Genomic DNA, 80,895 nt, shown 5'->3' with positions numbered 1-80,895 from the left:
CCGGTGTAATCAATAACTTTAACTTATCCGGAACTGCAGGTAAGGTTGCATTAGTTAATAATGGTACCATAATAGCAGCTAAACCAACACTGCCAACTGCCAGCATTATTGATTTAGTAGCCTTTGGTACAACAGCAGCGTACTGGGAAGGTAGCGGCCCGGCAGTTGCACCATCAACCACTACTTCGATAGAAAGAAAAGCCTCATCAACATCAACGACTGTTACCATGACAGTTGGCGGAGCTGATGAATTAAAAGGGAATGGTTTTGATGACGATGATAACGCGAACGATTTTTTCGTTCCGGCGGTTATTAATCCACAAAACGCTGCATCTGCTTTCGAGCCTGGTTTTACACCAACTTATACAGCAACACCAACAACTTTAACCTTTAGCCAAAATATCAATACAACTTCGGCTGGTGTAGCTGTTACTTTAAATGGTTCGGGCACATTGCCAGCAACTTCGGTTGGAACTTCGGGTCCTTACCTGATCTCAAAAACCTCCACAGGTGGTTATACCAATACCTTATCATTTACTGCTACCGAAATGGCCGCAACTACTAAACCTGTTGTGTACGTTCAGTTTACACCTACAGCTCTTGGTGCAGCAAACAGCAGTTTATATATTAGTGGCGTAGGTGCAGCTCAGCAAATTATTCCGTTGAATGGTACTGGTACCGCGCAACCGGTTCCAACATTAACAACTACGCCATCAACATTAACATTTAGCGCGTTTGTTGGAGTTGTTGCTCCTGTTCAATCGTATACTTTATCAGGAACGAACATTACCCAGTCTACTAACTTAACTGCAACAGGCCCATACCTGATATCAAAAGACAACATTACTTTTGCATCAACAGTTAGTTTTGCAACCACGGAGCTTAACGCGGCTCAAACACCTACCGTTTATGTACAATTTAAACCTACAGTTGTAGGCGCATCTAACGGTACTGTAGTACAAACAACTACTGGTGGTGGCACGGTATCGGCTACGGTTACTTTAAATGGTACTGGTATTACTCCGCCAAACGTGGCACCAACGCTTGATGCTATAGCGGATCAGAACATTTGTGCAGTTACTACACCTGCAATAATTGGCCTTACCGGTATAACTGTGGGCCCAAGCAGTGAAACTGCCAGCCAGGCTATAACATCCTTATCTGTTACCAGCAATAACACAGCGTTATTTGCATCACTTGGTGTAACGCCAGTAATAGGGGGCGCAAGCACACTTAATTATGCTATTGCCAACGGACAAACCGGTACCGCTATTGTTACTGTTACTGTTAAAGATAACGGTGGTGTATTAAATGGTGGTGTTGATACTTATACACGCACATTTAATGTTACCGTTAATGCACTGGCACAGATTACCATTACCAGCGATGCTTATAACAATATAATTGAAAAAGGTGGTGTGGCAACATTAATAGCTAACGGTGGCACAACTTACGCATGGACCAGCAACGCAAGTATTACAAGCAGCCTAACTACGCCTAACCTAACTATACGCCCAACTGCAACTACTACTTATACGGTTGCTGCTACCAATGCTTCGGGTTGTGTAACTACGCAAACTATTACTATTACTGTACGTAACGCTGCCAAGTTGGAAACAGGTAACGTGCTTACTCCAAACGGTGATGGTAAAAATGATTACTGGGTTATCAGAAATATTGACCTGTACTCAGGCAACACCGTTAAGGTGTTTGATAAAACCGGTAAAATGATTTTCACAAAAACCGGTTACAATAACGATTGGAATGGGTATTATAACGGCCAGCCTTTACCACAAGGTACTTACTATTATGTAGTTGATTTGGGTGTAGGTTTACCTTACAGAGGTACATTAAGCGTAGTTAGAGACTAATAAAATTATAGAAAGCACATGAGATCACTTACATATTCAAATTATAAATTTAGCGTAGTTGCAGCCTTTGTTTTAGGGCTTGTTACCAGTAGTGTAACAAGTGTAAGGGCGCAATTAAATCCGCTTGCATCGCAGTACTTCCAAAACCAGTATTTGTTTAACCCGGCTATGGCAGGGTTAAACAAAGGTTTAAATATTAACCTTGCTTACAGTAAACAAGCTTTTGGTGTTGACGGAGCAGCAAATGTTCAATCAGCCTCGGCAGATTACCAGATGGATAAGGTTGGTTTGGGTGTTAACCTTTACAACCAGTATTCGGGCGTATTCAGAACTACCAGGGCTATGGTAACTTATGCTTACCATTTGCCATTGGGCGGCGATAATCAAAAACTGAACTTCGGTTTATCAGCAGGGATCTCAAATAATCACTTAAACATTGGTGATGTTTATGGCGATCAAAGCGACCAAACACTGGCTAACTATAACAACAAAGGAACATCAGTTGACGGCGATTTTGGTGTAGCTTATACCAGCAATAAATTAACTGTACAAGGTGCATTGCCTAACCTAAGATCGTTATTTAAAGACAATGGCAGTACTGTTGACCGTGAAGTGTTTTTTACAGCGGTTAGTTACCAGTTTTTTGACCCGGCTAACGTTAGCCTTGAACCTAAAGTTGCTTACAGACAAGTTAAAGGTTATACCAACATACTTGATGCTGGTGCAAATGTAGCTTTTAGCAATAATCAGTTTTGCTTGCAAGGTATTTACCACAGTTCAAAAAGTGCAACCTTTGGTGCCGGCTTTAACATGGCTGCTTATTCGGTGTTAGCATTTTATACCGCTAATACGTCTGCTTTAAACGGATATAATAACGGTGATTTTGAAATCAGCCTTAAAATTAACTTATCTAAGAAATAAGCATAACCTATAGAAATTGAAAAGCCTCCCGATTTATCGGAAGGCTTTTTTTATGGGGTAAGGTTTTTTGTTTAAGTGATCATCTGTCAACTTCGCCCAGCATAAAATCGATGGAACCTACTATGGCTACCAGATCGGCTATGAGGACGCCTTTGGATATTTCTGACAATACAGATAGGTTACAGAAGCTTGGTGCCCGTGATTTAACGCGGAAAGGTATTTCGCTGCGGGCATCGTTGGCAATAAAGTAGAAGCCTAACTCTCCACGCGGGTTTTCGGCACGGATGTAGAAGTCTTGCGGTTTTGGTGTTAGCTTACGCGGAAGTTTGGCGCGAGGATCAAACTCTGGCGTGCGCTTTAGTTCCTTTTGTAAACGGTGAACGCATTGCTCCATTATTTTGAGCGATTCTTCGATCTCGTCAACCCGTACTTTGTAGCGGTCCCAGCAATCACCAACGGAGCCCATTAGTCCGGTACCAACCGGGATATCAAATTCCAGTTCGGGATAGGCAGAGTAACCGTCTATCCGGCGCAGATCATACTTTAAACCCGAACCACGCAGCATTGGGCCAGAGCAGCCATAGTTTATGGCAACATCTAAAGGTAATACGCCCACGTTAGCGGTGCGGTTAATAAATATCTGGTTATCGGTTAGTAGTTGATTGAGCTCAACCATTTTGGGTTTAAAATATTTGATAAACTCAAGGCAGCGCTCTTCAAAGCCAACCGGCAAATCGTAAAACAAACCGCCTACCCAAATATAATTGTACAACATGCGCGAGCCCGATGCCCATTCCAGCATCCCCATAATATGTTCCCTATCGCGGAAGCACCATAAGAACGGAGTAAACGCACCTATATCAATGCCATAAGTACCAATGGCTATAAGGTGTGATGCGATGCGGTTCATTTCGCACACCAATACACGGATGTATTCTATACGTTTTGGAATGTCGTGCTCAATACCCATCATGCGCTCAACGCCCATTACCCAGGCGTGGCTGTTATTCATAGATGCCAGGTAATCCATCCTATCGGTAAAAGGAATGGTTTGCTGGTAGGTTAACGATTCGGCATGTTTTTCGAAACAGCGGTGCAGGTAGCCCATGTGGGGGATAACTTCGCGCACTATTTCACCATCGGTAATTAACTCCAGGCGCAATACGCCATGTGTTGACGGATGTTGTGGCCCCATGTTGAGGACCATTTCATCAGCGTTAACGCTGGCTATTTTTTCTTTATAGTTATTTAAGCCTTGAGTATAGTCCATTGATATGGGATATTCTGTTTTGCTTTTATTTTTGTCATTGCGAGGTACGAAGCAATCTCGAACTATGCATCTCCGTGCGATTGCTTCGTACCTCGCAATGACATATTAGTTACTTTATTTTTATGCCTTTATATTCTTCGGCTTCCACATAATCTTTTCTTAATGGAAAACCATCCCAATCATCCGGTAATAATATTCTGCGCATGTCCGGGTGATTCTCAAACCAGATCCCGACCATATCGTATGCTTCACGCTCGTGCCATTCGGCAGTTTTGTAAACGGATGATATGCTCGGGAAAGATGGAAGATCAGTTAGATCGCGATCATTAGCCGTGCTTACTTTTAGGGTGAGCTGGCTATGGTAGGGAATTGACGACAGATGGTAAACCACACCAAAGCGGCTATCGATAGTGCCATAATCAACTCCCGAAAGGTTGGAGAGGAAATCAAAATAGGTTGCAGGGTTGTCCCTAAGTTCCAGGCAAACCTGGGTTATTTGAGCAGGAGCAATGAGTAGGGCGGGTTGTAATCCGTTGGTTTCTTCGCCAACTATTACAGTTTCGCCAAACTTCGCGACAAGCAAATTTTTAATATCCTCAAAAATCATGGTGCTAAACGTACGATCTTCCAAGTATTTTTATCGGCTCTTTTGTAAACTATCCTATCGTGTAAACGACTGGTACGGCCTTGCCAAAACTCAATCAGATTAGGTTTTAATATATAGCCACCCCAGTGTGCTGGCTTAGGCACAGCGCTTTCGGCGTAAACTTCTTCTAACTCGGTCCATTTTTTTTCTAAAATATCGCGGCTTGCAATTTCCTGGCTTTGCGGCGAAATTACGGCTCCAACCTGGCTGCCTTTAGGGCGGGTGTAAAAGTAACGTTCGCTGGTTTCGCGGCTTAGTTTTTCAACGGTACCTTCTATACGTACCTGGCGTTGCAGTTCGGGCCAAAAAAATAGAAGGGCAGCACGTGGGTTTTTAGCCAGATCTTTACCTTTGCGGCTCAGGTAGTTGGTGTAAAATATAAAGCCATCCTGATGAAAATCTTTTAATAACATTATACGTGCCGAGGGCAGGCCATTTGTTGTAGCGGTAGCTAAGGTCATGGCGTTTGGCTCGTTAACTTTACCGTCAAGAGCAGCTTTAAACCAGTTCTCGAACTGGTTGATGGGGTTAGCAACTACATCTTTTTCGGACAGGGTAGCCGAAGTGTAGTCTTCCCTTAAATTTTGTATGATATCGCGATTCATTACCTGCAAACTTACAAATTTGATAGCGGCTTATTTTATTTTTACATAAAAAGTAAAACCGTATATTGTAATTTTACTTATATACATTAAACTATTTGATTTGAACCACGTTTTACTATAAATAAAGAAACATATGCTTAGCTCAATTTCGCCGGCGGCAGGGAGATTATTGATCTCGGAACCGTTTATGCTCGACCCTAATTTTAAGCGATCTGTAATACTGATCACTGAATATTCTACCGCGGGAGCGATGGGCTTTGTACTGAACCATACCAGCGATTTACTGCTTGGGGACATAATTCCGGAGATTTCCTATTCGGAGTTACCATTATACAAAGGTGGGCCGGTGGGGAGCAATACCCTGCATTTTATTCACCGTTGTCCGGATAAGATTGCGGATGGTATTGAGATTTGGGATGGTATTTATTGGGGCGGAGATTTTGAACAGGTGAAAGAGTTGGTTAATAATTATCAGTTAACCGACGATGAGATCCGCTTTTTTGTAGGATACTCAGGATGGAGTGAAGACCAATTGGACCGCGAACTGGACGAAGATACCTGGATTGTAGCCAACAAGTTTAATCCCGATATTTTATTTAACCATAACGAAGAAACGCTTTGGAAGGAAGTGGTGATAAGTTTGGGGAATAAATATGCGCATATCGCTAACTTTCCAGAGAACCCGGCGCTGAATTAAGTGGTTCATTAGTTTATTTGCCATTGGTTCATTGGTCTTGTTGTTGGTGGGGCCTTTTATTTGTTATTATTTTGATAAGAAGAATAGATTTGTTTTCTTTATGAAGGCACCAATGAACTAATGAACAAGTGAACCAATGAAATCTATTTGCGTATTCTGCGGAGCCAATTTTAATGGCGACCCTAATTTGAAACAAGCTGTTGAACTATTGGCCGATGTAATGGTTAGCAGGGATATTGCGCTTGTATTTGGCGGAGGTAAGGTAGGCGTGATGGGTTTAATGGCCGATGCTGTTTTGGAGCGTGGTGGTAAAGCCATTGGCGTTATCCCCAGTTTTTTGATGGATAAAGAGGTTGGACATACGGGTTTAACCCAAATGCATGTGGTTGAAAACATGCATCAGCGGAAGCAGCTAATGAATGATTTGTGCGATGGCATTATTACCCTGCCTGGTGGTTTTGGTACTTTGGAAGAATTTTTTGAAGTATTAACCTGGTTGCAATTGGGACTGCATAAAAAGCCGATAGGGATATTGAATGTGAATGGCTTTTACGATTTTTTGCTGAAACAGATGGATGTGATGGTTGAGCAGCGGTTTTTGAAGCCAACTAACAGAGAACTTGTACTCACATCGGGCGATGCTACTGAGTTGGTTAGCCTGATGCAGAACTTTAGCGCTGAGCCTGATGAGGTTTGGTTTAAAGACAGGAACTTATCCTGATCACTATTAGTAGGGCATGTAGTGTATGCGTGAGCCTACAAATAACCAAAGCATTAAAGCGAATATCATTAATATAGATAGAAATACGCCCAAGCGGGTTAAAAAGTTGACGAAGTTGGTATTCATAGCGATAGGTTTGAAATTGTGAAAATCAATTACTTTTTAGGATTTAAACCTAACAGCGGGCAACCAATACGAATGATGAGGTAATTTAGGCGGGATAGTTTTTTCATGGCGTTTTAAGTTTTTGTTGATACTAAACTATTGGGTAGACATGAAAATTTGATGAAAGGTTAAGGGCTTAACATTATTTAACAAAATGGAATTTCGTTAAAACCAAAAAGGGATAGCACAATTGCTATCCCTTTTTGGTTTATAAAAGTATGTGTTTGGTTTAATTGTAAACCTTTACCATGAATACGTAATTCTGTAATTTATTCAATTGCTGTGTACGGCCCAGGTTGGCAAACTTGCTTTTAGAGCTTAGTACAATTTTGTCTGATCTTAACGAATCGGGAGCAATGGCCTGAATGGCTTTATATAAATATTTTGATTTGATAGCGAAGGCGCCATCGGTATGGGCTTGTTTACTGCTTATAATGGCTATTACATTGCCTTTAGCATCTAACAACGGACCACCACTGTTACCAAAGTCAACATCCATGCTGAGTTGATATTTTACGGTATCACCTTTAAAGCCATTACCGGAACTTATATAGCCTTTTGAATAAAAACCATCATCTTTTGAGTAACCGTAAGTATATACATCTTCGCCTAAATCTGACTTACTTCTTTTGAACCCATAAGGTAATGCACCAAATGATTTGAAAGATGGGTCGGTTATTTTTAGGATAGCGATATCATTTGCCGGATCGGTAGATACAATTTTGGCGTGATAGGCAGTACCATCAGCGTTTTGGATGTATACAGAATCGGCTCCGTTTATTACGTGGAAATTAGTTGCCAGGTAACCGTCGGAAGATATAGCGAAACCTGTTCCGGTGCCATGATAGTTTGATGGCGCCATTTGTTTTGGCCGTATATTTAAGGTATTAATAGACTGCGATATCACATCGTTTTTATGCTTAACCTGGGCAATTTCGTGCTTAAGGTAAATTACATCATTCTCTTGTTTCTGGCTTTTCAAATATCCCGTAAGGAATAAAGTACCTAAAACCGCGAAAATGGTAATTGATGCCGCTACAGATATTTTTGAGTGGTGGTTTCTCCATAAACGAACTATTAATGATGGGTGATGTACAAACTCATCTTTCAGGGCCTGAACATCAATTTCGTTATGGATATCGTTCAATAAGTTTTCGAACGCCAGGCGTTCGCCATATTGTTTTAGGCGGCCGGTAAATTCCTGGTGTTCTTTAACTGTATTATCAACCTCGGCGTTTTCGCGGCGAAGCATTTCAAAGCGGATACGCTCATCGGCATTCATTTCGCCGTTAAGGTACCGTTCAACTACTGCCATTAATTCAATATCACTCATCTTTTTACTCCTTTTATTTTTGCTGAAAGAATAGTTTCTTTAAGCGTTGCAGGCATTTGTATTTTTGTGTTTTGGCATTATCCGCATTGGTATAGCCAAATTTTTCGCAGATCTCCTGCATCGATCTGTCGTTTATATAAAAGTCTTCAATAATGGTTTTGCAGGGTTCGCCTAACAAACCTAATGCACCAGTCATTTTGTTGAACTGTATATCTTTCTCTTCGTGGTTGGCTATATCTTCTTCTACGGGTAAATACTCCTGCAGGTCGTGAATGTCGCCACCGTAACGGCTCAGTTGGGTTAACCTTTTGAGCCATAACCTTCGACAAACAGAGTAGATAAATGTTTTAAGCTTGCTGCTTAGTTCAAAATTGCCTGCCCTAACCTTATTATAAAGAACGATAATAGCTTCCTGGTAAATGTCCTTGGCATCGTCTTCGTTACCATTATTGGTGATAACCAGTTGGAGTACCATGGGGAAGTATGCTAAATAAATCCGTTTAAGCATGGCCTCCGAGTTATTCAGGATGCCTAAAATAGCTTCGTTATCTGCCGGTGCCGGATTGTTCACATTATTATTCACTACTTAATACGTTTATTTTCAAATGGTAACCCAACAATTATATAAATAAGTTTGATGGGGTGTTGGTGCATTGTCACAAAATCAAAAATAGTGCAAATATGCTTACCAAAGCACTTATTTATACCAATGGCCGTGTTTAATTATTTAACATGCTGAATAGTTGTCAGCTATTTTTTAAACATTAAGAGCAGATGCTTATGATAGTCGAAATATAGTGCATAATGTATAGGGTTACCTTATTCATAATAAGGTATTAAGGGTAAATTAAACCAAAAAACCCATCATGAAAAATTCATTTAAATTAGCCGCTTTAGGTTTGGTAATAGCATCAAGCATTGTAGCTTGTGATCCAAAAGGAAAATCAACAGAACAAGGTAAGGATACAGTATCAAACAAGAGTTTAAAGCAACCTTTTGACACGGTATCAAACAAGAGCTTAAAGCAACCTATTGACACGGTATCAAACAAAAGTTTAAAGCAACCTATTGATACGGTATCTAACAAAGTTGAAAAGAAGAAGACTACCACTACAACAAAGAAAGTTACTAAGCAGTAATAAAATATAATATCCTGATACGATTTATATTTTCTTTAAAATAATTGGGTTACCTTTTCAAGTTATCTGTATTAAGTTAAAATTAAAAACATTAAATCATGAAAAACTCATTCAAATTAGGTGCCTTAGCTTTAGTATTATCATTATCAGTTGTTGCTTGTGGTGGTAACAAAACTTCTACAGGTTCTGATACAACCAAAACTGATTCATCTACAATTGTAACTGATACAGTTAAGAAAGATACATCTGTTACTGCTCCAGTACAAAAGGATACTACAGTTACAACTGAAACTAAAAAGACAGAGACTAAAAAAATGTAATTTGATGAAGCGTAACCCTGAAATTAATTTTAATTTTTAGGGTTACCTTCTTTATAAGCTAGTATTAAGCTTAAAATAATAAAAACTTCAAACATGAAAAATTCATTCAAATTAGGCGCTTTAGCATTAGTATTGTCATTATCAGTTGTTGCTTGTGGTGGTAACAAATCAACCAGCACTGTAGATTCAACTAAAACTACAACTGTAGATTCAACTGCTAAAGTTGATACAGCTGCTAAGAAAGATAGCACTGCTACAACAACTACAACAACTACTACTGTTGATAGCACCACTAAAAAGTAATTTTTATTAAGTAATTAATAACAAAAGGGTAGCTTAATTATTTTTTTCAAAATAATTGGGTTACCTTTTTTCGTTTTAGGTATTAAGCCTAAACTATTAATCACTTTTAAAAAACTAACATGAAAAACTCTATCAAATTAAGCGCATTAGCGTTAGTAGTAGCAGTAGCATTCGCTTCTTGCGGTGGTCCGAAAAAAACTTCTGCTGCTGATTCAGCTGCAAAAGCAGATTCAGCTAAAATGGCTGCTGACACAACAGCTAAAAAAGACACTTCAATTTCTAAAGCTGACACTGTAGTTAAAAAAGACTCAGTAGCTAAAAAAATGTAATTCTATTTTTTTTAGAAAAGGAAAAGCCTCGCAATTTATTGTGGGGCTTTTTTTGTGGGGGCTTAGCTCCCCGGAAGGGTAGCCTCTACGAGGCACAAAGCTAATTACTTTTGTTTTCTACAAATATGTAGCCCCGCCGGGGCAGGATTCCCTAAAATTTTGGATAACAAATGAGTTTTTTTGATGGCGTTTAATTTGCCAGCATTGAAATGCTGTACTGACTATGCCGTTGATTTTTCGTATTTTTGTATTAGAACTAAGCGCAATGCTTTGAAACCTAAATAGTAACAATAGTTTATCGGATCCAAATGCACACGTAAGCGTGGACGCTGAAACTGTTTGTATTCAGGTGTGACGCCCGAATGGGCGATAGGATGTTGATCAATATTGCACAAATAGTTTACAACCTTTATACCCATATTTTGTTATTTAAATTATTGAGGTAATTACAGTTACTATTGATGGATTTGTTGCGGATTTGATAATTGAGTATCAAAAAAACAAGGAAAAATACCCATAATTTGTAATTAAGCATACCCATAAATACCCATAATTTGTTAGTCTTGTTATTAAAGTTATTGCCTTAAAACTCCCATCTCAATACCCAAATCTAAATGTTGGACAAGCGCGATTATGATGCTATAGTGGTTGGCTCTGGGCCTAATGGGCTTGCGGCTGCTATTGCTATGCAACAATCGGGCTTATCGGTTTTGCTGGTGGAGGGCAAGGGTTCGATTGGTGGCGGTTTGCGATCGGCAGAGTTAACGTTGCCGGGCTTTGTGCATGATGTTTGTTCGGCGATACACCCACTGGCAGTTGGTTCGCCATTTTTTAAGACTTTGCCTTTGGCTCAATTTGGATTGGAATTTATACAGCCAGATTTGCCCGTGGCGCATCCGTTAGATAATGGTACCGCGGTAGTATTGAAAAGATCACTAACCGGAACGGCCGAATTACTGGGTGCCGACAGGCAGAATTACCTGGATTTGATGGAGCCGGTTGTTAAAAATTGGCCGTTAATTGCCGCAGATGTTTTAGGGCCCTTGCATTATCCGAAACACCCTATAGCTATGGCTCAGTTTGGTTTGCAGGGGTTAAAGCCTGCTGCTACTTTGGCTAAACACTTTAAAACCGCGGAGGCCCAGGCTTTGTTTGGCGGGATGGCAGCACATGCTATTCAGCCGTTGTCGAATATTGCTACGGCTGCTATTGGTTTGGTATTAATGTCGGCAGGGCACTTGTATGGCTGGCCTATCCCGAAAGGTGGTTCGAGCTCAATTGCAGATGCTTTGGCAGGATATTTTGCTTCGATAGGTGGTAAGATAGAGACTGGTTTTTATGTGAAACGTTTAGATCAGCTACCATCGGCACATGCGGTACTGTTTGATGTTACCCCTAAGCAGTTACTGCAAATTGCAGGTTATAAATTGAGCCCGCTTTATAAATGGCAACTGGAGCGTTACCGCTATGGTATGGGTGTTTTTAAAGTAGATTGGGCCATTGATGGTAATGTGCCATTTACTGCACCCGAATGTTCGCAAGCCGGAACGGTACATATAGGCGGCAGTTTTGAGGAGATAGCACTATCTGAAAAAGAGGTATGGAAAGGACAGCATAGCGAAAAGCCTTATGTGCTGCTGGCCCAGCAAGGCTTGTTTGATAGTAGCCGGGCACCCGAAGGGAAGCAGGCTGTGTGGGGATATTGCCACGTTCCGAATGGTTCAACCAAAGATATGACGGCAATTATTGAGCAGCAGGTTGAGCGTTTCGCGCCCGGCTTTAAAGATAGGATATTGGCGCGCCATACGATGAATACTGAGCAGATAGAAGAATATAACCCTAATTATGTTGGTGGTGATATTAATGGAGGCGTGATTGATATTGGCCAGTTGTTTACCCGGCCGGTATTGCGAAGCTCGCCTTACCGTACTTCGGCAAAGGGTTTGTATATCTGCTCATCGTCGACCCCACCAGGTGGTGGTGTGCATGGCATGTGCGGGTATTACTCGGCAAAGCGGGCTTTGAAGGATGTGTTTGGGATAAAGATTAGCCCCCTCTAAATCTCCCCCGAAAGGGGAGACTTTAAGAAATCTCAAGTAAAATCATTTGCATACCTGCACATTTACTCATTTGCATATATAATATCTATATTTGATTAGTCTATGCAATTTGTATATCCTGCATTTTTATTCGGGCTTTTATCATTAGCCATACCAATTATCATACACCTGTTCCATTTCAGGCAGTACAAAAAGGTGTATTTTAGTAATGTGCAGTTTTTGAAGAATATTCAGCAACAGCAATCATCCCGAAAGAATCTTAAAAAGCTCCTGATACTCATTCCCCGTTTGCTGGCGCTGTTTTTTTTGGTGCTGGCTTTCGCGAGGCCATTTATCCCCGCAAGGAAGAACATCAGCATTGGTAAAATGCACTTGGTGAGTGTGTTTGTTGATAATTCGTACTCGATGCTAACGCTTAACCGCGAGGGGAGTTTGCTGGATGAGGCACGCAGGCGTGCTAAAGAGATAGCTTCTGGTTATAGTATAAACGATAGGTTTCAGTTGCTGACACAGGATTTTGAAGGCAGGCACCAGCGTTTGTTGAGCCGGGATGAGTTTGATGATGAAGTGGATAAGATCAGGGTTAGTCCGCAGAGCAGACAATTGCAGCAGATAGTTAACCGCCAGCAAAGCCTGCTGAATACGCAGGTTAATGGGGATAAGGCTTTATATGTGATATCTGATTTTCAGAAGAACATGTTCTCGCAAAAAGCCATTAAAACCGATACTTTGGCTGCTTTAAGCTTGGTGAGATTAAAATCAAACCTGCTGGCTAATATCGCGGTTGATTCGGTTTGGTTGCTGAGCGCGGTGCATCGCCCCGGCGAGAGTGAAAAACTGGTAGTGCAACTGCATAACTATGCCGATCAGCAAGCCGAGAAAGTTCCGCTTAAGCTATTGGTTAATGGTGAGCAAAAGGCATTAGGTAGCTTTACTTTAAAAGCGAGAGGTATACAAACAGATACGTTGAGCTTTTCGGGACTTAAAGCAGGCTGGCAACAAGCCGAAATTGACTTGCAGGATAATCCCGTAAGCTTTGATAATCAGTTTTATTTCACCTTTAAAGTACAGCAGCAAATGCCCCTTTTACTGGTTGATGGTGGTACGCCTAATAAATATATACAGGCTGTATTTAATACCGACCCATTTTTTAAAGTGCAAGCTGTACATGATGGAAATGTTGATTATGCGGGCTTAGCCGCTTACCCATTAGTGGTGTTGAGCGATGTGAAGGCTATTTCGACAGGATTGGCGCAGCAGTTAAAAACCTATGTGAGCAAAGGTGGTTCGTTATTGGTTTTCCCGGCGGATGGCGCTGATGTGTCAAGTTATAAATTGCTATTACAACCTATTGCGGCTGATTATCCCGATAAGGTGATAGTTCAGGGTGGTAAGGTATCGCGTATAAATCTGCAAAATCCGGTATTTAAAAATACGTTTGAGCAATTACCTCAAAATCCTAATCTGCCGGTGGTTTCTAAATATTATGACCTGGTAGGCTCGTCGCATAGCGGTCGTGAAAGCCTGATGGATCTGCCGGGTGGTAAAACGTTCTTTGGTGTTTATCCTTTTGGAAGGGGGCGAACTTATGTTTCGGCGGTACCTTTGGATGATGCTTACAGTAATTTAGCACACCATGCTTTGTTGGTGCCAACTTTGTTCAGGATAGCTTTATTGAGCGGACACGATCCGGCTTTGTTTTATACTATTGGTGAAGATGAAGCAGTAGAAACTTTACCTGTACAATCAACAGATAAGCAGGTTTTGAAACTACATAAAGATCAGCAGGTCATTATTCCGGATGTGCGGCAGCAGGAGGGGAGTACAGTGCTTTACCTGAGCGACCAGGTGCGTGAGCCAGGAAACTATAGGTTACAAAAGCAGGATAGTTTGATGGCTGTGCTGGCATTTAATAACAGCAGGAGTGAGTCGGACTTAAGTTACCCGGACGATGCTGAATTAAAGGCGCAAACCAGCGGTAAAGAGAGCAATATTATACAAGCCGGAGTGGCATCATTAAAAGATACTGTTGCCAAAACAAATATTGGCTTAGAATTATGGAAACTTTGTATAATTTTGGCGCTGATAAGTCTGGCGGCCGAAATATTGCTGATCAGGTTTTATCAACCTGAAAAACAAGTGGTTCCGATAAATTAGAAACCCATATAAAAGCACCTCTCCAATGAATTTGCTCATCAGATCTGCAACCATTACCGACCCGAACTCTGCCTTTAACCAGCAAATTGCCGATATTTTAATTGAAGATGGTGTTATTGTTCAAATAGCAACGGATATTAAAAGTGATGTAGAGGCATTTGACGCGAAAGGCAAACAGGTTGCTCCAGGCTTTTTTGACCTGAACTGTAACATTGGCGAATTGGGCCTTGAAACTAAGGAAGACCTGCAAAGTGGTAGCAAAGCGGCCATGGCAGGTGGTTTTACAGGTTTGGCTTTAATGCCGAACACACAGCCGCCGGTGCATTCAAAATCGGAAGTAGAATTCATCCTTAATAAAGCTAAAGGTAATTTGGTTGATATATTTCCGTTGGGCACTATCTCACACAAATGCGAGGGTAAGGACATGGCCGAGATGTATGATATGCATCAAAGCGGAGCGAAAGCTTTTACGGATGGCAAGTACCCGATACAAGATGCCGGGTTGATGGAACGCGCCATGTTATATGTGCAGGGCTTTGGTGGCCTGGTTTTTTCATATCCTGAAGATAAAGCCATCGCCGGTAAGGCTAAAGTTCACGAAGGTGTGATCAGCACCTTGTTGGGCATGAAAGGTATCCCAGCATTAGCCGAAGAGTTGATGATAGCACGCGACCTTTACCTGGCTGAGTATACAGGCTCAAAGGTTCATTTCAGTACGGTATCTACCGAGCGTTCGGTTGATCTGATCCGCCAGGCTAAGATTAAAGGCTTGCAGGTTACCTGCGATGTTGCGGCACACCATTTGGTACTTACACATAAAGACTTGTTAGGTTTTGACTCACAATATAAGGTTAAGCCGCCTTTGCGTACCGATGCTGATGTTACGGCATTGATAAATGGCTTGAAAGATGGTACTATTGATGCCATTGTATCGCAACACACCCCTCACGAAATTGAGTTTAAAGATGTGGAATTTGAGGTAGCCGAATTTGGTATGATAGGTTTGCAAACTGCTTTATCGCTGGCCTTGCAAGCTGGTTTAACACCTCAACTGATTATTCAGAAACTATCGGTTGCACCTCGCCAGATATTGAATATCAATGTGCCAAGCATTACTGAAAAGCAGAAAGCTAATTTGGTGGTATTTGACGCCACAGCCGAGTGGACCTATACTAAACAGAATAACCAATCCAAATCATATAATTCCCCTTTTATTGACAAGCAATTAACCGGGAAAGTTTTGTTAACTTGTAACAATAACCAGGTATTTAAATCCTAAAATTATGATGGACCCCAAAATTCAGGCGGCTTTAACAAGCGCGGTAGCGGTTTTTGCCGAAAAGAACGAGCTTAATACCAAAGCTATTCAGGATGATCTGATCAAAGCATTTTCGAGCGAGGAAGACTTTTTATCAAAAGTTGACCTGTTGGATGCTGTGTTTGACGATTATCCACAAATGGAAGCTTTGCGCGAGGTTTTCTTTGATCTGTTGCTGATGAATTTTTTTAGCGCGGATGTAATTAAATTGGAAGAAGATTACTTGGATTCGGAGGAATGGGAGCAAATAGAGGAGGATACGCTTGACCGAGGAACCGAGCTTTTAAATGTGCTATTATATCTTAACGAATGTAAAGACGAAGATATTGAACCCGAATTAGAAGACTTTTTAAAGGAGTTTTTATTAGTTGATGAAGATGAGTTTCAGGATGAATACCGTATTTATGAGCCGATAATTGCGAACCAGATATTGATGGAAACATCGGTAGAAGAAATAGCCAAAACGGCTACTACGGTTAACGATAAATCGGAACTGAAAGAGTTGTTCTACCCGATAATGTGCTTCTTTTATGATGTACAACCATCGGACGAGCTGAAGAAATCGATTGAGAAAAAATCGGTAGCCAAAGATTTTGATATGGCGGTGTTTAGTATATTAGAGAAATTTAATTAAAATTAATGATGGAAACGTTAGAGCAAAAAATTAGAAAAAATGCCGTTACTAACGGTCTGATATTTGGCGTTATATTTTTAGTGCTGGGTATATTCTTATTTTATTTTGTGACCTCTATGACTAACAATTTTTGGATGATAACCATTGTTGGTCCAATTGGAATAACTTTTTTGATCCCATTAGCGATATCTATTTGGTTATGTTTTGATCTGCGTAAAAAGATAGGTGGTTTTTGGAATTTCAGACAAGCTACAACAGGGATATTTATTATGTTTTTTGTTAGCTACTTGCTTTCAACAATTGGTAGCCTTGGTTTTGGAACTTTTATAGAGCCAGACCAAATGAGTAAAATGAAAACTGTGTATGCAAGTGCTACAAGTGATTATATGAAGAAACAAGGTGTTGATCAGGAAAAGATTGATAAGCAAACTGCCGATATGGAGTCGAAATTTGAAGATAATCGTACGCCTGGCAAATTAGCCAAAGGGCTTGGCATAGCTATCATTATTGATTTTGTAATCGCATTGATATACGCAGCTTTCTTTAAAAAGGAAAAACCATTAGCGGTGGAGGGTTTAGATCCCGATGAGGGTTTAGACCCAACGGTTTAGCAATAGTTTTTAAATAAGAAAGCGGCCATAAGCCGCTTTCTTATTTAAAAACTTAATAGTATACTTATTCAACTCTCTTAATATCAGCACCTAAAGCGATCAGCCTTTGGTCGATATATTGATAACCGCGTTCAATTTGCTCAATGTTATAAATGGTTGATGTGCCGTGTGCGGATAGCGCTGCAATCAGCAACGAAACCCCGGCACGAATATCCGGAGATGTCATTTTGATGCCTCTTAATGACATTTGTTTATCCAAACCAATCACCGTAGCACGATGCGGATCGCAAAGAATGATCTGAGCACCCATTTCAATCAGCTTATCAACAAAGAATAAACGGCTCTCAAACATCTTCTGGTGTATCAGTACCGAACCTTTTGATTGTGTGGCTACTACCAATACAATGCTTAATAGGTCGGGCGTAAAGCCGGGCCATGGCGCATCAGCTATGGTCATAATCGAGCCATCAATGAAGGTTTCTATCTCGTAATGCTCTTGCGCGGGGATAAAGATATCATCGCCACGGCGTTCCAGTTTAATACCTAAACGTTTAAAAATATCAGGTATCATACCCAGTTCATCATATTGAACATCTTTGATCGTGATCTCAGAGCCTGTCATCGCCGCAAGGCCAATGAATGAACCAATCTCGATCATATCTGGTAACATGCGGTGTGTTGTGCCGCCTAATTTAGTTACGCCTTCAATAGTTAGCAGGTTACTACCTATACCGCTAATTTTTGCACCCATGCGGTTAAGCATCTTGCATAGCTGTTGCAGGTATGGTTCGCAAGCGGCATTGTATAACGTTGTAGTTCCTTTAGCTAATACAGCGGCCATTACTACATTGGCTGTGCCGGTAACGGATGCTTCGTCTAATAGAATATAGGTCCCCTTCAAATTAGAGGCATCTACATTAAAAAACCCGTTTTCGGGGTTATAATCAAAGCGTGCGCCTAATTTTTCGAAACCTAAAAAGTGGGTATCTAATCGGCGGCGTCCTATTTTATCGCCACCTGGTTTAGGGATAGCCGCTTTACCAAAACGCGCAAGCAAGGGGCCTACTATCATGATAGATCCGCGCAAGCTACCACCTTTAGCTTTAAATACCGGCGACTGGAAAAAATCCAGATCGATATTCTTTGCCTCAAAAGTATAAGTATCGGGAGCATCCTGTGTAATAGAAACGCCCATATCGCCTAATAATTCGATCAGCTTATTTACATCCACAATGTTCGGGATATTGCTGATAGTCACTTTATCTTCGGTAAGCAATACAGCCGATATTACCTGTAAGGCCTCGTTTTTTGCACCTTGCGGAATGATCTCGCCTTTTAATGGTTTACCACCCTTTATTTCAAATGCACCCATGTTTTGTTTAGATATGAGATGTTAGATAATAGATTTGAGATTGATTTTGGTTTATACAATGATAGCCAAATTTTGTATATCAGATATGAATCTTTTATCTCACATCTGATATCTCAATACTCATATCTAATTAATATTTGCGTCCACCGCCGCCGCTGCCACCGCTATTATTACTGCGGCCACGGTTTTGGTTGTTGTTATTGTTCCTGTTGTTTTGGGTGTTGTTAGTACGCCCACCACCGCTGCTTCCGCCACCACGGTTTTGGGTATTGTTAGTACGCCCACCAGTACCACCTTTGCTTTGTGTATGGGTGTTTGCACGGTACTCAACTTTAGCCAGGTTAACGTTCTCATCAAGCTTTAACTCACCACCAGATAGTTCGTATAAGTGGTTTAAAATGGTTTCATCAGCAACCGAATCTTTATTCCATTGCACATAAGCCATTTTCATAAAGTTAGCGATAGCCTGCACCATATGGTTACGACGATCCGGCTCTTGTATGCTTTTAGCCTTGCTTATCATCAGCTCAATGGTTTTGCCATAATGCTTGTATTTGATACGCTGGTGCGGATACTTTAAAGGTTCTGGTTTCTCATGTATCTTTTCAGGATCGGGTGGTGGATAGGGTGAATCCACATCGATCTGGAAGTTAGAGATGATATGCAGGTGATCCCACAGTTTGTGTTTAAAATCAGCTACATCACGCAGGTGCGGGTTTAAAAAACCCATCAGGTCTATCACCACAGCGGCGTACTTGTTGCGTTCTTCCTTTGTAGGGAGGGCAACTATATATTTGACCATGTTTTGAACATTACGGCCATACTCACTCAAAAGCAATTTGCTCCTTGTTGAGTTATAATCAAAAGTTGGTTGTACCATATAAAATTTAATGTTTGTTGAGGATCGCTTAGTATTTATTTCCCGGAATGGGAAGGCTGAGATACTCCGGCGCGAGCCTGGTTTTGAATTAAAGCGATTGCTTGCTGTAAAGATAAGTAACAATTGTTGAATGTGCAAGTGGGGTAATTTTTTAGACTGTAAATTCTTGATTCTTGAATCTTACCTCTTGATTCTTTTCTGCTACCTTTGTATTACCAACTATAACCCCATGCTCGATAAAAACGATATTGCCAAACGCATAGCCCGCGAAGTAAAGGATGGCTTTTATGTAAACCTGGGCATCGGTATCCCAACATTGGTTGCCAATTACATTCCGAAAGATCTGGATGTAGTGCTGCAATCCGAAAACGGCTTGTTAGGTATGGGGCCATTTCCTTTTGCAGGAGAAGAAGATGCAGATACCATTAACGCGGGTAAGCAAACTATTACAATGCTGCCGGGCTCGGCCATATTTGATTCGGCTATGAGTTTTGGTATGATACGGGCCAAAAAAGTTAACCTTACTATTTTAGGTGCTATGGAAGTTTCGGAAAACGGAGATATAGCCAACTGGAAAATCCCCGGCAAAATGGTTAAGGGTATGGGTGGCGCGATGGATCTGGTAGCTTCTGCCGAAAATATCATCGTAGCTATGCAGCACGTAAATAAAGCAGGCGAATCTAAACTCTTACCCCAATGTACATTGCCCTTAACTGGTGTAGGTTGTGTTAAAAAAATAGTAACTGAATTGGCCGTATTGGATGTTTTGCCCGAAGGCGGTTTCAAACTATTAGAGCGCGCGCCCGGTGTAAGTATCGAAGAAATAATAGCGGCTACAGCGGGTAAACTAATTATTGATGGTGATGTGCCCGAGATGGTAATTTAAAAGTTTGCCATTGCGAGGTACGAAGCAATCGCACGGAAAAAAGCGACCATGTCAATTGGTCTTGTATTGTTCGCGATTGCTTCGTACGTCGCAATGACATGATAGAGAGTAGTAATTACATTTCCAATTTTTCCCTCAATTCTTCGCTAATGGTATCCGTTATCGCAATAATGTCATCGGCAACCTGGGTATTGTTAATGATGATCTTATGGCATTCATTTTTATAAGGCAATAAAAACTCTTTATAAGCCGGTACAACATGATTTTCCCATTTGTACATCACATCATCGTGTGAGTAGCCGCGTTCCAGCAGGTCGCGTTTTAAGCGGCGTTGCAGGGCTATGTCTTCTTCTACATCAATGAATATCTTCATATCCAATACATCCGCTATTTCCTTAAAATGCAGAATAAACAAACCTTCTACAATAACAATAGGGGCAGGTTTAATCTCAAGCATTTTAGGTGTGGCATTTGGGTTGCCAAAGGTGTATTCCTTTTTAGTGAAACTTTCACCGTGCATCAGTTTATCAATATCGGCCATAAAATGGGCTTTATCAATAGTGTGCGGCAAATCGAAATTGTAAAGTTTATTCTCTAACGGAGTCATGTTATCCGCTACCGGGATGTAGTAATCATCCTGCGATACTAAACACACTTCGTCGGCTTTAAAGTGTTCTAAAAAGCATTTCAAAAAAAAGGTTTTGCCCGATCCGCTTCCGCCGGCAATACCAATAATAAAAGGTTTATTCATTCGGAGTTCCGTAGCTTATAATTACGTGAAAACGTTTATCCATGGCGCCTATTGATTCTGCAACACTTTTCGTCATCACCATCAGGGCATCTTTGGTATTTTCATTATCAGTAAATGTACCAACAACTTTTGCAAAAGTTGTACGGTTTGTCATCGGGTTTGTAATTTTAATTACGGTACCAATTGGAGCGGTTTTGTGCAGTACCCATTTCTTGGTAGGGTCAAGGTTATCGTTATCCATCCAAACAGCCAAACCTTTCTCGTTCTTTTCCTGTAAGCCATAGCGGTTAGCCGGAACATTCCGATGGCTCAACTCAATACTGTCTGATGTTGCAACCAATGTTGTATCACGTTTGGCAGTAGGAATAGGAGGCTGCTGTACAGGGATTTGCTGAGTAACTTGCTTTGGAGCAACCACAGTTGGAGTTACCACTTGTTTAACCGCAGATGTGGTTGGCGGCACCGATCTAACCAATATGATTTGACCGGGAGTAAGGTTAGTGGATTTTAAATTATTTAAACTGGTAATATCAGCAACGGTAGTATTAAAGCGTTTTGATATCGCGTACAGCGTTTCGCCGGCAGCAACTTTGTATTGGGTGGTAGATGCCTGTGTTTCTGAAGTAGGTATTGGCGTAGTTGCAGTTGGGTTTTGAACCGTAGCTTTGGGCTCCATAGCCGGAGAGCTTCTTATACTAAAATCATTGTGAGCGGCAATGCCGGTTTTTTTGGGAGCAGGCATTTCCGCGAAAGCTAACTCTGTAGGTACTTTAATAACCTGACCGATACTTAACGTTGGTGCATTGTTATTAAAAGCGATAAGCACTTTTGGTTCAACTTTATATTTTCGGGCTATGGAGTAAAAGCTCTCGTGAGGTTCAACTTTATGCAGGATAACTTTTTTGCCATTCTGATTTTCAACCCCTGTAGAATCTATCAGGCCATTGGCAAATAAAGAAATAGAAAGTGATGATAATAAGATGGTTATTAATAAAAATTTAAATTTCATCATTGTTTTTTAAACGCATTTATAAATTTAAAACCTTTAGTTCAATTCTGTTTTTGATGTAGATCAACCGGTTTTGTTGCATTATAAACGCCTCGGGTTGCAGTTTTTGTATCTCATCAAGTAATAAATCCTCGTAAACCAATTCTTCACCTTGCATTATCAGCAAAATTTGGCTAAGGTTAGTTTTAACTAAGGCGTGCAAAGATACAATTCTAAAACTATTGTGCTCAATGTAATGGATATTACCAACTACCTCGCCCTCAATATGTGCTTTAAAGTTATCATCCAGCGTGTCTATAAGATGTGGAACCTTCATGTTTTGATCCTGATCTATATCAACAGATACATCAAAACCGCGTAAAGCTGCACCAGTTTGAGCGTTTAATACAAATAATTTAGGCGGCTGTATCTGGGTATTGTAGGCTATAGGTCCGCTTGCGCTGATATGTTGAATGGCGTAGGTGAAATTCTTCCATAAAATATTTCCTGTGGCTCCGTCTATAGCAGTAATGCCTTTGTGTACCGGGCTTTGTGCCGATTCATATCCATGTAAAAACAAAACACCTTCAAAGCAGCCTTCCATTCCGGTTAGCCAGCTTTCATCCGGAATAAAATCAATAAAAGTAACTTTACCACTATTCAGATCAAATCCCGAAAAGGAAACTTGCCTGCTTTCTACATCACGTGTTTCAGTAAACAACAACTCCTTTTGCGGGTCGATCAGCATTCGCCATATCTGCCCCGCAAATTGCTGTTGTATGGATGGCTTTAATATTATCATGTATTGGCTAGTCGCATTAATTAAAGAAGCCTGCTTTGAACAAGCAGGCTTCTTTAATATACTTAAGTTGGATAATCTGTTTGGCTTATTAGAATCTCAAACCAAACGTCACAAAAACATTGTCGTATGTTTTGCTCACATCAGCCTGCGGACTTAAAGTAGTGGTTGTATAAGGGAATATACTTTGTGTTCCTTGCACATTGGTATAGGTTGCATCAATATAATAATTCATAAACCTATACCCCAAACCACCACTAATGGTTTTCAAATCGCTGCCATAGTTACGTTGCGGGTTACCCTGGATGCCATATCCTCCACGCAGGTAAAGTTGGTCTAATTTGACCTCGGCACCAGCATGCGCGTTAACTGTTGAGCGGTACAGGCTTTTAATGTCATGGTTATCATTACTTGCATCATAGCCATCAGCATTGGTTAACCTGGTGCTTGAGTAGTCAAGGTATTCAACATCGCCGGTAATAAAGCCAACGGTGCCTAAAAACACAGCTACACCACCGCTAACTTTTAATGGGGTATGAAAATTATAAGTTAGTGGATAATCTGCCGGGCCATTTGCATAAGTGGCAATCACACCCGTTTTGTAATTAGTATTTAATCCTTCAGAGTAATCATCGTCAATAGTATACCAGGTTGGTGTAGTTAAAGTAGCTCCAATACGTACCGCCGGGTCTGGTTTGTATATAAAACCTAAACGGGCATTAAAGCCCGAACCTGTAGTGGCCTGGTTTTGTGAGTATGATGATACGTAATTAGAGTTTGTGGGCACATTGCTTGAATTAAGCACCGAAGCAGTACCTGTTTCTGTGAAAGTATTAATAGAATTGTAACGCAAACTGGTTATACCTATGCCAAAACCGAGGTAAAATGTGTTACTGTAATTGGCTCCTCCCGAAATACTGAATTCGGTTTGTCCGCCTTCGCGCGTAATGCTGTTGGTTTGATTAACAGTTTTACTACCCGCTGCCGAATTGTAAGGGAATACGTTACTTTGATAAGTAGGCCCGCCATTGCTGTACTGGTCTATCAGGTTATGTACATAAGCCCAATCCTGCAAAGTATATGGGTTATTCACATCTACCCCTTGGCCATTAGCCAGGTTTGCGTAATAATTTGAAATAGAATTGGCCGTATTATTACCGTTATAATTAATGGTTTGATAAAAATCATTAGTGCGGTTATATGATGCACCAACATTAAAACTCAACCACCCTTGTTCTTTATTACCTCCCGATGGGGTATTTAATCTGGAATATAAAACCGCTGAGGCATTGTTGAAATTTAAATTACTTGTATTTGATTCTGAACCTTGCCCTAAGTAATAAGTACTTGCACCAAACTTGTTAAACTCGGGAGTAATGCTTAATTCCGATTTGGTAAAAAAACCTAAACCAGCAGGGTTACCACTAATGTTACTCATATCGCCGCCAACAGCGGTTTGAGCGTTACCAATAGCCTTTATTCTGGCCGTTGATCCGGTTTGGGAAGTAGAAAACCGGATAGCATCCTGCGAATATTGAGCGTAAGAGGTTTGTGTAATGGCTACTATAGCCACTACGGTTAGTATATGTTTGGTTTTCATGTAAGATAGATTGTCTGCGTACAATTAATTATGGTCTAACCGGCCTGCCACCACCTGATGATGATGAACCTGAGCTACTTGAACCCGAAGATGAAGAAGCTGGCTGCGATTGTGTTTGTGGCTGTGGTTGGTAAGTTGGTTGCGGGCGTTGTTGCTGTGGCTGTGCATCCTGACGAACCGGCCTTGCGCCACTATTGTTGTTACTACCATTATTGCCGTTTGTACTATTGGTAGCTACACTTGCCGAACCAGATCCCCTTGAACCACGCTGTGTGTAAACGCCGCTGTTGTTGCCATTGTTATAAGATATACCACTACCTCTGTTACCATAAGATACACCAGCAGTGTTAGAGTTAGCAGGCATTCCCGATCCACGGTAAGGCCTTGGGTTATTATATGTGCGTGCAACATTATAATAAGATACCGCTCCCCAGTAAGGTGAGTAACCATAACCTATAGTATTACCGTAATAGCCATAATTGCTATAGCCAAAGTACGGGTTGTACCCATAGTTATATCCATAATAGCTATAAGGACTGTAGCCAAAATAACCACCACCATAACCGCCAAATCCTAATCCAACGCCAAAGCTGTATCCGTTGTAATATGGGCTGTATTGTCCGTAGTATAGGTCTTCATAATACGATGATAAGAACGGCGAGTAATTATAAAAGCGATTTAAGCGTGCCGAATAGCTATCATAATAGTAATAATCGTCCTGGTTGTTGTAACGATTGTTATAATTATCATCGCTGCGATACGTATTTTGCTGGACTGCATAAACAGGCTGGTCGCCGGCTTTAGCCTTGGTGTAATATACATCATCATCAGGTACTTGTGACGATGCTAACTTATTTTGAGTAGAACAGGAACTCAACGCTATAGCGCCGATTAGAATCATTCCCTTAAGTATGTTCCGTTTCATTTTTATAATTGGTTAAAGTAAAAGTTTAAATAAAGTATAAATTTATAAATTTGGCGGCAATAATAACATAATTGAATAGTCAAATTTTATACCACAATATATATGAGCAAAGGGATCGTTAGTAAAGACGAAGATTACTCGCAATGGTTTAATGATTTAGTTGTTAAAGCCGATCTGGCCGAACATTCTGCCGTTAAAGGATGTATGGTAATTAAACCATATGGATATTCCATTTGGGAAAAGATGCAGGCCGTATTAGATCAAATGTTTAAAGATACAGGGCATAGTAACGCGTATTTTCCGCTCTTTATACCAAAATCATTCTTCTCAAAAGAGGCAAGCCACGTAGAAGGTTTTGCTAAGGAATGCGCGGTTGTAACACATTACCGCCTAAAGAACGATGGCAATGGCAATATTATTGTGGATGAAACTGCAAAATTAGAGGAAGAACTGATCGTTCGCCCAACATCCGAAACCATTATCTGGAATACCTATAAAGGATGGATCCAATCCTACCGTGATCTGCCACTTTTAATAAACCAATGGGCCAATGTAGTGCGCTGGGAAATGCGCACACGCCTGTTTTTACGCACCACGGAGTTTTTGTGGCAAGAGGGCCACACCGCCCACGCCACGCCAGAAGAAGCCATTGCCGAAACCGAGCAAATGCTCCACGTATATGCCGACTTTGCCGAAAACTGGTTAGCATTACCAGTAGTTCGTGGTAAAAAAACAGCCAACGAACGCTTCGCCGGAGCATTGGATACCTATTGCATCGAGGCTTTAATGCAGGATGGTAAAGCTCTGCAAGCCGGTACATCACACTTCTTAGGTCAAAACTTTGCCAAAGCTTTTGATGTAAAGTTCACCAGTAAAGAAGGCAAACAAGAGTTTGTATGGGCAACATCATGGGGGGTATCAACCCGCTTAATGGGCGCCTTGGTAATGGCCCATTCTGATGATTCAGGGTTGGTTTTGCCACCAAAACTGGCACCAATACAGGTTGTTATCGTGCCTATCTTCCGCAGCGATGAAGAGTTGGCACAGATCAGCGAATATGTAGCTACGCTATCCAAAGAGTTAAAATCAAAGAATATTCGCATTAAATACGACAACCGCGATACACAACGCCCAGGCTTTAAGTTTGCCGAATACGAACTAAAAGGTATCCCGTTAAGGGTAGCCATCGGTGGCCGTGACCTGGCTAACGGTACTGTAGAGTTAGCTCGCCGCGATACCAAAACCAAAGAAACCGTTCAGCAAGAAGGTTTAACTGATTTGATCGAAAACCTACTGGTTGAGATCCAGGATAACATCTTCCAAAAAGCATTCAAGTTCCGTGCAGAAAACACACGCGAAGTAGATACTTACGAAGATTTCAAACGTACCCTCGACGAAACTCCGGGCTTCATCTCAGCACATTGGGATGGTACGCCAGAAACCGAAGAACGCATCAAACAAGAAACCAAAGCAACAATCCGCTGTATCCCCTTAGACAATAAACAGGAAGCCGGAACGTGTATATTAACCGGCAAACCAAGTACCCAACGTGTGCTATTTGCGAGGGCGTATTAGCCCCCTAACCCCCTAAAGGGGGAACAGGAGTTTCCTTTCCCTAAAGGAAATCGGTCGTTTATAATTGCTCCCCCTTTAGGGGGCTGGGGGGCTCAACTACATGCTCATGAAATTCGGAACAAAAGCAATACACGCGGGGCAGGAGCCCGACCCAACAACCGGTGCCGTAATGACGCCCATATACCAAACATCAACCTATTGGCAAAAAACGCCGGGCGATAATAAGGGGTATGAGTATTCGCGTGGTACAAATCCAACCCGTAAGGCATTGGAAGATTGTTTGGCAGCGCTCGAAAACGCCAAACACGGCCTCGCTTTTTCCAGCGGATTAGGCGCTACCGATGCCGTAATGAAACTACTTTTACCCGGAGACGAAGTAATAACCGGCGACGATCTGTACGGCGGTTCATACCGCATGTTCACCAAAATATTTGCCAACTTTGGTATTAAGTTCCATTTTCTGGATATGTCCAAACCAGAAAATATTGTACCCTACATTAACGATAAAACCAAACTCATCTGGATAGAAACACCAACCAATCCAACGATGAAGATCATCGATATTGAGGCCGTAGCCAAAATAGCGAAAGCAAAGAATATCCTGCTTTGTGTAGATAACACCTTTGCCTCACCATTCCTGCAAAACCCTATCGATCTGGGTGCCGATATTGTGATGCACTCTGCAACCAAATACCTCGGCGGTCACTCCGATGTGGTAATGGGAGCGTTGATGCTGAACGACGATGAACTTTACAAAAAGCTCTGGTTCATTTACAACGCAACGGGCGCAACCCCTGGTCCGCAGGATAGCTTTTTAGTGCTGCGAGGTATTAAAACCCTGCACCTGCGTATGAAAGCCCATTGCGAAAACGGTCGCCAAATAGCTCAATACCTAAAAACACATCCCAAGATCGATAAACTCTATTGGCCCGGTTTCGAAGATCATCCTAACCACGATATCGCCAAAAAGCAAATGCGCGATTTTGGTGGCATGATATCCTTCACCGTAAAGGGTGCAACCTTAGAAGATACCTACAAGCTTGCAGGCTCATTCAAAGTATTTACCCTTGCCGAATCATTAGGCGGTGTAGAATCATTGATCAACCACCCCGTAAGCATGACTCATGGCTCCATCCCGAAAGAACTCCGTGAAAAAGCCGGCGTTGTTGATAGTCTTTTACGCCTAAGCGTAGGAGTGGAGGATATTGAAGATTTATTAGAGGACCTGAAACAAGCTTTAGGATAAAGCCCCCTACCCCCTAAAGGGGGAACAAACTATGGTTAAGAACAAATTTGATTATGAGTTTCCCCTTCAGGGGATGGAAGGGGCCCTGAAGCATTTTCTCGATGCCAAAGTAGCCCAATACAATCGCCCCGATTTCATCAAAAACGACCCTATCGTCATCCCGCACCTGTTCACCAAAAAGGAAGACATCGAGATCATGGGCTTCTGGGCGGCAACTTTAGCCTGGGGGCAACGCGTAACCATCATCAATAAATGTAAACAACTCATCAGTTTGATGGATGGCGCACCGCACGATTTCATCATGAACCACCAAGAGATCGACCTCAAAAAGTTGCTCCATTTCAAACACCGTACCTTTAACGATATCGACACCCTATATTTCATCAGCTTCTTCCGCTACCATTACGAAAGGCACGAATCGCTCGAAGCCGCATTCATGCCCCCTAATCCCCTAAAGGGCGAACAAATAATAGAATTAGCTAAGGCAAGAGCCGGTAGCAAATTAGCTCCACCTTTAGCGGGCTGGGGGGCTGAGCAGTCGCTCAACTATTTCCGCCGCTACTTCTTCTCCCTGCCCGATTTTCCGCACCGCACCAAAAAACACGTATCCTCGCCCGAGCAGAAATCAACTTGTAAACGCCTGAATATGTTTCTTCGCTGGATGGTGCGTAAAGATGATAACGGAGTAGACTTCGGCATTTGGAATCACATTAAACCCGCCGATCTTATTATGCCCTGCGATTTACATGTAGACCGTGTGGCCCGTAAACTCAAACTCATTACCCGTAAACAAACCGATTGGCAAACCGCCGTCGAACTCACCCAAAAACTCCGCGATTTCGATCCAATTGACCCCGTTAAGTACGATTTTGCCCTCTTCGGCCTGGGTATAGAAGAGAAGTTTTAATTAACAACACATGGGTAAATATGGGTATTATCAAAAGGCTTGATTCCTGATTATCACCTCTTGATTCTTCTTTGCACATGGGTAAATATGGGTGTTTTCAAAAGTCTTGATTCCTGACTCTTGCCTCTTGATTCTTCTTTCAATATCTAAATCTTGATTCCCGCACCGCGCAAATAAAAATCATAAAATTCCTCCGCGAAATTATTCAGGCTCCCAAAAGCTTCTTTAATAGCCCTATCGGTTGAATATCCTTTTTGCATCAGCACAAGTATCGGCGCCAGGTAATCCTTATCCTGATTGATCAAAAAATAGATGATACAGTACGATGTCGCATAAAGCATATCGGCCTTCTTTTTGATGTACCAATCTGAGTTTGGGGTCTTGAAAAAGTTATTCAGGTTAAAAGTACGTGCCCTTATACTATCCTTTACCATCTTTACAATCCCTGCCTGTGGCATATACAATATCCGGTTGTCGGTAGTTTCAACCAAATAACCTAACAAAGTTGCAATACCCTCGTTAAGCCACTTAGGCGGGTTTGTATAATTATAACGCAACAGGTTATGGCTCGATTCATGGAAAAGCGTGCGCATGTAATTATCCGTTTTGTAGATAAAAATCTTGTTTTTAGCCGGCATGTAATATCCGTCTGCAAAAGTAGCATTAGCCGTAGCACCATTTTGCAGGTCATTAAATTCACGCTTTTTGCCATATAAATTAATATCGATAGTAACTGTGTCGTTCCGGGTAGTTTTAAACACCTGGTTGTAAAAATTAGCCTCAAACCTTCCCATTTTATTAAGCAGGGCAGTATCGGCATTACTCAATTTACAATTGATGGTATTGATACGGAATATCTGTGCCTTAGCCGGTAAAATACCCGTTAGCAACAGTAAAAAACAAATAAAATGTTTAGTTAATTTAGTGATATTCATGTTTTAAGCACTGGTTAGGTTTACATATAAAGTAAAGCAAATACTTTGTGTTAATAAAATGGGAGAGAATTAATATTTGAACACTTTTGATGGGTATGGATATTGAAGTCTTGATTCTTGCTTCTTCTTTTGGGCGTTACAAGTCCTCACCGCCGATAGAAGCGGTTCCGGGCTTTCCACTGCAATCGCTAACGCGAAGAGAGGGGGAAATAGTAAGAAATTTAAATAACAATTTTCGGCTTTCTTTTTGGTTAAGCCTACTATACACAAATATACAAAAAACGTCCGTTTTATACAATACGCCATATTTTTAGCTATGTTAAAATAGCAACAATCAGATTTTTATTCACCGCTAACTGCCATACTTTTGTGTTATGGATTTGTTTAATACCGAAATGCTAACCAACATATTGCCCTTTGATGGCGAAGTAAATTACTACGGGCGCGTGCTCGATCTGCACACCGCCGATCATTATTTACACACCCTGCTCAATACCATCGAATGGAAGAACGACGAAGCCATCATCTTTGGCCGCCACATCATCACCAAACGCAAAGTAGCCTGGTATGGCAACGCCGGCTTCTCCTACAAATACTCCGGCACAACCAAACATGCTCTGGACTGGACACCCGAACTGCTCCAACTCAAACAATTAGTAGAAACCATAACCGGCGATCAATTCAACTCCTGCCTGCTCAACCTCTATCACAACGGAGACGAAGGCATGGCCTGGCACAGCGACGATGAAAAATCCCTCGGTAAAAACACCACCATAGCCTCACTAAGCTTTGGCGCCGAACGCAAATTCGCCCTCAAACACAGATCGTCAAAAGAGTCACGCTCGCTATTATTAGAAACCGGCAGCCTGCTCGTAATGAAAGGCACAACCCAAACCAATTGGCTGCACTCGCTCCCCAAAACAAAAAAGGTAACAACGCCACGTGTAAACCTAACCTTCAGAACTATGGTTTAATATGAAATATAGTCTCAAATCTCTAATCATTTTAACCCACTAATTTTCGATATCAGGCCCGCAACGTTTTTAGTACCCAGTTTTTTACTAATGTTTTTTGTGACCGATAAGAAAATGACACGCCACTAATTTTGATATATAGGAACATTCCCCCCAAATCCGCACCTTTGCATTAATGTCTCAAATCTCAAATCTAAAATCTCAAATCTCTCAAAAGGAAGATACCATTGTTGCCCTGGCCACGCCAAACGGCATAGGAGCCATTGGCGTTATCAGGCTTTCCGGTCCGGATGCCATCGCGATAGCCAACAGTGTTTTTAAAGGTAAAGATCTGGAGAAACAGGCATCCCATACTATTCACTTCGGTAATATAGTTGGTGAGGGCATTGTGTTAGACGAAGTATTGGCATCCGTATTCATAGCCCCACGCTCGTACACCCGCGAAAACGTGGTCGAAGTATCCTGCCATGGCTCGGCATACATTATGGAGTCTATCATCAAGCTTTTTATCAAACAAGGGGCACGCTCAGCCAAACCCGGTGAGTTCACACTACGCGCGTTTGTCAACGGTCAGCTTGATCTAAGTCAGGCCGAAGCCGTTGCCGATTTGATAGCCTCAAACTCAAAAGCATCGCAACAGGTAGCCATGCAGCAATTACGTGGCGGCTATAGCAATCAGCTACAACAACTGCGTGATCAACTGGTAACCTTTGCATCATTAATTGAGTTAGAACTCGATTTTTCGGAAGAAGATGTAGAGTTTGCCAACCGCATACAATTAAAGCAACTGGTAGTTGATATCAGTAACATGATAAGCAAACTCATCCAATCTTTTGAATTGGGTAATGCTATAAAACAAGGTGTAAACACAGTAATAGCCGGGCGGCCAAACGCCGGTAAATCCACTCTGCTCAATGCATTGTTAAATGAAGATCGTGCCATTGTAAGTCACATAGCAGGTACAACACGTGATACTATCGAAGAGATCCTCAACATCAACGGAATAAATTTCCGTTTAGTAGATACAGCCGGACTACGTGAAGCCACCGATACTATCGAAGCCATAGGCGTACAAAAAACCCTCGAAAAGATCAGCCAAAGCGCGTTACTACTGTATGTATTCGATGCAGAAACCATGACTGGCGAAGACGTAGCCCAAGACCTGAAAAACCTGATTCACCCAGGCATCCCCATCATAGCCATAGCCAACAAAATAGATCTGTTAGCAGATAGTAAGCTCGCCGCCAGTTTTAATCTGCCCGAAGATGTAAAGCTCATCACCGTATCCGCTCGCGAAAAGCAGCACATTGATGAACTGAAACAAACCATATACAACAGCTCCGTACAGGGCCAACTCACTGGCAACGAAACCCTGGTAACCAATATTCGCCACCTCGAAGCCCTCCAAAAAACAGAGCAAGCCCTAATCCGCGTCCTCAACGGAATAGAACACCCCGTAACCTCCGATTTTCTGGCCATGGATATCAAACAATCCCTCTACTACTTAGGCGAGATCACCGGAGCCGTTACTACTGATGATTTGCTCGATAATATATTTTCTAAGTTCTGTATTGGCAAATAGTGCCGACAAATACCCAAAACTAACGACAATTTACTACAATTAAATAGTTCATTGTTAGTAAGTTATAATTATTCGCTTGTCCAAATTCTTGGATAATTGGCATTGTATTTCTTATATTTGGTACTAAGTTGTTACTCAAAAATGATTTTTTTTGCGATCAAGATTTTGGGGGAAAATTAAGTCACTTATAAACCCTTATTTACGCTTATTAAGCCTTAGATGTGCTTAGAATGGCTTAAATTCGGGGCAATTACGACTGATGATGCCGGGTTAAGACATCGGTGGTTATCTTCCCAGAGTGGTGTAATAATCTGATATTTAGTATTTTAAAAGTGGAGATATTATCGCAGGGAATTGCTTTGCCAAAATTTCGCTGATTATATTTTTGATTGAGATTATTTATGAGTTCAAATTTCACAGTAAACCGATTATGTGAACAATGCGGAAACGTATTTGTAGCAAAAACCACCGTTACGAGGTTTTGCAGTAGCTTAAGGCACTCAGCAGATCGTAATGCCTGCTGGTTTTAATGCTCATGACTGGGAGATCATCGGCCTGTTACAGGATGAGCAAACTGGCGCGATAAACGGTGCGACCCGTGCTACCATTGACGGATCAGTATCCGGTTTAATTATAATGAATTTCTTAAGATCACTTTGGCCGGGTCACGCATCTTTATGATTTCCTTATTTATAATTGCTCTGCCTGCTTCTTCCCCCATCTTATTAAAGTCTGTAGTAATAACAGTAATTCCATTTTCCAGAACCTCTTTAACTGCTGTATCATTGTACGAAAGCAAACCAATGTCCTTGCCTAACTGCCAATTGTTTTTTCGACTTAGCTTTATAATCGAAACATCGTCCTGGTCGTATCTGCTGAAAGTAATATAAGCATCTCCCTTTTTAGCTTGTGCTTCATCTAAGGCGTTAATAACCTTATAAATTTTGGAGTATTTTTTGGCAAATGTTTCAAATCCCTCAATAACGGCTTTAGCATGGAAAGCTTCCAAAGGAGCTACTAATATAAGACGATCGTATTTATCTAATCTTGGTTGTAGTTCGGTCAGTTTATCTATAATATCTGATCTGTAATCTTGATATATACATGTATAGTCGCCCGTCAAATTCTTTTCTTCAAAGTCTAAAATAATTCTTTTATGAGGAGGGATATGGTTTAAGATCTCTGCCGGATCTTCTCTGAAAAAGGTGATGACCACAAAGTGGGTATAATTATTCAGGTTCTCATCGATCAATTTTTCAAATACTTTAAAATTATGATGGTGGAAATATACATCAACATCCGCTTGGTCTTTTATGACTTCTAAAAAGGAATGGTAGATCCTATCTCTCAGGACATTCATCTTATCAAGTATTAAACAAACCCGGTAGGGACGATACTGTGCTTTCTTTTTTACGTAATAGCCTTTGCGGTATTCGGCCTCAATAATACCTTTTTCAGAGAGGTAATTGAGACCCTTTAAGGCTGTTTCTTTACTCATTTTTAATTGACTTGTGAGCTCATTGAGTGAAGGAAGACGATCGTTGATCTGTAATTTATCGTTTTCTATCAGGCTGTTCACATGCTCAACTAACTGCAGATATTTCATGCGATGATTAATATTAGGCAGATCAGTCGAAGTTTCGTTGCTTTTTTTCACGGGAATTTAATCAGTAAGTGCTTGCAAAGTAAGAATTTTTCGCATAGTATTCCAGACCAAACCAGATTTTAACCCATATGATGTGAAGCGAAAAAAATAAATCGGCATACTGAATAAATAAATTTTGAAATCTAAAATAAACGCCATATCATTGTAAGTATAAACCAGACTAAACCAGACCAGATTTAATTAATAGACTTTCTTTGAGGAATAGCTATTAAATTAAAGGTTTAGTGATCTCTAAAACGATAAAGACTTTGATAAATACAATGGCTCATTTGAAAAAGATCTTAGTGAAGTTCTGTGCATGCATTTTCTGCGCTGCAATTTCAAGCGGTGCGTTTGCACAGGTTTACAAAGATCCAAAGAAACCCGTTGAAGATCGTGTTAGTGATATGCTTTCCAATATGACATTGGATGAAAAATTAAATTACATAGGCGGCTACAATGGATTTTATATACGGGGTATAAGCAGACTTGGCCTACCTGAAATTAAATTGACAGATGGACCTGTCGGAGTTCATAAAGATGGCAGGGCAATAGCTTATCCGGCAACTATCCTTACCGCGGCAACGTGGGATACAAGCCTGGTTAATCAACTTGGTTATCAATTGGGCCGTGATGCCAGAGCGCGCGGCGCTCATATTCTTTTAGCGCCGGGAGTTAATATTTACAGGGCCCCCATGGCCGGTCGTAGTTTTGAATATATGGGCGAGGATCCATACCTGGTTTCAAGGCTGGCCGTCAATTACATCAAAGGTGTACAACAAGCGGGTGTGGTCGCAACGGTAAAACATTTTGCTGCTAATAACCAGGAATGGGATAGAAACAATATCAGCTCTGATATTGATGAAAGAACGTTACAAGAGATCTACTTTCCGGCATTTAAAGCCGCAGTAATGGAAGCGCACGTGGGAGCGGTAATGAATAGTTACAACCTTATTAACGGGCAACATGCCACCCAAAGTAATTATTTAAACAATGTGGTACTTAAAAAGGACTGGCATTTCGATGGTGTTTTAATGTCGGACTGGGATGCAACTTACGATGGGCGCGCTGCAGCAAACGCTGGCCTGGATCTGGAGATGCCATACGCTAAATTTATGAGCTCGGCAAACTTGTTGTCCGCCTTAAATAAAGGTGAAGTAAAACAGAGTGTGATCGACGATAAGGTTGCCAGGATACTTCGTTTAGTATTTAAGAATGGTTTTTATGATCACCAACAAAAAGACAATACGATACCTAAAAATAATCCGGATGGACAAAAGGTTGCTCTGGAATTAGCGAAAGGTGGAATAGTATTGCTAAAGAATCAGGGGAAACTATTACCCTTATCAAAAACAGTAAAAACCATTGCAGTTATCGGACCCAATGCCAACACATACATAGCCGGAGGTGGAAGTTCATATACATTTCCATTTTCATTTATTACTGCTTTACAGGGAATTAAGAAGAATGCCAACGGTGTCAAAGTGGTTTACGTACCTGGGATACCTCCATTTAGCGATCTGGTTTCTAACTCAAAATTCTATATTGATAAGAATTTTCGTCGTACGGGATTAAAAGCAACCTATTTTAACAACAGCAAACTTGATGGAATACCGGTAAAAGTAGCAGAGGAACAAAATGTAAATATCCATAATGGTTGGGGTGTCGTGGCCGAAAATAAAGGGGTTCCTTATGATCATACATCTATCCGTTGGACGGGGTATGTAAAACCTAAATTAAGTGGGAGGTATCAATTTACAGTACGAGGATTTGATGGATTTAGACTTTGGATAAACGATAAAAAAATCATTGATGCCTGGCAAGATCAGGGTATTACATCTAAAAGTGCGTCTATGCTTTTAGATGGAAATAAACCGTATGCCATAAAATTGGAATACTATGCAAATACTCACCCCGTTGATATCAGTTTTGCGTGGGGTATTGAAAAAATAAATTATCAAGATGCTATAAAGGCAGCAAAAAAAGCTGACATCGCATTTGTATGTGCTGGTTTTAATGAATCAACAGAGAAAGAATCTGTTGACAGAACCTTTGGATTACCTGCAGGACAGGATGAACTTATTTCGGCTATAGCTAAAGCCAACCGTAACACGGTGGTTGTTTTAAATGCTGGCGGAGGTGTTAGTATGGCAAAATGGATAACCAATGTCAAAAGTATATTGTACCCATGGTATCCAGGTCAAGAGGGTGGAGAGGTGATCGCGGATATTATCTTTGGCAAAACAAATCCCAGTGGCCATTTACCTATCAGTATTGAAAAATCATGGAGCAATAATCCTGTCTACAAAAACTACTACGATACTACAGGTAGTAAGAGAATCAATTATAAAGAAGGAGTATTTTTAGGCTACCGTTTTTACGACAGTAATATCACTAAGCCACTTTTTCCATTTGGATACGGATTGTCGTACACTAATTTTTCCTATGATAACTTGAATGTAAAAGTTACCGATTCAACAACTGTTGATATTCACTTTACAATTAAAAATACAGGCAAATATGATGGGGCTGAAGTTTCACAGGTTTATGTGAGGCAAATTAATTGTCCGGTACTCAGGCCTTATAAAGAATTGAAGGCATTTGCTAAAACGTTTATTAAAAAAGGTGAAAGTAAGGATATCAATATTCGCCTCAACCGTTCTGCCTTTGAATATTACAGTGCGCAGGAAAAGAAATTCAAGCACGATCCGGGAATGTTTGAACTATTGATCGGGTCATCATCTGCTGATATATCTTTAAAAAACACGATTAACATAAAATAGACTCACTTTGTTCTTGATAACCAATAAATAAACCAACTATATGAGTATACCTATTACTTTACTAACCCAAACAAATTACTATCCGTGGTTATATCGTGTTCGGCTGCGATCAATGAGCACGCTTCTGATCTTTTTCTGTACAATATCAACCAGCTCTTTTGGCGGTATCTTTCAAGCTAAAGTAAAAGCATCTGTGGTAATCACAGGGAAAGTCACTGACGCGGTCAATGGTTCATCACTGCCAGGGGTAACCGTCAAACTTAAAAACAGCGATATTTCCGCATCTTCAGATCAGGATGGAGGCTATAAAATTACTGTTCCAAATCTCAGCGGAACCTTAATATTTAGTTTTATAGGTTATTCGCCTATCGAAGTGCCGATAGCAAATAAAAACAGTATTAATGTGCAGCTCAAGGAATCAGCTAAGAACTTAAACGAAATAGTTGTGATCGGTTATGGTCAAACCACTAAAAAAGAGTTAACCAGTGCTATCGCCTCGGTAGATATGAAAAGTTTTGAAAAGGCTCCTATAAAATCATTCGATGAAGCTTTGGCGGGACGAGCGGCAGGTGTACAAGTTGCTGGGAATGATGGGCAACCGGGGTCTAATTCTAATATTACGATCCGTGGTGCCGGATCAATAACACAAGATATATCTCCGCTGTATATCATAGATGGGTTCCCGGTTGAAAATGCTGATCCCAATTCAATAAATCCGGCAGATATCGAATCTATCGACGTTCTTAAAGATGCGTCGGCCACCGCTATTTATGGTGCCAGAGGAGCTAACGGCGTTATCGTAATTACAACGAAACGCGGCGGTAAAGGCGATCCGGTTATCAATTATAATGGATATTATGGCTTACAGAAAAACAGCAAAACCATACCATTAATGAGCGCGTATGAATTTGTGCGTTACCAACTTGATTATGATCCGGCCGCGGCGTCGATCTATCTGAACGGGCGTACGTTAGATGATTACAAAAACATCAATGGTATAGATCTGCAAAAGCAATTGTACCGTACTGCTCCCATGCAAAACCATACGATATCTATTCGGGGTGGTAATGATAAAACAAAGTATTCCATTTCAGGCGGAATCATAGATCAGGATGGTATAATTATAAACTCAGGTTTTAATCGTGCTCAAGGTAGGTTTACCCTTGATCAAAATGTGAATAAAAAACTTAAGGTCGGCGCGAATATTAACTACAGCAAAAGTAGCTATAACGGCCTGGTAGCATCAGACCCTTCAACCATTTCTTCTGCAAGTACTAATCTTTTATATGCCGTATGGGGGTGGCGACCGGTTTCGGGCGGATCATCAGATAACGACCTTGATCTTCAAGATCAACTCTTTGACCCTGGATTCGACGCCGTTACCACATCTGATTATAGGGTTAACCCTATAATAGACGCGCAAAATCAACTACGCCAAACCATAGTAAAAAGCTTACAGGCAAATGGTTATTTAGAATATCTGTTGGTTCCTCATTTTACGCTAAGAGTAACAGGAGGTATTACAACAAATGATAGTAAAGTGGAATCCTTTTATAATTCATTAACCGCCAGGGGAAATAAATTAAATACATCAACGGGTGTAAACGGATCAATTTATAATGCTAATAACTCCACGTGGCTTAACGAAAATACCATAACCTATAAAAACACTTTTAACAAAGATCACGATATTACCATATTAGGTGGATTTAGCCAGCAAGGTAACACATCCGAAAATTATGGTTTCGGTGCCATATTAGTCCCAAACGAATCTCTGGGAATAGATGGTTTAGATCAATCAACGGCCATAACGCCTGTTTCGTTGAGTTCCAGATGGGCGCTGATGTCTTTTTTGAGCAGAGCAACTTACAGCTACAGATCAAAATACCTGTTTACGGCATCCTTTCGTGCTGATGGTTCATCAAAGTTTGCCAGTGGAAAAAAATGGGGGTATTTCCCGTCGGCTTCAGTGGCATGGCGAATGAGCAACGAAAAGTTTATGCAAGGCTTAACCTTTATCTCCGATTCAAAACTTCGGTTTAGTTACGGTCAAACGGGAAATAACAGGGTGTCGGACTTTGCGTACCTATCGCAGATCAACTTGCCGGCCTCGGTACTCTATTCGTTTAATAACTCTATTCCCTTAAATGGCGCTGTTGTTACCGCTTACGGAAACCCAGATCTAAAATGGGAAACGGCTATCCAAACGAATTTGGGATATGACCTAAGCCTGTTCAACAGCAGGATAGACATCACCGTCGATCTGTATTCTAAAACAACACGCGACCTATTGTTAAATGCCCAGCTGCCTTACACAACGGGTTTATCACAGGCATTTAAAAATATTGGCAGTATCAGAAATCAAGGTCTTGAGTTTACACTAAATACTGTAAATGTTCACAACAAAACATTTACATGGGGTTCAAATTTCAATATCAGTTTTAATCGAAATCAGGTAATTGCTTTAACTGAAAATCAACAATCTCTGTTATCAACTGTTAATGTCGACTTGAAATTAAATACACTGCCGGCTTATATTGCTACAGTGGGCCAACCCGTAGGGCAAATGTATGGATTGATATGGGATGGGGTTTATCAATACAGCGACTTTGATGTTACACCACAAGGCAAATATGTGCTGAAAAATGGTATACCCAATAACGGAACATCAACGCAGCCGGGCTCTATCAAATACAGGGATATCAATGGCGACGGGGTGATAGACGCTAAGGACTTCACGGTGATCGGCAGAGGCTTGCCTATTAGTGTAGGCGGTTTTACGAATAACTTCACCTATAATGGCTTTGATCTGAATATTCTTTTCCAATGGTCATACGGAAACGATATCATTAATGCCAATCGATTATTGTTTGAAGGAAATGCAAAAGGCGCAAAATACTTAAATCAATTTGCAAGTTATGCAGATCGTTGGGAGCCTGATAATCCAAGCAATACCCTATTCAGAGCAGGTGGCCAAGGCCTAATTAATTATTCGAGCAGGGTAGTAGAAGATGGCTCATACTTACGATTAAAAACGCTGTCATTAGGTTACACTATCCCGACAAAAATATTAGCAAAAGTGAGTATCAAAAGCCTGAGAATTTACGCATCGGCTCAAAATTTATATACATGGACAAAATATACAGGTCCAGACCCTGAAGTATCCAACAGGAATTCAACATTAACACCGGGCTACGATTTTTCCGCGTATCCAAGAGCCAAAACTATCGTATTCGGATTGAACGTATCATTTTAATTAATAAAACGATGAAAATATTAAAATACACTCTTTTAACAACGCTGATTTTAACCGCAACAGCGTGCAACAAAATGCTTGATACCAACCCAACTGATTTTATCACGCCGGCCGCTTATTATAAAACTCCCTACCAGCTACAAAACGCCTTAATTGGCGTATACGCCACTATGGGGAATATTGGCGCGTTCGGTAATAATTATCTCTATAACTTTAATACAAATAGCGATGAGTCTTACGGCAGGGCAACTGAGGATACTCCATCTTTCTTGTTTGGAGCCGAAAACGTAAATGTTTCTAATTTTTGGCAGCAAATGTATGCCGGGATAGGTAATGCTAACTTATTACTTGCAAGTATTGACGGCGTAACCGCAACACAATCACAAAAGGATGTGATCAGGGGAGAAACATTGTTTTTAAGGTCTTACTTTTATTTTATGCTGGTGAGCAACTATGGCGATGTGCCGCTTGTTATCGATCCCACAGGCTCGATAACTGATGTTAATATAGCACGTGCCCCAATGAAACAGGTATATCTGCAAATTATTAACGATCTCACATCTGCCGAAACCTTATTGAAAACTCAAACTATTACTTCTTTAGGCTATAGTGGTAAGGCTAATCACACAGCGGTAATGGGCTTACTTGCCCGTGTAAATCTTTATATGGCTGGTTTTCCTCTATATGATGTATCCCGTTATCCGGAGGTTATATCATGGTGCCAAAAAATTATCGATACTAAAGAGCATGCTTTAAATCCTGATTATAAACAGGTATTTATCAACTACGCGCAGGATAAATATGATATTAAAGAAAATTTATTCGAAATTGAATTTGAAGGATTGGTATCAGGTAAAAACCTGGGGACTACCTATACCGGCCGCTATTGTGGTATCCGTTGTGTTGACGAAACCAAAGGCTTTAGCGCCGGGTATTTAAACGCGACAAAAAAATTATACGATGCATATGAGTTGAATACCTTAAACACAGCATCGCCAAACAAAACATCGTTCGACATAAGGAGAGATTGGAATTGCGCTAATTACACCTGGAGTGAAACGACAACTGCTACTTACACACCGGTTACCAACACATGGATCATGAATAGCGGTAAATGGAGGAGAGAATATGAAACAACAGCCACCAAGGATAAGAACTATACCAATGAAAATTACGCTGTAATTAGGTATTCTGACATTTTACTTATGATGGCCGAGGCCGAGAATGAATTAAACGGGCCTACCAAAGCTTATCCGTTCGTAAACCAGGTAAGACAGCGAGGGTACGGCATCTTATATGGTAACGTAGTTCGCAATATTGCGATCACTAATGCGGGTTCGGGATACACAACAGCTCCAACCGTAAATATCGTTGGCGGAGGAGGTTCCGGCGCTACTGCCACCGCTACCGTGGCGGCCGGAAAGATAACAAGTATCAGTATCATTAATCCGGGAACATTGACAGTTGCAGGGCCGTATTATACTTCGGCTCCAACTATAACATTTACCGCAACAGCAGGCACAGGTGCCGCTGCCACGGCAACCATATCTAAATCTACAGATGCCGATCTTTCTGCAACACAGACCGCTAGTAAGGAAAGTTTACGCCAGGCCATTAAAGACGAGCGTTTAAGAGAATTATGTTTCGAGGCCTTTAGGCGCAACGATTTGATCAGGTGGGGGAATTATGTTGGTGATATCAAAGACTTTTTAGCTTACGCTTCAGCAAACGGAGGAACGGCAACGGTTATCACCACACCGGCGACAAGGCTTTCTTCGCGCAATATTTATTTTCCGATACCTATTCATGAAATGTCTTTAAACAAAGCTTTGGTTCAAAATCCGGGCTATTAATTATTATCATAAAAAAAACATGAAAAATATATATGTGCTTTTATTGGTCTCGTTGATCATCGGAGGTTGTAAAAAATTGGAGGTGGCTTCGCCATTATTTGATGTTCAAACCGTGAAATTAACCTATAAGATAAATGATACTGTGAGGTTTAACATCTCTGGTAATGCGGGTAACATCTTATTTTATTCAGGAGAACAGGGTTTTACTTATGCGAACAGAACCAGGCTAACAGCAGACGGAACCCCGCAGTTCTCTTTTAACAGTACACGCGGTGGCGGTGCGCAAGACAATTCGTTGATGGTAATGGTCTCTACAGATCTTTCCGTCGTCGACTCCTCGCATGTCGTACATGCCACGTGGACCGATATTACAGGGCGCTCAGTATTATCAACAGGTACGGCACTTGGCTCGGGCAATATTGATCTGAGTGATTTTAAGAATAACGGACAACCGGTTTGGCTTGCCTTTAAATATCTTGGTACTAAAAGTGCTACCCTGGCTCAAAGAACATGGATCATCAAATCACTTTTAGTTAATAATATATTGCCAGATGGTACGGTGGCGCCTATCGCAACCATTGCGGACGCATCCTGGTCGTCAATTAATATAAAAAACCCGGCAGCTATTTGGGTTATACCCAATACGGCGACAATTACCCAAATAACCATAAATGGCGGGGTGGCGAACTCGGATGATAACGAAGACTGGCTAATAACAAGACCTTTAACGCTAAACAAGATAGCTCCGGATCTCAGCCGATCGATTCAAAATATCGGAAGTGACGCGTTAACAAATTACAGTTACGTATACACCAAGCCAGGTACCTATCATGTAACATTTGTTGGGTTTAATAACAGTGTTGATGATCAAAAAAGTATCATTAAAGAATTTGATATCGTTGTAACACCATAGTATGCTATATAGAGTAGTAATATTGATGTTTTTGGGGCAGCTGTTATTGCTGAATGGCAATGTGGGTGCGCAAAACATTAACATACAAAAGGAAATGGGTTTTGCTGAAAAGCAAATAACACTCTTGTTAAATGCTCATTCCGATCTAACCCAATTCCCGTTTTCTGTAAATGAGAACGGCACTCGTAAAGATATGCCTTCTTCATGGTGGTGCAGCGGCTTTTTTCCAGGAATACTATGGGAGCTATATGAATACACAGGGAACCTTAAATGGAAAACGGCGGCACAACATTGGACGGCCATGCTTGAAAAAGAACAGTATAATATCAGTACCCACGATCTTGGGTTTATGTTATACTGTTCTTATGGTAACGGTTACAAACTCACTAAAAACAAAAATTATAAAAACATACTAAAAAATGGCGCAAAGTCATTAGCTACACGATATAATGCAAATGTCGGACTTATCAGATCGTGGGATACTTTTGGTAAGTATCGGTTCCCGGTTATTATAGATAATATGATGAACCTCGAATTTTTGATGTGGGCATCAAAGCACGGTACGACCAATAATTATAAAGGAATTTGTATCTCTCACGCAGATAAAACTTTACAAAACCATTTCCGGTCAGATGGTAGCTGCTATCATGTGGTTTGTTATAGTGATAGCGGTATGGTTTTAGCAAAAAAAAATCATCAGGGCTTTCAGGATGAGTCAGCATGGGCCAGGGGGCAGGCATGGGCTTTGTACGGTTTTACGGTAATGTACCGCGAAACAGGGAAGGAAAAATACCTGGAGGTTGCAAATAAGGCAGCATCTTATATTTTAAATAACCCGAATCTCCCGAAAGATAAAATACCCTATTGGGATTATTTGGCTCCCAATATTCCTAATGAAGAACGCGACGCTTCGGCCGCTGCCGTTATAGCATCCGCCTTATTAGAATTGCAACGCTACGTGCCAACAAAACGAGTTTATTATGTACAGTCAGCAAAAAAGATAATTCGATCTCTATCCTCACCACAATATAAAGCGGGTTTAGGTGAAAATAATTATTTTATATTGAAGCATAGCGTCGGTGCCAAAACGTTAGGGAAAGAAGTTGATAAGCCATTGGTGTATGCTGATTATTATTATCTGGAGGCTTTGTTACGTTTAGCAGCGATCGAAAAAAAACAATAAATGAGCATTAAATTGAAATAACATGAGCTATAGATCTTTCTTTGTACTAGTACTTTGTGTCTATTGTACTTGTTTGAAGGCCAATGCACAGGTAACTGTACCAGATAACCCGGTCGCTACTTTAAAAAAGGGACATCCCCGCTTGTTGGTATCATCTTTAGCTGATTTTGAGCAGTTGAAAAAACGTATTCCCGGTAATGAGTTTTTGATAAAAGCAGAAAATACATTGCGGCTTAAAGCAGATAAAATGCTTACGGAACCGCTCAATAAATACACCATGATCCCGAGTAATTATTTGCTCAATACAAGCCGTAGCGTATTGGATCGTAGCTACACTTTAAGTATGATGTACAGGCTTACCGGCAAAAAAAAGTATGCGGACAGGTTATGGCTTGAGTTAGACAATGCTGCCAAATTCCCCGATTGGGATATTGAACATTTTTTGGGCACTGCAGAAATGGACCAGGCCTTCGCTATAGCCTACGATTGGCTTTATGACGTGTGGACCGATCCTCAAAAACAAATTATAAAAACAGCTATAAAAGATAAAGCACTTGAGGGCGGTCTATTGTATTATCAAGGCAAAGGCCCCGGTTTTGATTGGGCGAAAGCTGAACATAACTGGAACCAGGTTTGTAATGGCAGTATGATCATAGGCGCTTTAGCTATAGCCGATGAAGAACCACAATTGGCTGATACCTTGATCAAGAATGCAATAAAGCGACTTCCGGCGGCTATGAAGCATTATGGTCCCGATGGAGCGTGGTTTGAGGGTCCTACCTATCTTGCTTTCGCCATGCGTTATAACGTGGCCGCTATCGCTTGTTTGGAGTCGGCTTTAGGAACGGATTTTGGTTTAAGCACTATACAAGGCTTTTCAAAAACAGGTTCATTCGTTATGGCGATGAGCGGAGCTACGGCACAAACATTCAATTACTCGGATGCGCCATTGAGAATTGTTACCATGCCTGAGTTTTTGTGGTTGGCCAATAAATTTAATGACCCGGAAATAGCAGCCTATCAGCAAAAATATACCGATCATTCAACGGCGGTAGAGATGTTATGGTATTCTGACAAGAAATTACGGAAAGCCGCTGAATTGCCACTTGACCAATATTTTCGCTCTGCAGAGGTAGCTTCATTAAGAAGTAGCTGGAACGATGAAAAAGCCTGGTTTGTTGGATTCAAAGCCGGTGAAAACGGTGTTAATCATGGGCATTTGGATCTGGGTACTTTCGTTCTGGAAAAAAATGCGAAGCGTTGGGTAATTGATCTGGGGCCTGATACTTATAATTTACCGGGATACTTTAACGGGGGCAAAAACAAATCGGTTCAACGCTATAGCTATTATCGGTTGAGCACAGAAGGCCACAATACGTTGGTGGTAAAAGTCGGGCAAGATGCGAATCAAAATGCTGCCGCCTCAACGTTTATAAAAAAGTTCAAAAGTGATAATAACAATTCATTCGGTATTATGGATTTGACCGAAGCTTATGCACCGAATGGGAGATCTGTAAAACGTGGGATCGCTATGATCGATAAAAAACAGGTTTTGATACAAGACGAGATAACGACTGATAAACCACTCGATCTTTATTGGCAGATCCATACCCCTGCGATAATTACTTTGTCGGATGACAAAAGATCAGCTATACTAAAAATGGGAGTGGATGAATTAAAGGTCGAGATCTTAAAACCAGCAACTAAAGCAGCCTTCGAAATTATTGACGCCATACCTATACTAAACGAACCCCTATCAAAAGGCAATACACCAAATGAAGGTATAAAAAGACTCGTCATTCATTTTAAAGCAATTGGGAACGTTGCCATTACTGTACTATTTAAAGAAAAAAACGATAACACTGTACCGGTATTTCAATCATTATCTGCCTGGTAATATCTACGATATATAATTATGGATCAACAACGAAGGGACTTTTTAAAACAAACAGGTTTTCTGACAGCCGCATCTGTAATGATGCCTGTTATTAATGCAATAGCTATGGGAAAGGGTTCACAAAAGAAACCGAAAATATTATTGCGCTCATCATGGCAGGTAGTTAACATTGGCGACATTAGCCATAGCTTCGGTCTGATCGAATTGTTTAACATCTATTTGCCAGAAGCTGAAATTATATTATGGCCTGTTAGCGTTGACGTGGAAGTAGATGCATTAATGAGGAGATCGTTCCCTAAGTTAAATATTATACAAGGCCGGCTGGATGATTCTGGCAAACCGGCGACCACGGATCTGCAAAAAGCATTTGCCGAATGTGACCTAATGGTTCATGGTTCGGGCCCATATGTAGCTGCTTATAAAGATGTAAGGGCCTGGTGGAACAATACCAAAAAACCATTTGGAGTATATGGCGTTTCGCTTGACGAGGTAGATGAGCCCTTAAAAGAATTGATAGATCATGCTTCGTTCTTTTTCTGCAGAGATTCTGAATCGTTAAAATATTTACGTTCGCTCAATTTGAAATGCCCGATACAGCAATTAGGCCTGGATGCAACTTTTGCCCTCAAATTACAAAATGAACAAAAGGCCGAAGCTTACTTAACCGCTAATGGTTTAAAAAGAGGTAAATTTATTTGCGTGATACCCAGGTTACGATATACCCCATACTGGCAGATGCGTGGTGTTGAGCCAACCGTAGAAGAAAAGAGAAAGTATGCCATTTCGCTACAACACAAAGAAATAGATGCGGCCAAACTACGCGAGGTGATGATAAAATGGGTAAAAGATACAGGCCTAAAAGTTTTGGCATGTGCGGAAGTTACCCAACAAGTTGCCTTATCAAAAGAAGTTTTGGTTGACCCGTTGCCAGATGAGATAAAAAAAAATGTGGTATGGCGGGATTCGTTTTGGTTGCCTGACGAAGCACGTTCTATATATGCCAAAGCAAGGGTGCTGATCAGCTATGAAATGCATTCACCCATAATTGCGTTCACTGAGAAAGTACCGGCAATATATTTAAAACAACCTACAGACACGAGGAAAGGACAGATGTGGAGGGATATTGGCCTTAATGATTGGATATTTGAGATAGATGAGACACCGGCTTCTCAAATTGCTAATATGGTGAGCCATATACATTCCAACTACACCGATGCGCAAAAGCAGATCGGTATCGCGTCAACTTTAGTTAATAAGATACAAAGAGAAACGATGCACGAAGCGATACAAACAATAAAGTGATAGATATCATCATGAAAAGGAAATTACTTTGTTTTATGCTCTTACTTATCTCTTTTAAGCCGAAGGTGATAGGACAGGCAGAAACTCGTCCGACATGGGCGACGGAAACCCTTGAGCAAAAGGATAAACGAATGGAATGGTGGCGGGATGCACGTTTCGGCTTGTTTATTCATTGGGGGCTATATTCAGTACCCGCCCGGCATGAATGGGTAAAGAGCAGGGAAATGATATCGGATAAAGACTATAATAAGTATTTTGATGCCTTTAACCCTGACTTATACGATCCGGTACAATGGGCAAAACAGGCCAAGGCCGCCGGAATGAAATATATTGTAATCACTACAAAACACCACGAGGGTTTTTGTTTGTGGGATAGTAAGGTTACCGATTACAGGGCGACGAATACGCCTGCAAGAAGAGATCTTTTAAAACAGTTGGTTGATGCTTGTCGCGCGGAAGGATTACGCATTGGGTTTTATTACTCATTGATCGATTGGCACCATCCGGATTTTACCATTGACCAGTTACACCCCCTTCGCGAAGATAAGTCTGCTTTGGCTCTAAACAGCAATCGCGATATGAGTAAGTACCGCCAATATTTACGTGATCAGTTAACGGAACTGCTAACCCAGTACGGAAAAATTGACGAACTATTTCTAGATTATTCTTATCCGGGTACTAACGGAAAGGGTGCCAAAGATTGGGATGCATCCAATCTACTCAAGATGATTAGAAAGCTGCAGCCCCAGATCATCGTGAACGACAGGTTGGATCTAAGTCAAACAGATTGGGGCTGGGATTATAAAACTCCGGAGCAGTTTATGCCGGTCGAGTGGCCAACGCTTAACGGGCTGAAAGTACCTTGGGAGACATGCCAGACTTTTTCCGGTTCGTGGGGATATAATCGTGATGAATATTCCTGGAAAAGTGCGCATCAGTTGGTATCAATGTTGGTTGAAACGGTGAGCAAAGGTGGTAACCTGTTGTTAAATGTGGGTCCTACAGCACGTGGTGAGTTTGATAGCCGGGCTATTGAACGTTTGGCAGCTATTGGTAATTGGATGAAATATAACAACCGCGCAATTTACGGATGTACCCAGGCCCCTAAAGAATTTACTAAACCGGATAACTGCTTTTTGACCTATAACCCGCAATTGAATAGGTTATATATTCATATCATCGAGTGGCCATTTAAATCTTTGCATTTACCGAATTATAAGGGCAAAATCAAATTTGCCCAACTGTTACAAGATGGTTCAGAAATTAGCTTTGACGAAGAAATAAAACCGGGTAGCCACACTACCGAAACAGCTGCAAGTAATGATGTAATACTTCATTTGCCAGTACAAAGGCCCGTTTCTGAAATGCCGGTTATTGAGGTTTTTTTAAAATGAAATTAAAAAAGTTTGGCTTTGATCAATATTTAGCATATCAATAACACGAATTATATGAAAAAGAAGTTTCTGATAACCCTGCTCATATTACAGCTTAATCTGGCTGCTTATGCACAAACATTATCAAGCCCTTTGTTTAAAGATGGGGACATCGTTTGTTGGATAGGTGATAGCATTACTAACAATGGGCAGTTTTACAATTATGTCTACCTGTACTATGCAACACGTTTTCCTAATGATCGGTTGTGGTTTTACAACTGCGGCATCTCGGGCGACGTATCAGGCGGTGTACTAAAAAGGATGGATAGCGATGTACTTATTCATAAACCCAACTGGTCGGTTTTAATGATCGGTATGAACGATGTAAAACGTAATTTATATACCATTGCTGCCAAAGCTGATCCTGATCTACCTCAAAAGTGGGCGCAGGCTATGGCTAAGTATAAAGAGGATAGCGAAGCTATTGTTAAAATACTTGCTGCGAAGAGCAAAGTGATACTGCAAAAACCAAGCATTTTTGATCAGACCGCGGCGATAAAGGCAGAAAATGCGATCGGTGTAAACGAAGCGCTAAAATTTGGTGGCGATCATATGCAAGATCTCTCCATGATCTATAAAACTAAATTAGTTGATTACTGGAGTATCATGAAACAAGTTAATCGATCCGTACAAAAAGTAGATTCAACCGCAACCATTATCGGTCCGGATAGAATACATCCTGGCCCCGCAGGTCACTTTGTTATGGCTTACCAGTTTTTAAAGGAAACAGGCGCGCCTAAATTTGTTTCAAAAATAGTCGTTGATAAGGGTGTAAAAACAAGCAGGGGAAAAAGTATTAATTGTAAGATAGAATCACAAAAGGTCGATAATAGATCAGTAGAATTTACTTGTCTTGAATATAGCTTGCCCTTTCCTGTTTGGGACGATGCTGTTAAAGCGCTTTCGTGGGTCCCATTTACGGACGAGCTTAACAAGGAGATCTTACAGGTTGTTGACCTGTCCGCTGGTTATTATAAACTATCAATAGATAGCATACTTGTGGGTAAATATACTGCCGCGCAGTTAAAAGAGGGTATAAACCTCGCGACAGAAAAACAGACACCGCAATACCAGCAAGCAATAAGGGTAATGGATCTGTGCTTGCTGTACCGTAAAACAGAGGGATTATTACGAAGTCTGAAATTTGTTGAATACAATCACCTCGGAGAACTAAAAAACCTTAACGACACGACAGAAATAAGACAGTTACTTGCTGTTAACCTGGAAAAACTAAAAAACAGTGGTCACTATGATTATTACAAGTCGCAATTTAACGGTTACCTAACTAACAAGCCCAAGCAACCTGCTACAGAAAGCAAATTGTTATCTATCCAAACTCAAATATATACTACGAATAAACCAACAAAACACGTTTTTAAGCTTATTAAAGACGATTAACAACCTACGTTTCCGTTTTATTTATTAACCATTAACCTTTTTTATTATGAAACCTTTTTTACGAATTAACCTTCGTTGGGCCATTTTTTTGCCTGTGTTTTTCTTAAACGCAAGTGCATTATTAGCTCAACATGCTTATTATGTATCTGCAACCGGGAATGATGCCCTGGCAGGTACTTCCACCGCAACCGCGTGGAAAACCCTTGCAAAAGTGAATGGTACCGCATTATCAAATGGGGATAGTATTTTGCTGAAAAGAGGCGATAAATTTACAGGGATATTGAGGGTCAAATATTCCGGCGTAACTGTCGATGCTTATGGAAGTGGCAATAAACCAATAATCACAGGTGCTGAACAAATCACTACCACCTGGACAACTTACAGCGGCAATATCTGGCAAACCACTTTTTCTTCATTAACTAAACCTGCTGATATCAGGGGGTTGTATAAAAGTGAAAATCCTCTGCCTATCAGCCGTTATCCGAACAAGAGCGTAAACAATGGTTATTTGAACTTTGAATCTCACAGCGGGATAACTCAATTTACAGATAATCAACTTACGGGAACACCAAGTTGGACGGGATCAGATGTTGTAGTTAGGGCAGAAAGGTTCCGTCTTGTTAAAACCAAGGTTTCTACACATAGCGGCAGTACCATCACAATACCATCACTTACAACAATTGACCAGTTGAGGGACGGTTATGGTTACTTCTTTGTCAATAACGTTAATGCTATCGACCTTGATGGCGAATGGTCTTATTCAGCTACTACTGGTAAAGTGCTGCTATATTCAACTTCAAATCCAAGCACAGCGGTTACTTTTTTACGTACGGATACTACGTTATCTATTGAGAATGCCAATAATGTTACCGTTAAAAATGTCCAACTAAAATATGCCCGCCTTGTTTGCCTTTCTTTAAAAAATGGATCGTCTTTGTTAGTTGATAATGTAGATATTTCACGTTCGGGTTCTGATGGAGTCGCTTTCTCAGGAGTTACTTACAGTACATTCAGCAATAACACAATAACCGATGTGAATTGGAGTGGGATCATATCTAACGCGACTTGTAATAACATAGCTTTTACAGGGAATACAATAAGTCATATCGGGAATGAAGCAAATGGGAAGAGCAAAACGTTTATCGGTATAGATTGCAACTCACCTAATTGCCAAATACAGGATAATAAGATCACAAGAACAGGCTACTCCGGTATTATCTCAGCGGGAATAAATAATCTGGTAAAACACAACGTAATTGATAGTGCATGCTACTATTTGGAAGATAATGGTGGTATATATACTAATGGGAATATTGGTGTAACTACAGGTACCGTGATCGACGAAAATATCATAACCAATAGTTTTGGCGAAAGGCTGGGAGCCCCGGCTGCAACAAGTTTGGCAAATGGTATTTACATCGATAACTTTTCACAAGGGGTCACAGTAAAAAACAATACGGTTGCATTTGTGAACGGAGAGGGGCTTTTTATCGGTTCGGTACAAACCGGGATCGAGGTTTCAAACAATACCTCCTTTCAAAGCGGGCTTAATGAAATGCAGATCTATCACCCGCTTGCTGCCCCTGGTTTTGTAATTACAGGTAATATATTGGTCTCAAACTCATTAGCTGTTGATCATGATGTATTTAAAACTATTAGTACGGATGATTATTCATACGCACAACTAGGCTTGTTTAAATACAACAATATCATCAACCCCTTTAATGATAAAGCAATCACTTTTAATTACCGGGCGGATGATGGGCCTAAAACTCAACGTTACACGCCTTACGAATGGGAAGCCAGCGTTGTACAAGTTAACGGTACCGTGCCTGCTGTAAAAAAATACCCTTCGGGTACTATACCAGCTAATGTTATTAAGTTTTATTATAATAACACATCGTCTTCTCAACCTATTACGCTACCATTTGGCTTATATACAACAGTTTATAATCAGGCATATTGTGGTACATTCTCATTGCCTGCCTACAAATCAGTGGTGCTGTTTAGAGTAGATTCCGTTGCCTGCGTTACCCCCGGGTCTTGTGGCGCACCCGACAGTTTGCATATTAGCTCCATTAGAGACACTTCGGCTGTTTTGCATTGGAGTGTTACCGGTGGTATAAACAGTGATGTACGTTACAGGCCGGTTGGTAGCGATACAACCTGGAAATATGCCTACAATGTTCAAGCTGATTCGGTTAAGCTGTTAAGTTTAAAAAGCGCAACTGACTATGAATGCGCGGTACGCAACAGCTGTTACGGCAGCGAAAGCAGCTGGGTAAATTATAATGGTTTTACAACGCTGGTTACCAGTCCGCCAAACTATCAATTTAAATTTGTGAATGCTACATATGCTAATTGTTCGCCGGATACAGCTTTTGCAAGTGTTGAAACTACTACAGACAATAAATGGACACTCGTAAACTCCAGTGGCACAGGAACAGTGGATAAAGATTTTATGCGCTCGAACGCTGGTACCGAAAATGCGCCGGTGATAAAAATGACGGTTGATAGCGTATTGGATATATGCAACACATATGATGTTTATTTATATTACCTGTCACCAACTACCCAAACCTGGAAAACACGTGCGCGCATGGCAGACAGTACCACTTTTAAGCTATTTGACCGTACAACCGCAGGCGCGGTATTATTGCCTGATTACACCGGTACAACTACATCGAATCGGTTATTCAGAGCCAAATTGGGTAGGGTAAGTGGTGTGAATGGGTTTTCTGTATATTTAGATGATTCGGCTAATGGATCAACGTCTAAAACGGTGTTTGATGGATTGGGCTACATCCAGGTATCAGATGAACATCCCATCGCTCCAGGATCGCTCGACACAACATCGGTATCTTCGGGCAGTGTGGCTTTGCAATGGCTTGACCTTTCGAGCAATGAAACATCTTTCATTGTGGAACGTAAATCAGGTTCTTCACCTTTTACCTTGTTGGCTACATTACCTGCCGGTACAACCACATTTACCGATACCACCGCTACACCAGGTACATATATTTACCGGGTTGCTGATTACGCCATTACCTGCAAATCTCTTTACTCTAATCAGTTAACCGTAGTCGTTCCCGACATGGGGTCGCTAAGGTCTATGCAGAGTACCTCGAAAACTGAAAAAGATACGGTCAGCGTAATAAAAGCACCATTTAATACGGATCATCTAAAGTTAGACAAGCAAGATCAAAAGGTTTTGAAAATATATCCAAATCCATCAAATGGCAATTTTAATATTGATGTTTCAAATTTTAGCGCTACAAATAACAACATTAAAGTAATTGACGTGCGCGGTAAAACTCTTGTAGATCGAAATCTCCCTAAGGGAACAACTTCAATACACATCAACATCAGTAATCAAATGGAAGGGATCTACATAGTGAAACTAAAATGTGAAGGAACGGAAAAGGTGTTCTACACTAAGTTATTGAAGAATTAACCATGATACTTTCAAATTGATCCAATTGCTTTCGGGAAATCTAAAATATAATTTCTCCGAAAGCAATTATAATAATATATTTGACCAGACCAAACCAGACTACTATTATTTAAGTAATTTATTTGATGCTCAAGGACGACAATAAAGAAAAAAGAAGTTTACGCAGGGAAGATATCCATACAGATTATGCTATCGTTGGCGGAGGGCTTTCGGGTGTTTGTGCGGCGATCACAGCAGCGCGTATGGGTTTAAAGGTTGTTTTAATACAAGACCGGCCTGTGCTTGGTGGAAATTCATCCAGCGAAGTTCGTTTGTGGATATTAGGTGCGACGTCTCATATGGGCAATAATAACCGATGGAGCAGAGAGGGTGGGGTGATCGATGAAATACTTGTTGAAAACACATACAAAAACAAAGAAGGTAACCCTTTGCTTTTTGACGTAATATTGCTTGATAAGGTAGTTGGCGAACCCAACATAACTTTGTTATTGAATACAGCGGTAAATGCGGTAAAGAAATCAAATTCAGAAACCATATCCTCAGTAAGTGCATTTTGTAGTCAAAACTCAGTTGAGTATGTTGTTAAAGCGCCGTTGTTTTGTGATGCTTCAGGAGATGGTATTGTTGGTTTTTTATCAGGAGCTGCTTTCAGAATGGGCGCCGAGAGTAAAGAAGAATTTGGTGAAAAATTTGCTCCAACAGCAGAATATGGCGAATTGTTAGGGCACAGCTTGTATTTCTACAGTAAAGATACAGGTAAACCTGTAAAGTTTATTCCTCCTGATTTCGCACTAAAAAATATTACCGCTGAGATACCGCGCTTTAAAAGCTTTAACGCTAAAGAACATGGTTGTAAACTGTGGTGGCTTGAATACGGCGGCAGGTTAGATACGGTACATGATACCGAAAAAATTAAATGGGAACTATGGAAAGTTGTTTATGGAGCCTGGGACTATATTAAAAACTCCGGTAAGTTTCCTGAAGCTGATACCATGACACTTGAATGGGTTGGCACAATTCCGGGTAAGCGTGAGAGCCGTAGATTTGAAGGTGACTACATGCTTAAACAACAGGATATTATTGAGCAACATACTCATCATGATGCAGTAGCGTATGGTGGCTGGTCAATTGATCTTCACCCGGCTGATGGTGTGTTTAGCGAAAAACCAGGCTGTAATCAATGGCATAGCAAAGGCATATATCAAATTCCATATAGGTGCTTATATAGCAAGAATATCAAAAACCTTTTTCTTACGGGACGTATCATAAGTGCCAGTCACGTGGCTTTTGCGTCAACCAGGGTGATGGCTACCTCGGCGCATGTAGGGCAGGCAGTTGGAATGGCGGCATACATGGCAGCAAAAAATGATTTATATCCGAGGGATATTTTAAAACATAATTTGATAGCGCAGCTACAACGGGAATTATTAAAGACAGGGCAACATATTCCAGGTTTGGAATACAACGATCCAAATGATTTGGTACAAATCGCAAAACTATCCGCTTCCAGCGAATATCAATTAAATGAGTTATCGTCGGATATTTTAAAACCGGTCGACATTTCGATGGCTCAAATGATCCCGTTAAATACTGGCAAAGTGCCTCAAATTATTTTTCACGCTGAATCGAAGAGCAATACTAAATTGGTAGTTGAACTTAGAATAAGCGGAAAGCATGAAAATTATACGCCTGATATTAGCTTAGAGAAACATACATTATCTATTCATCCGGGACGTAACTGCTTACAAATTGATTTTACAAGTATCATTTCCAGACCCTCGTATGCTTTTTTTGTGGTCCATAAAAATCCGGACGTAGAACTTCACTTTTCACATCAGCGTGTAACAGGGGTTCTTTCAGTGTTTAATTTAGTGAATAAAGCTGTTTCTAATTTTGGGAAACAAACACCACCAGAGGACATCGGTGTTGAAGAGTTTGAATTTTGGTGCCCGCAACGCCGGCCTGAAGGGCATAATGTGGCAATTAAGGTGGAGCCTGCTTTAAAAACGTTCAAGGTATCAAATATTAAAACAGGGATATATAGGCCCACAAACCAGCCTAATGCCTGGGTGGCGTTATTAAGTGATGCTAAGCCACATATTGTATTAGAATGGCCTGATAAAAAAGAAATCAGTAAAATAGATGTTTTTTTTGATGCGGATTACGATCATCCTATGGAAACCGTATTAATGGGGCATCCGGAAGATGTAATGCCTTTTTGCGTTCGTAATTATCAAATTAAAGATGGAGTTGGGAATTTGATTTATGAAAAAAAAGATAATTATCAGTCCATAAATCGTATCACCTTTGATCAGCCCGTGATTGTTGATAAATTAACGTTTTTTGTTGAGCATCCGTCTAAACAAATTCCAGCTGCAATATTTGCTATCCGGTGCTATTCTTTTTTTTGATAAAGGCCAGCAACAATATATTTTAACCGATGATAAACCTAATAACTAAATTAAACTAATGGGGCGATTAGATTTCGTTGTTATGGCGGTATTCGCCATATTGATCTTCGCCATAGGATTAACCTTTACCAGGGTTAGCAGTAAAAACGGAAACGCCTTTTTTGAAGCCGGGGGGGCAACTCCATGGTGGATAAACGGATTGTCGTTATTTATAAGTTATTTTTCGGCAGGCACATTTGTTGTTTGGGGGTCCATTGCTTACAAAAGTGGTTTGGTAGCTAACGCCATTCAATTAACAATGGCTATTAGTGGTTTAATTGTGACTTTTTTTATTGCGGCCCGTTGGAAAAGATCAGGTGCAGGTACACCGGCAGAATATATCGGAAACAGATTTGGGAGCAAAACCAAGCAATTTTATACTTATCTAACGCTGTTGTTGAGTTTATTTACTACTGGGGCAGTATTGTATCCTGTAGGGAAAATGGTTTATGTCGCTACTCCATTTTCTTTAAATGCTTGTATTATTGTTATTGGCCTTATCATAATTTTATATACTGCAGCAGGTGGTTTGTGGGCTGTACTGGTAACAGACGTTATCCAGTTTGTTGTGCTATCGGCTGCTGTTGTTATAGTAATTCCTATCTCTTTGGCGCAAATAGGAGGTTTTCAAAATTTAATTTCTAAGGCACCACCGCACTTTTTCGAACCTGTTAATTCAGACTACACATTCGGCTTTATGCTTGCATTTGTTGTTTACCAAACCTTTTATATAGGTGGCAACTGGTCTTATGTTCAGCGTTACACTACGGTGGCAAGCCCTAAGCAATCAAAAAAAGTAGCGGGTATTTTTACAATTCTATATTTTATCTGTCCTGTTATATGGATGCTCCCGCCAATGATTTACCACATCATCAACCCGGATTTAAAAGGTTTGCAAACAGAAGATGCTTATATGATGCTGATACAAAAGGTAATGCCAGCCGGGTTGATAGGTTTAGTTTTGGCAGGTATGGTTTCCGCAACATCAAGTAAAGCCAATACAACCATTAATATGGCTGCAACCGTTTTTGCTCAAGATATATATAAGAATATTTTAAGACCTGTTGCTCAAGAAAAAGAAACGATCTGGATCGCCCGTTTGTTTACTTTGATATTTGGGATAGGAACGATTTTGATAGCTATCTGGATACCCAGCGCAGGTGGTATTGTTGAGGTTGTTTTAAGTACAGCCTCAATTGCCGGCGGGGCATTATTTGCTCCAATAATTTGGTCTTTGTTTTCAAACAGACAAACAGGGTTTTCTGTAGTAATGGCTACAATCACGGCATTGACCATTAACTTGTTCTTCAAGGTATTAGGGCCAAAATTGTTGCTATTAACATTAAGCAGAACAGTTGAAACAAGTTTGGGAATGGGTATTCCGATAGCTGTACTTTTAGTTTTTGAGTGCTATTATTTCTTTTATGGTAAAGGTACTTACATTAATAAAGTAACAAATGACAGTCCGGCGGCTTTTATCACAATTCAAGCGGATAATGACGCCCGAGAACAAAATAATTTTGGAATCCGCGTTATTGCTATCTCCATGCTGGTGGTTGGAGCGGGGATATTCATGTTGGGTGTTGTTGCAGAAAAATATGGCATGATTGTTTTAATCGTAGGCTCTATAATAATCACAGCTGCATTATTTATTTTAAGATATATCAATAAAAATCGCAAGCTGCAGTCTTAATGGTTAAGGGAAGTAATGCCGTAACTTCTATCGATCAATTGGCGCACCGTTCATAAGGAATCATTTTAAAGTATTAAACCGTTTTAACAATGGAGGCTAAATCATACAATATTCAGATTCTTTCCCGGAAAAGTGAAGCGTTACTTTTTCAAATGCTGCAACAAAAGTGTCAGCTTAAAAAACATTTTTCCATTGATCAGATAGAAATTTTCCTACCACAAGTAAAAAATGGATTGAAATTTTACGGTGTAAAAAGCACGAAAGATATTTTACAATTAAACAGCAAAGATCTCTATCAATAAGGCAAGTAGGCAAAAAGGAAAGGCATTAATTCTGGGGTTTCTTCTTGATATGTCCTTGGATAGGTAGATCGTTTTTAACCGGTATATAAAAGTTTCTAATGCCCCAACGGTAAGCGTAGTTAATACAGCCACCGAAATAACACTTAAGAGGAACTTTTTCATATATATTTGTTGAATTAATTATGATTTGAAAATGAATTAATGATGGCTGTTGTCCAGTTTTCAATTTTGTCCGGAGTTACACGGTCGGCCTGGTCAAAAAGGAAATGTTGCTTGATGTCGAAACCACAATCGGTCTATATTCCTTTGTCTGAGGTAAGCAAAAGGGCTTGATCCATCCCTGTAGTAGATATTCCGGGCCATGGATCACCTTATTCCGAAACAACGAACATACAATCCCGTAACACTTTGACCATGTTAATTCGTTGACCAGTAATTACGATCACCTAAACCTCTAACACAAACCAGTGCAATAAAGCACACGGAATGGTCTGGTCAAGGCTGCCGAAATTTCCAAGTCCGGTAATTGATTGTCTATTAGCGATCAAAATTTAGCTTTCTCTCTTAAAATTATTGTGAGTTTTTCTTTAATTAGTAGGGTGGTTATCCACATTTCCCTATTAGAAAACGACCTAAAATCAGGTCAATATTTTTTGTTACTGTCTTGGTACTGAAACTAAGTAACTAATTGATAATCAGTAGTTAGTTACTTTTTGTATCGGCAAATAAATTGATAACTAACTGATTTATAATCAATTAGTTATCAATTTAAAACAAAACGTAAAAACCTGCATCTTTTTCCATAAATATCATAATATCAGGTCTTTGTAAATAAAACCAATCGGTATATTTGTGCTTTTTGTTACTATTGGAAAGTAATTCTGTTACTTTTTTGGTTCTCAAATTGTCTTTTGTTCCTTCATTTTTCAGTTGCTTATAAATCGTTGTAACTATCGGTAACTAAATGGCACTAAATGATACTAAATGGCACACAAAACACTACAATTTAGGGAGAAACAACAACGGATATCTATGTGGTAATTTTCTTGGGGTGAGTGTTAACTGACCGGTTACATTTAAGAAAGTCAGCGCCAGCAATATTTTAGAGTCGTATTTGCAATTAATAATGCCGACGCTGCTGTCTGTTATTATTTTCGTGCTGCAGATTCGATCACATCAGCTAAAGCTTTCGCCTGCGACATATATAAAGTGTGGCTTCCTTTGAGTTCGGTAACTATGGCTCCAGCACGCCTATACATAGTTCGTTCAAGCGATGGATTGATACTTTTGTCTTCAGTTGCTACGATAGCGTATGAGGGTTTGCTCTTTCAGGCCGCTTCTGTTAATGGAGTTAAAAATGATTTAACTGTAATAGGTTGCTGAGAATCAGCCATGAAATTTGCCTTGTTTTCGCTTTGTTCGGCGGCGAAGCATTCCCTGAATTTCGCCTTGTCAAAATAAATCATTCCCTTTTCGTCTGGCGGCAAAATCCCGTTTACCGGCAATGGCGGTCCCGATTGCAGCAAAGAAATAACGGTTTCTCCTTGGTCAGGTATAAAGGCTGCCATATAAACTAAACCCACAACCTTTTCCGAAACACCGGCTTGCGTAATCACCGCCCCTCCCCAGGAATGCCCTACAAGGATTGCCGGACCATCCTGCTTATCTAATGCCCGGCTCGTAGCGGAAACATCGTCTTCCAATGAGCTGAGTGGGTTTTGCACAAGCGTAACATGGTAACCATCCTTTTTCAGGATATTGTACACCGCTTCCCAACCAGAGGCATCGGCAAAAGCGCCGTGAACGATAACAATGTTGGCGGAATACTCAGGGCAACCTGCCGCCACCCTGTACAACGTCGCTGAGGCTTTTGCCGAAGTACTGCCGCCGGGCGACCCCGGCCGGAAAGATGCGCGAAAATGGGCGGAACGTGCGTATTTGCTGGTGCCGAACGCGCAGACCCGGGAACTCGCGGAACGGCTGAAAGCCAGCAGGTAGTTGCGCGTTCAGTATCCTGTTATAAGCGGTTTTGTTCTTCCGTTTTCTCTTTAGCTGCCTTTGCTTTTAGGCCGGTATTGCCCAGGTTGTATTTAAAACTGATGCGCAGGTTCTGGCTGTCACCATAATAGGTGAAATAATTGTGCTGGTCGGAATAGTCCGAACTGACCTTCATCTTTTCACCCCTGTAGATATCCGATACCAGCAGGGAGATCTCCGCACGGTTTTGCCATAGTTTTTTCCGGGCGCTGAAACCCAGGCTGCTCGTACCGCTTACTTTGGCAGGGCCTTGTACACCGGCAGTGTTGAAACTGAAATTGACGCCCGCCGTAAAATCCGCTTTTTTATTGACCGTCAACTGGTTGTCCAGGCTGCCGCTGACGGTAAAAGCCCGGTTATGTAATACAGTACCATCCGCGAGCCCGAAACTACTTTCCACATGCCCCGGCCCGGCCTGCACATCCACAGACCACCAGGATGCGGGCTGTAAACTGGTGCTCAGGTCAATGCCGTAATAATGGTTGCCGGGAATATTGGTTACTTTTTGGATCAGTGTATTGGTCGCATTATCCTGGAAAGGCAGCTGTATTGTCGGGTTGCGCTCGCTGATGTAGTACAGCTGTGCATGATAATTTCCCTTGTAATCATAATTCAGGTTAAACTGATCGGTCGTGGCCGGTTTCAGCCGGGCATCGCCCACCAGGTAGGAATTGGGGCTAAAGTAGCTCCTGGACGGGTTCAGGTACCTGTATTGCGGGCGGCTGATCCGTCTGCCATAAGAAAATCCCAGCTGATGATCCGGCGACAACTTATCCTGGATAAACAAGGTAGGGAACAGGTTGAAATAATGCTGGCTATTTAGCTCCGGGGGGCTTACCGAATGGCTGTTAATGGCTGTATATTCCCCTCTTAGTCCTGCCTTCAGGCTCCAGCTTTTCAGGTCTTTGTTCAGGCTCAGATAAGCCGCCGAGACTGATTCATCATAGGCAAAGGTATTGCTCAGCGCCGGATCATTGACCAACCCACCCGTGGTATCCATGCTGAATGCTACACCGTTAGCCGCTTTTACCCGGCTGTATTTAAAGCCCGTTTCCAAATCAAAAAATTTGCTTTGTTTGCTGTAATCCAGCTGTGTACTGAATAAGCGGATGTGCTGGGTGTTATCAGTGGTAAAACGGGCATTGCGCGGGTTAACTAAATAATAGGCCGTGCGTACATCCTGGTCTGCTTCGCTGCGGTAATTGGTATAGTCAGCCCCTAGGCTGATCTTTTCTTTGGCAGAGAATAAATGGTCATAACCCAGGTTATAAGCATGATTACTATTGGGTGCCAGCCGGTTGTTCTGTGTCTCGAAATAGGAGACTAACTGATGATCCTGATCGTAGATCCGGGTAGGCACATTGTACTGTGCATGGTTTTGCCGGGCGATATAGCCGTCCGTTCCCAGGCTAAGGCTATTAAGGCTGTCGATGGCATAATCCAAACCCGCACGGTAGGTATGTTCCGCATCGCGGTAGTTCTTCCGCTTTAATTCATCCTCCCAGGTCTGCTGCCCGGCGGTAAAACGGGTCACTTCTTTGATCTCATTATAATATACGCCGCTACCAAAGGTATAACTGCCGGAAAGCGATAACTTTTCCGTTTTGTAATACTGGCTGGTGCTGATATTTCCTTTCGCGTAGATCCCCTGTACATAACTCCCGCCGACAGAGCCTTTATAACCAGACTTCGTATTCTTTCTCAGCTTGATGTTAATGACCGCGCTGCCCGAGGCTTCATACCTGGCAGGTGGGTTGGTGATCACCTCGACCGATTTTACATCCCCGCCATTAGTGCCTTCGAGGTAAGCTTTCAGTTCATCGCCGGACAGGTACACTTTTTTATCGTTGATGGTAACCAGGATACCCTTGCTGCCCCGAATGGACAGCTCTCCGCCGCCCGACTGCACCCCCGGAGCGCGTTTAACGATCTCCCAGGCATTGGTGGAGGACAGCGCGGTATTTTCCACGTTAAATTCCACGCGGTCGATCTTCCGGGTGACCGTGGGCCTTTTTGCTGCGACCGTAACCTCCCCAAGTTGGGTCAATTCCTCCTGCAGGATAATGGGCGGTAAAACGGCATCGCCGGAAAGCGTAACCTTTTGCTGCCGCGCCTGGAAACCGACAGCGCTCACTTGTAAAAGATAATTACCTTTGCTGATTCCGCTGAAGGCGAACCGACCGTCTTTGTCGGCAAGGGTGCTTTTAAAAAGCAGGGAATCCGGCTGATTCCTCAAGGTAATGGTGGCATAAGGGACCGGCTGTTGCTTTTCGTGCTGTAGCTGACCGGACAAGCGGATCGCCTGGCTGAACCCGACAATGGGCATGAAGAGGAAAACGTAAAGAAGAACTTTAATAAGTTGGCGCATGATCTTTTAATTTGCTGCAAACTTCCGTTAGCGAAAGACGGGATTTGGTTAATGCTTGGTTAACGGAATGTTAATGCCGCCGTTTCCTGCATTTAAATGAACTGGCCTCGCTATCTTTGAATTCATGAAGCGCAAAATAAGATACCTGATCTGGGGCTGCAGCCTGGCGATAACGGCGCTGGCGGCGATCCAGTCTTATTTTATTTACAATACCTATATCCTCAAAGAGAAAGAAGCGCAGAGCGTGGTACGCCTGGAACTGATCCGGATGGAGAACCTGATCAATATCGATTCGGTCCGGAATGGCTGGTTTGTGCATGGCAACGCCCTGCTGCGCGCGCAGGGAATCACCGCGGCCGAAAGTTTTTTCAGTTCCGGGGCTCCGGTATTGAGCAGAAAGGTAGCCCAATATATCAATACCAACCCGATACTGCACCAATACCGCACGGTTTACCAGGTCGTGATCAACAAGGTCCTGTTGGAAAGCCCCTCCGGCCAGAGGGTTACCCTGACCGATCGGCCCTGGTTCGGCAGTGGTGAGCTGCATGGCGAACAGCTGGTTATCCATGACCTGACCACGGACAACAATATCAGCGGCGGCCTCGTCCGGAACTTTACCTCCCGCTCGGGCTTCGCGATAAACGGGGGCGAAAATAGTATCCTCCGGGAAATGCTGGGCCTGCTGATTTTTTCGGTGCTGCTGCTGGGCGTGGTCATTTTGCTTTTTTACCTGTCGATCAGGAGCCTGGTCACCCAAAAGAAGATTTCGGATATGCAGACCGATTTTATCAATAACATCACCCATGAGTTCAACACCCCGCTGGCTACCCTGGGGGTCGCCCTCAGCACAGTAAAAGACAGGCTCGCCGGACAGCCAGACCCGATATTGGATAACTCGGTCGCCACCATCGACCGCCAGCAGCAAAGGCTCCGGAAACTGATCGGGCAAGTGATCTCGCATACCGCCGGGCCACAGCAGCTCCGGCTGCATCGGGAACTGATCCATATGCCTGCCTTTATCGCCGAAATGCTGGAAGATTTTAAGCTGGGCAGCCCGCAGATCGAACTGATGGCCGAATTGGATAGCCAGGTAGCTGCAATTAAAGCCGACCGCTTTCACCTGACCACTGCCATTGTCAATATCCTGGACAATGCCGTCAAATACGGCGGGGGGCAGATCATTGTTACCACGGTTGCAGATACGGATAGTTATGGCATCACCATCAAGGATAATGGTATAGGTATCACCGGATCTGACCAGGCCCGGATCTTTGAAAAGTTCTACCGCGCTGAAAAGGGCGATATTCATAATACCAAGGGCTTGGGCTTAGGCCTTTATTACAGTGAACTGGTCATCACGGCCCATGGTGGGAAGATTCTGCTGCAAAGCGGCACCGGGCAGGGAAGTACTTTTACTTTAATTTTACCCCGATGAATAAACACATCCTGTTAGCGGAAGATGATCCGGATTTTGGCGGTATCCTCAAACAATACCTGGAACTGGCAGGCTACCGGGTCAGCTGGAAAACGAACGGCGCAGATGCCCTGGCCTTTTTTAAAACCGACACTGCGGACATCTGTGTATTGGATGTGATGATGCCGGTAATGGATGGTTTTACGCTTGCCGAAAAGATCACCGCGACCCATCCGGGGATACCTTTTATTTTCCTGACCGCGCGCAACCAGAAAGAAGACCGCTTAAAAGGGCTCGGCCTGGGTGCCGATGATTATGTGGTCAAGCCCTTCGAGGTAGAAGAACTGGTCCTGCGGCTGAAGAACATCTTAAAACGCACGGAGCCGCCTGAAACGGTAATTCCCGAACTATTACACATCGGCAGCTATATCTTTGACCATCCCAGCCTGCTGCTGCGCCATGAGACGGGCTATACCCGGCTGACGGAAAAAGAGGCTACGCTGCTACTGTATTTTTGCGCGAACCGAGACCGGCTGATCAAGCGCAATGAACTGCTCCTGCATATCTGGAAGAGCGATGATTATTTCTCTGGCCGCAGCCTGGATGTCTTTGTCAGCAAACTGCGTAAGTATTTAATTGCCGATACGAACATCAGCCTGGAAACTGTCCGGGGCACTGGCTTTGAATTCAGGTATCCAACATAATGGAGCTTCCGGCTGCAACATTTAATCCCTTTTAGTGTCTTATTAAAACCCCTTTTTGAAAGTTGCAGATATTCTTTTTTTCGTAAAACGCATCTAAAAGGCAAGTTTTCTACACCCCAAACGGTTAGAATTGTCCTAAAAATAGGTCAAAATTTTTGTTCTCCATTTGTTACTCAAAATATGATTATTGCTGATAATCACAACATAAGTACTTTCTGTATCGGCAAGTAATTTATTTTCAATCATTTGTAATTGTTTTCATTTCACTGCTCCCAATGCGATTTTTTTGGCAATGACTATCAAATTAAATTTCTACCATTACAAACACAACCCGATGGTCTAAAGCCTACGGAATCACTGCGCGAGGCTTCCGGAGTATCCAATCTTAGACTGAACATCAAAACGGCTATCTATTTTTATATTTAACTTAAGCTGTGGCAGTATCTTATGCCCTGGAAGGCATATCAAAAGCCCTAAAAGAGGCCGGAACACGGCGCGAATACCACCAAGCACTTTGAAATATCGCAGAAAACAGAACGTAATTAATTACAATCACTAAAAAATGTTATTATATAAAAACATCTCATTTATTGAATTTTATTTATGTAAATATCTGTATAATAGATATTTATAATATTATATTGTTGTTTTGATGGAAATATACAACTCATTTGATTTCAAATAAAGCCTGCCAACCAATTTTTAAAGCTAATTATTTGTAACATTTTTAATTAGTGTTGCTTTAACAATTATTACTACATTAGTATCAGGATTAACCATCCACCAATCATAACCAATTGTAGTTCATAATACCAAAAAGTGTTTTTTATAGTAAACAAGCTTGGTTGCTATGTCAATCTTTTTAGAAAGAAAAATTTAACTGTATATAAATTGAATTTAAGCAATGCATGAGGATATAGGCAGTGATGATATGCAGCGATTGATTATGGGAGATCAAGCCGCGTTTGAAAAAATTTATGACCTTTGCAGTGAAAAACTATTCAGATTGGCTTTCCGTTTTTTAAAGGATGTAGAGCAAAGTGAAGAAATAGTTCAGGAAACATTTATCAATCTTTGGGTAAACAGAGAGAAGCTTGATTCAGAGGGTAATGTTTGGCTCTACCTATATGTTATTGGGAAGAGGTTATCTTTAAATGAATTAAGAAACATAACCCAATCTAAAATCCATACCGAAAACCTGCTCGCTAATTTTAGAGAAACTGTCAATACTACAGAAGAATCTGTATTTGCCAACGAATTTGAGTTGTTAACTAAAAAAGTAATTGGCGACTTGCCAAAACAGCAGCAAATTATATTCAGGCTCAGTCGTTTTGAAGGTTTTTCTCATAGAGAAATTGCCGATCAGTTAAATATCTCCCCAAATACCGTAAAAAACCACATGGGTACGGCGCTTAAAACTATAAAGTCCAGATTAAGCGATTGCGGACTGCTTTGTCTCTTTTTCTTTTTTTTTAAATAAATTTTAAAACAGACTAGCCGTAGTGGTTGACTTGTGTGTTCTATTAGTAATAAACCAGCCCAGCTCTCGGGTAGTTATAAAACCAATTGAATATGAACCAAGACAAACTTGTGCGTTTGCTGCAAGAATATTTTGACGATACGATAAGCAAAACTGATGCTATTGAGTTGTTAAATTATTTAAATGCCTCTGAAACAGATAACATAGTTGATGTTATTAACGAGGAAATGCTCAAACTACAAGTTGGTCCGGAATTTCGCGGCCCAAGAAAGCATGATGTTTTGCAACAGATCAAGTTGGACCCGAGATTTGCAAATGAACATCCTAAGCCTCATGATGATCTCCCTAAAGTTGTTAAACTCTATCAAAATACATGGTTAAAAATCGCTGCCGCGGTTTTGTTTGTTTGTATGGGTGTTGGTCTATACATCATCAATAGTAAAAATAAAACGGGGGATTCAAATATTGTTCAAAATCAGGTAAGTATGCCTATACTCCCTGGAGGCAATAAGGCAACCCTAACCCTATCAAACGGAAAGGTTATTGCACTCGATACAGCAAATGACGGATTGATAGCAAGCATGGGAAAAGCCAAAGTTTTTAAAAGTAATAAAGCACAACTTACCTATGCCCAGCCAACGGTTGGCGTTTCTACCAATATACAAAATAATACACCTTCCTATAATATTTTGTCTACACCCAAAGGTGGTGTATTTGAGGTTATATTACCTGATGGAACTAAGGTTTGGTTAAACTCCGCATCTTCCCTCAAATTTCCTACAGAGTTTACCGGAAATGAAAGACGGGTAACCCTCACCGGCGAAGCTTATTTTGAAGCTGCAAAAAATAAAAACAAACCATTTTTTGTCAGTGTCAACAATGTTGAGATCAGAGTTTTAGGAACACATTTCAATATCAGCGCTTATGAAGATGATAATAACATAACAACCACCTTGTTGGAAGGCTCTGTCCAGGTGAAAAAGAATGATCGGCTAGCGCTTATTAAACCAGGAGAACAAGCCATCGTTAATAATAATGCAGATGCGATAAAGGTAGCACCAGCAGATATTGAAAAAGCTATGGCCTGGAAAAATGGATATTTCATATTTGGTGATGAGGACGTGAAAAGTATCATGAAAAAAATATCACGATGGTATGATGTAGAAGTAGAGTGCCGCGGAGACTTTGCCGATATAAGATTTGGAGGAACGTTTTACCGCTCAAAAAGTATTAACGAATTATTATCCTACATGGAAGAGGTGGGAAACATTCATTTCAAGATCATAGAAAGGAGGGTAATTGTTATGAAATAATGCTTACATGTTAAACATACTTCTCTTTATCTGCAAAGTAAAATAATGGGGCGATTGGAGCCGCCCCATGTATCTGTGCTTAAGCACAACTTTGTTAGATACGATCAATTATTTAGGAACAACCAATTTAACCTAACATTCAAATGTATAAAATTTTTACCGCATTCAAGTTCGGTAGCCAAACCCGCTGCATTTATAAAGTTCAGCTTATTATGAAGATAACAATGATCTTGCTAACGACAGCTCTATTACAAGCTTCGGCTGCAATGTATGCCCAAAAAGTTACCATACACGTTAAAGACGCCAGTCTGAAAGATGTGTTTGAGCAAATTCGGAAGCAAACGAGCTATGATTTTCTGTACAACGCGAAAGATCTGGAAACATCCAAACCGGTTAATTTACACATAGATAATACTGGATTAAAACAAGCGCTTGATATCTGCTTTTCTAATCAGCCGGTGATGTATACCATCACTAATACCTCAATCTTAATCACAAAAAGACCGTCAATTCAGCCCGTAGTTATTGAAAAAACAATCGTCACCGGTAAGGTTACTGATGAGAATGGAGAGGTGCTTATTGGCGTATCTGTAAAACTAAAAGGTTCGGTAACTGGTACTACTACCGATTTAAATGGTAAGTATGCCCTTACCGTACCGGATGACAAAGCAATACTTGTTTTCACCTACATTGGTTATGATACCCAAGAAATAGCAATTGGCAATAAGTCGGTTATCAATCTAAAACTTAAAACCAAGGCGAACAGCCTAACCGAAGTGAATGTTACGGTGGCTTATGGCACTCAGAAAAAAACAACCCTGGTAAGCGCTGTTACATCTGTTGATCCAACTGAGTTGAAAGGGCCTTCAAGTAATCTTACCACCATGCTGGCCGGGAAAATAGGTGGGGTTATATCTTACCAACGTAGTGGTGAGCCTGGACAAGACAATGCTTCGTTCTTTATAAGAGGAGTTGGCACATTTGGCGCAGGCAAGGTGGATCCTCTTATTTTAATTGATGGTATCGAATCAAGCACCAACGATCTAGCAAGGCTACAGCCCGATGATATTGGCGGTTTTTCGGTATTAAAAGATGCAACGGCAACATCGTTATATGGCGCCCGGGGCGCAAACGGTGTTATATTGATCAATACCAAATTAGGTGCACCCGGAAAGATGAAACTTAACGCACGGGTAGAGAATTCTACTTCGTCAAATACCCGCAATATTGGCCTGGCTGATAATGTAACTTATATGACACTTGCCAACGAGGCCGTTTTAACCAGAAACCCACTTGGAGCCTTACCTTATTTGCAAAATAAAATTGACCATACGGCTAATGGCGATAACCCATTATTATATCCAAGCAATAATTGGATACAGCAGTTAATAAAAGACAAAACCAATAACGAAAGATTTAATTTAAATGCCAGCGGAGGTTCGGATAAGTCAAAGTACTATTTGGCCATGACTTACAATATTGACAATGGCAATTTGAAAGATAATTCGCTTAATGGTTTTAATAATAATATTAAGCTGCAATCTTATTCGTTGTTATCAAACGTTACCTTAAACCTTACAAAAACAACAGAAGCTCTGGTTAGCCTTAAAGGCCAATTTGATGATTATAACGGACCTATTGGCGGTGGTGGCGGCGTTTATTATAACGCTTTATGGAGCAATCCGGTTGCTTTTCCGGCTGTTTATCCGGCTGGTTTACTGCCTTATGCAAAGCACCCTTTATTTGGTAACTCGCTTATTCCGGGCGGCGGAGGGTTATATGTAAACCCTTATGCGAAATCACTATCGGGCTTTCAAACATCTAACACAAGCACTTTAATAGCACAACTGAGCCTTAAACAAAACCTTGACGTAGTTACTCCGGGCCTGTCGGCAAGGGTGATGGCTTATACCGAACGCTATGCAAGTTTTGCGGTATCGCGCCAAGTAAGCCCTTATTTTTACCGTTCAAACTCGCTTGATGGGGTATTTACCGGCTTAACACTGCTTAACGATGGCTCTTCTGGAAGTGTTGGGGTAACACCTACAGAATATTTGACTTACACACCCGGTGCTGCCCAGGTTAACAGTACTACTTATGCAGAAGCCGCGCTTAATTACTCGCACATTTTTAATGTTAAGCATAGTGTAGGCGCTTTATTGATAGGTACCATCAGGAATTACCTCACAGGTAACGCGCCCGATCTGCAAACTTCGCTGCCGGCACGTAACGAAGGTGTTTCGGGCAGGTTTACTTATGGGTACGATAACCGCTACCTATTTGAGGTTGATTTTGGTTACAACGGTTCCGAGCGTTTTGCGGCCAACCACAGGTTTGGTTTCTTCCCTTCAATAGGCGGCGGCTGGATCATATCTAACGAAAAATTCTTTAAACCTTTGCTTAATGTTATTAACCAGTTTAAAATAAGGGGTACATATGGCCTGGTTGGTAATGATCAGATCGGGAACTCGAACGATCGCTTCTTCTATTTATCCAATGTTAACTTAAACGGAGGTTCTTCCGGAAGTTTCGGTACAAACTTTACCTATAGCAGGCCTACGGTATCTACAAGCCGTTATGAGAACGAGGACATTACCTGGGAGCTATCAAAGCAAACGAATTTAGGGATGGACCTTACCCTCTTCCGCGATTTGAATATAACCGTAGATGCTTACCGCCAATACCGAAGTAATATTTTAATGGTTAGGAGTTCTATACCTACCTCAATGGGTTTACAGGCCGCTATTTCATCAAACGCGGGCCAGGCTAAAAGTCAGGGTATAGATTTTGCGCTTGATTATCATAAATCATTCGATAAATCTTTATGGATACAAACCCGTGGTACGCTTACTTACGCGGTAAGTAAGTTGTTGGTAAATGAGGAGCCTATCTATCCTGCGAACGATCAAAATTTATCACAGATTGGTAATTCATTGGGCCAGATATATGGCCTGGTGGGCGAAAGGCTCTTTATCGATCAGCGCGAGGTTAACAATTCTCCTATACAATATGGCTCTATTATGGCCGGAGATATTAAGTATCGCGATGTAAACGGAGATGGCAAAATTACCAATGCCGATTATGTGCCCATAGGGTATCCAACTACGCCCGAAATAATTTATGGCTTTGGATTTTCCATTGGATATAAAAACTTTGATATCAGCGCGTTTTTCCAGGGGTCAGCCAGGTCGTCCTTTTTGATCAATTCGGCTAATATTACTCCCTTTTTTATAAATGGTGGTAACCAAAATGGTTTGCTCAACGTGATAGCAGAGAACCATTGGTCTGAAGATAACCAAAACTCGTATGCTTTCTGGCCGAGGTTAAACAGCCTTATATCAACCAATAACAGCCAATCATCAAGCTGGTGGTTAGAAAACGGTTCATTTATTCGTTTAAAATCAACCGAAATAGGATATAACGTGCCTGCTTCGGTTTTGAAAAAATTTGGCTTTGGAAGTGCCCGTTTGTACATCAATGGAACAAATTTATTAACAATGAGCGCCTTCAAACTCTGGGATCCTGAAATGGGAACATCAGGCTTAGGTTATCCTATTCAAAAGGTGTTTAATATTGGTATATCTGCTGGATTTTAAATAAAATAAAATTGATTTACATGAGATCTAATAAATTAAATAGGAAAGGCATCAAAAAAATGTCGCCTAAGCATATCACTTTTTTGGCAATGATCAATCAAGCAAGATATTATATAATTTTTTTATTGTTTTTTTCAATGATTGGCACATCGTGCAAAAAGCCATATTTAGATGTAGTACCTGATAACGTTTCTACCATAAATAATGCATTCGCATCTAAAACAGAAGCCGAAAAGTACTTATTTACCTGCTATGGATATTTGCCTATAGAGGTTGACCCAACCTTTAACGTGGGCTTATCGGCCAGTGATGAGGTTTTTGTGTTAGACCCGGCAAGTCACATCAGGTCCACAAACGTTTTGCGGCTGGTTTACGGAGATCAGAACACTTCCGATCCGATAGCCAATTTTATGAATGGCACAAGGGATGCATCTGCCAATTACAAAGCTATAAGGGATTGTAACGTATTTTTAGAAAATGTTACCGACCTGAGCAAAATTCCGGACCTTGACCTGGATACCCGGGTAAGATGGACCGCTGAAGCGCAGTTTTTGAAAGCGTTTTACCATTTCGTTTTGTTCCGCGCTTACGGCCCCATTCCTATAATAGATAAAAACCTGCCTATTGATGCTCCTATAGATGAGATCCGCGTTAAGCGACAACCTGTAGACAGTGTGGTGAATTATATTTCTAATTTACTGGATGTTGCCGCTGCTAAACTTCCTTTAACTATTAATAATACAGCTTCTGAATTGGGCCGGATCACCAAGCCAATAGCCCTGAGCTTAAAGGCCCGGTTGTTAACAACAGCGGCCAGCCCACTATTTAATGGCAACTCTGATTACGGTTCGTTTAAAAACAACGATGGTACTGTATTATTTAACCCCAGCTATAGCGTTGCCAAATGGCAAAAAGCCGCCGATGCCTGCAAGGCCGCTATTGATTTATGTGCAGCACAGGGTATTGTTTTATATACTTTCCCTGCCGGTGCAACCACTAATACGCTTAGCGATACCACTAAGATACAGATGGGTATAAGAAACGCCATGAGTGAACCCTGGAACAGCGAACTAATATGGGGGCTAACCGCTAATAACAATATTGGTTTTAATTCCTTTTTACAATCAATGGCTGTGGGGCAGTTTGATTTCCCTAACGCGGTGGCATCAAAAACGGCCAACCACCCTTTATTGGGCCCTACTTTAAAAATGGCAAGAATGTTTTATACCCGAAACGGGGTGCCTATTGATGAAGATAAAACACTTGACTTTAGTAACGTAGCTGCTTTGCGCACAGCAAACCACGCAGAGCGTTTTTATGTGAAAGAAGGCGAAATAACTGCAAGGCTGAATTTTGACAGGGAGCCAAGATACTATGCCGATCTGGGTTTTGACAGGGGCGTTTGGTATATGGCGAATAGCCCATCTAAAAGCGACGAAAACACCTTTTGGCTCATGGCCAGAGGCGGCGAAACAAGTCAATCTTCACCAGTTCCTGTTACAGGCTTTTATATGAAGAAAGATCTGAACTGGCATTTTGATTGGAACTCAGTAACCTATGTGCCATACCCTTTCCCGGAAATGCGTTTAGCCGATCTGTACTTGTTATATGCCGAAGCTTTAAACGAAGCGCAAGGGCCGGTTGCAGATGTATATACTTATGTGAACAAGATAAGGGCAAGGGCCGGCCTGCAATCTGTACAATCATCATGGGCTAACTTTAGTAGCAACGCCACAAAGTATACCTCTCAAACAGGTATGCGATCTATTATTCAACGAGAGCGCGCCATAGAGCTGTGTTTTGAAGGGCAACGCTATTGGGATTTAATACGCTGGAAAACTGCCGGGCAAGAGTTGAACAGTAATATTACCGGCTGGTCAGTAAGCGGGCAAACACCCGATCTGTATTATCGTGAGGTTAGCTTTTTGTCAAGACATTTTGTAGCTCCCAGAGATTATTTATGGCCTATTCAAGAAAGTGATCTGCTTGTTAATCAAAACCTGGTGCAAAACCCCAACTGGTAGCTTGTAGTTGGTATATGCATTTAAACTTTTTAATATTTTAATCATGAAAACGACAGGATCAATATTCATATTTTATATAGCACTACTTTCAATAATGGCAGTGGGTTGCAAACAAGACCCAATAAATAAGCCAAACGTTACCAATACTAATCCGCCGGGTATTGTATCTAATGTAACTGTAGTTAATTTAAACGGAAAGGCTACTCTTACTTACTCATTGCCTGGTGATAAAGATTTGTTATATGTGAAAGCAGTTTACGAAACCTCGCCGGGCCATCCCGAACAAGTAAAAGCGTCAAGCTATACTAACACATTAACAGTGGTGGGTTTTGGCGATACACTGGCTCATACAGTACAATTGTATGCTGTAAACTCAAGTGAGGTAGCATCGGCTCCAATAACTGTAATTGTAAACCCATTAACCCCCGCTATCAATTTAGCCCGCAGGTCGCTAAAAGTTATAGCTACGTTTGGTGGTTTTAGCCTTACATGTAATAATCCTACTCAAGAAAACTTAGCCATTATTCCGTTAGTTGATACTACGGGCAAAGGCAAATGGTTACAAACAACAGGTATGGATAATATATACAGCAACGCCCCCGTAATTAATGGTATAGAGAGGGGGCAGCCTGCAATATCAAGAAAATATGCTTTTGTGGTAAGAGACAGGTGGCTAAATCATTCGGATACCCTATTCATAACGCTTACGCCTTTGTTCGAGCAGCTTTTGCCAAAATCAGCTTGGAGTAATTATGTTTTGCCAAACGATGCAACATTACTTTACTCTTATACTAATGTACAACAGATTTACGATGGCAACTTTAACCCGGGTTGGCCAAACGTAGTATTCACTGTAGAAAATGCCGGCAGCCCGCAAATGATAACTATAGATCTGGGCAAAGCACATGTGTTCAGCCGCTTTCAAATTAATCCATTTTTAGAGGTGGGTAGTGTGTATTATGTGCGCGGTAATCAAAAAGATTTTGAAATATGGGGTTCTAATACGCCCAACCTAAACGGAGCGCTGGATGCAAGCTGGACTTTGTTAAACACCTACCATGTTGTTAAACCATCGGGCTCTGCTTCTGGTATTGAAACCGCGGCAGATCAAACTTATGCTCATAATGGCTGGCAGTTTGATTTCCCTGTACTAAGCCAGGCGTACCGCTATGTGAGGATTAGAAGCTTGCAAAATTGGCAGGGTTCTTATTTTATGAGTATGGGCGAGTTTACCCTATGGGGAAATTAGAAATAAGTGGTAATGAAATGATAACAAGATAATTAATAAAAAGATGAAACAACATCAAAATATAGCGCTTTATATAATAGCATTGATGCTATTAATAACTGGTGCATGCACTAAAATAGATGCTTATAAAGACAAGTATCTGTCAAATGGCTCAATAGTTTATCCTGGGAGGATAGATTCTGTAAAGATATTTTCGGGTAGAAACAGAGTGAAAGTGACCGGGCTTTTTACCTCAGACCCGAAAATTGTTAAGTACCGTATTTTTTGGAATAGCAAACGCGATTCGGTAGAAGTACCGATCAAACGAACCACCGGAGTAGATACCGCCAAGGTAATTATAAATAATTTACCCGAAGGGCTCATGAGTTTTGAGATACGAACTTATGATGCACAAGGGAATATATCTGTTCCGGTAGATACGGCCGCAAACGTTTACGGCGATCTATACCAAAGCTCTATCACAAACAGACCTATGCTAAATGCAGAAATGCAGCCAAATGGCTCGGCATTAATTACCTGGGCCGATGTGGATAAAAATTCGGGTATTGTAAATATGGAAATTAAATACGTAGATAAATTTAGTAAATCACACGATACGGTTGTCACATCTGCTTTAATAGGTTTAACAACATCATTGCCAAACTTTCAGCCTGGAAACGGAATTAGCTATAGCACAGCGTATCTGCCCAATCCAACCGCTATAGATAAATTTAACGTTGCTTATCAAACTCATAGCGTAAAAGCCGAAGTAACCAGCATTTACTTATCAAACACGGGCCCTTTTCAACGGGCTACTTACGATGGCAGGTGGGGTACCCTTGCCGCTCCCTGGATTACCAATGCAGCAGCCAAGAATAAGGATGGAGGTACCAATGGTGGATATTCGTCGGATGCCGGTGGGGTTATTAATTGGGAAACCTGGGGCAATACGCCCGTTACAAATGGAATAGTTTATCAGCCAACCTCATCACCTTTGCCTGTCGGAAATTACATTGTTTCATTTGATGAATATTCAGAAATTCAAGCTAATTCGTCCGTTTATTGTGTTGCGGCCGCTGGTGGCAATGGTATACCAGTTCTTGCCAATCTGTCAACAGCATTAGGCTCCGTTTCTTTATTTAACAATGCAGTTGTAGGAACAACCAGTCCTAATATTAACGATACAAGAAGTTTTACGTTTACACTTACAACCCCTCAAATCGTATCCATTGGTTTTTTGGGAAATATTATAGGTAACGGAAACCCAGGCAGTTATTTCCAGGTAAAAAACATAAAGTTATTTAAAAACTAGTTTCTAATTATAGAATTATATTTTAAAAAAACTAAGTGAGCAAAGGCAAATTATAAAGGCTTCGCAACTACAATCTGGATGCCCGTTAATTATTTGTAGAATATTAACTTTTATTAAGCAAGCAAGGCCACCATTAAGGTGGCCTTGCTTGTTTAATAATTATTCCTTTGGTTCCTGGTCGAGTTCCCGGGCTAAATATAAGGAAGAATGACTGAACGTTGTTTTGTCCTTTAACAATCAATGTGTTAGTGATCAGAACCGGAATACTGGTAATGATGAGTAAAAACCGGGCAAAAATATTTTCATATCGGATCAATAAGCTAATATTTTAGTTCACGCTTTATATGCCCGGCATCATTAATAAATCACCTTTTCGCTTTTGCCGGTTTGTGCTGCCTTATAAATGGCTTCCAGTATAGCCAGGTCGCGCCGTCCCAATTCTCCCGGGACTACTGATTGCCTGTTATTCATTACACATTGGGCAAAATCGTCTATCTGCAAAGCCTGCTGATATGGAGGCGTAAAATTAAGCGGGCCGCGGCTCGTAGCCACCACCATACCCCGGTAAGTAAAAGCGTGTTCTTTAAACTCTATCCATCCTTTAGCGCCTTCTGCTTTAAAATGATCAGCTCCATGCCGGTAACTGGTAAAAGCGGTACATTCTGCACCATCTGCAAATTGCATGGTCCAGTTCATCCCTTCTTCCACATCGCTAAAAATATCCGGGCGGGTTTTGGTTATCTCGCTTGCTGTTACCGATATTGGCCCTGCACCATTGGCAGCCATACATGCCCCATGTATAATATAAACTCCGAGGTCCATCATAGGGCCGCCGCCTGCCAGCTTTTTATCTGCCCGCCAAACTTTAGTGTTCATAACAAAGCCCCGGTCGCCGCTCATTTTAGTAAACGTACCAAAGTCTTTTTCCCTTGCCAATCGCATTAGTTCTTTGTGATAAGGATCAAAGTGCAAACGGTATCCTACAGATAATTTTACTTTGGCATTTTTGCAGGCTCTTATAATAGCATCACATTCGGCAACGGTATTAGCCATTGGTTTTTCGCAGATTACATGTTTACCCGCCTTGGCGGCGGCAATAGCATGCTGTGCATGCAGTCCATTTGGTGTTACCACGTATATGATATCAATATCCGGGTTATGAGCCAGCTGGTGCATGGTATCATAGCTGTAAATATTTGTTTCAGGGAAGTCATAATCTTTTGCCCATTGCTGCCCTTTGGCTTTATCGCCGGTTACTACACCTCTGAGCTTGGCATATTGTGTTTGCTTTAAGGCCGGCCCTAACTGGCCGGTACTGTATTTTCCTAATCCAACCAAAGCTACACCTAAAGGAGGGCGCTGGTTGGCTAATGCTGCATACAACGAAGGGCCAGAAAACAATGCTGTAGCGCCAATACCCATCTGGCCTATAAATACCCGACGGGAAACCCGATTACTTTTCATCCTACAATGCTATTAAGGTTAAACAGACTTATGATTTATAATAACTGAAATTAATAAAAGCTTTATTCATTCAGCCGCTTTTATGCAGATATGATAAAATGAGTTAATCAATAGCTAATATCACATCTGTTCTGCACTTGAATTAAATATTTATCTTCATATACCCATACTTTGTGGGCCTAATTATAAGTAATAAAAAAACCTGCTGACGGGCAGCAGGTTTTTATGAAAGGTAAAGGATTTTAAACAGGTGTAACCGTCACATAATCAGTATAAAATATATCAATAGCTGTTGGCACTGGTTTGTAGGCGGTTCTGTATTTTAATGACGTACCTTGCTTGTAATTATTTAGCGTACTGGTGTTTATAAAAGCTGGCGGATCTGAGGGCCTGTTGGGGTTTAATACCGGTACATCAGTTACCGTAACATCGTTGCCGGTAGTTGCATCCTTCTAAACAATTTCAACCTTAACCGCCTGTGAACTTATACCAAACCAGTTGATCAAAACCTTTTTTGTTGTAGCATTATAAGTTGCGTTATTGATGGGCCGGTTAGCTATTGAGGCCGCGTAGGTATTGCCGTAAACGGTGCCTATCACTTCTGACTTTATCGAAGAATGGCCAGCGTTATCATACGTATACACCTGGAAAGTATAGGCACCTTCAATAAGGTTGTTCAGTGTAACTTTAACGGTATCAACATTACTTGTTTTTTGAACAGATACTACGCTCGAATCTGTTTTATTGTTCCAGAATACTTTGCATTTGGTGATCTTAGGGTCGGATACCAGCAGCCACGACAATAATACACGGCCATTACCCGAATAAGCTAACAAACCATCTGCCCGGCCGGTATAAACCTTTTCTCCTCCGGCCAAAAACTCCTTGTAGCTATCATCCTGCTTGCCGCAGGATGATAATAAATTTATTGCCAGTATGGTTAGAACCAGATACAGGCTTTGAAATACATATTTTTTGAAATTCATAATTAGCATATTTTTATTGTTGTACCTGTCCATATACCGAAAACTCTAACAGGTGGAAAAAACCGGTTTGCCCTTGTGGCGATGCCCAGCAATCAATAGTTTTCCAGGCCACATATCTTACAGCAGGTGTATTGGTAGGGAATTGATATTCCTGCCCATTAGTTGCTATATAGGTATCATCGTTAGAGTTTACACCCAATGGTAAACCTGATGGTTTGATCATAACCTCGTGGTCAAGCAATACCCAACTGTTTACATTAGTAGGATCGTTTGTGCCCCATAATTCCCATTCGTGAGGGTTACCGTGATTAAACTCAAACCCTCCAACCCGTTGGTAAATTACATACCTGCTTAACCGCGCTTTAACACCCATGTCAATTGGTATCCATATTGGCTGATCAACGTTTTGCTTAGTATGGAACATTGAGGTTGTATTGCCATCATAAAGATTTTTCATTGGGTAGCTGGTTGAATAATCCACGGCCTCTATCATAGGTTTACCCGATAAAGGCAGCGGGGCAACCTGTGGTATAGGATATTTTTTACGTATATCGGCAAATTTGCTTCGGTCTAATTTTACCTCGTAGATAGGAGTTAGGGTAAATTTTAATGTGTCCGATTTATTGCCCCACCTGTCGCGCACATATAAGCCAAATTGCTGTGGTGTAGGGTCAAGTCCGCGTATAGAAAAATTGCCCGATGGCAGTGCGGTATAGTAGCCGTCAAGTTGCCTCCAGCTTTTTTGTTGCGTATCATATATCAAAGAAAATATAGCAACATTTGCCGAATCGGTGTTCAGGAATGTACAATTGAAACCTCCAAACGATGCTTGTGGTTGTAATGAAACGGCAACCTTTTTAACAGCTGGCCTCAAAGGATTTATTTTTACAACTACCGGTTCAGATGATTTTTCGCTACGGCTAACCGCGTATAATGTAACATTGCGCTGTAAAGTATCACCAAAACCTTGTATCAATATACTTTTTTGATAAAAGGATGCCTTTGCCTCTTGTTCAACGCCATTAATGCTATAAACAGCTTTTACATACAGTAAGTTGGAACTGCTGGGCAAAGTGTAACTTATACTTGCCCCGCCTGATAGGTTTTTTACAAAAGCATTGGTTATAGGTAAAGGAGCGCTTCCATCATCGCTGATCGGGGCATGAATATCTTTATTACATGCTGCCAGTACCACATAAAGCAAACACAATAGTGTTGCAAATTTTGATGTTTTCATTTTTAAGTTTTTAATCAATAAAATACATTTAATTACCATCCGGGATTTTGAACCAGATTTTTATTTATGCGCAATTCGCCCGTTTCTATGGGCCACAAATAATCGCGTAAAGCAAACCGTTGGTTATAAAGCAATACTTCTTTGTAAAATGAGGCGGCATCAGCCTGGGTAATATCCCAGCCTTTTATCGGATTATTTAAAACAATGTGTGCTGTGCGCCATCTGCGTAAATCCCAGTAGCGTTGCCCTTCAAAGGCAAGTTCAATATTGCGCTCACGCTGGATGATCTCGCGCAAGCCAGCTTTAGTTTGATATTTAGTAGGATCGGTAGAAAAGTTGGTCCATGATGATTCAACCGTATTTAAACCCGATCGAGCCCTTACCTGGTTAATGTACGAATACGCTGTGGTGCTTGGGCCACCTTGCTCATTAAGTGATTCTGCATAAAGCAGGTACAAGTCAGACATGCGCATCTCGGGCCAGGCATTCTGCACAATGTTACTTGCAAAATTACCCGATGCATCCGTTGTACTTTCAATGTTTACCAATTTTTTAACGTAATAGCTGGTTATAGAGTAATTGCTTATCCCTTGCCTCGCGCCAGCCTCACCTTTGCGCCCCATTACATACAAGGGGCCTCCCGCAACGGCAACACTATAATTATTAAGCCAATTGCCAAACCAAACACCACGGTCAAAACCGAGGCTGGCATAAAAGCGGGGCTCCCGGTTAAAGTGAAGGGCCACGGTTTGCTCTCCGTTTTTTACATAAAACCTATCGGCAACGCCCGCGGTTTTTAGTGCATATTTATTATTATAATCATACGTTTTATCCTCCGTAATAGGCACCCCATTACTGCTGTAAAATAACTCAACCATTTTAAGTGTGGGGGCAATAATGCTTTTAGGATTACTGGTGCTGGTAAACGTAGTTAAATCGGCCATGGTGTAACGCTGCATATCCGGCGTATGCGAATTTAATGCGGGCCATATAACCTCAGTATTGTTAAATTTAGTAGTTAACGCAGTGCGTATATCCAATTGCAGCTTGATGGTATCGTTTATTACGTATGCTGTATTACCCGGAAATTTAGATAAAGCATAACCATTAGCCTGGCAAAAATCAATAGCGGCCTTACAAGCGTTTGCGGCTGTATCCCATTTAGCGGTGGAATAGGTAGAATTAAAAAGATGCCTGTTTTTATTATCAATAAAATTGGCATAATCGCTATTACCATTAAATAGGGGGCTGGCCGCAGTTACTAAAACCTTTGCTTTAAAGGCTAATACTATCGCCCTTGATATGCGGCCAAGTTCCGATGCTTCGTTAACAATCCTATCTGGTAAAAAAGTATTTGCAGAAGCTTCATTGAGCAGTTGCCTGATGTAATCAAAACAATCATCAACCGGCTCACGGTATGCCTGCACCTCATCCGGGCTGGCCGAAATAGGTAGGTTTTCTTTCATAAGCGGTACGGGGCCATACATTCTTACCTGTAAAAAAATATAATAAGCCTTTAAAAACTTAACCTCGGCAATCCATCGTTGCCGTTCGTATTCGTTCATGTCGCTCACTCTGCCAATGTTGGCTAAAAAGATGTTACAGTTTCGTATTCCGTCAAAAAGTGCGGTTCCGTGTTTAGTGCCACTC

60 protein-coding genes are annotated in these 80,895 nt (G+C 41.2%); 39 read left to right on the top strand and 21 right to left on the bottom strand.

Features of this window, described 5'->3' with window-relative positions; all coding sequences use genetic code 11:
* Together ABIN91_RS18945 and ABIN91_RS18940 are read left to right on the top strand one after the other, a co-directional pair.
* Positions 1-1,871 (top strand): gliding motility-associated C-terminal domain-containing protein (locus ABIN91_RS18945; RefSeq protein ID WP_348053011.1); only part of this gene is annotated, 1,871 nt, incomplete at its 5' end.
* 18 nt (positions 1,872-1,889) lie between these two features.
* Positions 1,890-2,792, top strand: coding sequence for a PorP/SprF family type IX secretion system membrane protein (locus ABIN91_RS18940; protein WP_348053010.1), 903 nt, complete (start codon positions 1,890-1,892; stop codon positions 2,790-2,792).
* 79 nt (positions 2,793-2,871) lie between these two features.
* Here ABIN91_RS18940 and ABIN91_RS18935 read toward each other — a convergent pair whose 3' ends face one another.
* The 3 genes from ABIN91_RS18935 to pdxH all read right to left on the bottom strand — a co-directional run bounded on the left by ABIN91_RS18935 (position 2,872) and on the right by pdxH (position 5,313).
* Positions 2,872-4,062: an NADH-quinone oxidoreductase subunit D gene (locus ABIN91_RS18935; RefSeq protein ID WP_348053009.1), complete on the bottom strand. Its 1,191-nt coding sequence runs from the start codon at positions 4,060-4,062 to the stop codon at positions 2,872-2,874.
* Positions 4,063-4,171: 109 nt separating this feature from the next.
* Positions 4,172-4,669: an NADH-quinone oxidoreductase subunit C gene (locus ABIN91_RS18930; protein WP_348053014.1), complete on the bottom strand. Its 498-nt coding sequence runs from the start codon at positions 4,667-4,669 to the stop codon at positions 4,172-4,174.
* Complete coding sequence (pdxH, locus tag ABIN91_RS18925) at positions 4,666-5,313, bottom strand: pyridoxamine 5'-phosphate oxidase (protein WP_348053008.1); 648 nt, start codon at positions 5,311-5,313, stop codon at positions 4,666-4,668. The genes ABIN91_RS18930 and pdxH overlap by 4 nt, the downstream gene beginning before the upstream one ends.
* A 133-nt stretch (positions 5,314-5,446) precedes the next feature.
* On the opposite strand from pdxH, the gene ABIN91_RS18920 reads away from it, so the two are divergent.
* On the top strand, positions 5,447-6,010 hold the full coding sequence (locus ABIN91_RS18920) for a YqgE/AlgH family protein (protein ID WP_348053007.1): 564 nt from the start codon (positions 5,447-5,449) through the stop codon (positions 6,008-6,010).
* Between the two features lie 136 nt (positions 6,011-6,146).
* Positions 6,147-6,731, top strand: coding sequence for a TIGR00730 family Rossman fold protein (locus ABIN91_RS18915; protein ID WP_348053006.1), 585 nt, complete (start codon positions 6,147-6,149; stop codon positions 6,729-6,731).
* Positions 6,732-7,125: 394 nt separating this feature from the next.
* On the opposite strand, the gene ABIN91_RS18910 is transcribed toward ABIN91_RS18915, so the two are convergent.
* Together ABIN91_RS18910 and ABIN91_RS18905 are read right to left on the bottom strand one after the other, a co-directional pair.
* Entirely contained in the window at positions 7,126-8,229 is a 1,104-nt protein-coding gene (locus ABIN91_RS18910; protein WP_348053005.1) for a serine protease, read from the bottom strand.
* 13 nt (positions 8,230-8,242) lie between these two features.
* Positions 8,243-8,812: a sigma-70 family RNA polymerase sigma factor gene (locus ABIN91_RS18905; protein WP_348053004.1), complete on the bottom strand. Its 570-nt coding sequence runs from the start codon at positions 8,810-8,812 to the stop codon at positions 8,243-8,245.
* A 283-nt stretch (positions 8,813-9,095) separates the two neighbouring features.
* On the opposite strand from ABIN91_RS18905, the gene ABIN91_RS18900 reads away from it, so the two are divergent.
* Both ABIN91_RS18900 and ABIN91_RS18895 read left to right on the top strand, forming a co-directional pair.
* Positions 9,096-9,368 carry a hypothetical protein gene (locus ABIN91_RS18900; protein ID WP_348053003.1) on the top strand — a complete coding sequence of 91 codons (273 nt, stop codon included), beginning with the start codon at positions 9,096-9,098 and terminating at the stop codon, positions 9,366-9,368.
* A 98-nt stretch (positions 9,369-9,466) separates the two neighbouring features.
* The gene (locus ABIN91_RS18895; RefSeq protein ID WP_348053002.1) at positions 9,467-9,688 is read left to right on the top strand and encodes a hypothetical protein; all 222 of its coding nucleotides are present in this window, start codon (positions 9,467-9,469) and stop codon (positions 9,686-9,688) included.
* A 29-nt stretch (positions 9,689-9,717) separates the two neighbouring features.
* Here ABIN91_RS18895 and ABIN91_RS18890 read toward each other — a convergent pair whose 3' ends face one another.
* Positions 9,718-9,978: a hypothetical protein gene (locus tag ABIN91_RS18890; protein ID WP_348053001.1), complete on the bottom strand. Its 261-nt coding sequence runs from the start codon at positions 9,976-9,978 to the stop codon at positions 9,718-9,720.
* A gap of 132 nt (positions 9,979-10,110) precedes the next feature.
* On the opposite strand from ABIN91_RS18890, the gene ABIN91_RS18885 reads away from it, so the two are divergent.
* From ABIN91_RS18885 to ABIN91_RS18860, 6 genes are all read left to right on the top strand, one after another.
* Entirely contained in the window at positions 10,111-10,320 is a 210-nt protein-coding gene (locus tag ABIN91_RS18885; RefSeq protein ID WP_348053000.1) for a hypothetical protein, read from the top strand.
* Between the two features lie 617 nt (positions 10,321-10,937).
* Positions 10,938-12,380, top strand: coding sequence for an NAD(P)/FAD-dependent oxidoreductase (locus tag ABIN91_RS18880; RefSeq protein WP_348053013.1), 1,443 nt, complete (start codon positions 10,938-10,940; stop codon positions 12,378-12,380).
* A 102-nt stretch (positions 12,381-12,482) separates the two neighbouring features.
* Positions 12,483-14,537 carry a BatA domain-containing protein gene (locus ABIN91_RS18875; RefSeq protein WP_348052999.1) on the top strand — a complete coding sequence of 685 codons (2,055 nt, stop codon included), beginning with the start codon at positions 12,483-12,485 and terminating at the stop codon, positions 14,535-14,537.
* 25 nt (positions 14,538-14,562) lie between these two features.
* Positions 14,563-15,816 carry a dihydroorotase gene (locus ABIN91_RS18870; protein ID WP_348052998.1) on the top strand — a complete coding sequence of 418 codons (1,254 nt, stop codon included), beginning with the start codon at positions 14,563-14,565 and terminating at the stop codon, positions 15,814-15,816.
* 4 nt (positions 15,817-15,820) lie between these two features.
* Positions 15,821-16,489, top strand: coding sequence for a hypothetical protein (locus tag ABIN91_RS18865; RefSeq protein WP_348052997.1), 669 nt, complete (start codon positions 15,821-15,823; stop codon positions 16,487-16,489).
* 5 nt (positions 16,490-16,494) lie between these two features.
* Positions 16,495-17,100, top strand: a complete 606-nt coding sequence (locus tag ABIN91_RS18860) for a DUF4199 domain-containing protein (RefSeq protein WP_348052996.1) — start codon at positions 16,495-16,497, stop codon at positions 17,098-17,100.
* Positions 17,101-17,164: 64 nt separating this feature from the next.
* On the opposite strand, the gene murA is transcribed toward ABIN91_RS18860, so the two are convergent.
* Positions 17,165-18,472, bottom strand: a complete 1,308-nt coding sequence (murA, locus tag ABIN91_RS18855) for a UDP-N-acetylglucosamine 1-carboxyvinyltransferase (protein WP_348052995.1) — start codon at positions 18,470-18,472, stop codon at positions 17,165-17,167.
* A 130-nt stretch (positions 18,473-18,602) separates the two neighbouring features.
* Positions 18,603-19,352, bottom strand: coding sequence for a DUF4290 domain-containing protein (locus ABIN91_RS18850; RefSeq protein WP_348052994.1), 750 nt, complete (start codon positions 19,350-19,352; stop codon positions 18,603-18,605).
* 229 nt (positions 19,353-19,581) lie between these two features.
* Here ABIN91_RS18850 and ABIN91_RS18845 point away from each other — a divergent pair, with 229 nt between their 5' ends.
* On the top strand, positions 19,582-20,238 hold the full coding sequence (locus ABIN91_RS18845) for a 3-oxoacid CoA-transferase subunit B (RefSeq protein ID WP_348052993.1): 657 nt from the start codon (positions 19,582-19,584) through the stop codon (positions 20,236-20,238).
* A 115-nt stretch (positions 20,239-20,353) separates the two neighbouring features.
* Here the strand turns inward: ABIN91_RS18845 and ABIN91_RS18840 are convergent, their stop codons facing one another.
* The 5 genes from ABIN91_RS18840 to ABIN91_RS18820 all read right to left on the bottom strand — a co-directional run bounded on the left by ABIN91_RS18840 (position 20,354) and on the right by ABIN91_RS18820 (position 25,301).
* The gene (locus tag ABIN91_RS18840; protein ID WP_348052992.1) at positions 20,354-20,989 is read right to left on the bottom strand and encodes a uridine kinase; all 636 of its coding nucleotides are present in this window, start codon (positions 20,987-20,989) and stop codon (positions 20,354-20,356) included.
* On the bottom strand, positions 20,982-22,001 hold the full coding sequence (locus ABIN91_RS18835) for a LysM peptidoglycan-binding domain-containing protein (protein ID WP_348052991.1): 1,020 nt from the start codon (positions 21,999-22,001) through the stop codon (positions 20,982-20,984). Before ABIN91_RS18835 ends, ABIN91_RS18840 begins: the two co-directional genes overlap by 8 nt.
* Before the next feature lie 16 nt (positions 22,002-22,017).
* Positions 22,018-22,779, bottom strand: coding sequence for a DUF4905 domain-containing protein (locus ABIN91_RS18830; protein ID WP_348052990.1), 762 nt, complete (start codon positions 22,777-22,779; stop codon positions 22,018-22,020).
* Positions 22,780-22,867: 88 nt separating this feature from the next.
* On the bottom strand, positions 22,868-24,376 hold the full coding sequence (locus ABIN91_RS18825; RefSeq protein ID WP_348052989.1) for a hypothetical protein: 1,509 nt from the start codon (positions 24,374-24,376) through the stop codon (positions 22,868-22,870).
* A 28-nt stretch (positions 24,377-24,404) separates the two neighbouring features.
* A complete protein-coding gene (locus ABIN91_RS18820) occupies positions 24,405-25,301 on the bottom strand; it encodes a hypothetical protein (RefSeq protein ID WP_348052988.1) in 897 nt (298 codons plus the stop codon).
* A gap of 102 nt (positions 25,302-25,403) precedes the next feature.
* On the opposite strand from ABIN91_RS18820, the gene proS reads away from it, so the two are divergent.
* The 3 genes from proS (at position 25,404) to ABIN91_RS18805 (ending at position 29,029) form a co-directional block, all read left to right on the top strand.
* Complete coding sequence (gene proS, locus ABIN91_RS18815) at positions 25,404-26,876, top strand: proline--tRNA ligase (protein ID WP_348052987.1); 1,473 nt, start codon at positions 25,404-25,406, stop codon at positions 26,874-26,876.
* Between the two features lie 106 nt (positions 26,877-26,982).
* The gene (locus ABIN91_RS18810) at positions 26,983-28,122 is read left to right on the top strand and encodes a cystathionine gamma-synthase (protein ID WP_348052986.1); all 1,140 of its coding nucleotides are present in this window, start codon (positions 26,983-26,985) and stop codon (positions 28,120-28,122) included.
* A 31-nt stretch (positions 28,123-28,153) separates the two neighbouring features.
* A complete protein-coding gene (locus ABIN91_RS18805; protein WP_348052985.1) occupies positions 28,154-29,029 on the top strand; it encodes a TIGR02757 family protein in 876 nt (291 codons plus the stop codon).
* Between the two features lie 146 nt (positions 29,030-29,175).
* On the opposite strand, the gene ABIN91_RS18800 is transcribed toward ABIN91_RS18805, so the two are convergent.
* Entirely contained in the window at positions 29,176-29,964 is a 789-nt protein-coding gene (locus tag ABIN91_RS18800) for a hypothetical protein (RefSeq protein ID WP_348052984.1), read from the bottom strand.
* Positions 29,965-30,338: 374 nt separating this feature from the next.
* Here ABIN91_RS18800 and ABIN91_RS18795 point away from each other — a divergent pair, with 374 nt between their 5' ends.
* The gene (locus ABIN91_RS18795) at positions 30,339-30,938 is read left to right on the top strand and encodes an alpha-ketoglutarate-dependent dioxygenase AlkB (protein ID WP_348052983.1); all 600 of its coding nucleotides are present in this window, start codon (positions 30,339-30,341) and stop codon (positions 30,936-30,938) included.
* 175 nt (positions 30,939-31,113) lie between these two features.
* Positions 31,114-32,520: a tRNA uridine-5-carboxymethylaminomethyl(34) synthesis GTPase MnmE gene (mnmE, locus tag ABIN91_RS18790; protein WP_348052982.1), complete on the top strand. Its 1,407-nt coding sequence runs from the start codon at positions 31,114-31,116 to the stop codon at positions 32,518-32,520.
* Between the two features lie 631 nt (positions 32,521-33,151).
* Here mnmE and ABIN91_RS18785 read toward each other — a convergent pair.
* The gene (locus tag ABIN91_RS18785) at positions 33,152-34,177 is read right to left on the bottom strand and encodes a GntR family transcriptional regulator (protein ID WP_348052981.1); all 1,026 of its coding nucleotides are present in this window, start codon (positions 34,175-34,177) and stop codon (positions 33,152-33,154) included.
* 278 nt (positions 34,178-34,455) lie between these two features.
* On the opposite strand from ABIN91_RS18785, the gene ABIN91_RS18780 reads away from it, so the two are divergent.
* The 13 genes from ABIN91_RS18780 (at position 34,456) to ABIN91_RS18720 (ending at position 58,082) form a co-directional block, all read left to right on the top strand.
* Complete coding sequence (locus ABIN91_RS18780; protein ID WP_348052980.1) at positions 34,456-36,948, top strand: glycoside hydrolase family 3 C-terminal domain-containing protein; 2,493 nt, start codon at positions 34,456-34,458, stop codon at positions 36,946-36,948.
* Positions 36,949-36,988: 40 nt separating this feature from the next.
* Positions 36,989-40,204: a TonB-dependent receptor gene (locus ABIN91_RS18775; protein WP_348052979.1), complete on the top strand. Its 3,216-nt coding sequence runs from the start codon at positions 36,989-36,991 to the stop codon at positions 40,202-40,204.
* Between the two features lie 11 nt (positions 40,205-40,215).
* Positions 40,216-42,057 carry a RagB/SusD family nutrient uptake outer membrane protein gene (locus tag ABIN91_RS18770; RefSeq protein ID WP_348052978.1) on the top strand — a complete coding sequence of 614 codons (1,842 nt, stop codon included), beginning with the start codon at positions 40,216-40,218 and terminating at the stop codon, positions 42,055-42,057.
* A 19-nt stretch (positions 42,058-42,076) separates the two neighbouring features.
* Positions 42,077-42,970, top strand: coding sequence for a DUF5017 domain-containing protein (locus ABIN91_RS18765; protein ID WP_348052977.1), 894 nt, complete (start codon positions 42,077-42,079; stop codon positions 42,968-42,970).
* 1 nt (position 42,971) lies between these two features.
* On the top strand, positions 42,972-44,153 hold the full coding sequence (locus tag ABIN91_RS18760) for a glycoside hydrolase family 88 protein (protein ID WP_348052976.1): 1,182 nt from the start codon (positions 42,972-42,974) through the stop codon (positions 44,151-44,153).
* A 22-nt stretch (positions 44,154-44,175) separates the two neighbouring features.
* A complete protein-coding gene (locus ABIN91_RS18755; protein ID WP_348052975.1) occupies positions 44,176-46,050 on the top strand; it encodes a heparinase II/III family protein in 1,875 nt (624 codons plus the stop codon).
* Positions 46,051-46,068: 18 nt separating this feature from the next.
* On the top strand, positions 46,069-47,352 hold the full coding sequence (locus tag ABIN91_RS18750) for a polysaccharide pyruvyl transferase family protein (RefSeq protein WP_348052974.1): 1,284 nt from the start codon (positions 46,069-46,071) through the stop codon (positions 47,350-47,352).
* Between the two features lie 11 nt (positions 47,353-47,363).
* Positions 47,364-48,746, top strand: coding sequence for an alpha-L-fucosidase (locus ABIN91_RS18745; protein ID WP_348052973.1), 1,383 nt, complete (start codon positions 47,364-47,366; stop codon positions 48,744-48,746).
* 54 nt (positions 48,747-48,800) lie between these two features.
* Positions 48,801-50,183 carry an SGNH/GDSL hydrolase family protein gene (locus ABIN91_RS18740; protein WP_348052972.1) on the top strand — a complete coding sequence of 461 codons (1,383 nt, stop codon included), beginning with the start codon at positions 48,801-48,803 and terminating at the stop codon, positions 50,181-50,183.
* Positions 50,184-50,229: 46 nt separating this feature from the next.
* Positions 50,230-53,637, top strand: a complete 3,408-nt coding sequence (locus ABIN91_RS18735) for a T9SS type A sorting domain-containing protein (protein ID WP_348052971.1) — start codon at positions 50,230-50,232, stop codon at positions 53,635-53,637.
* Between the two features lie 125 nt (positions 53,638-53,762).
* Positions 53,763-56,048, top strand: a complete 2,286-nt coding sequence (locus tag ABIN91_RS18730) for an FAD-dependent oxidoreductase (RefSeq protein ID WP_348052970.1) — start codon at positions 53,763-53,765, stop codon at positions 56,046-56,048.
* A gap of 58 nt (positions 56,049-56,106) precedes the next feature.
* Positions 56,107-57,780, top strand: a complete 1,674-nt coding sequence (locus ABIN91_RS18725) for a sodium:solute symporter family protein (RefSeq protein WP_348052969.1) — start codon at positions 56,107-56,109, stop codon at positions 57,778-57,780.
* 89 nt (positions 57,781-57,869) lie between these two features.
* Entirely contained in the window at positions 57,870-58,082 is a 213-nt protein-coding gene (locus ABIN91_RS18720) for a hypothetical protein (RefSeq protein WP_348052968.1), read from the top strand.
* 1,328 nt (positions 58,083-59,410) lie between these two features.
* Here the strand turns inward: ABIN91_RS18720 and ABIN91_RS18715 are convergent.
* Both ABIN91_RS18715 and ABIN91_RS18710 read right to left on the bottom strand, forming a co-directional pair.
* Positions 59,411-59,929 (bottom strand): alpha/beta hydrolase, encoded by a 519-nt coding sequence (locus ABIN91_RS18715; RefSeq protein ID WP_348053012.1) that lies wholly within the window; start codon positions 59,927-59,929, stop codon positions 59,411-59,413.
* 170 nt (positions 59,930-60,099) lie between these two features.
* Positions 60,100-62,445, bottom strand: a complete 2,346-nt coding sequence (locus tag ABIN91_RS18710; RefSeq protein ID WP_348052967.1) for an outer membrane beta-barrel family protein — start codon at positions 62,443-62,445, stop codon at positions 60,100-60,102.
* A gap of 166 nt (positions 62,446-62,611) precedes the next feature.
* Between ABIN91_RS18710 and ABIN91_RS18705 the strand changes: the two genes are divergently transcribed.
* The 8 genes from ABIN91_RS18705 (at position 62,612) to ABIN91_RS18670 (ending at position 75,558) form a co-directional block, all read left to right on the top strand.
* Positions 62,612-63,922 (top strand): HAMP domain-containing sensor histidine kinase, encoded by a 1,311-nt coding sequence (locus ABIN91_RS18705; RefSeq protein ID WP_348052966.1) that lies wholly within the window; start codon positions 62,612-62,614, stop codon positions 63,920-63,922.
* The gene (locus ABIN91_RS18700) at positions 63,919-64,605 is read left to right on the top strand and encodes a response regulator transcription factor (protein ID WP_348052965.1); all 687 of its coding nucleotides are present in this window, start codon (positions 63,919-63,921) and stop codon (positions 64,603-64,605) included. The genes ABIN91_RS18705 and ABIN91_RS18700 overlap by 4 nt, the downstream gene beginning before the upstream one ends.
* Positions 64,606-65,509: 904 nt before the next feature.
* Positions 65,510-66,085: an RNA polymerase sigma-70 factor gene (locus tag ABIN91_RS18695; protein WP_348052964.1), complete on the top strand. Its 576-nt coding sequence runs from the start codon at positions 65,510-65,512 to the stop codon at positions 66,083-66,085.
* 92 nt (positions 66,086-66,177) lie between these two features.
* Positions 66,178-67,398: a FecR domain-containing protein gene (locus tag ABIN91_RS18690; RefSeq protein ID WP_348052963.1), complete on the top strand. Its 1,221-nt coding sequence runs from the start codon at positions 66,178-66,180 to the stop codon at positions 67,396-67,398.
* 224 nt (positions 67,399-67,622) lie between these two features.
* The gene (locus ABIN91_RS18685) at positions 67,623-70,994 is read left to right on the top strand and encodes a TonB-dependent receptor (RefSeq protein WP_348052962.1); all 3,372 of its coding nucleotides are present in this window, start codon (positions 67,623-67,625) and stop codon (positions 70,992-70,994) included.
* A gap of 137 nt (positions 70,995-71,131) precedes the next feature.
* Positions 71,132-73,018, top strand: coding sequence for a RagB/SusD family nutrient uptake outer membrane protein (locus tag ABIN91_RS18680; RefSeq protein ID WP_348052961.1), 1,887 nt, complete (start codon positions 71,132-71,134; stop codon positions 73,016-73,018).
* A 43-nt stretch (positions 73,019-73,061) separates the two neighbouring features.
* Entirely contained in the window at positions 73,062-74,267 is a 1,206-nt protein-coding gene (locus ABIN91_RS18675) for a DUF5000 domain-containing lipoprotein (RefSeq protein WP_348052960.1), read from the top strand.
* Positions 74,268-74,310: 43 nt separating this feature from the next.
* Positions 74,311-75,558: a DUF4998 domain-containing protein gene (locus tag ABIN91_RS18670; RefSeq protein ID WP_348052959.1), complete on the top strand. Its 1,248-nt coding sequence runs from the start codon at positions 74,311-74,313 to the stop codon at positions 75,556-75,558.
* A gap of 357 nt (positions 75,559-75,915) precedes the next feature.
* Here the strand turns inward: ABIN91_RS18670 and ABIN91_RS18665 are convergent, their stop codons facing one another.
* The 4 genes from ABIN91_RS18665 to ABIN91_RS18650 form a co-directional block, all read right to left on the bottom strand.
* Entirely contained in the window at positions 75,916-77,022 is a 1,107-nt protein-coding gene (locus tag ABIN91_RS18665) for a Gfo/Idh/MocA family oxidoreductase (protein WP_348052958.1), read from the bottom strand.
* 452 nt (positions 77,023-77,474) lie between these two features.
* A complete protein-coding gene (locus ABIN91_RS18660) occupies positions 77,475-78,008 on the bottom strand; it encodes a DUF4998 domain-containing protein (protein WP_348052957.1) in 534 nt (177 codons plus the stop codon).
* 13 nt (positions 78,009-78,021) lie between these two features.
* Positions 78,022-79,245 (bottom strand): DUF5000 domain-containing lipoprotein, encoded by a 1,224-nt coding sequence (locus tag ABIN91_RS18655; protein ID WP_348052956.1) that lies wholly within the window; start codon positions 79,243-79,245, stop codon positions 78,022-78,024.
* A 32-nt stretch (positions 79,246-79,277) separates the two neighbouring features.
* Positions 79,278-80,895, bottom strand: a 1,618-nt coding sequence (locus ABIN91_RS18650; protein ID WP_348052955.1) for a RagB/SusD family nutrient uptake outer membrane protein, incomplete at its 5' end; no start/stop codon positions are given.

This window comes from Mucilaginibacter sp. (genome assembly GCF_039921305.1).
Lineage (GTDB): Bacteria > Bacteroidota > Bacteroidia > Sphingobacteriales > Sphingobacteriaceae > Mucilaginibacter.
Note: the sequence above shows the minus strand (reverse complement) of the source record. Positions and strands in the feature narration are given on the sequence as shown.

Bases quoted from the DNA above. Each gene is read 5' to 3' on its own strand.
- ABIN91_RS18940 (WP_348053010.1), top strand. From the start codon at position 1,890: ATGAGATCACTTACATATTCAAATTATAAATTTAGCGTAGTTGCAGCC.
- ABIN91_RS18935 (WP_348053009.1), bottom strand. From the start codon at position 4,062: ATGGACTATACTCAAGGCTTAAATAACTATAAAGAAAAAATAGCCAGC.
- ABIN91_RS18930 (WP_348053014.1), bottom strand. From the start codon at position 4,669: ATGATTTTTGAGGATATTAAAAATTTGCTTGTCGCGAAGTTTGGCGAA.
- pdxH (WP_348053008.1), bottom strand. From the start codon at position 5,313: ATGAATCGCGATATCATACAAAATTTAAGGGAAGACTACACTTCGGCT.
- ABIN91_RS18920 (WP_348053007.1), top strand. From the start codon at position 5,447: ATGCTTAGCTCAATTTCGCCGGCGGCAGGGAGATTATTGATCTCGGAA.
- ABIN91_RS18915 (WP_348053006.1), top strand. From the start codon at position 6,147: ATGAAATCTATTTGCGTATTCTGCGGAGCCAATTTTAATGGCGACCCT.
- ABIN91_RS18910 (WP_348053005.1), bottom strand. From the start codon at position 8,229: ATGAGTGATATTGAATTAATGGCAGTAGTTGAACGGTACCTTAACGGC.
- ABIN91_RS18900 (WP_348053003.1), top strand. From the start codon at position 9,096: ATGAAAAATTCATTTAAATTAGCCGCTTTAGGTTTGGTAATAGCATCA.
- ABIN91_RS18895 (WP_348053002.1), top strand. From the start codon at position 9,467: ATGAAAAACTCATTCAAATTAGGTGCCTTAGCTTTAGTATTATCATTA.
- ABIN91_RS18885 (WP_348053000.1), top strand. From the start codon at position 10,111: ATGAAAAACTCTATCAAATTAAGCGCATTAGCGTTAGTAGTAGCAGTA.
- ABIN91_RS18875 (WP_348052999.1), top strand. From the start codon at position 12,483: ATGCAATTTGTATATCCTGCATTTTTATTCGGGCTTTTATCATTAGCC.
- ABIN91_RS18870 (WP_348052998.1), top strand. From the start codon at position 14,563: ATGAATTTGCTCATCAGATCTGCAACCATTACCGACCCGAACTCTGCC.
- ABIN91_RS18865 (WP_348052997.1), top strand. From the start codon at position 15,821: ATGATGGACCCCAAAATTCAGGCGGCTTTAACAAGCGCGGTAGCGGTT.
- ABIN91_RS18860 (WP_348052996.1), top strand. From the start codon at position 16,495: ATGATGGAAACGTTAGAGCAAAAAATTAGAAAAAATGCCGTTACTAAC.
- murA (WP_348052995.1), bottom strand. From the start codon at position 18,472: ATGGGTGCATTTGAAATAAAGGGTGGTAAACCATTAAAAGGCGAGATC.
- ABIN91_RS18850 (WP_348052994.1), bottom strand. From the start codon at position 19,352: ATGGTACAACCAACTTTTGATTATAACTCAACAAGGAGCAAATTGCTT.
- ABIN91_RS18845 (WP_348052993.1), top strand. From the start codon at position 19,582: ATGCTCGATAAAAACGATATTGCCAAACGCATAGCCCGCGAAGTAAAG.
- ABIN91_RS18840 (WP_348052992.1), bottom strand. From the start codon at position 20,989: ATGAATAAACCTTTTATTATTGGTATTGCCGGCGGAAGCGGATCGGGC.
- ABIN91_RS18835 (WP_348052991.1), bottom strand. From the start codon at position 22,001: ATGATGAAATTTAAATTTTTATTAATAACCATCTTATTATCATCACTT.
- ABIN91_RS18830 (WP_348052990.1), bottom strand. From the start codon at position 22,779: ATGATAATATTAAAGCCATCCATACAACAGCAATTTGCGGGGCAGATA.
- ABIN91_RS18825 (WP_348052989.1), bottom strand. From the start codon at position 24,376: ATGAAAACCAAACATATACTAACCGTAGTGGCTATAGTAGCCATTACA.
- ABIN91_RS18820 (WP_348052988.1), bottom strand. From the start codon at position 25,301: ATGAAACGGAACATACTTAAGGGAATGATTCTAATCGGCGCTATAGCG.
- proS (WP_348052987.1), top strand. From the start codon at position 25,404: ATGAGCAAAGGGATCGTTAGTAAAGACGAAGATTACTCGCAATGGTTT.
- ABIN91_RS18810 (WP_348052986.1), top strand. From the start codon at position 26,983: ATGAAATTCGGAACAAAAGCAATACACGCGGGGCAGGAGCCCGACCCA.
- ABIN91_RS18805 (WP_348052985.1), top strand. From the start codon at position 28,154: ATGGTTAAGAACAAATTTGATTATGAGTTTCCCCTTCAGGGGATGGAA.
- ABIN91_RS18800 (WP_348052984.1), bottom strand. From the start codon at position 29,964: ATGAATATCACTAAATTAACTAAACATTTTATTTGTTTTTTACTGTTG.
- ABIN91_RS18795 (WP_348052983.1), top strand. From the start codon at position 30,339: ATGGATTTGTTTAATACCGAAATGCTAACCAACATATTGCCCTTTGAT.
- mnmE (WP_348052982.1), top strand. From the start codon at position 31,114: ATGTCTCAAATCTCAAATCTAAAATCTCAAATCTCTCAAAAGGAAGAT.
- ABIN91_RS18775 (WP_348052979.1), top strand. From the start codon at position 36,989: ATGAGTATACCTATTACTTTACTAACCCAAACAAATTACTATCCGTGG.
- ABIN91_RS18770 (WP_348052978.1), top strand. From the start codon at position 40,216: ATGAAAATATTAAAATACACTCTTTTAACAACGCTGATTTTAACCGCA.
- ABIN91_RS18765 (WP_348052977.1), top strand. From the start codon at position 42,077: ATGAAAAATATATATGTGCTTTTATTGGTCTCGTTGATCATCGGAGGT.
- ABIN91_RS18760 (WP_348052976.1), top strand. From the start codon at position 42,972: ATGCTATATAGAGTAGTAATATTGATGTTTTTGGGGCAGCTGTTATTG.
- ABIN91_RS18755 (WP_348052975.1), top strand. From the start codon at position 44,176: ATGAGCTATAGATCTTTCTTTGTACTAGTACTTTGTGTCTATTGTACT.
- ABIN91_RS18750 (WP_348052974.1), top strand. From the start codon at position 46,069: ATGGATCAACAACGAAGGGACTTTTTAAAACAAACAGGTTTTCTGACA.
- ABIN91_RS18745 (WP_348052973.1), top strand. From the start codon at position 47,364: ATGAAAAGGAAATTACTTTGTTTTATGCTCTTACTTATCTCTTTTAAG.
- ABIN91_RS18740 (WP_348052972.1), top strand. From the start codon at position 48,801: ATGAAAAAGAAGTTTCTGATAACCCTGCTCATATTACAGCTTAATCTG.
- ABIN91_RS18735 (WP_348052971.1), top strand. From the start codon at position 50,230: ATGAAACCTTTTTTACGAATTAACCTTCGTTGGGCCATTTTTTTGCCT.
- ABIN91_RS18730 (WP_348052970.1), top strand. From the start codon at position 53,763: ATGCTCAAGGACGACAATAAAGAAAAAAGAAGTTTACGCAGGGAAGAT.
- ABIN91_RS18725 (WP_348052969.1), top strand. From the start codon at position 56,107: ATGGGGCGATTAGATTTCGTTGTTATGGCGGTATTCGCCATATTGATC.
- ABIN91_RS18720 (WP_348052968.1), top strand. From the start codon at position 57,870: ATGGAGGCTAAATCATACAATATTCAGATTCTTTCCCGGAAAAGTGAA.
- ABIN91_RS18710 (WP_348052967.1), bottom strand. From the start codon at position 62,445: ATGCCCATTGTCGGGTTCAGCCAGGCGATCCGCTTGTCCGGTCAGCTA.
- ABIN91_RS18705 (WP_348052966.1), top strand. From the start codon at position 62,612: ATGAAGCGCAAAATAAGATACCTGATCTGGGGCTGCAGCCTGGCGATA.
- ABIN91_RS18700 (WP_348052965.1), top strand. From the start codon at position 63,919: ATGAATAAACACATCCTGTTAGCGGAAGATGATCCGGATTTTGGCGGT.
- ABIN91_RS18695 (WP_348052964.1), top strand. From the start codon at position 65,510: ATGCATGAGGATATAGGCAGTGATGATATGCAGCGATTGATTATGGGA.
- ABIN91_RS18690 (WP_348052963.1), top strand. From the start codon at position 66,178: ATGAACCAAGACAAACTTGTGCGTTTGCTGCAAGAATATTTTGACGAT.
- ABIN91_RS18685 (WP_348052962.1), top strand. From the start codon at position 67,623: ATGATCTTGCTAACGACAGCTCTATTACAAGCTTCGGCTGCAATGTAT.
- ABIN91_RS18680 (WP_348052961.1), top strand. From the start codon at position 71,132: ATGATTGGCACATCGTGCAAAAAGCCATATTTAGATGTAGTACCTGAT.
- ABIN91_RS18675 (WP_348052960.1), top strand. From the start codon at position 73,062: ATGAAAACGACAGGATCAATATTCATATTTTATATAGCACTACTTTCA.
- ABIN91_RS18670 (WP_348052959.1), top strand. From the start codon at position 74,311: ATGAAACAACATCAAAATATAGCGCTTTATATAATAGCATTGATGCTA.
- ABIN91_RS18665 (WP_348052958.1), bottom strand. From the start codon at position 77,022: ATGAAAAGTAATCGGGTTTCCCGTCGGGTATTTATAGGCCAGATGGGT.
- ABIN91_RS18660 (WP_348052957.1), bottom strand. From the start codon at position 78,008: ATGAATTTCAAAAAATATGTATTTCAAAGCCTGTATCTGGTTCTAACC.
- ABIN91_RS18655 (WP_348052956.1), bottom strand. From the start codon at position 79,245: ATGAAAACATCAAAATTTGCAACACTATTGTGTTTGCTTTATGTGGTA.